Raw genomic sequence first — 114964 nt, forward strand, 5'->3', positions numbered from 1 at the left:
ACCGCGCAAGTGGTCGAGCAGATCCGCCAGCTGTCCAGCGACCTCGACGTGGGTGTCGAACAGGTCGAGCACACGGGCCAGCACCTGGAGAACATCGCTCGTCTGGCGGCCGGCGTCGAAAGCCAGGTCGGCGATATCGCCAAGGGCGCCGAGACCAACCGCGAGCAGCTCGACAGCCTGTTTCATGCGATCGAACAAATGCGCAGCGACCTGGCGATCAGCGATCAACAGACCCAGCGTCTGGCGCAAGCGGCGGTGCAAATGGAAGGCCAGGCCGAAACCATCAGCGAACGCCTGGCCGAAGTCGGACTGGATGACTATCACCAGCGGATTTATGACCTGGCCCGCGAAGGCGCGAGTCAGATTGCGGCGCGGTTCGAGGCGGATGTCGATGGGGGGCGTGTCAGCCTCGAGGACTTGTTCGACCGGAATTATCAGGCCATCCCCAACACCAGTCCGGCCAAGTACCAGACCCGGTTTGACCGCTACACCGACCAGGTTTTACCGGCGATTCAGGAGCCGTTGCTGCCTCGGCACGAAGGATTGGTGTTTGCTATCGCCTGCACGCAGCAGGGGTATGTGCCGACGCACAACAAGGTGTTCAGTCAGCCGCTGACCGGGGATGTGCAGGTGGATACGTTGCAGAATCGGACCAAACGCAAATTCGCTGACCGGACCGAAATTCGCTGTGGCAGTCATCAGCAGGCTGTTTTGTTGCAGACGTATACCCGGGACACGGGGGAGCTGATGCATGATCTTTCGGTGCCGATTGTGATCAAGGGGCGGCATTGGGGTGGGTTGCGGCTGGGGTACAAGCCGGAAAGTGCGCGCTGAAGTGTTGGGTAAGGTTTAACCCGGCGTCCATGCCGGGTTGCCCATTTCGCAGACTCTGCGCTCGTATCGACTAATGAACCTGATGCATTCGCAGGTTCAGGTCATCGACCACCCGTGCCCAATCGGCATCTTCACGCAATTGTTCCTTCAGGAAACCGGCTTGCTGCGGCGTCCAGAACTCGGCGTCGATGAGTTTTTTATCGTCGGGCAGCGGGGAATGCCTGGCGATGAAATCGTCGATGGCTGTTTCGCTGGAGTCCAGGCCGAGCTGGTCGAACAGGCCTTTCAGGTCATGTGTAGGTGAATCCATCTTCATCTCCTTGTTGGTCGCGCGGGTGCGAGATCTGAGGTGCGGCTGCATAGCATCTGAGGGAGCCGCGCTTCAGGAGTTCGATAGCGATGTTCGAAAGCAGCAATGAGCATAGACTGCGGGCCGGCTGATCAGGCTTTCAATGCACCTTGATCGACGGCGAGCTTCAGGGCCTTGGCGGCTTCCTGAGCGGCGACGGCAGCGACGTCCGAGGTTTTGAACCAGCGATCTTTCTCGATCTGGTGGCAGGTGACCGTGTTCAGCGGCGTTTTGGCGCGCATGATGATGACTGCCTGGAACTCGCCTTCGACTTCTCTGGCTTCGCCCCGGATAAAAAATTCACCGATATCAAATTCCGTCACGTGGCAGCCTTCCCTTGGAAACATTCTATTGTGTTGAACGCCGCCCGGCCTGGGTACGGGTTCATTGGTTCGGCAGTATGGCAGTAGTCGCCTGCCGACGGCTGAGTTAAGTCGTCGGCATGACGAAACGTCTATGGCAATGGATGAAGCACTACGCTCAGCAACGTGCTTCAAGTGCCCGGGCCAGTGCGCAGGCTTCATTGTGATTGCTGCGGAAACCTCTTACATGGCCAGTGGAAATTTCCTTGATATGGAAGAAGGCATTTCCAGCCAAAACCACCTGAAAACGTGGCGTGGTGGCCTTCTCAGGGTGAAACACAGCGTGCGGAAACATCGCCGGGTGCAGCGTCGATGAGGAGCTTGGGACGGGTTGGAAGTGTGTCAGGGTGCACATATGAAGTCCTTTTCATGATTTTGCCGACGCGTGTACGTCGTTTTGGGTAGTCTCGATGAGCATCGCTGCTCTAGAATCACCGACAGGGGTTAGCGATTGACGGTTATCTAAAGCAATTTTTTACGAGGGATATGTCGGAAAAATGCTTTTTTTGCAGCGTTTTTTCCCTAAGGTTGGTAATCCTGTTTTTCTGGCAGCCAGAAGGGCGATTTCCTTCAACCTCTGACGAATACCAGGCAGGACGACGCGAGTGACATTCCAGTAGTCTTCCTGCGTCTCGCGATGAATGAGCCCTGCGCTCATACCGGATTTGACCCGGACCCTTTAGCTGCACCCTCGGCATTGCCGCTTTTTTCTGCTGTGCGCTGTTCGTCTGCGTGCAGCATCATTTCAGATGTGGGGATGTTTCCTTGGCAGTAAGTAATCTCGATATGCATGCTTTGTTCGTGCTGGGTGATTTGCGCGCAAAGCTGGTTAAACAGTTCCAGTCCCGTTTTGTTTACATCACCGAACAGAATGCTGAAGGCATTTACATCGCCGAACTCGACACCGAATCGGCGCTGGTGGTGGACGACAAGCCGGGCCTGAAACTCAAGGTTGGCGATCATTTCAGCGCTTCGGTGTTGCCGAGCCGTGAAGGCGGCAAGCTGGAAATCAAGTTCCGCGAAATCAAGCTGACGGTGTACGGCATCGGCGATTACGCGTTCGTGACCACGGCCGACGGGCACGGGATCGTATTCAAGGAAGGCCATAGCGTGGTGATGGTGTTTGCCGCTCACCAACAGTTGCAGGAAGGCCTGACCAAGACCCTGAAAGCCGTGACGGCCAAGGCGGCCAAGTGGCGCAAGGGCGAGCTGGTGACGTTCAAGGCGAGCGAGTAATGCCCCTGACCCGCGCCTATTTCCACGAGCAGAACCAGGCCAGCGCCGTCATCGAGGCGCGCCGGTTGTTCGACCAGAAGGCCGTTCTGCAAGGCGCCTGGCTGGGTTGGGTGGCGTCGCAGATCTACACGTTGCGTCCGGCCGAGTACGCCAGCATGGTCAGAAGAGAGCTGGCGCGCTTGCAGGAAATGTCTGAAAAATAATCCTTGCCCCTCGAAAGCAGGAACCTCTACTACAGTCAGTTGACTGAGTATTTTGAGGCTTGCGGTCTTTTGTCAGGCCATCCTGCTATTGCTGTGAACAGCACGAGGTGCAAAAGCATGAACGGATTTCGACGGTTGCTGACCGCTGTCCTGGTCGCTTTCGGTTTGTCGGGTTCGCCCGTCCCGGCATTGGCCGCACAGGCGCCGATCCACTTCGCGGACCTGAACTGGGAAAGCGGCAGCCTGATCACCGATATCCTGCGGATCATCGTCGAGAAGGGCTACGGCCTGCCGACCGATACCTTGCCGGGAACCACCATCACCCTGGAGACGGCACTGGCCAACAATGACATTCAGGTCATTGGCGAAGAATGGGCCGGTCGCAGCCCGGTCTGGGTCAAGGCGGAGTCGGAGGGCAAGGTCGCCAGTCTTGGCGATACGGTCAAGGGCGCCACCGAAGGCTGGTGGGTTCCCGAATACGTGATCAAGGGTGACCCGGCCAAGGGCATCAAGCCGCTGGCGCCGGACCTGCACAGCGTCACCGACCTGCCGAAGTACAAGGGCGTGTTCGCCGATCCGGAATCCCCGGGCAAGGGCCGTTTCCTCAACAGCCCGATCGGCTGGACGTCGGAGGTGGTCAACAAGCAGAAGCTCAAGGCTTATGGCCTGGACGACAGCTATGTGAATTTCCGCAGCGGCTCCGGCGCGGCACTGGATGCCGAGATCAGTTCGTCGATCCGTCGCGGCAAACCGGTGCTGTTCTATTACTGGTCGCCGACGCCGTTGCTCGGAAAATTCAAACTGATTCAGCTGGAAGAGCCGCCGTTCGACGCCGAGGCCTGGAAAACCCTGACCGACGCCGACAATCCCAACCCGAAACCCACGCGTTCATTGGCCTCGAAGTTGTCCATCGGGGTGTCCACGCCGTTCCAGAAACAGTACCCGCAGATCGCCGAATTCTTCAGCAAGGTCGATTTGCCGATCGATCCGTTGAACAAGGCACTGGCTGAAATGAGCGAAAAACACACCGCGCCACGCCAGGCGGCGGAAGCATTCATGAAGGCGCACCCGGATGTGTGGCAGGCGTGGGTGCCGAAAGATGTGGCGGATAAGGTGGCTGCCGAGCTGAAGTGATGTGGCGAAGCTTTTGGCCTTTACACCACTCCGTCCATTCCGGCGCCCGACCGATGCGCGAACGCGCCATGCACTTCGTCGTTCCCCCGCGCACTTCCAAAAATGCCGACTAGGATGATGCTGTTCAAATCCCTTTAAAGGATTCCTGACCATGACATTTGTGTTGGCTCAATGGCTGGTGACGATCTTTGCGGTGATCAGCCTGGTGCATGTCTATTGGGGGCTCGGTGGGCAGTGGGCGGCCGTGGCGGCTGTGCCGCAGGTGCCGGTGGAAGGCAGCGCCAGATCCCGGCCGGCGTTCAAGCCTTCCGGCTGGCTGACGTTGCTGGTGGCGTTCGGATTGCTGTTGATCGCCGCGCTGGTGTGCTTGCGGGTGGGCTGGTGGATGCCGGCGGTGTCGCATAAATCCCTGCAATGGGTGATTAGCGCTGTCGCCCTGCTGATGTTCGCCCGGGCGATCGGCGATTCGGATCTGGTGGGATTCTTCAAGCAGGTCAAGGGGTCGCGGTTTGCCCGGCTGGATACCTGGGTTTATTCGCCGTTGTGTGTGCTGTTGGGGGCAGGGTTGTTGGCGGTGGCTTGGGTGTAGGAGTGCGCCTGCCCGCGATGGCCTTGAGAACATCGGTATCAGGCTGGCGGCGTTACCGTTCACGACTATCGCGAGCATGCTCGCTCCTACAGGTTTTCAGTCCGCCGGCTACTCACCTCCGCCGGCACATCATCCCCCGCCATGCGCTTGCGGAACAACGCCGCCCGTGCCAGCAGCAACGTCGTCACCGGCACGGTAATCGCCAGCAGAATCGGAATCAGCCAGGCATGCAGCACCGGTCCGGACTTGAGCGCGGAGAAATAGATGATCGACGCCAGCGCCACGCCCCACGCGCCCAGCGTCGAGGCCAGGGCCGGTGGGTGCATGCGCTGGAAGTAATCCTTCATTCGTACCAGCCCGACCGCTCCGATCAGGGCGAACAAACTGCTGAGCACCAGCAGGATCGCCACCGGGATTTCCACCCATAAAGACAATTCCACATTCATTCGATCACCTCGCCCCGCAGCAGGAATTTCGCCAGGGCAAACGAGCCGACGAAGCCGAACAGCGCGATCAGCAGCGCTGCCTCAAAGTAAGTGTCACTGGCATAACGAATGCCCAGCGTCAGCATCATCAGCATGGCGATGATGTACAGGTAATCCAGCGCCAGAACCCGGTCTTGCGCCGACGGACCTTTGAACAGACGGATCAGGGTCAGAATCATCGCCAGGGAAAAAATGAACAGGCTCAACAGAATCGCATTCGACAGCAACGGGCTCATTCGAAAATCTCCATCAAGGGCCGCTCGTAAGTCGTCTTGAAGTGCTCGATGAACAGCGCTTCGTCTTCCAGATCGAAGACGTGCAGCAACAAAATGCTGCGGTCCAGTGCCAGTTCCGACCACACCGTGCCGGGGACTACTGTGCAGATCATCGCCAGCGCGGCCAGGCCGTTGGCGTCGCGCAAGTCCAGCGGCACCTTGATGAACTGCGAGCGTGGCGCCTGCCGACCGGCGTTCAACACGCCCCAGGCCACGGCGATGTTGGACACCACGACGTCGCGACCGACGGTAAAGATCAAGCGAACAATGACCCCGGGGCGCCGGATACGGATCGGCAGCGGCCGCAACTTGCGCATCATCAACGGCGCGCAAAACCCCAGGACCGCGCCCAGCAACAGATTGCCGGGGCTGATCGACAGGTTCAGCACCAGCCATAACAGCCATAACGCCAGGGACAGCCACGGTGCCGGAAACAGACGCTTCATGGCTGCACCTCCGCAATCGCAGCCTTGGCTTCCGGACTCGGTACGGCTCGGGTGCCAAGCACCGCCATCACGTACTGCTGCGGATTGTTCAGCGCCTGGGCGGCGGCCTGGGTGTAGCGCAATAACGGTTCAGCCTGGAAGGTCAGCACAATACTCAGGCCCAACAGGGCAATGATCGGCACGCATTCGAACGGGCGCAGCAACGGTGAAGGTCGTTCCTGGGGTGTCCAGAAACGCTGGATGCCCAGCCTTGAAAAGGCGATCAGCGACGCCAGCCCGGAAAGGATCAGCAAGGCCAGCAAGCCCCATGCGGCGTTCGACAGTGGTTCGTCCGCGCCATTGCCCAGGCCCGACGGGTTGAGCAGGGCGCTGAGCAAACCCAGTTTGCCGATGAAACCAGACAGCGGCGGCATGCCGATGATCAGCAGTGCGCAGGCGATGAAACTCAAGCCGAGAAACGCCATGGTCCAGGGAATCACCTGGCCGACCACGGCCTTCTGTTCATCATCGAGGTTGATGCCTTTGGGCGGTTGCAAGGATTCCAGCGGCCGCGCAATCAGGTCGCCGTCGTCAAACAGCGGCATTTCATTGGCCGAGCGCGAACGCTCGATCAATTCGGACAGCAGGAACAGCGCGCTCAACGCCAGGGTCGAGCTCACCAGGTAGAACAGCGCCGCGCCGATCAGGTTTGGCTGGGCGAAACCGATGGCCGATAGCAGGATCCCCGCCGAAACCAGAATGCTCAGGCTGGCCATGCGCTCCAGCCGTTGCGCGGCCAGGATCGCCACGGCAGCGCCGACGATGGTCGCCATGCCGCCGTAGATCAGCCAGTCGCCGCCAAAGTACGCCGAAGCGCCGGCCTGACCGGAGAACAGCAGGGTCCACAAGCGCAGCAAGGTATAGATGCCAACTTTGGTCATGATCGCGAACATCGCCGCCACCGGCGCGCTGGCCGCGGAATAGGCCGGCACCAGCCAGAAGTTCAGCGGCCACATCCCGGCCTTGGCCAGGAACGCCACGGCCAGGATCGCCGCACCGGCATGCAGCAGGCCGCGATCGGCCTCTGGCACCAGCGGGATTTTCAGCGCCAGGTCGGCCATGTTCAACGTGCCGGTGACCCCATAGATCAGCGCCGCGCCAATCAGGAACAGCGACGAGGCCAGCAGGTTGATCGAGATGTAATGCAACCCCGCCGACACCCGCGCCCGCCCCGAGCCGTGGAGCATCAAGCCGTAGGATGCCGCCAGCAACACCTCGAAAAACACGAACAGGTTGAACAGGTCCGCGGTCAGGAATGCGCCATACAAGCCCATCATCTGAATCTGGAACAGCGCGTGGAAACTCGAACCGGCGCCGTCCCAGCGGGCCATGGCGAACAGCAGGGCGCTGACGCCGATGATCCCGGTCAGCACCAGCATCAGCGCCGACAGCCGATCGACCACCAGCACGATGCCGAACGGCACCTGCCAATTCCCCGGCAGGTATACGCCGATGGAGCCGGGCACGCCGGTGCTTTGTGTCCATTGCAGGAGCATGACGGAAATGCCCAGGCCCAACAGGCTGGAGAGCAGGTTGATCCGGGCCTTCAGCGGCCGGTGTTTCTCGCCCAGCATCAGCATGAGGGCGGCGGTCAGCAGCGGTAGCAGAATCGGTGCGGCGATCAGGTGAGTCATCGCATTCATTCTTTAGGCTCCCGGCCATCCACATGGTCGGTACCGGTCAGGCCGCGCGAGGCCAGCAGCACCACGAGAAACAGCGCGGTCATGGCGAAGCTGATCACGATGGCGGTCAGCACCAGTGCTTGCGGCAGCGGGTCGGTGTAATGCAGCAGGTCCTGGGGCACGCCGTCCTTGATGATTGGCTCCTTTCCGATAAACAGGCTGCCCATGCTGAAGATGAACAGGTTGACGCCGTACGACAGCAGGCACAGGCCCATGACCACTTGGAACGTCCGTGGCCGCAGCACCAGCCAGACGCCGGACGCGGCGAGTACGCCGATGGCGATTGCGATGACTTCTTCCATCAGACGGCTCCTTTCGTGGCGACGGATCTGGGCAGGGCCGCGGTTTTGTGGCCGCGCACCGATTGGTGGGCGAGGGCGGTGAGGATCAACAGGGTTGAGCCGACCACCACCGAATACACGCCGATGTCGAAGAACAGCGCGCTGGCGACGTGAATGTCGCCGAGCAGCGGCAGGTCAAGGTGCCAGGTGTGCGTGGTGAGGAACGGATAACCGACCGCCATCGCCCCCAGTCCGGTCGCCGTGGCGAACAGCAGCCCGGTGCCCATCCAGCGCAGCGGTCGCAGACTCATCTGCGCCTCGACCCACTGCGTGCCGGCCACCATGTATTGCAGGATGAACGCCACCGACATCACCAGCCCCGCGACGAACCCGCCGCCCGGTTGGTTGTGGCCGCGCATGAACAGGTAGATCGAGACCACGAACGCAATCGGTAGCAACAGGCGCACCAGCACCGCCGGCACCATCATGAAGCCCAGGGCGGTGTCGCTGGCGTGCCGCGGGTTGACCAGGTCGGTGACCACATCAGGTGCCAGCAGCCGCTGTTGCGCCGGCAGTTGCAGGCTTTCTTTCGGCGGGCGGAAGCGGCGCAGCAGGGCGAACACGGTCAGCGCCACGGCCACCAGCACGGTGATTTCGCCGAGGGTATCGAAGCCGCGGAAGTCCACCAGCATCACGTTGACCACGTTGCTGCCGCCGCCTTCGGGCAGGGCGCGGCTGAGGTAGAACGAGGAGATATCGTTGGGCGTCTGCCGCGTCAGCATCGCGTACGACAGCAGCGCCATGCCGCCACCGACGGCGATCGACAGCAGCAAGTCGCGCAGACGACGGATGCGCGCCTTGCGCAACGTGCTCGGCAGCGGTGAAACCTCTTCGATCCGTCGCGGCAACCAGCGCAGGCCCAGCAGGATCAGCACCGTGGTCACCACTTCGACCACCAGTTGCGTCAGCGCCAGGTCTGGTGCGGAGAACCAGACGAAGGTGATGCAGGTCATCAGACCGCACACACTGACCATGGTCAGGGCCGCGAGACGGTGATACTTGGCCTGCCACGCCGCACCGAGGGCACAGGCAATCGCCAGCAGCCACAAGGTCACGAACACGATCGAGCCCGGTATCTTCGGCCGGTCGCCCCAACTCAGATTGCTGTGAAGCATCGGGATCAACCCGGCCAGCACGGCGGCGAGGACCATCAGGAACAATTGGGTTTGCAGGCGCTTGGTGCTGATCCGCCGCTCCAGGCGACGAGCCAGGCGCATCATGATCACCAGGCTGCGTTCGAACAGGCGCTTGCCGTTGAACAGGCCAATGATCGGCGGGTATTTGAACCGCCCGCGCTTGAGCTGCTTGCGCAGCAACAGGTAGAGCACGATGCCGCCGGACATGGCGATCAGGCTCATGATCATTGGTGCGTTCCAGCCGTGCCAGATCGCCAGGCTGTATTCCGGCAGGGTCCCGCCGACGACGGGCAGGGCCGCCGCGGCGAGCAGCGGGCCGACCACTTGCGCCGGGAAAATCCCCACGATCAGGCAGGCCAACACCAGCAATTCCACCGGCGCACGCATCCAGCGTGGCGGCTCGTGGGGGACGTGCGGCAGGTCCGTGGCGGGTGGACCGAAAAACACATCGACCGTGAAGCGCAGGGCGTAGGCGACGCTGAACGTGCCGGCGATGGTCGCGACAATCGGCAGGGTGATTTCGACCCAGGCGGTCGCGTTGATGAACACCGTTTCGGCGAAGAACATCTCTTTCGACAGGAAACCGTTGAGCAATGGCACGCCGGCCATCGACGCGCTGGCGACCATCGCCAGGGTCGCGGTATGCGGGATCAGCTTGATGAGGCCGCTGAGCCTGCGAATGTCGCGGGTGCCACTTTCGTGGTCAATGATCCCGGCGGCCATGAACAGCGAGGCCTTGAAGGTGGCGTGGTTGAAAATGTGGAACACCGCGGCCACGGCGGCCAGCGGACTGTTCAAACCCAACAGCAGGGTAATCAGGCCGAGATGGCTGATGGTCGAGTAGGCCAGCAGGCCTTTGAGGTCGTTCTGGAACATCGCGCAATAAGCGCCGAGCAGCAGGGTGCAGGCGCCGGCGCCGCTGACGATGTAGAACCATTCTTCGCTGCCCGACAAGGATGGCCACAGCCGCGCCAGCAGGAAAACCCCGGCCTTGACCATGGTCGCCGAGTGCAGATAGGCCGAGACCGGTGTCGGCGCCGCCATGGCGTGGGGCAGCCAGAAGTGGAAGGGGAATTGCGCGCTTTTGCTCAGGGCGCCGATCAGGATCAGGGGGAGCAGGACAGGGTAGAGGGCATGTGCGCGAATCAGATCGCCGGCGGCCAGGACCTTGTCGAGGTCATAGCTGCCAACCACATGGCCGAGCAGCATGACCCCCGCCAGCAGGCACAGACCGCCGGCGCCGGTGACCATCAGCGCCATGTATGCGCCGCGTCGGGCATCCGAGCGGTGGTGCCAGTATCCGATCAACAGGAACGAGAAGAGGCTGGTCAGCTCCCAGAAAAACACGATCTGGATCAGGTTGCCGGAAATCACCAGGCCGAGCATGGCGCCCATGAACGCCAGGAAAAACGCAAAGAACCGTGGCACCGGATCGTCCGGCGACATGTAGTAGCGGGCATACAGCGACACCAGCGTGCCGATACCCAGCACCAGCAGCGAGAACAGCCAGGCGAAACCGTCCATGCGCAGCACGAAGTTCAGCCCGAGGCTGGGCAGCCAGAAAAATTCTTCACGAATAACCCCGCCATCGGCAATCTGCGGGTACAGCAAGGCGACCTGGAGGGTGCCGATCAGGGCAACCACACCCGCCAACAGCGATTCGGTATTACGCGCATTGTGCGGCAGCACGGCTGCCAGACAGCTGCCAATAAAGGGCAGAAGCAGTAGAACTATCAGGGACATAGGCTTCTAATCTGCGGAAGTTTGTGAAGCATCATACGTGCCACTCCCCGGATCACCAAACGGCAAGCTGTCGCAGAGTCCTACAAGGTAGACCGAAAAAACCTGATTCACATTGTTTCGATAAGTGCTCAGGCAGGTCTGGCCCCTTCGCGAGCAAGCCCGCTCTCACATTGAACTGCATTCCAATGTGGGAGCGGGCTTGCTCGCGAAGACGATCAATCAGACGCTGAAGATTGAGGCTTCAACCCTGAGTCTCCCGCTCCAGCTCCTCCGCAGGCGCCGCACTTTTACCCATGGTCTTCAACTCACTCACAATCACCGCCGCCACAATCAATCCCGCACCCACCAGCGCAATCGCCGGCAAGCGCTCCCCGGCGATCCGCCCGACGATCCCGGCCCAGACCGGCTCTCCGGCATAGATCAACGTCGCCCGGGTCGGCGAAACACTCTTCTGCGCCCAGTTCATCGCCACCTGAATCGCCGCGCTCGCCGCACCGAGGCCGAGGGCGCTGCACAGCAGGAACCAGGAGAAGTCGGGAAGGGCCTCTTGAGTCGGCACCACCATCAAAAACGCCAGCACCGAGGTGGTCGCCAATTGCACCACCGTTACCCGCCGCACATCGACCTGGCCGGCATAATTGCTGATCAGGATGATCTCCGCGGCAATCGCGATGGCGCTGATCAGCGTGACGATCTCACCGGGGCTGAAATCGAAGGAAGCTCCAGCAGGCCCCGAGAGCAACATCAAACCGGTGAAGGCCATCATGATGCCGATAGTCGGCATCAACCCCGGACGCCGCCCCAGCACCAGCCATTGCAACAAGGGTACGAAGGGCACGTACAGCGCGGTAATGAAGGCCGACTGACTGCTGGGAATACTTTGCAAGCCAACGGTCTGCAAACCGTAACCGAGCATGATCGCGACACCGATAAAGGCACCGGCCTTGAGTTCGAACAGGGTCAGCTCGCGCAGGTGACGCCAGGAGAACAGCGAAACAATGATCGCCGCCGCGGCAAAGCGCAGGCCGACGAAAAACATCGGGCCACTGACCGTCATCGCGTGCTGCACCAGCAGGAAAGTGCCGCCCCAGACCATGGTGATCAGCACCAGCACGCACTCGGCCTTGCTGAACTTTGAAAAACGGGAAGTTGCCGGGGAAGAGTTCAACGACGTCATGACCTTGCGCGCTACCTGAGGGCGACGCACAATGCGCCGAATGTTGCGCAGTATACTGCCCAACCCCACCGAGTGAGCAATATAGTGCACAAAGATTCCACGCAGCGGGCTTCGGTCCTCCAGCACGTCAGTTTGAACGTTCGGCGTCTGCGCCATGCCGCCGACATGAGCCAGACCGCGCTGGCGGAAAAGTCCGGGGTCAGCCGGCGCATGCTGGTGGCCATCGAGGCCGGCGAAAAGAACGTCAGCCTGACCACTCTCGATCGCGTGGCCGAAGCCCTGGACGTGGCGTTCAGCGATCTGATCCAGGCCCCGGATGCACGCGACCCGAGTCGCATCAATGAAGTGGCCTGGGCCGGCGAAATTCCCGGCAGCAAAGCAATTTTACTGTCCAAAGCCACCGCGACTCGCGAGGTGGAGCAATGGGAGTGGTGCCTGCAACCGGGGGAAATCTACCCGTCACAACCTGACGCCGAAGGCTGGAGCGAACAGATCTTCGTCTTCGAAGGTTGCCTGACCCTGATGCTCAGCGACCGGCCGCACAAGATTGCTGCCGGCGAGTTCTACATGTTCGCCAGCAACCAGCCCCACACCTATCGCAACGATGGGCCGGTGGCCGCGCGGTTCGTGAGAAACGTGGTGATCTAACTGTTGGCCTGCCAACACCGAACGAACACTTTGCTGTTCTAAAGCAGCGAATGTTTGTCGGATATCCTGTTAAATCATTGAAATAAAAAGAAATTAAATTCAGGCACGACTCCTGCAAAGCACTGGTGCATTCACCAGAATTCCGGAGTCGGCCCATGACAGCCTCTGCCCAACCCCCTCGTACCGCCCATGTGATTCGCTCGGACGCCGAGGCGATTGCCGTCGCCCACAAGCTCGCCGCGCGCTTTGCCGTCGAGGCCAGCGTGCGCGATCGCGAGCGGCGCTTGCCAGTCGCCGAGCTCGACGAGTTTTCCGCCAGCGGGCTGTGGGGGATTACGGTGCCCAAGGCCTACGGTGGCGCCGGCGTGTCCTACGTCACCGTCGCTGAAGTGATCAAGATCATCTCCGCCGCCGATTCTTCCCTTGGCCAGATCCCGCAAAACCACCTTGGCGTGCTCGACATCCTGCTGCAAACCGCCAGCGACGAGCAGAAGCGCTACTACTTCGAAAAAGTCTTGCAGGGCTACCGGTTCGGCAACGCCTTCTCCGAGTCAAAAAGCAAAAACGCCGGGGCCTTTGAAACCCGCATTCGTTTCGACGCGGACAGCGCCCAAATTGACGGCGAGAAGTTCTACTGCACCGGCGCACTGTTCGCGCACATCGTCCCCGCCGTCGCGGTCAACGAGCAGAACCAGGCCTTCATTGCTTTCATCGAACGGGACAATCCCGGCCTGACCGTTATCGACAGTTGGGACGGCTTCGGCCAGCGCACCACCGCCAGCGGCGGTGTCACGTTGAACGCAGTAAAGGTGCCACTCAGCGCGGTGATTCCGGCACACAAGGCGTTCGACGAACCCACCGCCGACGGTCCGATCTCGCAAATTATCCAGGCCGCGGTGGACACCGGCATCGCCGTCGGCGCACTGGAAGAAACCAAACGCTACGCCCGTGAATCCCGGCCCTGGATCGACAGCGGCCAGGATCATGGCTGGCAGGATCCGTTCAGCATCGCTGCGATCGGCGACCTCGAATGGCGCGTCCACGGCACGGAAGCGATCCTCAGGAAAGCCGGCCAGGCCATCGACGCCGCCTTGCTCAACGCCAACGAAGACACCGTGGCCAACGCCTCGGTGGTGGTGGCCCAGGCCAAAGTCCTGTCTGCCGAAATCGCCTTGCTCGCCAGCAGCAAACTGTTCGAACTGGCCGGCACCCGCTCGGTGCTCGGCAAATACAACCTCGACCGCCACTGGCGCAACGCGCGAACCCACACCCTGCACGATCCGGCACGCTGGAAATACCACCTGATCGGCAACTACCTGCTCAACGGCGTGAAGCCTGCGCGCCACGCCTGGAACTGAGGAGCTCACCATGAACGCCTTGACCCAACCGCTGGCTGCCGGGCATTCCCTGGCCAAGAGTCAGCATGATCTGCACAACGCCCGCAGCCTGCTCGATGCGACCCTGCGGGTGGTCCGCCAACAGACCGACCTCACGCATGACCCGTATGTCATCAGCCGATTTGGCGACGTGCAGATTCGCATCGACGTGGCCGCCGCGCTGCTCGAACGGGCCGCAGGTTTCCTCGACAGTCATGAAGACGGCACCGAGATCAGTGTTGCCATTGCCGAATCCGAACTGGCCAGTGCGGAAGCGCTTAACACCGCCAGCAACGCCGAGTTCGAACTGACCGGACGCCGCACGGAGTTGCCCGGTTCGCTGCACGATCCACTGCGCTGGAAGCTCCACCTCATTGGCAACTTCCGCCTCAACGGCATTCATCCCCCCGGTTTTTCTCCATCTGCAAAGGGAGCCGAGTAAATGGCCCGTGAAATTCGTCTCAACGCCTTTGACATGAACTGCGTTGGTCACCAGTCGCCCGGTTTGTGGGCACATCCGCGGGATCGCTCGTGGCAGTACAAGGACCTTGAATACTGGACCGATCTGGCAAAGATCCTCGAGCGCGGCAAGTTCGATGGCCTGTTCATCGCCGACGTGCTGGGCATCTATGACGTCTACAACGGCAACGGTGACGCGGCGATTCGCCAGGCGGCGCAGGTGCCGGTCAACGATCCGCTGCAATTGATCCCGCCGATGGCGCTGGTCACCGAACACCTGGGTTTTGGCCTGACCGCGTCGCTGTCGTTCGAGCACCCGTATCCGTTCGCCCGCCGCTTGTCGACGCTGGATCACCTGACCAAGGGCCGCGCCGGCTGGAACATCGTCACCTCTTATCTGGAAAGCGGCGCCAAGAATCTCGGGCAGAAAGCCCAGACCGAGCACGACGCCCGCTACGACTTTGCCGAGGAATACCTGGAGGTTTGCTACAAGCTCTGGGAGGGCAGTTGGGAAGAGGGCGCCATCCTGCGCGATCGCGAGCGGCGGATCTTCAGCGACCCGAGCAAAATCCACGAAATCCAGCACGTCGGCAAACACTTCCAGGTGCCCGGCATTCACCTTTGCGAACCGTCGCCGCAGCGCACGCCAGTGCTGTATCAGGCGGGAGCGTCGAGCCGTGGCAAGCAGTTTGCGGCCGAGCATGCCGAATGCGTGTTCGTCGCGGCGCCGTCGAAAGTGTTGTTGAAAAAAACCGTCGCCGACATCCGTCGACGCGCCGCCGAGGCCGGACGCGATCCGTCGAAGATCCTGATTTTCAACCTGCAGACCGTGATCCTTGGTGAGACCGATGCCAAGGCCAAGGCCAAGTTCGAGGAATACAAAACCTGGGTCAGCTATGAAGGCGCGATGGCGTTGATTTCCGGCTGGACCGGGATTGATTTCAGCCAGTTCAAACCGGACGAACCGCTCAAGCATGTGCACACCAACGCCATTCAATCGGCGGTGGAAGCGTTCTCCACGGCGGATCCGAACAAGGTCTGGACGCCCAACGAACTGGCGGATTGGGTGGGGATTGGCGGGTTTGGTCCGCTGTTCGTCGGCAGCCCCGAGACCGTGGCTGACCTGTTGCAGGAATGGGTTGAAGAGACCGATGTGGACGGTTTCAACCTGGCCTATGCGCTGACCCATGAAACCTTCATCGATGCCGTGGAACTGCTGGTGCCGGAGTTGCAGAAGCGCGGGGTCTACAAGACCGAATACGCGCCGGGCACGTTGCGCGAGAAGTTGTTCGGCGAAGGGGCGCGGTTGCCGGAGATTCATCCGGGGGCGGGGTATCGGGATCTGGCGGGGTTGCGGCAGCAGCAGAAGAAGGTGGTGTCTGCGTAGACGCCTTCGCGAGCAAGCCCGCTCCCACAGGTAATCGGAGTCGTACACGGATACTGCGGCCCACAGGAGTCAAATGTGGGAGCGGGCTTGCTCGCGAAGAGGCCGGCACATTCAACAGTGATATCGCCTGCCACACCGTTTTCGCGAGTGAGCCCGCTCCCACAGGTAGTTGGTGTCGTTTCACATATTCAGCCCAGCGGACCACCGCACGCTTTTGCCATGAACAGGAGGTCATCCATGAGCGTGCACGAACTCAAGCGTCCGCCAATTGCGGACATCGCCGAGTGGCGGGTCGATCTGCCAAGGACTCTGGAGCAGTTGCGCCACTGGGCCCAGGTCAGCCCGTTGCACCCGGCATTGCGCCACAAGCGTCATGGCCAATGGTTTGTCTGGCGCTGGATCGATGTCCTGCGGGATGTCGAGCGCCTGGCCGATGGTTTGCGCCAGCAAGGTTTCACCGAGGATTCGCGCCTGGCCCTCAGCGGCGCGTTCGACCCCGATTTGTTGCTGCTGGCCCTGTCTGCCCAACACATCGGTGGGCAGATACTGACGCTGCCGGACAACCTCGACCCCGAATCCCTGCAGCAAACCCTGAGGCGAATCCGCCCCACCCACGCCTTCGTCCAAGGCCGACAGACCCAGCAACGCTGGCTCAACCAGGGCCAGACCCTGCTGAACTTCAGCGACTTGCTCGGCCCGGCGGACGCCCCGCAACGGCTCAACCGCTGGAACACCGGCTCGCAGCTCTGGAGCGAAGAGGGCACGCACTGGCAGAGCGGCCTGCACGTACTGCTCGAGCAATGGCTCAACAGCGGCCACTGCCTCGCCTTCCCGGAAAGCCCCGGCAGCGCCAGCCGCGACCGTCGGGAAGTGGCGCCATCCGGCCTGCTGCTGTCCGCCGAGCGCCTGCAACGGTTGGCGGCGGAAATCGAAAGCCGCCTCGCCCCCCAAGGCACCTGGCGCCGACGCCTGTGCGACTGGGCCATCGCCCATCCGGAAAAAGGCCTGCGACGGCTGATCAAAAATCGCGTTCGCCGACTGCTCGGCTTCCACAATCTGCATTTCATCTGGCAAGCCACGCGCACGCCGGACGTGAAAGCTGCACCCACCTGGCTCACCGAATTCAAACGGGACATCGCATGAGCTCGACCGATTCCATCCTGCAAGTCAGCGGCATTTCCCTGTCCTTCAAAGGCGTGAAAGCGATCAACGAGCTGTCCTTCGACGTGCGGCGCGGCGAGATATGCGCGCTGATCGGTCCCAACGGCGCGGGCAAGAGTTCGCTGCTCAATGTGCTGAACGGTGTGTACCGTTTCGACGCCGGTTCGATCGTTTTCGAGCAGCAGCCATTCACCCGCATCGACCCGCTGAGCGCCGCACGCCGGGGCATTGGCCGGACGTTCCAGAACAACGCGCTGTTCAAGAAGATGAGCGTCATCGACAACCTGCTCACCGGCCTGTCGCGGCACCTGCGCAGCAGCTTCATCGAGCAGGCGCTCAACCTGCCGCGAGCCCGCCGCGAGGCCGAGGACTTCCGCCAGCAGGCCCAGGGCATTCTCGAATTCCTTGAACTGCAAGCGCACCGCGACGTGCCGGTGGGCAATCTGTCCTACGGCCTGCAAAAGCGCGTGGAGCTGGGCCGTGCCTTGATCGCCGGCCCGCGCCTGTTGCTGCTGGACGAGCCGATGGCCGGGATGAACGCCGAAGAGAAACAGGACATGGCGCGCTTCATCGCCGACATCAACCGCGACCTCGGCACCACCGTGGTGCTGATCGAGCACGACATGAGCGTGGTGATGGGCCTGTCCGATCATGTGGTGGTGCTGGATTACGGACGCAAGGTCGGCGATGGCACGCCCGCCGAAGTACAGGCCAACCCCGAGGTGATCGCGGCGTATCTGGGAGTGGTGCACTGATGACGTTCTTCTTCGAAACCCTGCTCGGCGGGCTGCTCGCCGGGACCATGTATTCGCTGGTCGCCATCGGCTTCGTGCTGATCTACAAGGCCAGCGGTGTGTTCAATTTCGCCCAGGGCGCGATGCTGCTGTTCGCCGCGCTGACCTTCGTCAGCCTGCACGATCAGGGTGTGCCATTTGCCCTGGCGCTGCTGCTGACCGTGGTGGTGATGATCGTCGGCGCGTTGCTGATCGAGCGATTGGTGCTGCGGCCCCTGGTCAACCGCTCGCAGATCACCCTGTTCATGGCGACCCTGGGGCTGTCGTTCATCATCGAAGGCCTGGCCCAGGGTTTGATGGGCTCGCAAGTGCGAGCGCTGGACCTGGGCATCGACGACGTGCCGGTGTTCATCGGCGGAATGATGGTCAGCCAGTTCGACCTGATCGCCGCCGCTGCCGCGATTGTGCTGGTGACGGTGCTGGCGCTGCTGTTCAACAAGACCCGCATCGGCGTGTCGTTGCGGGCGGTGGCGGATGACACCACGGCGGCGTTGTCGATCGGCATCAACCTCAACCGCATCTGGCAGATCGTCTGGGCCGTCGCCGGGATTGTCGGCCTGGTCGCAGGCCTGCTGTGGGGCGCTCGCCAAGGGGTGCAGTTTTCCCTGTCGCTGGTGGTGCTCAAGGCCTTGCCGGTGCTGATCATCGGTGGTTTCACCTCGATTGGCGGGGCCATCGTCGGCGGCTTGATCGTCGGCGCGGCGGAGAACCTCGCCGAGGTCTACATCGGCCCGCTGATCGGTGGCGGCATCACGCCATGGTTCGCTTACGTCCTGGCCCTGGCCTTCCTGTACATCCGTCCCGCCGGCCTGTTCGGCGAGCGTGCCATTGAGCGAGTCTGAACCCATGTCGATCTCCGTTGCCCGCGAAACCGCGCCGTCGGTGTTGATCCAGCGCCGCGTGCCGTTCGCACTGCTCGCCCTGTTGTTGATTGCTTTCGTGATCGTGCCGCTGACCGGCAACGATTATTGGCTGAACGCGATCCTGATCCCGTTCCTCGCACTGTCCCTGGCCGGGCTCGGCCTCAACCTGCTCACCGGCTACACCGGCCAGACCTCGGTCGGCGCCGCCGGGTTCATGGCGGTCGGCGCGTTCGCCACCTATGGCTTGCTCCTGCGTTTGCCCGAACTCGGGTTGCCGGTGGCGTTGCTCGGCGGCGGGCTGATCAGTGCGGTGGTGGGCTTCGTTTTCGGTCTGCCGAGTTCGCGGATCAAAGGCTTTTACCTGATGGTCACCACCCTGGCCGCGCAGTTCTTCCTTGAGTGGTTGTTCGTGAAATTTCCCTGGTTCTACAACTATGGATCGTCGGGGACCATTTCCGCGCCGAAGCTGGCGCTGTTCGGGCATGACCTGAACACGCCGCTCGGGCGTTATCTGCTGACCCTGAGCACGGTGCTGCTGTTGACCTGGGTCGCTGCGAACCTGGTGAAAAGCCAGATCGGCCGCAACTGGATGGCGATCCGCGACATGGACACCGCCGCGGCCGTGATCGGCATCCCGGTGGTGCGCTACAAGCACCTGGCGTTCGCCGTCAGTTCGTTCTACCTCGGCATCGCCGGGGCGTTGTGGGCCTTTGCGTACCTGGGGACCGCCAGCGCCAGCAGCTTCGATATCAATCGGTCGTTCCAGATCCTGTTCATCATCATTATCGGCGGCATGGGCAGCATCGCCGGCAACTTCGTCGGCGCGGCGTTCATCAGCCTGCTGCCGATCCTGCTCAGCCATGCCGGGCAAGCCTTGTTCGGCGGTTCGGTGGATGCCGGGCAATTGCAGAACCTGCAAAAAATCATCTTCGGCGTGCTGATCATCGTGTTCCTGATCAAGGAACCCGAAGGGTTGATCCGCCTGCTGGGCAATCTTCGTGAACGGCTGAGTCACTGGCCGCTGCGCTTCTGAATCCTTCCCACTATTAGAGAGACAACATGCGTGCATCCTTGAAACGTTCCCTCGCCGGCGCCGCTCTGACGCTGGCGGTTTTCGGCAGCGCGGTGCCGGTGGTCCAGGCCTCGGCCGACCAGCAATTCTTCCCGTTGGCCACCTACCGCGTCGGCGCCTACGCCTCCAGCGGCGTGCAAGTGTGGGCCGGAATGCTCGATTACCTGAACTACATCAACGATGTGGAAGGCGGGATCAACGGGGTCAAACTGGTCTGGCAGGAATGCGAAACCGAATGGACGGCGGAGAAGGGCATCGAGTGTTACGAGCGCTTCAAGAAAGGCCTGGACGGCGCCCCGGTGGCGATCTATTCGCCGAACGGCGCACCGGCCGCGTATGCCTTGAGCGAGCGCGCGGAGGTCGACAAGATCCCGCTGATCACCCTCGGCTACGGGCGCACCGAAGCCACCGACGGCACCGTGTTCCCCTATAACTTCCCGGTGATGCTGACTTTCTATAGCGAGGCGTCGAGCCTGGTGAATTACATCGCCCAGCGCGAGGGCGGTTTCGACAAACTCAAGGGCAAGAAGATCGCCACGGTCTACCACGACTCGGCTTACGGTCGCGAAACCCTCGGCCCATTGAAACTGCTGGCGGAGAAATACGGTTTCGAGAACATCCAGATTCCGGTGGCTGATCCGGGCAACGAGCAATCGGCGCAATGGCGTCAGGTTCGCCAGCTCAACCCGGACTGGGTGTTCCTGCGTACCTGGGGCGTGTCGACGCCGGTGGCGGTGAAGACGGCCGCACGGTTCGGCTTCCCGGTGGACCATATCGTCGGCGACATCTGGGCCAGTTCCAGCGAAGACGTGTTGCCGGCCGGCGCCGCTGCCAAAGGCTATCTGGCGTTGACGCCATACCCGGCCGGTGCCGATTTCGAGATCCACAAACGGCTCAAGCAATTCATCCTCGACAAGGGCAAGAGCGACCTCAAGGATTTGAAAAACTTCGGCAGCGTCTATTACAACTCCGGGCTGGTGAACGCCGCGGTGATGGTCGAAGCGATTCGCACGGCCCAGGGTAAATTCGGCAAGCGTCCGTTGAATGGCGAAGAAGGGCGCTGGGGCCTGGAGCACCTGAACATTGACGACGCGCGGCTCAAGGACATGGGCTACCTCGGCCTGATGCAGAACCTCAAGTTGTCCTGCAAGGATCACGAGGGCGGCGGTTCGGCACGGGTCCAGCAGTGGGACGGCGCCAACTGGACGCTGATCAGCGACTGGATCGCCGCCGACCGTGCCTTGCTGCGGCCGTTGATCGATGAAAAATCCGCCGCGTTCGCCAAGGAAAAAGGCCTGACGCCACGCACCTGCAACGGGGACGAATAACGTATGAGCCAAGCCGCCAGCGACAATGCCGTCAGCGACCTGCTGCAGGTCAACGACATCGAGGTGATCTACGACGGCGTGATCCTGGCCGTGGCGGGGGTGTCGCTGACGGTGCCCAAGGGCGGCATCGTCGCCTTGCTCGGCGCCAACGGCGCGGGCAAAAGCACAACGCTCAAGGCGATCTCCGGTCTGGTCCGGGCCGAGCGGGCGGAAGTCAGTCGCGGCAGCATTGCGTTCCTGGGACGCGACACGGCGGGTATCGATCCCAGCGTGCGGGTGCGCCAGGGCATGGTGCATGTGCTGGAAGGTCGCCACGTGTTCCCGCAACTGACGGTCGAGGACAATCTGCGCAGCGGCGGCTTCGTGCGGGGCTTGAGCCGCCAGGACATGGCGCGCGACCTGGAGCGGATCTACGCCTGGTTTCCGCGCCTGAAAACCAAACGCAAGACCCAGGCCGGCCTGACCTCCGGTGGCGAGCAGCAGATGGTCGCCATCGGTCGAGCATTGATGACACGTCCTACTTTGGTACTGCTTGATGAACCGTCCATGGGTTTGGCGCCTATTATCGTCCAGGAGATTTTCGAGATTGTCGCCCAGCTCAATCGCGACGAGCAGGTGAGCTTCCTGATTGCCGAGCAAAACATTAATGTGGCGCTGAAGTACGCGTCACACGCTTACGTCCTCGACACCGGGCGCGTGGTGTTGTCCGGCAGCAGCGAGGCGTTGCTGGCGCGGGGCGATCTGCATGACTTTTATTTAGGCAAACATTGATTATCGAGAGCGCCATGACTGAAACCCGAAGCGGACAGACGACCGACGTCACCCGCCATGCAGACATCCTGATCATCGGCGGCGGCCTCAGCGGCACGATGCTCGCGGCACAATTGCTGCGCCTGCCCGGCAAGCGCTCGCTGCTGGTGATCGAACCCCGTGCCGAACTCGGCCGCGGCGAGGCCTACAGCGCCGTCGAGCTGGGGCATACGCTGAACGGTAACGCGGCGCGCATGAGCGTCGACCCGGACAACGCCGACGACCTGACCCAGTGGCTGACCGAGTTCATTGCCGCCGGCGGCTGGCCGGAGTCCGACGAGCAGCATGTGCCGGTCAGCGAACTGTTCCCACCCCGCGGAATTTTCGGCCTGTACGTGCAGCAGCGCCTGGCCGAGGCGCAAGCCGTGGGCGCGTTGAACGGCTCGACGGTCGAGCATCTGCGGGCCGAGGTGGTTGATCTGGAAAGCTTCGACGATGCGGTTCGGCTGAGCCTGAGTGACGGCCAGCGGTTACAGGGCGCTTACGCGGTGCTGGCGACCGGGATGTTCCCCGCCGCGCGCACGCCGCAGACCCAGTCCAGCGGCTTGAACGCTGCGTCACTCGATCCGTGGGATGTGGCGGCGATGCGGCAACTGGATCCGCAATCGACGGTGCTGATCATCGGTTCCGGGCTGACCATGGTCGATGCCGTGGTGTCGCTGGAACAGGCCGGGCACCGCGGGCCGATCGAGGTGTTTTCCCGCCACGGGTTATTGCCCCATGTGCGTCGGCAACCGCCGGCCTGGACCGATTTTCTCGCTGAGGATCACAGCCTTCGGACGCCGCGGCAGTTGCTGCGTGAACTGCGCCGGCATTGCCGCGACGCCATCGCCCAGGGCATCGACTGGCAGGCGCCGCTGGACACGGTGCGGGCGCACATTGGCCGCTTGTGGAATCAGGCGACGGACGCGCAGCGTCGGCAGTTTGTGCGGCATGTGCGGCCGTGGTGGGAGAGTCATCACCATCGCTCGCCGCCGTTGAGTGCGGAGCTTGTGGCGCGGTTGCACGGGGAAGGGCGGTTGCGGATTCAGGCGGCGTCGTTCAAGGGGCTGGAGCCAGCTTCCGGAGAGGGCGTGGGCATTCGCCTGCGTCGGCGCGGTGAAGCGGACACCGTGGTGGTTCGTGGGGCGGCGCTGATCAATTCCAGTGGCATCGAATACGACTGGCGACGCGTGGCGCGGCCATTGCCCCAACAGTTGCTGGCCCGTGGGTTGGTGCGGCCGGGTCCATTGGCGTTGGGGATTGCGGCGGCAGCCGATGGCGCGGTGTTGAAGGAGGACGGACAAGTGGCTTCCCGTTTATTTGCCATGGGACCGCCGTTGCGGGGGATGTGGTGGGAGAGTACGGCGGTGACGGACGTGGCAAGCCAGGCGAAGGTTTTGGCTGTTCGTTTGGTCAATGAGATTTGAGGATCACACCAAACCTGTAGGAGCGAGCTCGCTCGCGAAAAACCCGAGGACGCCGCGGGGTGTCTGATTTCCAGCGTTATCGTTGACGACCATCGCGAGCAAGCTCGCTCCTACAGTTAAGCGTCGCCTTGATTGAAATCCTTTAGGGCGTCGCGTCCTTGCGCTCGCCGCGCCTTAAAGCAGCGGAATGCTGTAGCTCACGATCAGGCGGTTTTGGTCCTGGTCCCGACTTGCTTCGCTGTTGGACTTGCCGTTGCGCCAGCCGAATCCGATCCCCTTGAGCGCGCCGGACTGAATCGTGTAATCCAGGCCGATGTCGCGCTCCCATTCCTTCTGTGTGTCGCCGCTGACGGTCTTGATGTTGTCGCCGCTGAGGTAGATGACCGAGGCCTTCAACCCCGGCACCCCGACACCTGCGAAGTCATACGCATACTGACCGAACGAGGTGCGCTCGCCCGCGCGGGTGAACGTCTGGATCAGGCGATCGGTGTACAGGTACAGGCTGACCCCGCCAGCACCTTTGTCGGCGAGGCCGCCCTGGTTGAGCTGGGTGAAATTGCTGCCGCTGGAAACGCTTTGATAACCGGCGGTGAGCGCATGGGCGCCCGCGGTATAGATCAGCGCGGCGCTCCAGGTGCGGTTGTCGATTTCGCCATCATTGCCGTCGGTGTAGCCGCTGATGCGGTAGCCCGAAGTGCCCGAGCCGTTTTTACCGGACGAGTCGGTCTTGAAGTAGCGCAAATCGGTTTTCAGCGATTGATTGTCCGAGATCATCAGCGTGTGCATCAGGCCGAAAAACTGCTGGGTGTAGTAGTCGTCCAGGTTGGCGTAGTAATACTGGACCGTCAGGTCCCTGGTGATTTTCCAGTCGCCGCCGGCGAAGTCGAATGCGTTGCTTTCTCGGGTGCCACCGGTGGCCGCCAGCCCGTTCTGGTCGCTGGAACCGCGACCGGTGGCGTGTTCGATTCGCCCGCCCGTCAGGGTCAGGTCCTCGAACTCGCCGGAAGTGATCTGGCCACCTTCGAACGTCTGCGGCAGCAAGCGCCCGTCGTTACTCACCAGGATCGGCAGTTTCGGCAGCAGCGTGCCCAGGCGCAGTTCGGTCTTCGAGACTTTAACCTTGCCAGTCAAACCCAGCCGGCTCCACTCATCGACCGCGCGATCGTCGCTGTCGGAAGGAATCATGCTGCCGCCGACATGGCGTCCTTTGCCGCTGTCCAGCGTAACGCCCATCAGCCCCAGCGCGTCGACGCCAAAACCGACCACGCCATCGGTGTAGCCCGACTTGAAGTCCAGCATGAAACCCTGGGCCCACTCTTCGGTTTTCGACGGCGCGGCCGGGCCGTCGCGGTTGTCGTTGTTGAAGTAGAAATTTCTCATCCCCAGCGTGGCCTTGCTGTCGCCGAGAAAGTCGGCGTGCGCCTGGGGGCTGAGTGCAATGGCGCCCAATGCCAGGGTGAAAACGGTGTGCTTGTTGCTCATGTAAAAACGCCCCTATTGTTTTTGTAGTTGGATTCAGGAGGGTGGCTCCCGCGGTGACAGATGCGCTGCCTGCGGGAGCGTGATGCTCGGGCTAAATACCCAGCACGTTGGCGCCAATGCACGGATCGATGCCCCGCTCGAGGCGACGCTGGTGGACGATCACGGTGATTTCCATCGAGCCGGTGGTGACCTCGAAATCGAGGATGTGGCCGCCGTATGCCTGGAACGTGGCGTCCCCGGCGACGCCGTGCATATGGATCGACGGCTGGTCGTTCTTCCACGCCACCGAACCGGTGATGCTGGCCATCTCGACGCTGTTCAGCACCTTGGCGTCAAAATCCTTCTTGTCCTTGTTCCAGAACCCGAACTTCACGTTGCCGAAACCAATGCCGCTGATCGAGGCACTGGGAATCTTCTCGGCGATGGCCAGCTTGGTCAGTTCCTTGAACGCGTTGTCGCCCATGCGCAGCACCATCAGGTAGCCGGTGGGGGTCTTGGTGTAGCGCGGTGTGGCTTCAGTGGCACATTGCATGGGGGCGGTCGTCGTGGCAGGGGTGGTGTCGGCAACGGCCAATTGACTGCCGGCCGTGTTGATCATCACGGCGGCGGTCACGGCCAGCATCAAGTTGCACAAGCGGTGTTTCGGGTGACGGTAAGCGTGCATGAGACTTCCTCTGTTTTTGTTGTTGTGTGTTGAAACGCGGTTTTCGGGACGAGCGAATCCGACGCCTGTTGTTCAACAGGCGCGGAAGGTGCAGCTATCGGTGGGTGTTAGTTGAAGCCGCGTGGCCTACAGCGCATCGCGGCTGCTGGCGCCGTCAACCAGTCGGGCGATGCCCAGCGGGTTGGCGTTTTTCAGCGCGTCTGGCAACAGACTGTCGGGGCAGTTCTGGAAACAGACGGGACGCAGGAAACGGTCGATCGCCAGGGTGCCGACCGAGGTGCCGCGCGCATCCGACGTCGCCGGGTACGGCCCACCGTGGACCATCGCGTCGCAGACTTCCACGCCGGTGGGGTAGCCGTTGAACAGCACGCGCCCGACTTTCTGCTCCAGCAGGTCCAGCACGCCGCCAACGCGGGCGAGTTCCGAATCTTCGACGATCAGTGTGGCCGTCAACTGACCGCGCAAGCCGTGCAACGCCTGGAGCAATTCGGCGTGGTCGGCGACTTCCACGACCAGAGTGGTCGGGCCGAACACCTCTTCCTGGAGCACTTCATCGCCGTTGATCAACAGGTTGACGTCGGCCTTGAACACCTGCGGCTGAGCCTGCTTGCCCTGTTGCGTGCTGCCGGCCAGGTGCGTGATGCCGGGATGTGCGTGCAGGTTGTCGAGGCCGTGGCAATAGCTTTTCAGGGCGCCGGCGTTGAGCATCGTCTGCGCCGGTTGCGCGTTCATCAGCCCGACAAAACGTTCGAGGAATGCCGTGAATTCCGCCGAGCGAATGCCCAGCACCAAACCGGGATTGGTGCAGAACTGGCCGGCACCGAGCACCACGGAAGCGCTCAGCTCGGCAGCGATTTTTTCGCCGCGGGCCTTGAGGGCCTCGGGCATCAGCAGCACCGGGTTGATGCTGCTCATTTCGGCGAACACCGGAATCGGTTGCGGGCGCGCCGCCGCCATGTCGCACAAGGCCCGACCACCGCGCAACGAACCGGTGAAACCGACGGCTTGAATCGCCGGATGCTTGACCAGCGCTTCACCGACGCTGCCGTAGAGCAGGCTGAACACGCCCTCGGGCATTCCGGTTTTGCGCGCCGCGCGAGTGATTGCATCGGCGACGTAATCGGCGGTCGCCATGTGCCCGCTGTGGGCCTTGAACACCACCGGGCAACCGGCGGCGAGGGCGGACGCGGTGTCACCCCCCGCGGTGGAGAACGCCAGCGGAAAGTTGCTGGCGCCGAACACCGCCACCGGACCGAGCCCGGTGCGGTACTGGCGCAGGTCAGGACGCGGCAGCGGCTGGCGGTCTGGCAGCGCCCGGTCGATGCGCGCCCCATGGAAATCACCCCGGCGCAGCAGCGTTGCGAACAAGCGCATCTGCCCGCTGGTGCGGGCTCGCTCGCCTTGAATGCGCCCGGCGGGCAGGGCGGTTTCCCGGCACACGAGGCTGATGAACGACTCATCCAGTGCATCCAGTTCGGCGGCGATAGCGTCAAGAAAACCGGCGCGGCGCACGGCGGAAAGATTGCGAAAGGACGGGTAAGCGGTGGCCGCGGCTTCGGCGGCGGCGTTTACTTCTTCCGCGGTCGCCTGATGAAAGCGATACGGCAGTGCATCTCCGGTGCTGGCGTCGTGGCTTTGCAGAGTGGTCGTGCCCTTCGCCGAACGTGCGCCGGCGATGTAGTTGTGGCCTGAAACTTCAAACATGGTGAACTCCTGATGAGCGATCGGATCGGGTCAAGCGAGGCGGTAGATACGCCGGGCGTTGTCATGAAACAGGGCCAGCCGCTCGGTGGGCGAACGGTCCCTGACAATGGTTTTGAAACCGTCGAACACTTCGCTGAGGCTGTTCACCACGCCGTCGACCGGGTAATTGCTGGCGAACGCGCAGCGGCTGACGTCGAAGATGGAAATCGCGTCGTTGACCACCGTACGGTTCGCCTCGGCCGGCCAGGCCTGACCGGGGATACAGAGGCCGGAAATCTTCAGCATGACGTTCGGCTCGCGCGCCAGCAGCGCGAGGTGTTCACGCCAGCCGGCCAGGCCTTCCTCCGAGCGGTCGGCGGGCAGCGCGGTGTGATTGACCACGAGGGTCACGTCGGCAAAGTCCCGGGCCAGCTCGGCGGCTTCCGCCAGATGCCACCACGGCGCCTGCAACTCGAAGTGCAGGCCGTTTTCCGCCAGCCGCGCATAGCCATCGCGCCAGCGCGGATCGCGCATGGAGCCGGGCGCGACGAAATCCTCACGCCAGGCCTCACGCCGGGTCACCGTTGGTTTGTGGCGGATGCCGCGCACCAGCGGATGCTTGCCGTACAGGCGTAGCAAGTCGGCGGCGTCTTCGCGGTCCAGCCAGGCCTGGGCCACCATGGCGCCGAGGCTCGGTTCGGTTTTCGCCAGCGACTCGACAAACTTCACTTCCTCAAGCGGTGTCGCCGGGTCCCATTCGCCCTCGATCACCACCGTTTGTACGACGCGATGACGTCCGCTCAGCCGCCGGTAATCGGCCGGCAGGAAGTTGCGGCAGATCGACGAGTAATCGCCATATCGGAAAGGCCGCAACGGCCGGTCGTTCAGCCACGGGTAGTAATGGTTTTCGACGTCGAAATAGTGTTGGTGCGCGTCGACGATGGGCAGGTCGGCGTCGTCGCCGCTGGCGAGAAAGCGCGTGCGCCAGTCGATGATCGAGCCGTTATCCATGGGACGCCTCCAGGCGATAAAAACGTCGAGCGTTGCCAGCGAACACCGCTTCCTGCACCGCACGGCCCAGCGGCGCGAGCATCGTGGCCATGCCATCGGCGATCGTGTCGTAGGACGCACGCAGCCCGGCCACCGGGAAATTGCTGGCGAACATGCAGCGCTCGGGGCCGAAAATCTCCAGCGCGGTCAGCACCACCACGCGGTTGTCGTCGTAATTCCACGGCGAATCCTTGAGCCCGAACTCCGACAGCTTGATGTGCACGTTCGGCTGCAGGGCCAGCGCTTCCAGGCCTTGGTGCCAGCGCGCCATGCCTGGCGGGCTGCGATCCCAGGCGAAACCGGTGTGGTTGAGCGCGATGCGGACCTGCGGAAACGTCGCCGCCACCTCGGCCGCTTCGACCAGATGCCACGGCGGCACGCGCAGGTCCCACGACAGACCGTGCTCGGCCAGCCGGGAAAATCCGTCCAGCCATTGCGGGTCCTGCATGGTGCCCCTGGCCCCGGCAATCGACACGTCTGGCGATGCCGAAGTGACCGGTTTGGAGCGGATGCCTTTGACCAACGGGCGAGCGGCCTGGGCAGCGAGGATTTCCGCGCTGTCTTCGCGATCGAACCAGGCGTGGGCGACGATGGCATTCGGGAAGCCGTACCGTGCGTTGACCTGTTCCAGCCAGCGCGTTTCGGCGACCTGCTCATCCCGTGCGCGTTCGGCCTCGACATGCACGGTGCCCACCAGACGCTGGTGTGCGGTCAGGGCGAGGAAGTGCTCCGGCAGGAAATCACGGCACAGGCTGTGATAGTCGCCGAGGAAAAAATCCTCGTGATAGTCATCCTGCAGCCACGGATAACGCCCGTTGCCCAGGTCCCACAGGTGATGGTGGGCGTCGACAACCGGTAGCGCATCCGCGGCGGCAAGGTTCGGCAAACCGTTGCGTTCGTGCAGGGTGATCATGAGTCCGTCCCTTAGCGCGACGCGGAGAATTGCGAAGGGCTGAGCACGCCGTCTTCGACTTCGCCTGCCGCAGCCGCCTCGGCTTTGGCCTGGACACGGCTGCGCAGCTTGGCGACGTTCACCACCACCCGGGTATGCGCCGCCGTGGCGACCAGTTCGACGTCATCGCGCACCTCGACGTTGAAGGTGACGCTGCGACCTTCGATGCGGGTGACCGTGGCGACGATGTTCGCCGACATGCCCAGCAACGTGGCGCCGACGTGACGGATATCGACCGCCGCGCCGACGGTGTTTTCACCGTCATCGAGAAAGCCAAGCAGGTAATCGAGGCACGTCTGTTCGATGTCGTCGACCAGGCGGGGCGTGGCATAGATGCGCAGGTCTTCGCCGAGAAACGAGATGGTGCGATCGCGGTCGACGATCAGTTTGCGTTCGGTGGCGGTGCCGGCGACGAGCGTGGAGAAATTCATGGGAAACCTCGTGGTTGAGTGCTGTCAGTCAAAAGTGATTCAAGCGTTGGGCAGGAAACCGATGGAGATCCACGGCACCGCAATCAACACGCCCAGCGCCACGACCAGCGCGCCGAGGTACGGCCAGACCCGGCGCATGGCACCGCTGGGGTCGACCTTGGCGATGGCGCATGCGGCGTAGAAACCCACGCCAAACGGCGGGGCGAACAGGCCCAGGCCCATGGCGAAAATCGCGACCATGGCGTAATGCACGTCGTTGATGCCCATGGCCTTGGCAATCGGAAACAGCAGCGGTCCGAACAGCACGATGGCCGGGATGCCTTCGAGGAAACTGCCGAGCAGGATGAACGCCACCGCCGAAATGATCAGGAACCCCAGCGCGCCGCCCGGCACCGTCGCCATCACTTGCGCCAGTTGGTGCGAGAAGCCCGATTGGGTCAGCGCCCAGGCCATGGCGGTGGCGCTGCCGATGATGATCAGGATCGCGCCGGACAACGACGCGGTGCTGACCAGGATCGGGTACAAGCGGCGCCAGTCGAAACAGCGGTAGCACAGCAATCCGACGATGAAGGTGTAGGCGACGCCGATGGCGGCGACTTCCGTGGCAGTGGCCACGCCCTCGACCACCGCGGTGCGGATCACGAAGGGCAGCGCCAGAGCGGGCAGGGCGATCAGCAGCGAGTGGCCGATTTCCTTGAGCGAGGCGCGTTTGCCGGTGGAGACCTCGCCCTTGCGATTTTTCCACCAGATCACTGCCGCCATGGCAATCGCACCCACCACCGCCGGCATGAACCCGCCAGTGAACAACGCGGAAATCGACACGCCGGTCACCGAGCCGATAGTGATCAGCACCAGGCTCGGCGGAATGGTTTCCGACATCGCGCCGGAGGCATTGAGCATCGCCACCAGTTCGTTTTCGTCTTCGCCGCGCTTCTTCATTTCCGGAAACAGCGCCGGGGCGATGGCGGCCATGTCGGCGGCCTTCGAGCCGGAAATACCGGAGATCAGGTAGATCGCGCCGATCAGCACGTATGACAGACCGCCGCGCACATGGCCGATCAACGAGCACAAAAAATGAATCATTGCCCGCGCCATGCCCATGGCCTCGATCAACGCACCGAGGAACACGAACAGCGGAATGGCCAGCAGGATCAGGCTGGCCATGCCTTCGTCCATCCGTCCGACCACCAGGGTCAGCGGCGTGCTGGTCATGGTCGACAGGTACGCCACCGTCGCCAGGCCGAAGGCGACCATGATCGGCACGCCGATGACGATCATCGCCATCACGCCGATCATGAAGAAAATCACCAGGTTCCAGTTGCCCATCAGCAGCATCCAGCCTTCGGCCACCCACAGCAACGCGCCGAGGGAGGCGAGTATCGCCACCGAGACCGAGAAGTCGATCAACCGCGCACTGGTCAGCAGTCGCGCCACGCAGGTCATCAGCATCAGGCTCAGGCCGACGGCGATGGCGGACACGCGGAAGGCGTTGGGGATTTCCAGGGCGGCGGTGGTGATGATCCATTCATCGCTGACGTACTCCCAGGCCGGGGTGAACAGCAGCCCGATGAACGTGATGACGATCACCGCGCCGAGGGTGTCGACAAACGCGCGTTTGTCCGCGGGCAAGCGGCCGATGAATGAGGTCAGGCGCATGTGCTCGCCCCGCCGCATCGCCACCACAGAGCCAAGCATTGCCAGCCACAGGAACAGCAGCGACGCCAGCTCGTCACCCCAGACGATCGGCTGGTTGAGCACATAACGCGAGAACACGTTGCAGAACAGCAACGTGACTTCGATCACCACCAGCAACGCCGCGCTGCCTTCGGTCAGCCAGCGCAGGCCGGTGTCCAGCGCACGGCCGAGTCGGAACGTGGTCTGGCGCGGGCTGACGCCTTCAGCCGGGGAAACGTCCGTCATTGGCATTTGATTTTTCATGACCTTGTCTCCGGCTTAGGACAGTTGACCCGCGTACTGCTCGAGCAAGCTCCAGGCCTCAGTGCCGTACTTTTCCTTCCATTGGGTGTAGAAGCCTTTCGATTGCAGGTCAGCGCGGAACAATGCGCGGTCAACTTTGTTGAAGGTGATGCCGTGGGCGGTCAGCGACGGCTCCAGGCTGGCGTTGAGGTCGATCACCTGTTGGCGCTGGACCAGCGCGGCGGCGTTGATCTGCCGGGAGACGATTTCCTGAATGTCGGCCGGCAGTTTCGGGAAAGTCTTGCCCGAGGCGACGATCCAGAAGCCGCCCCAGATGTGGTCGGTCAGGGAGCAGTATTTCTGCACTTCGTAGAAGCGTGCGGACTCGACCACCACCAGCGGGTTTTCCTGGCCGTCGACCACTTTGGTCTGCAACGCCGAGTAGGTTTCGTTGATGCTGATGCCGGTCGGTGAGGCGCCCAGGGCGCTGAACATGGAGGTCCACAACGGGCTGACCAGCACGCGCAGCTTGAAGCCGGCGAGGTCTTGCGGGGTGTTGATCGGCCGGGTGGAACTGGTGATCTGGCGGAAGCCGTTGTTCCAGACTTTTTCCATCGGGATCAGCCCGACTTTCTCGGTCTTGGCGCGCACGTGCTCGCCGAGTTTGCCGTCCAGGGCGGCCCAGACACTCTCATAGTCCTTGAAGGCGAACGGCATGCTTTCGATCGACATGGCCGGCACCAGCGTCGAGAGGATCGCGCCGGGTAACGGGATGAAATCGATGGCGCCGGCTCGCACCTGGGACAGCATATCGGTGTCGCCGCCCATGGCGCCGTTGGCGTACACCTGCAGGTCCACCGCGCCATTGGTTTCAGCCTTGATGGCTTCCGAGGCGGCTTTCATCTGTTTGTTCAGCGGATGGGTGTCGGGCAGGCTGCTGGTGTAGCGCAACACGATCGGTTTGGTCGCGGCGAAGACACCGGAGGGCAGCAGGTTGGCGGCAAACGCGCCGCCCACGGTGACGCCGGCGGATACCAGGAATGATCGGCGGCTGACAGACTCGGTCAAGATACGGCTCATGATGTTCACCTTATTGTTTTTGTAGTTGTTCTGAAAAACGGCGGATCCATGCTGCGAACGCTGCTTTTCTGTAGGAGCGAGCTTGCTCGCGATAAACCTGAGGGCGTCGCGTTCATCCAGGAAGCGCGCGTCATCGTTCACGCCCATCGCGAGCAAGCTCGCTCCTACAGGTTTATGGATTCAGGAGGCGAGGGCCACCACCGCCTGGCTTTTGATCAGTTCGTCGATTTCATCCTCGGCATAGCCGCTTTCCTTCAGCACCTCGCGGGTGTGCTCGCCCAGCAGCGGCGCCGGGCGACTGGTCGGCGGCGCGGCGTTGTCCATGTCGGAGAAGTGAATCGGCAAGCCCATGCCGCGCACCCGGCCTTCGGTCGGGTGTTGGGTCTCGACGACCATGCCGCGGGCCTGGGTTTGCGGATGAGCGAGCGCGGCAGCGATGTCCAGGACCGGCCCGGCAGGCAGGCCGAGGCTGTCGAACAACACCATCCATTCATCGGTGGTACGCGCCACCAGCACTTCGTTGAGGATGTCCACCAGCGCCAGGCGATGCTCCATGCGCAAGGCGTTGCTGGCAAAACGTGGGTCGGCTTTCAGTTGCGGCACGGCCAGCGCTTCGACCAGGCGTTCATAGTTGGCCTGGTTGGCGGCGCCGATATTGATCCAGCCGTCCGCGGTGCGGAACACCTGGTACGGCGCACTGGTGGAGTTGGCCGAACCCATTTTCGGCAGAATGGTGCCGTCGGCGAAATACGCTGCCGCCGGCCAGTACATTTGTTGCAGGCCGGCTTCGAACAGCGAGGTGTCGACCATTTGCCCGAGCCCGGTTTTCTGCTTGGCGGCGTACGCGGCACAGATCCCGAGGGCGGCGAGGATCCCGGAGTTGATGTCGGCCACCGGCGAACCGGCCTTGACCGGTTCACGCCCGGCTTCGCCGGTCATGCTCATCATGCCGCTCATGCCCTGGGCGATCAGGTCGAAGCCGCCTTTATCGCCGAACGGGCCGCTGCGCCCGTAACCGGAGATCGCGCAGTAGATCAGGCCGGGATTGAGGGTTTTCAGGGTTTCATAACCCAGGCCGAATTTCTCCATGGTGCCGGCGCGGTAGTTTTCCGTGACCACGTCGGCGTCCATCAGCAGGCGGCGCAACACGTCGCGGCCACCGTCGGTTTTCAGGTTGAGGCCGATGCCGCGCTTGTTACGGTTGACCACCATGAACGATGCGGATTCGCCGCTGGCCATGATCGGCGAAAAGCGCCGTGAGTCATCGCCGTCCGGGACTTTCTCGACCTTCACCACGTCCGCGCCCATGTCGGCGAGCATCATGCCGCACACCGGGCCGGACATGATGTGAGCCAGTTCTACCACGCGCATTCCTGTCAGCGGTCCCATGTTATTTGCCCTCGAAGTGTGGTTTGGCTTTGGCGATGAACGCGTTCAGGCCGATCTGAAAGTCGTTGGTGTCGTAGCAGGAATAGCTGTCGTCGATCTGCTCGGCCGTGGGAACGACGCCGGCCTCCAGTTGCCGCGCCGCCTGGCGATGCCAGCGGGCGACGAGGGGCGCGCCTTGGGTGATGCGTTTGGCGGTGGCGAGGGTTTCCGATTCGACCTCGGCATCGGCGACGACGCGGGTCACGAGGTGCTTCACGTAGGCGTCTTGGGCGTCGAGGATCCGCCCTTCAAGCAGGATCTCCAGCGTGGTCGAACGTCCCGCCAGTGCCACCAGCCCGGCCATTTCGTCATAGGACATGACCAGCCCCAGCTTGCCCACCGGCGCGCCGAAGCGGCTGGAGCTGCCGCAAATACGCAGGTCACAGAGCGCGGCGATTTCCAGGCCGCCGCCGACGCACACGCCGTGGATCATCGCGATCACCGGGTGCGGGCAGTCGGCCACCGCGCGCATCGCTGCCGAGGTGACTTCTGCGTAGTGACGGGCCTGGGCCTGGTTGGCGCGCACGCTTGGAAACTCGCCGACATCGGCGCCGGCAGCGAAGGCTTGTTCGCCGGCGCCGCGCAAGATCACGCAGCGCACGCTGAGGTCGGCGGACAGTTCGGTCATGACGTCACCCAGGTCTTGCCACATGGACAGGGTCAGGGCGTTCATTTTCCCTGGGTGGCTGAGGGTGACGATGGCAATGGCGTCTTGCCGGTCGATAAGGACGGTGGGCTTCATGGTTGTTCCGCTGACGCCGGACGGGCCTGCGCTGCGGATGCCTCCTGATTTATTGTTGTTGGATAGCAGCTGATTACAGCGATTGTTCAAGCATCGACAGGTAATCCGCGGATGACGCTTCGCGGGGGTTGGTCTTGTGGCTGTGATCGTGCAACGCACCTTCGACGATGCCGGCGAACAGGCTTTCATCGACGCCGATCTGGCTCAGGCGGGTTGGCAGGCCCAGGCGTCGGGTCATGTCTTCGATGGCCGCGCCGATGTTCGCGTCGGTCTCAAGGCCCATGGCCTGGCGCAGGCGTTCGAGCTTGCGTTCGTCGCGCACGGTCGGGGCGTTGGCGTTGAAGTCGACCACCGCTGGCAGAAAAATCGCGTTCAAGGTGCCGTGGTGCAGTTTCGGATTGATCCCGCCCAAGGCGTGGGACAGGCTGTGCACGCAGCCCAGGCCTTTTTGAAAGGCGAGTGCGCCCTGCATCGAGGCGCTCATCATGTTCATGCGCGCCTCGCGATCGCCGGGCTTGGTGGTGGCGCGTTCGATGTGTTCCCAGGCACGCCACAGGCCATCGAGGGCAATGCCATCCGCCGCAGGGTTGAACGCTGGCGCCATGAACGTCTCGATGCAATGGGCGATGGCGTCCATGCCGGTAGCCGCCGTCAGCATCGGCGGCAGACCCAGGGTCAGTTCCGGGTCGCAGATGGCCACGCGAGGGACCACGTACGGCGAGATGACGCCGACCTTGCGCCCATCGTCGAGAATCAGGATGGCGCCGCGGCCGACTTCGCTGCCGGTGCCGGCGGTGGTGGGAATCGCGATCAGCGGCGCGGTCGCGGACGTGATGCGATCCAGCCCGCCTTCGATTACCGCAAAGCTTTGCAGGGGGCCGTCATGGGTGGCGCAGACCGCCACGCCTTTGGCCAGGTCGATCGACGAACCACCGCCGACGGCAATGATGCCGTTGCATTCGCCGAGGTGGTATTGCGCCACGGCTTCACGTACGGCGTGTTCGTTCGGGTTGGGCGGGGTGGTGTCGAAAATCGTCGGTGTACGATCGGCGCCAAGGGCGGCAATGACTTTGTCGACGATGCCGGCATTGCGCACGCCGACGTCGGTGACGATCAGCGGGCGGGTGATTCCGGCGCGCTCGGCTTCGGCTGCAAGGTGCTGCAGGCTGTCGTAGCCGAACTGGATTTTCGTGACGTAATTGATGAGTGACATGATTCACCACAAGTTATACAGGATTGTTATTGTTGCGACCGGTCTGGGGCAGGAGGGCTTTCGCGCCCTGGTCAAACCCGTTGCATTGCCTGGTTGTGGGGTGGACTATAGGGCCGTCCTGGCCAGCCTCGATACTGACAACTTTCGATACCTCTATAACTTTTAGTTAACCCTGATGACGCCCTCACTGAACTCGATCATGTCCCGCCTGCATATCAAGCAGCTTCGTCTGCTGATCGCTCTGGATGAGCACGGCTCCTTGCTGGGCGCGGCCAGGCAGGTCGCGTTGACCCAGCCCGGCGCGAGCAAAGCGCTGCAGGAAATTGAAACCACCTTTGGCACGTCGCTGTTCACCCGTACTAACCGCGGGCTTGAACCGAACGACGCCGGGCGTTCGGTGATCCGGTACGCGCGGCTGATCCAGACCGACCTCGCACACCTGCGCGAAGAGATCATCGGCATCATGAGCGGCGAGGGTGGGCGCGTGTCGGTCGGCACCATCATGGGCGCGGTGCCGCTGTTGACCACGGCGATCAGCCGGGTGATTGCCGATAACCCGAAGCTGTCCATCGAGATCGTCGAGGACACCAGCGCCGCGCTGCTCAGCCAGCTCGACGCCGGGCGCCTGGACCTGGCGATCTGCCGTACCACCATCAGCACCACCCCCTACTTGTATGAAAGCGCCGCATTCGTCGAAGAAACTCTGGCGGTGATCGCCAGCACCCAGCATCCGTTCGCCTATGCCCGGCAGCTGTCGCTGAAGGACCTGGTGGATTACCGCTGGGTTGTCTATCGCGCCAACATGCCCATGCGGTTGTTGCTGGAGCGGGAGTTTCACGAGGCGGACCTGCGTTTCCCCGTGCACCTGCTGGAAACCACCTCAGCCTTCGCCACGCTGTCGCTGCTCCAGGAAAATCCGACCCTCGTCGCCCTGGTGTCCACCGACGTGGCGAAGTTCTGCTCCGGCTACGGCTTCACCACCACGCTGCCGCTGCCCATCACCTCGCGCAGCGAACCCTATGAGCTGGTGTCGCGCAAAAACGTGCCGGACTCACCGGCGGCCCGGTTGCTGCGGGAGGCGTTGTTGAATCCGCTGCAGGGTCTGGCTTGAGGTTGATGCAGGCCAGAGGGGCCTCAGCTCAGCAAACCGGTTTCTGCGAGTGATCGGTGTTGTTATTCGGAATAGTGCCCGGCATTGCAGGCGGGCATTCGTGCGATTCAGGCAAAATTGATTTGTGATTCGCGCGGTGGCTACGGCGGGTTGGCGCCGCGATACTTGACGGGATTTTGCCTTTTCCTGAATGGGCCCACGGATGGCCATTGCGAGGTTCGAACATGCCTGTCTCCCGCCGCCTGGCGCTCCTGATGACCACTGCCGCGTTGCTCTGCGCTTGTGGTGAATCGTCGAAACTGCCGCCTCAGGCCAGCGTCGGCCCAAACCCGCAGTTGCCGGAACCGACCACGTCGCTGATCCCCACGTTGAAGGTGTCCAAGGCCGTGGGCTGGTCGGGCAGCGACATGCCCAAGGCGCCTGTCGGTTTCACGGTGACCGCGCTGGCGGACGGTCTCGAGCACCCGCGCTGGATCTACCTGCTGCCCAATGGCGATGTACTGGTCGCCGAAAGCAATCATCCACCGATGCCTGAGGGCGCCACCGACGGCGGCAGCGGACCGCTGGCCTGGGCGAAGCGCACGGCGATGGGGATTGTGATGGGCCGGGTCGGCGCCGATGCGCCCAGCGCCAATCGCATCACCTTGTTGCGTGACGCCGACGGTGACGGTCATGCGGAAACCCGCACGGTGTTCATGAGCGGGCTGACCTCGCCATTCGGCATGGCGTTGGTGGGTGATGAGCTGTTCATCGCCAACGCCGACGCCGTGGTCAAGGTGCCTTACACCACGGGGCAAACCGAGATCAGCGCGATGCCGGTGAAGGTCACCGACTTGCCCGCGGGCATCAACCACCACTGGACCAAAAACGTCCTCGCCAATCCCGAGGGCACCAAGCTTTATGTGTCTGTAGGCTCCAACAGCAACGTCGGCGAAAACGGTCTGGACGCCGAAGAAGGTCGCGCGGCGATTTGGGAAGTCGACGTTAAAAGCGCCGAGAAGCGCCTGTTCGCCAGTGGCCTGCGCAACCCCAATGGCCTGGCCTGGAAACCTGGTTCGAACCAGTTGTGGACCGTGGTCAACGAGCGCGACGAAATCGGCAGCGACCTGGTGCCGGATTACCTGACATCGGTGAAAGACGGCGCGTTCTACGGCTGGCCATGGAGCTACTACGGCAACCACGTCGACACCCGCGTGGAACCGCCGCGCCCGGACAAGGTGGCCCAGGCCATCGCCCCGGACTACGCGCTAGGCACCCACGTCGCACCACTGGGCCTGGCCTTCTCTGACGCCCGCGCGATGCCGGCGGCTTTCGCCAGCGGGGCCTTTGTCGGCGAACACGGCTCATGGAACCGTAATCCCCAGGCCGGCTACAAAGTGGTGTTCATCCCGTTCAGCGACGGTAAGCCTGCCGGTGTGCCAATGGACTTCCTCACCGGTTTTCTCAACGCCGACGGCGAAGCCCAAGGGCGCCCGGTCGGGGTAGCGCTGGATCAGAGCGGCGCTCTGCTGGTGGCCGACGATGTCGGCAACAAGGTGTGGCGCGTAGCGATGGCCAAACCCACCCAATAACTCGCCCCCAAAGGCCGGGGCAGACGCAAAACCTGTAGGAGCGAGCTTGCTCGCGAAGAGCCGGAGGACGCCGCGGGGTGTCTGGTTTCCCGCGTTATCGTTGACGACCATCGCGAGCGTGCTCGCTCCTACAGTGGAGCGTCGCCTCGATCGAAATCCTGTAGGAGCTTGCTCCGCGCGGCGTTCCGGCGGTGGGGCATTAGCCGACGCGGGAATCATCTCCCCCTCGCGCGTGCAGTCTCTAAGCCAATTTAAAGCCCCGTCCTCTCAAAAAGGGCGGGGCTTTTTCCGTTGCTGAGTCGACCTGGAGTTGTTCGAAGATGTAACAGCTTCCTCACATGCACCGCAGCGTTTTAAACAATATCCATTTAAATCATTGTGTTAACGACAAATGCCGTCTGTTACGACGTATTTCCGAAAGGATTGCCTCGTTACTGAACAGTTGTTTAGTATCGACTGCAGTTCCGTACCTCCTGTCCAAATACAATAATGACGAGGACCTTTCATGACTTCGCAACCGTCACTGCTCAGCCGGGTTGAAAACGGCATCGCCTGGATCACCCTCAACCGCACCGAACAACGTAACGCGCTGGACATTCCAACCCTCAAGGCCCTGATCGAGCTGATCGATGCCCAGGAAGCCGACACCTCGGTCCGGGTGCTGGTGCTGACCGGCAACGGCAAGGGTTTCTGCGCCGGTGCCGATGTGGCCGAGTGGGCCGACGCCGAAAGCCGCGGCATCCTCGAAACCTATGGCTGGACCGAAACCGCTCACCAACTGATGAACCGTCTCCACGGTTTCAGCAAACCAACGATCGCCGCCATCAACGGCATCGCCGTCGGCGCCGGCATGGACCTGACCCTGTGCTGCGATTTCCGCCTCGCCGCCCAATCCGCGCGTTTCAAGGCCGGCTACACCAGCATGGCGTATTCGCCGGACGCCGGCGCCAGTTGGCACCTGCCCCGTTTGATCGGCCTCGAACAAACCAAACGCCTGCTGTTCCTCGACGAAATCTGGAGCGCCGATCGCGCGTTGGCCACCGGCCTGGTCAGCGAGGTCTGCACCAATGAAGAACTGATCGCCACCACCACGGAGCTGGCCACACGCCTGGCCAGCGGCCCGACCTTCGCTTTCGCGCAGACCAAAGTGCTGATCCGCGACGGCGCCCGGCGCAGCCTGGCCGAGCAGCTGGACGCCGAACAAGCGGCCGGTCTGCTCTGTGGTCGCAGCCAGGACGGCGCCGAAGCCCTCCGGGCCGCAGTGGAAAAACGCACGCCTCATTTCATCGGCCAGTAATCAGGTACGTACCACCATGAATTTTCAATTGACCCAAGAGCAGGACATGTTGGTCGAGTCCGTGCGCAGTTTCGTCGAAAAAGAATTGCTGCCGCACGAAGACGCCGTCGACCGCGCCGATTCGGTCCCTGAGGAACTGGCCGCGCAGATTCGCGCCAAGGCGATTGCCGCCGGTTTCTACGCGTTCAACATGCCGGAAGAAGTGGGTGGGGGCGGGCTCGATTACCTGTCCCAGGCGCTGATCGAGCGTGAGCTGTCCAAGGTGTCCTGGGCGCTGCACGTGTTCGTTGCGCGGCCGTCGAAAATCCTCATGGCCTGCACCGGCCAGCAGATCGAGGACTACCTGCTGCCCTGCGTGCGCGGGGAAAAGGTCGACTGTTTCGCGCTGACCGAGCCGGGCGCCGGTTCCGACGCCAATGCGATCAAAACCCGCGCCGTGCGTGACGGCGATGATTTCGTGTTGAACGGCAGCAAGCATTTCATCAGCCACGCCGGCCACGCCGACTTCGCGATCGTCTTCGCGGTGACCGACACCTACGAGCACAATGGTCGCCAGCGCAACGCCGTGACTTCTTTCCTGGTGGATCGCGACACCCCCGGCATGACCATTCGCCGTGGCCCGAAATGCGTGAGCAACCGCGGTTACCACACCAGCGAAATCTTCTTCGACGATTGCCGGGTGCCGGCCTCGAAAGTGCTGGGTGAAGTCGGCAAAGGCTGGGACGTGGCCAACGCCTGGCTCACGGCCGGGCGGGTGATGGTCGCGGCCAACTGCGTCGGTCAGGCGCAACGGGCGCTGGACGTGTCGCTGCAATGGGCCGCCGACCGCAAGCAGTTCGGCCACGCCATCGGCACCTACCAGGGCATCTCTTTCAAGCTGGCGGACATGGCCACGGAAATCCGCGCTGCGGAACTGCTGGCCCTGAACGTCGCCTGGAAAATGGACCAGGGCACCATGACCGACGGTGAGGCCGGCATGGCCAAGCTGTTTGCCAGCGAAGTGCTCGGCCGCGCGGCGGATCAGGCAGTGCAGATTTTCGGCGGCATGGGACTGATGGACGAAAGTCCGGTGGAGCGTATCTGGCGCAACGCGCGGATCGAACGGATCTGGGAAGGTACGTCCGAAATCCAGCGGCACATCATTTCCCGTGAACTGCTGCGGCCGTTGCTGCGCTGATTGGCCAAGGAGATTTTCATGTCGATCAGAGACAACCTCAAGCGTCTGTTCGCCCCGCGTCACCTGGCGTTCATCGGCGGGCGCAGCATGGCGCGGGCGCTCAAGCGCTGCGCCGATGGCGGCTTCCAGGGCCAGATGTGGCTGGTCAATCCGCAGCACGCCAGCCTTGAAGGTGTGCCGTGCGTGGCGTCGATTGCCGACCTGCCGTGCGGGCCGGACGGTGTGTTTATCGCCACCAACCGCGAGCACACGCTGAGCTGCGTCGCCGAGCTGGCAACCAAAGGCGCGGGCGGGGCGATTTGTTATGCCTCCGGCTTCGCCGAAACCGGCGAGCAAGGGCAAGCGTTGCAGGAGCAACTGCTGCAAGCGGCCGGCGACATGGCGCTGCTCGGTCCCAATTGCTACGGCTTGCTCGACTACCTGCACAGCGTCGCGCTGTGGCCGGTGGCCCATGGCGGCAAAGCGGTGGAGAAGGGCGTCGCGATCCTGACCCAGAGCGGCAACTTTGCCTACAACCTGTCCATGAGCGATCGTTCACTGCCGCTGGCCTACATGGCATCGGTGGGCAATCAGGCGCAACTGGGCGTGGCCGAGTTGATGGATGTGCTGCTCGACGAGCCGCGGGTCACCGCCATCGGCTTGCACCTCGAAGGCTTGAAGAACGTCCCCGGTTTTGCCCGTGCCGCGTACAAGGCGCTGGAAAAAGGCATCCCGGTGATCGCCCTGAAAACCGGCGTGTCGCAGATCGGTGCCGAGTTGGCGCTCAGCCACACCAGTTCGTTGGCCGGGTCCGATGCGCTGTACGACAGCCTGTTCGAGCGCCTCGGCGTGATTCGCGTCAGCGGTCCGGTGAGTTTCGTCGAAACCCTGAAAGCCGCCGCTTGCGGCAACTTGCCGGCAGGACCGAGCCTGATCGCGCTGGCCTGTTCCGGTGGCGACGCCGGGCTGATTGCCGACTACGCCGAACGCAATCATCTGACCTTGCCGAAGCTCGATGCCAGTCAGACGGAAGAATTGATCCACGTATTGCCGAGCTACGCCAATCTGGTCAATCCGCTGGATTTCACCACGGCGATCTGGGGCGACCGTGACGCCCTGGAAAAGATGCTCGACACGGCCCTGCGCACACCGGCCGACGCGGCCTTGCTGGTGCTCGACTATCCAGCGGAATCCACCGGCGAACGCAAGGAATGCGACTTGCTGCTGGACCTTTACTGCGACCTGCTGGCGCGCCACGGCAAGACCGGTTTTGTCAGCTCGGCATTCCCCGAGCTGCTGCCGGCCTCGGCCCGTGAACGCCTGCATGCCCGTGGCGTGGCGGCGTTGCAGGGGATAGAGGATGGCCTCGGTGCCTGGTCGCGAATCGCGCATTACCGTGTGCGTCGACACGTCTTGCTCAACGGCGGCGAAGCGGCGCTGGCGCCGATCTGCCCGGATGCCAGCGTCGGGCGGGGCCGGTTGCTGGACGAGTGGCAGTCGAAACAGGCCTTGCGCCTGTTCGGTCTGCCGTTGCCCGATGCTCGATTGTGCCGGCCCGAGCAGGCGCTGGACGAGGCGCGCAGCCTCGGGTATCCGCTGGTGCTCAAAGTGGTCAGCGCGGACCTGCCGCACAAGACCGAAGCCGGTGGCGTCGCCCTCAATCTCAAGGACGAAAAAGCCCTGGGCGCCGCGCTCGACACCATGCGCGGCAACCTTGCGCGACAGGCTCCGGGGCTGAGCTTCGATCAGGTACTGCTGGAACGCATGGCTGCACCACCCCTGGCGGAACTGATCGTCGGCATCAAGCGCGAAGCCGGCTTCGGCCTGGCGCTGGTGATCGGTGCCGGCGGGATTCTGGTCGAGCTGCTCAAGGACAGTCGTAGCCTGTTGCTGCCGACCACCGACCAGGCGATTCATGACGCGCTGCTGGCGTTGCGCTGCGCACCGTTGCTCACCGGTTTTCGCGGCGGGCCGGCGGTGGATATGCCGGCGCTGGTGCGGGCGATTCGTGCGGTGGCGGATTACGCCTGCGAGAACGCCGAACAGCTGCTGGAGCTGGATGTGAACCCTTTGCTGGTCAATGCCGAAGGCGCGGTGGCGGTGGATGCACTGATCCGCCTGGCCTGAACATTGACCGTTTCACGATCGCCATAAGGTTGCCCCAATGAATGTATTGATTCTCCATGCCCATCCAGAGCCGCAGTCGTTTACCACGGCGTTGCGCGATCAGGCGGTGCGGACCCTGGAAGCGCAGGGTCATCAGGTGCAAGTCTCCGACCTCTACGCGATGAACTGGAACCCGGTGGCCAGCGCCGAGGATTTCTCCGACCGCGAAAACCCGGATTACCTGGTGTATGCCCTTGAGCAACGTCTGGGGGTGAAGTCCAAAAGTCTGGCCCCCGACATCCAGCAGGAGCTGGACAAACTGCTGTGGGCCGACCTGCTGATCCTCAATTTCCCGATCTACTGGTTCGCCATGCCGGCGATCCTCAAAGGCTGGATCGACCGGGTGCTGGTGTCGGGCGTGTGCTACGGCGGCAAGCGTTTTTACGATCAGGGTGGGCTGGCGGGCAAGAAAGCGCTGGTCACCGTGACCCTCGGCGGCCGCGAGCACATGTTCGGTGAAGGCGCGATCCACGGTCCGCTGGAAGACATGCTGCGCCCGTTGCTGCGCGGCACGCTGGCGTATGTCGGGCTCGACGTGTTGCCGCCGTTCGTGGCGTGGCATGTGCCGTACATCAGCGCCGAGGCTCGCGAGCAATTCCTGGCCGATTACCGTCAGCGCCTGGAGCATCTGGAGCAGGATGTGCCGCTGGTTTTCCCGCGGCTGGAGCAATTTGACGAGGCGTTGTATCCCCTGCGCTGATGCAATGCTGTACCGTCAGCCATCGATTTCGAAAAGGGAAGGAGCATCATGGCCGAGGAAGCGCGTTTTCTGCGTATGGACCCCGAGCTGCGCAAGGCCAATCTGGTGGCTGCGACGCTGACGTGTCTGAAGAAGTACGGATTTGTCGGCACCTCGATCCGCAAGATTTGCGCCGAGGCCGGCGTGTCGGTGGGCTTGATCAGCCATCACTACGCCGGCAAGGATGAATTGGTGGCCGATGCCTATTTTCATATCACCGGGCAGGTCATGAGTCTGCTGCGGGAATCGGTGGCCAATGCCGGCGACGGCGCCCGACAGCAGCTGTCGGCGTTCTTCGAGGCGTCGTTTTCCCCGCGCATGCTCGACCCCGAACTGATCGAGGCCTGGCTCGCGTTCTGGGGCGCGGTGAAAACCGCTGACGCCATCAACACCGCGCACGATCACTCCTACGGCGAGTACCGGAGGATCATGGGCGACGCCTTGCAATTGCTGGCGCAGGAGGAGGGCTGGGAAGCCTTCGACAGCGAACTGGCCGCGATCGGCTTGACCGCCTTGCTCGACGGTTTGTGGCTGGAGTGCGGGCTCAACCCCAGCACGTTCACCCCGGCCCAAGGCGTACTGATTTGCGAGGCGTGGGTCGATGGCGTGCAAATGGGCGGTTACAAGCGGTTCGTCCGGGCTTGAGCGCCGCTGCCAAAAGTACGAAAAAACGGCCGCTGGTGGCGTGAATGTTCGAAGATGTAACAACTCTGTCCCGGCTTTCTGCTGCTGCGGCTTAATTCCTATTTAAAACAAATAATTACGTGTCGTTCGTGAGGCTTTTTCACGACTCAGGAAAAGATTGCTTCACTGTTGAACGAGTGTTTAATATCAACACCATCCTCCACCCCATCACAACAATAAAACGAGGGCTAGCATGAGTTCCCCATCGACCCCGCAACGATCATCCTCGACCCTCACCGGCGGCCAGGCGCTGGTGCGCCTGCTGGCGAATTATGGCGTCGACACCGTCTTCGGCATTCCCGGCGTCCACACCCTCGAGCTGTATCGCGGCTTGCCCGGCAGTGGCATCCGCCACGTGCTGACCCGTCACGAACAGGGCGCCGGGTTCATGGCCGACGGCTATGCCCGGGTCAGCGGTAAACCGGGTGTGTGCTTCATCATCACCGGCCCCGGCGTCACCAACGCCGCGACCGCCATCGGCCAGGCCTACGCCGACTCGATTCCGATGCTGGTGATCTCCAGCGTCAACCACACCGCCAGCCTCGGCAAAGGCTGGGGTTGCCTGCACGAGACCCAGGATCAACGGGCAATCACCGCACCGATCACGGCGTTTTCCGCGGTGGCCTTGAGCACTGACGATCTGCCCGAACTGATCGCCCGCGCCTTCGCCGTGTTCGACAGCGAGCGGCCACGGCCGGTGCACATTTCGGTGCCGCTGGACGTGCTGGCCGGGGCGATCAGCCGCGACTGGAGCGCCGACGTGGTGCGTCGTCCCGGACGTGGTCTGCCGGCTGACGCAGCACTCGATGAAGCGGCGCGTCGTCTGCAACAGGCCAAGCGCCCGATGATCATCGCCGGTGGCGGTGCCCTGGCGGCGGGTGCCGAGTTGCAGGCCTTGAGCGAGCGCCTCGGCGCGCCACTGTTCACCAGCGTCGCCGGTAAAGGTTTGTTGGCCCCGGACGCGCCGTTGAACGCCGGCTCCAGCCTGTGCGTGCAACCCGGTTGGGACCTGATCGCGCAAGCGGATGTGGTGCTGGCGGTCGGTACTGAAATGGCCGACACCGATTACTGGCGTGAGCGTCTGCCATTGAATGGTGAAGTGATCCGCGTCGATATCGATTCGCGCAAGTTCAACGATTTCTATCCGTGTGCCGTCGCCTTGCAGGGTGATGCCCGGCAAACCCTCGCCGCATTGCTGGCACGGCTGCCGGCCCAGGTGCGGGATTCTGCCGAAGCGGTGGCTGCGGTCGCGGGCCTGAAAGCTGCCATTCGAGCCGGTCACGGTGCGTTGCAAACGCTCCATCAGAACATCCTCGATCGCATCGCCGCGGCGATGCCCGCCGACACGTTCATCAGCAGCGACATGACCCAACTGGCCTACACCGGCAACTACGCGTTCGCCAGCCGGAACATCCGCAGCTGGTTGCACCCCACCGGCTACGGCACCCTCGGCTATGGCCTGCCGGCCGGGATCGGCGCGAAATTCGGTGCGCCGCAACGGCCCGGCCTGGTGCTGGTGGGGGACGGCGGTTTCCTCTACACCGTGCAGGAGCTGGCCACCGCCGTCGAGGAACTGGACAGCCCGCTGGTGGTGCTGCTCTGGAACAACGATGCGCTGGGGCAGATTCGCGACGACATGCTCAGCCTCGATATCGAACCGGTGGGCGTCCTGCCGCGCAATCCGGATTTCGTCCTGCTGGCCAAAGCCTTCGGCTGCACCGTGAACGAGCCGCAGAGCCTCGACGAGCTGGAGCGCGACCTGCGCCGCGGGTTTGCCCATGCCGGCGTGACCCTGATCGAACTCAAGCACGCTTGCGCGGGCCAGTAACACCCGGAAAAAACCGTACGAAATAGCGGCTCGACTGTCGTGAAAACGACCTGTTTGCGCTGAACGCGAACCCGTACGATTTTTCTGTTGAACGACTGTTCAGCTTCGACTATGTTGGCTCCACCACCCCCGGTTGGTTGCGGGCTTGCGTTTCTTCCATTCGAACGAGGCACTGGCATGCGGTTTTCACCCTTTGTTGAGCGGATTGCAGGCGACGGCGTTGCCGCCTGGGATATTCACAATGCGGCGTACGAAGCCAAGCGCCGGGGCGAGGATGTGATCATCCTCAGCGTCGGCGATCCGGATTTCCCAACGCCTGATTTCATCACCGATGCGGCGATCCATGCCCTGCGTGAAGGCGACACCCACTACACCGAAATCGCCGGCCGCCAGGCCTTGCGCGAAGCGATTGCCGAGCGCTACGGCAGGCTGTTCGACCGCGAGCTGCAAGCGTCCAACGTGATCATCGTCGCCGGTGCGCAGAACGCGCTGTTCGCCACTTCGATGTGCCTGCTCAACAGCGGCGACGAAGTGATTGCCCTCGATCCGATGTACGTGACCTACGAGGCAACGCTCAAGGCTTCTGGCGCCACGCTGGTACGCGTGCCTTGTTCCGCGGACGCCGGTTTCCGGCTCGACGCCGCCGTGTTGGCCAAGGCCATCACCCCGCGCACCCGGGCGATTTTCTTCTCCAACCCGAACAACCCCACCGGCGTGGTGCTGACCCGCGAAGAGCTGCAAGGCATCGCCGACCTCGCCATCGCCCATGACCTATGGGTGGTGGTGGACGAGGTCTATGAGAGCCTGGCTTTCGAGCGCGAGCACGTCAGCCTGGCGTCGTTGCCCGGCATGGCCGAGCGTTGCGTGGTGATTGGCAGCCTGTCGAAATCCCATGCGATGACTGGCTGGCGCACCGGCTGGATCATCGCCGACCAGGCGCTGGTGGCCCACGCCGAAAACCTGGTGCTGAGCATGCTTTACGGCCTGCCGGGGTTCGTCATGGAAGCGGCGCTCAAGGCCGTGCTGGCCCACGAAGAAGTCACCCACGGCATGCGCGATATCTATCGCCATCGTCGTGATCTGGTGGTGAACGGTCTGGCGGGGTGCCCGGGGATTTCCGTGCTCAATCCCGATGCCGGCATGTTCGTGCTGATCGACGTGCGCGAAACCGGGCTGACCTCGATTGAATTCGCCTGGCGCCTGTTGCGCGAGGCGGGGGTGTCGGTGCTGGATGCGGCGGCGTTCGGTGAGCCGGCACAAGGGTTTGTGCGGCTGTCGTTCACCCTGGGCGAAGAGCGGCTGGCCCAGGCCTGCCAACGCATTCGCGATTTTGTCCGGGTGCTGAACGGCGAAGCACCGCGGCCAGTGATCGCCCGGGTCAGCAGCTGCGCGACAGCCACCGAGCCGGTCGCGGCCAAGACCATGATCGAGGTCGATCGCCTGCATAAGAAGTTCGGCAATATCGAGGTGCTCAAGGGTGTTTCCCTGACCGCCCGCGAAGGCGATGTGATCTCCCTGATCGGCGCCAGCGGCTCGGGCAAAAGTACCTTGCTGCGCTGCATCAACATGCTCGAAGTGCCGGACCAGGGACGCATCCTGGTGGACGGCGAAAGCATTCACCTGAACCACTCGCGCCCCGGTGCGCCGCTGGTGTCCGACGCCAAGCAACTGGTACGGATACGATCGAGCCTGGGCATGGTGTTCCAGAACTTCAACCTCTGGCCCCATCGTACGGTGCTGGAAAACCTCATCGAAGCGCCGACCCAGGTCCTGCGTGAAAGCCGTGCCGAGGCCACTGAACGGGCCGAAGCCTTGCTCGAACGCGTGGGCCTCGCGGCCAAGCGCAACGAGTACCCGGCGTTTCTTTCCGGGGGGCAGCAGCAACGGGTGGCGATCGCTCGCGCCCTGGCCATGCGGCCCAAAGTCATGCTGTTCGATGAACCCACCTCGGCACTCGACCCGGAACTGGTCGGCGAAGTGCTGCGGGTGATTCGCTCTCTCGCCGAAGAAGGCCGGACCATGATTCTGGTGACTCATGAGATGGCCTTTGCCCGCGATGTGTCTTCCAAAATCGCCTACCTGCACCAAGGGCTGATCGAGGAAACCGGTTCGCCGGATGAAGTGTTCGTACACCCACGCAGTGAACGTTGCCGGCAGTTCGTCAACGCTCATCAGACTCGCTAACGCATCATAAAAAGACGGGAAAAAATCATGGGAAATCGACGTTTGGCAAACTGGTTGACCGGCGTGGCCTGCGTAATGCTGGCCGGCATGAGCGCGGCGCAAGCCCAGCCGATCAGGTTCGCGGTCGCCGCGGAACCCTATCCGCCGTACACCGAAAAGCAGGCCAACGGTGAGTGGAAAGGGTTCGAAGTCGACCTGATCCACAAGCTGTGCAGCGAAATGAAAGCCGAGTGCGAGATCAAGGAAGTGGCGTGGGACGGCATTATCCCGTCGCTGCTGGCGAAAAAGATCGACGTGATTTTCTCGTCGATGTCGGTGACTGAGGAACGGGAAAAACAGATCGCCTTCAGCAAGGCTTACTACGACTCGGTGATCGCCGTGGTCGGGCCGAAAGACGCGTCGGTGAAAAAGTACCCGGATGACCTCAAGGGCAAGACCATCGGCGTGCAGAACTCGACGGTGAGCGCGAGCTACCTCAAGACCTACTACGAAAAAATTGCCGACGTTAAGTATTACGACACCCAGGACTCGGCCAACGCCGACCTGATTGCCGGGCGGATCGACCTGATGATGGCGGACGGCACCGCCATGGCCGCGTTCGTCAAGACCCCCGACGCGAAAGACCTGGCCTACCTCGGCGCAGTGCCTTACGACCCGATCTTCGGCAAAGGCGTGGGCGCCGGTCTGCGCAAGGACGACGCCGAGCTGAAAGCCAAACTGGACAAGGCGATCACCTCGCTCCTGGCCAGCAAGGACTACGACGATCTCTCCCAACAGTACTTCGGTACCAGCGTGAAACCGGCGTTCTGAGACAAGGCAGAACACAGATCCCTGTAGGAGCGAGCTCGCTCGCGAAGAACTCGAATGCGCCGCGGTTAACCAGACAAACCGCGTCATCGGTAACGTTTTTCGCGAGCAAGCTCCCTCCTGCAGGAATTGCGTCAACCGGTGTTGCGTTAACTGGAGAGAGAAATGCCTGCAATGTTCGATCTGATCAATTTCACCGAAACCGGCTGGGGCGGCGCGTTGTTGAAGGGGCTGTGGATGACCCTGCAGATCTCCGCCGGGGCCTTCGTGGTCGGGCTGGCGATCGGTCTGGTCGTCGCCTGTCTCAAACTCAACGGGCCGCGGCCGATCGCCTCGCTGATGCGCGGCTACACCACCCTGTTCCGTGCCGTACCCGAGTTGTTGCTGATCCTGTTGCTGTATTACGTCGGCTCCATGTTGATTAACTCGTTGATGACCGAAATGGGTTACGGCGTGGTGAACGTCAGCGGCCCGCTGGCGGCGATTGTGGTGCTGGGCCTGGTGCAGGGCGCCTACGCCTCGGAGATTTTTCGCGCGGCGATCCTGGCGATTCCGTTTGGCCAGATCGAAGCGGCGAAGGCGTTCGGCCTCAGCGGGTTCGGCCTGTTCCGGCGCGTCACGCTGCCGATCATGGCGCCCTACGCCATGGCGGGCATGGCAAACCTGTGGATCAACCTGATCAAAGACAGTGCGCTGATCAGCGTGGTCGGCACCAACGAACTGTTGTACACCGCCAAGCAAGGCGCGGGTTCGACACGTCATTATCTGTTGTTCTACCTCACCGCCGCGGCGATGTATTACGTGGTGACGCTGGTGTCCAACTACCTGTCGGGACGGCTTGAGCGACGCATTCGTCGCTGGATGCCCTTGGTCGAGTGATTGAAATGATTCCAGCGTGGATAGTTGAATACGCGGCGCTGTTGGGCCGGGGTTTGCAAACGACGATTACCTTGCTGTTGCTGTCCAGTGTGTTCGGGTTCCTGCTGGCCATCCTGGTGGCGCTGGCCCGGATCTCGAAATACAAGGTGATCGCCAAGGCCAGTCTGTTTTACACCAGCGTGTTTCGCGGCACACCGTTGCTGATCCAGATCTACATTTTCTACTACGGACTCGGCAGCCTGTTTTCGCAATTTCCGCTGATTCGCGGCAGCTTTCTCTGGCCGTACCTGCGCGATGGTTACTGGTACATCGTGTTTGCCCTGGTGGTGTCGGTGGGCGCCTATGTCGGCGAAGTGATTCGCGGTGGCCTGCTGGCGGTGCCGAAAGGTGAAATGGAAGCCGCCTCGGCCTTCGGCATGACCTCGCGCCAGTCGCTGCTGCGCGTGCGTTTGCCTCGCGCCATGCGCCTGCTGTTGCCGACATTGGCCGGCGAGACCGTGATGTTGCTCAAGTCCACGGCATTGGCCTCGACCATCGCGGTCATCGACCTGCTGGGCGCTGCCAACGTGGTCAGGGCGCAGACCCTGCAAGTGTATGAGCCGCTGTTGCTGGTGGCCGGCGTGTACGTGTGCCTGACCTTCCTGATCGAGGCGATGTTTGCCTTCTTCGAGCGGCGCGGGACGCCCGTGCGCAGGTCGGCGTAATGAATGCGTCACGCAGGGGTGACCGCACGTTGCAAGCCATTGGCCTGTGCACCCTGGGCTACGCGTTCCTGGCATTGCAGGACGCGGTCATCAAATGGCTGGTGGCCGACTATTCGGTGGTCACCATCCTGTTCTGGCGCAGCCTCTTCGTGGTGCTCGTCTGTTTGCTGGCGGGGCGTTTGCGCATGGTCCGGCGCGCCTGGCGTTCGCCAAGCCGTCGCGTGCTGGTGGAACGCGGCTTGTTATCGCTCGTGGCGTGGGTGCTCTACTACACGGCCGCCCGGGACCTGACCCTGGCGGAAATGACCACGCTGTATTTTTCGGCACCGATCATGGTCACGGTGCTGGCCGGGATCTTTCTCAAGGAGCGGGCCAGCGCCTGGCAGTGGTTGAGCCTGGTGATCGGTTTTGTCGGCGTGCTCATCGCTTGCCGCCCGAGCAACATGGTCGAACCCTTGCCCATCGTGCTGTCGCTGCTGGCGGCGGCGTGCTGGGCGTTCACCTACATCCAGTTGCGCCGGGTCGACGAGCAGACGTCGGTGCTGGAGCAGATGCTCATCACCAACGTGGTGTTCGTCGTGTGCATGATGGTGGCGTTGCCCTGGAGCTACACCCCGGCGTCGACCCCGGCCTGGCTGGGCATGCTCGGTGCCGGGCTGGTCGGCGGCATCGGTCAGTTCCTGCTGTTCGTCAGTTTCCAGCGCGCCACGGCGACCGTGCTGGCGCCGTTCGAGTACACCGGTCTGGTCTGGGCGTTCCTGCTGTCGAGCCTGGTCTGGGGCACGTTGATGGACATGTCACTGATCGTCGGTGCGGTCCTGATCGCGATCAGCGGCACGCTGGCGATGATCTTCGGCCGGCACGACGCCCAGGACGTCGTCGGTGCTGAATGCGCCGTGACGCAGCCCCTTTACCCAGCAACGACTGATGTGGAGGCCGTTGGCGGGGCTGAAGGTCTCGGGGTTGAGGCACCACTCGAGCCAGAGTCCGTCGAGCATCGCCGATAGGCCGATGGCGGCCAGGCGTGTGTCGTGAATCACGAAGCCTTCGCTGGCGGCCAGGTCGTCCAGCAGGGTGCGCAGCAGGTCGAGGTAGGCGCGGTAGCTTTTTTCGTGGGACTGGCTGACGAAGTCCGAGTGCCGGATCAGGCTCCAGAACACCACCCAGACGCCGAGCAGTTTCGGGTCCATGACCCGCGGCGAAAACGAGCCGATGAGGAAGGTGTCCATTTTTTCCGCGGGCGTGCCGGACTGCTGGATTTCCTGGTGCAGGGCGGTGGTCAGTTCGCTGGCGAGCTTCTGGTAAGTGTCGGCGATCAATGCGTCGATGCTGCCGAAATGGTGGTTGAGCAGGCCAACGGACACCCCGGCCTCGGTGGCGATGCGACGCACGGAAATCCCGGCGTGGCCGTCACGGGCCAGGCAGCGCAGGGTGGCTTCCACCAGCAATTCACGGCGTTCATCGGGTTCGACACGGCGGTATTTTGGAAGGTCGGTGGTCACAACGAAATCCTTGGATGCGGTGCCAGGTTGGCGAGCTTAGTTGAACGTGCGTTCAAGATCCAGTCTGGCAGCCGCTGTTTTTAATGATCAGATGAGGAGGGCAGGCAGATGGTGCAGGATATTTCGTTCGATGTTCGCAACAACAACGGCGACGCCGTGCGGGTCGGGGCCTGGCGTTTCGAGGGCGATGGCAGCGGGCCGGTCGTGCATTTGCAGGCGGGGGTGCATGCCGATGAAATCGCCGGGATGCTGGTGCTGCACCTGTTGATGCAACGGCTGCACATCGCCGAGTCCGAAGGGCGTCTCAAGAGCCAGGTGACTGTCGTGCCACAAGCCAATCCGCTGGGCATCGGCCAGTTTCGCCAGGGGCGGATTCTCGGGCGCTTTCATGACGCCACCGGCCACAATTTCAACCGCGGGTTCGACCAGTCCACCGCCATGACCCGACCTTCGACCAACGTCCAGGAATGGCAAAAAAGCCTGGTGCAACTGACCGCAGGCGCCGAGGTGATGCTGGACCTGCACACCGATGACGAATCCTTGCCGTACCTCTACGTGCATCGCAGCTTCGCGGCACGCGGTCGCGAGCTGGCGGCGGCGATGAAGATGGACGTGGCGATCATCTGGGATGACGGCGGCGACGGTTCCTTCGAGGAAACCATCATCGCGCCCTGGCTGCGCGACGGCGTTACGCCGCGGAACATGGCCGCGACCCTGGAGCTGCGCGGGCAGGGCGACGTCAGCGACCGCTTCGCCGAGCAGGACGCCGAGGGGTTGTATGCCTGGCTGTGCAACAGCGGGGTGATCGATGAAGCGTTGACAGTCGGCGACTGGCCGGTAGAGGTGAAGGATATGGAGCAGATGGAAACCATTCTTTCGCCGCAGCCAGGAGTGTTGATTTTCGAAAAAGAGCTGGGGGATTTCGTCGAAGAAGGCCAGCGCTTCGCCCGCATCCTGGGGCGGCCGGGCGATCCATCGTCGGAAGTGGTGCTGCACGCGGAACAGGCGGGGAGGATGGTCACGCGTTATCGCGATCGCTTGATTTCCCAGGGCGCGGTGGTGGCGAAATTCACCGGCACCAGGACGTCACGTAACTGGAGCGGTGGGTTGCTGGACCCGAATTGAGGGCTGATATTCTCGGTGTACCTGAGGGCCTGGTCGCAACAGTGTCCGGTGTGATCGCGATTCCGCCCCACGACACAAAACCCGTAGGAGCAAGCCTGCTCGCGATAGCGTCCGCCCGGACACCACAACTTCCCGACCCACCCCGGCCGTGAACTAGACTGACTCCCACATCAACCGGTGGGAGTGACCCGCGTGGCGCAACTCAAATGGATTCGTTGATCACCGCCGCCGCGCGGGCCTTGGCGGCGGGGGATCCGCTGGGCGCGCTGGACCGGGTGGCATTGCGTGACGATGCGCCGGCGCTCGCCTTGCGCGGCATTGCGATGGCGCAGCTCGGCGATCTGCCGCGGGCGAAGGCGCTGGTGAAGCGTGCGGCACGTGCGTTCGGGCCCAAAGAAGCACTGGCGCGGGCACGCTGCGTGGTGGCAGAGGCCGAGATTGCCCTGGCGTCGCGCGAACTCGGCTGGCCGGTGAAGGCCCTGGAAGCGGCGCGGTTCACCCTTGAGGCACACGGCGACCGGGTCAACGCTGCTCACGCACAGTATTTGCAGATCCGCCGATGGCTGCTGATCGGTCGGCTCGACGAGGCCGACGCACGGCTGGCCGCGCTGGACCCTGCGCCGTTGCCGCCAGCCCTGCGCGCTGCCCACGAACTGGTGGTGGCGGGGATTGCCATCCGCCGACTGCAATCGCAAGCGGCCCGACAGGCACTGATACGGGCCGGGCATTTTGCCCACGAGGCCGGTATCCCTGCGCTCACCGCAGAAGTCGAACACGCCTTGCTCGTCCTCAATACCCCGGCCGCGCGCCTGATCGCCCACGGCGAAGAGCGGCCGTTACTGCTGCAGGAGGTCGAAGCCGTGCTCGGCTCAACCTCGCTGGTGGTCGACGCCTGCCGCTACGGCGTCCGTGCCGCTGGCATGTCGGTGTCCCTCGCCACGCGCCCGGTGTTGTTCGGGCTGGCCCGGGCGCTGGCTGAAGCCTGGCCGGGCGATGTATCGAGGGAATTGCTGATCCGCCGGGCGTTTCGCCTGAAGCTTTCCGACGAGTCCCATCGAGCCCGCTTGCGCGTCGAAATCGGACGGCTGCGCAAAGCGCTGAAGCCTTTGGCCGGGATCATCGCCACCCCACACGGGTTTGCCCTGGTGGCCCTGGTCTCATCCGACGTTGTGGTGTTGGCGCCTCCTGTCGAAGAGCAGTACGCGGCGCTGTTCGCCTTTCTCGTCGACGGTGAATCGTGGTCGAGCTCAGCCTTGGCGCTGGCGGTCGGCAGCAGTCAACGCACCGTGCAACGGGCCCTCGACGCACTGGCGGCAGGGGGCAAGGTGCAGTCATTCGGGCATGGACGGGCACGGCGCTGGATGACCCCGCCAGTGCCCGGTTTCGCGACGACCTTGTTACTCCCGGCACCGCTGCCGAGTGATTAGGATGAACGTCACGAACCCCAGAAGAGGCAACCGAGATGAAACCGTCAAGCGCAGAAATCCTACGTGAATATGGCCCGTTTACCGGGGTCGACGCCGTGCATGGCGTGACCTGGGACGGTCAGCAGGTCTGGTTTGCCAGCGGCGAGAAACTCATCGCCCTCGACCCGCAAAGCGGCAAGACCGTGCGCTCGATCGACGTCACCGCCGATGCGGGCACGGCGTTCGATGGCCAGTATCTGTTCCAGATCGCCGCCGACCGTATCCAGAAAATCGACCCGCAGAGCGGCAAGGTCCTCAACACCATCCCGGCACCGGGCGGCGGCAACGATTCCGGGCTGACGTGGGCCGAAGGCACCTTGTGGGTCGGCCGCTATCGCGAGCGGAAAATCCATCAGATCGACCCCGAGACCGGCGCGATTCTGCGCACGATCGAATCCAACCGCTTCGTCACCGGGGTGACCTGGGTCGAGGGTCAGCTGTGGCATGGCACCTGGGAAGGCGACGAGAGCGAACTGCGCCGGGTCGATGCGAAAACCGGGGAAGTGCTGCACAGCATCAGGATGCCCGCCGGTGTCGGCGTGTCGGGGCTCGAGTCCGACGGCGCCGAGCGGTTTTTCTGCGGCGGTGGTGGCAGCGGGAAGGTGAGGGTGGTGCGGCGCCCGCAATGAGGCGCCGTCCTGCTCAATCCATGCAGGCGTAGACCACCAGTTCCACCAGCATGTCCTCCCTGGCCAGACCGGCGACGACCAGCGCGGCGCGGTTAGGGTAGGGCGCCTGGAAGTACTCGGTGTAGAGCGCGTTCACGGTGGCCAGGTAGCTGCGGTCGGTGACGTAGATCATCACCTGGGTGACGGCGTCAAGAGAACTGCCGGCCGCCTCCAGGGTATGGCGCAGGTTGTCCAGCGTTTGCCGGGTCTGCGGTTCAATACCACCGGCGACCACCTGGCCCTCACGGTCGATGGGGATTTGCGCGGTGTACAGCGTGCCGTTGCCGACCACGGCCCACTCCAGGGGCGCGCGCGAGGCGAAGAGGTCGGTCTTGATGGCGTATTTCATCGATAGCATCCTGAAGCGGGTTTGAAGGTATTCAGCGGGCATCGCTGCTTTCGCCGGCGCCGCGGCGGCGGGATTCCTCGGTGCTTTCCACCAGCACCTGTTCACCCAGTTTCTTCAACATCGACCAGACTTCATCGTCGACCTCCAGGCCATCGGCGAGCCGGCGGGCGGGCGAAGGCCGGGTGATTTCCGGATCGATACCCTCGGCACTGAGCCGCGGGAGCAAGGTGAAGTGACGGGAGATCAGGACATTGATGCTTTGCTCGTCGCTGTCGGCGGGTTGCGGCAACGCCTGCACCCGCAACGATGGAATGAGCTGACCGGCACTGAGGGTGGCCACCCGTTCCTGGCGAGCATCGCGCCAATAAACGCAAAAGTTCAGGCCCTGGTCGGCGCAGCGTGCCAGGTAGCCGAGCAACAGAAGACGGTTGTGACAGTGGCGGATACGGATCAGCGCGCTGCCGCCACGCAGCGCCTTGCTCACCCCTAGCTCAATGGCTTGAGCAGCGCAACGCAAGACGCTTTGGCCGTGTGCATCGAGGGTCAGTTGCCCGGCGTCTTCGTAGCAGGTAGCGAAGGGCCGATCGACTTCATCGTGGAGAAAGGCCAGGGCATTTTTCAGCGCGCCGATGCCGTCGAGGCCTTGCAGTTGCAGCCAGGCAATCATTTCGGCGGCATCGTCGCAATCACCGGGAGCAAAGCCGATGCCTTCGAAGGCTTTGCGGCAGACCACCTGAATTTCATTGAGCGAGACACGCATCAGACTTCTCCAGCGACAGCGGCCAGCGATGGCATGACCGCGAAATTCCAGTCATCGTCAAAGGGCTGACCGATTTCGCGGATCAACGGCGCGCCCTGGAACAGGGTGATGCGCACCCAGCGGCTGGACTTGGGGTCGAACTTGCCGGCGCCGAAGAACGCCAGTTTGCAGCGCAGCAAGTGGATCGGCAGCATGCGGCGGTCCATCAGGTTGGCGCGGATTTCCCCGTAGGTGCAGCGGGCCATGCCCTGCAAGCGACAGACCGTGCCCTTGAACTGCGGTTGCGCCAGCAAGAAATGCGCGGTCAATTGCTGCGGATGCTGTTCGCGGTAAGCCAGCAGGGCGCGGTGGCAACGCTGGATATTGTGCGCAAGGCCCAACTGCATTTCCTTCTCGGCACCCGGTTCCATGGCGCGCTCGCCCAGGCGCGGCTCTTCCTTTTCAGCCGAGCGATACCAGAAGAAGTGGTTCGCATCGGCTGTGCCCAGGTCGTAGTCGAGTGCCCAGCGATAGTGCGTCTCCATCAGCTCGCACAGCTCATTCAGCGGCATGTCGGCATTGAGTCGAAAACCCTCTTTGGCCGACATTTGCTCCGCCAGCGGATCGACTTGCTCGGGGTACAGCTCCAGCAACAGGCTCACCAGCAGTTCCTGGCAGCCGATGCCGCAATGCGACTGTGTCCAGGCTTGCAGGGCTGGCCACAGGTCGGAGCTTGCCGGTTGAAGCTCGAACCATTCCGTCAGTTGCTCCAGGTCGATAAGGGTCTGCTGATCGATCGCGCTTTGGCGTTGATCTTCGGTGATGGTTTCCTGCAGATGCTGACGCGCCCGCGCCAGCAATGAATGCAACCGCTGTACTTCAGGCAGCTGCGCAGGCTGCGCCATTACCCGCATCAGCGCGGTTTCCCTGGCCCAGACCCATTGATCGACCAGTTGCGGATGGTTGATCAGGAAGGGCGCCATGCCCAGCCCCGTGGAGTTGCCGACCCCTAGGTAACGTTGCAGGGCGGTGTCCAGCCCGACCGCCCGTTGTGGATTGCGCGCCCGCGCCATGTGTTCGATTTGCTCGATGCTGAAATGCCTGAGCAAATACACGGTGAACATCTGCGCGCTGAAGGGTTGAGTAAAATCCTCACGTTCTTGCAGGCAGCTGAAATCGGCGATGCCGAACTTGCCGTTGCCATACACGGCGGTGGTGCGATACAGGTAGCCGACCGCGGCAAGTTGCCGAGGGTCCGGCTGACAGCCTTCGGCCAGCGCCTCGACGAAACGCTCGAAATTGCGCAGGCTGCGGTTGGCCCGCGACAGCACCAGCACCCGCGCGTCAAAGCGCCCGGCTTCCTGCAGGGGCACGTTGCGCCGCAGATCCGCCAGTTGCTGCTCGTCGACATCCCCGGCCAGCAGCACGAAGCTGACGTCCCACTGATCGGCGATTACCCGGTCGCTGCGCTTTTCCGGCGGCAGGTACATCGAGAAAATCACGCAGTGATAGTGGGCTCCAGGCGTGTCGATCCGGTAGATAGCCGTGCCATAGCCCTCAGCGTCCAGGTCGAAGCGGGTACGCTGGATGCGCCATTGCTCATTCATCATGCGCCGCATGCTGCTGCGCACGAAACTCAAGCGACTTTGAAAATGGCTGCCCAGCCGGTCCAGGTCCATGACCTGCGCCGCGGGGCGCAGGGTCGGTTGTGACACGGCGTCGGAGTGGGTGGGAAACATCATTGCGATTCCTGAACTATTCATCATCAGACAGCCTGTTCGCGCGCCATGTGCCGGGCGATACGCAGCGCATCCCAGAGCGACGGCAGGATCAACAGCGAAACCGGCACTGCGGTGATTACGATAAACGATTGCAGCGCGGTGACACCGCCTGAACCGATGGTGATCAGCACCACCGCGGCCAGGCCCATGCCGATGGCCCAGAATGCCCGCAGCCATTTTTTCGGTTTGTCGTTGCTCGACATGGCCATCGCCACGGTGAACGCCATGGCGTCGCCATTGGTGGCCACCGAAATGAAGCTCAGGAACAGGAACAGCGCGGAGACCAGGCCCCCCAGCGGCAGGTTTTGCGTCACGCCCAACAACAGCGCTTCGGGTTGTGCACCGTTGGCCGTGACGATGCCCGGCGTTTGCAGTTCCAGGCCGATGCCGGTGCCGCCGACCACGGTGAACCAGAACATGGTCACGATGGGAGCAATGATCGACAGCGTCATGATCACTTCCCGAATTGTCCGCCCCCGGGAGATCTTGGCGACGTAGAGCGCGACCATCGGCGCATAACCGATGAACCAGCCCCAGTAGAACACCGTCCACCAGTCGAGCCATTTCGGGTCGGCGCGAAACAGCGTCATCGGAATGAACTGTTCCAGGTGCAAGGCGAACGCGGTCGGGAAACCACCGAGGATGAACATCGTCGGCCCGAACGCCACCATGAAGACCGCCAGGCCGATCATCAGCCAGACATTGATTTCACTGACGAAGCGGATGCCCTTGAGGCCTACCAGGCAGGACGTCGTGTACAGCACGGTGACCAGCACGATGGTGATCGACTGAACCATCAAATCGTTGGGGATGCCCCAGACCGAATGCAACGCGCTGCTGATTTGCAGGCCGAGGAAACCGATTGGTCCGATCGTGCCGGCGACGACCGCGATGATCGAGGTAGCGTCCGCCAGCGTACCGATCGGTCCCTTGAGTGCGCGCTCGCCGAGCAGTGGATACAGCAATGTCCGCGGAGCCAGCGGCAGGCCTTTGTCGTAATGCAAGTGCATCAACACGATCGACAGCAGGCTGCCCAGCACCGCCCAGGCGAGAAAGCCCCAATGCACGAAGGACTGGGCAAGCGCGACATGCGCAGCCGCTTCGGTGTGCGGCTGTACGCCGGCGAACAGCGGCGGCGGGCTGGCGAAGTGCATCAGTGGTTCGGCCGCGGCCCAGAAGGCGCCGCCACCGGCGAGCAGGGCGCACATGATCACGGCGATCCAGTTGAAGGTGCTGGTGTCAGGTCGCTGGTCGATGCCGCCAAGCCGCACCCGCCCGCATCTGCTGAAGCAGATGAACAGGCTCACGGCGAAGGTCAGCAGCATCAGTATCTGCCAGTACAAGCCGAAGAATTTCGTCGACCAGGCGAACAACGTGTTCACCAGTGTCGAGACGCCATCAATGTTGACCAGCGACGCGATCAGGAAGGCGGCAAGGAAGCCGCCACTGATCAGGAACAGCGGCCAGTCGATGTCTTTTTTCGCTGGCGCAAGGCTCAGTGGCTGGCCATCGACTTGCAGGGTGCTGGAAGTTTTCATGATGCCTCCAAAATACGCGCTTGACGCTGTCCGTCGCCGGTTGGGGAGATGAACGGGAAGCTGTTGTTTTTGTTTTTCATGCTGTCCTCACGGTGTTTATCAGGCGTCAGGTTTGTGGGGTGGTGGCGTTTTCCAGCAGGCGCAGCCAGTTGAGTCCCATGATGTTGCGCACCTCGATCTCTCCGAAACCGCGGGCGCGCAGGCCCTGGGCGATGGCCGGGAAATCCCGGCTGTCGCGGAACCATTGCAACGGCGAGGGCCAGCTGGCGTTGTCCGCCGAACCTTCGCCATAGTCCTTGTCCTTGCTCCAGCGGCCATTGCGCATCCACTCGAGGACCGCCAGGGGTTGCTGCTGGCACAGGTCGGTGCCGATGCCGATGTGCTCGACGCCCATCAGGTCTGCCGTGGTGGCGACCATGTCGCAGAAGGTCTCGAGGGTGCAGCCCGACGCGCCCTTGAGGTGGAAGGGGTAGGTGCTGAAACCGAGCAGGCCGCCCGACTCGGCGATACCGCGCAGGACCGCATCGGATTTGTTGCGCTTGGCCGCATGGAAGCTCGACGGGTTGGCGTGGGAGACGATCACCGGCCGACTCGATAGCTCAATGGCTTCCAGGGTGCTGCGCTCGGCGCTGTGGGACATGTCGATCAACATGCCCACGCGATTCATTTCACGGATCACCTGGCGGCCGAAACGGCTGATGCCGTTGTCTTCGGCTTCGTAGCAGCCGCTGGCCAACAGGCTCTGGTTGTTGTAGGTGAGCTGCATGATCAGCACGCCCAGCTGGCGGAAGACCTCCACCAGGCTGATGTCGTCCTCGATCGGCGAGCAGTTCTGGAAGCCGAAGAATATTCCCACCCGGCCTTCCTGGTGGGCCAGGCGAATATCCGTCGCCTCACGCACCGGACGAATCAGCTCGGGCCAGGTCTCGAAACGACGGTTCCATTCGCCGATGCGCGACAGGGTTTCCCGGGCGTTTTCGTGATACGCAATGGTCGCGTGGACCGCGCTCAGGCCTCCGGCCTGCATCTGCCGGAAGATCTCTTCGTTCCAGTGAGAATATTGCAGGCCATCGATCATCAATAAGTCGTGCATGGTGATCTCCGCTTCAAGGGCGCACGTAGGTGGTCTTGACCACGGTGTAGAAATCGCGGGCGTATTGCCCTTGCTCGCGCGGGCCGAAACTCGAGTTCTTTCGTCCGCCAAACGGCACGTGGTAATCGGTGCCGGCGGTGGGCAGGTTGACCATGACGCAACCGGTGCGGGCGCGACGCTTGAAGTCGCTGGCATAACGCAACGACTGGGTGATGATCCCGGCGGTGAGGCCGTACTCGGTGTCGTTCAGCACCGCGAGGGCCTGTTCGTAGTCGTTCACCCGGATCACGCAGGCAATCGGCCCGAAGACTTCTTCGCGGTTGATGCGCATGCCGTTATGGGAGTCGATGAATAACGCCGGGCGCATGTAGTGGCCGGCGGGCTCGAGGGCCAGCAGGTCGCCGCCTTCGATCAGCGTGGCGCCTTCCTCTTCGGCCAGGCGCAGGTAGTTCAGGTTCTGCTCCAGTTGCCGGGCTTCCGCCACCGGGCCGATGTGCACGCCTTGTTCGAGGGCGTGGCCGACTTTCAGCTGACGCATGCGCGCAATCAGGGCGGCGACAAAACGGTCGTGGATGCCGTCACAGACGATCAGGCGCGAAGAGGCGGTGCATTTTTGCCCCGTGCCGAAGAAGGCGCCGTTCAATGCGCACTCGACGGCGATCTCCAGATCGGCGTCGTCCAGCACCACCAGCGCATTCTTGCTGCCCATCTCCAGTTGGCAGCGCACCAGGTTGCCGGCCGTGGCCACGGCCACGCGCCGGCCCGTTTGCAGGGAGCCGGTGAAGGTCAGCGCGTCGATGTCCGCCGAGGTAATCAGGCCCTCGCCGACGACACTGCCGCTGCCCATGACCAGGTTGAAAGTGCCGGCGGGGAGCGCCTGGCGGCTGATGATTTCACTGAGCGCCCAGGCGCTGGCGGGCACCAGATTCGCCGGTTTGAACACCACGGCGTTGCCGAAGGCCAGGGCCGGGGCGATCTTCCAGGCGGCGGTGGCCATCGGGAAATTCCATGGGGTGATGATGCCGACCACGCCCACGGGTTCACGCTGCACTTCGATCTCGATGCCGGGGCGCACCGATGCGGCGGTTTCGCCCATCTGGCGCAGCACTTCGGCGGCATAGTAGTGGAAGAACTGCGCGGAACGATTGACCTCGCCAATGCCCTCGGCCAGCGGTTTGCCTTCTTCGCGCGAGAGCAATTCGCCGAGTTCATCCTTGCGCGCCATCAACTCGTTGCCGATGGCCATCAACACCTGCTGGCGCTGCTCCAGGCCAGTGGCGGCCCAGTGTGGCTGGGCCTCGCGGGCGGCGGTGATGGCCGCTGCGGTTTGCGCGGCGCTGGCCTGGTGGTAGTGGCCGATCAGGTCTTCGACGTCCGAAGGGCTGTGGTTGGCGATAACGCCCACGCCTTCGCACCAGTCGCCGGCGATGTAGTTTTTGTAAGGTTGCAGTGCCATGGGGAACCTCCGATTGCGTGGTCCCCATCTTGAGAGTATTAATCTGCAAATAAAAATTAATAATAAATATGAAACGATAAGGAAAACTTACCGTGTTGCCAGAGCTGAAGATCACCCAATTGCGCTATTTCGTCTTGGTTGCGCAGCTGAAAAGCTTTCACGGCGCTGCCAAACAGGCTTATCGCTCGCAACCGGCGCTGTCGCTGGCGGTGCGTGAGCTGGAACAGAAGCTCGGCCAGGCCCTCTTCGAGAAGGGCGGCAAAACCGAGTTGACGCCGTTTGGCGAACACTGTTTGCCGCTGTTCCAGGACCTGCTGGCGCACCACGACCGGATCGCCCGGGAAGTCAGCTTGCTGGCCCGACATGAAATCGGCCAGGTGAGCATCGCCACGGTGCCGTCGGTGGCCAGCCGACTGCTGCCGCACCTGCTCGCGCGATTTGTCAGCGAGCAGCCGAAACTGCAGATCAGCATTCAGGACGGCAACGCCGACAGCGTTCAGCAATTGTTGCTGCAGGGACAGGTGGACTTCGCCATCAGCAGTGTCTGGATGCCCGACGAGCGCATTGATTTCCTGCCCATCCTCAGCGACCAGGTCGGTGTGGTCTGCCGTCATGATCACCCGCTGGCGGAGGCGGGCGGCGCCTTGCACTGGTCGAGCCTGCAAGCGTATCCGCTGGTGCGCAATGGCACGTCACGCCTGCTGGAGGGCACCGACGCGCAGGGTTTGCTGGAGAGCAGTCTGCTGTTTGTCTCCAACATGATTTCGCTGATCGCGATGCTCGAACAGGGCATCGGCATCACGACACTGCCCTCGCTGGCGTTTCCCCAGGGCAATGATCAATTGGTATTCCTGCCGCTTTCAGCGCCGAAAGTGGAGCGGCAGATCGGCATCCTGTGCCGCAAGGGCCACAGCCTGTCCCCGGCGGCGGCGGAGTTGATGAAGTTCCTGCAGGCGAATATGCGTGGAACTGTGGCGCAACGGTAGGACCTGCCGCAGGGGCCGGGTCACAGGCCCCAGCCTTCCCGTACGGCGCGCCGAATCCCCTCCAGCAACATCGCAAACGCCGGGTTGTCATTGTTCTCCCGCCAGATCAGGTGCAGCTCGCTCTGCACGCCTTCGCCCAGATCGATATCGCGAAACACCACATGCTTGAACACCACACTGCTGGCGCAACGCGGCACCAGCGCCAGGCCCATGCCGGCGTTGACCAGCGCCAGGATCGTCAGCGACGAACCGAGCCATTGCACGTATTCCGGTGCGACCCGCGCCGAGCGCAGCATACCGGTGAGCAGTTCGTTGAACGGTGGGTAGGCCGCGTGGGAGTACATCAGAAAGGGTTGCGCATCGAGGTCGTTGACCGACACAGTTTCAGCGCTGGCCAGGCGATGATGGCTGGGTACGGCCAGCACGAACGGCTCGCGCACCAGACATTCGGTGGCGTAGCCCGGTTCAAGCAGCGGCGCGCGGACAATGCCCAGGTCAATTCTTCGGGCGCGTAACGCTTCGTGCTGCTGGTAGGTGTTCATCTCGGACAGGTCGATTTTCACGTGGGGCTGTTTGAGCCGCGCTTCGGCGATGACCTTCGGCAGAAACTCGTACACCGCGCTGCCGACGAAACTGATGTTGACCGAACCGATATCTCCTTCGGCGAAGCGGCGGGCGGTGACCGCCGCTTGTTGCGCGCGCTCCAGAAGATTCTGCGCTTCGATGAAGAACGCGCGGCCGGCCGCGGTCAACGCAACGCTGCGAGTGGTGCGGGTGAACAGTTCGACGCCCAAGTGATGCTCCAGCAGTTGAATCTGTCGGCTGAGCGGCGGCTGGGTCATGTTCAACCGCTCGGCAGCGCGGCGGAAGTTGAGTTCGGTTGCCACGGTGGTGAAGCAGCGCAGTTGCGTGAGTTCGAACATTGATCTAATCCAGGTATCAATCGAATGCCAAGTTAGATTAGACGGGATCAATGCCTGCGTCCATGATCGACCCGTCCCCTAAAAAAACAATGAACGGGAGTTGCCCCTTGAATACCCTCCAGAGTCCGCCGGACCCGACTGTGCTCGCCCGCGCAGCGGCCAAGGTGAAGCGCCATGTGCTGCCGCTGTTCGTGGTGATGTTCATCGTCAACTACATCGACCGGGTCAACATCGGTTTCGTGCGCAGCCACATGGAGACCGATCTGGGCATCGGTGCCGCCGCTTATGGCCTGGGTGCCGGGCTGTTTTTCGTCGGCTACGCGATTTTCGAAGTCCCGTCCAACATGCTGCTGCAACGCTACGGCGCCCGTGCCTGGCTGACGCGCATCATGTTCACCTGGGGCGCCGCGGCGATGGCCATGGCGTTCGTGCGCGGCGAAACCAGCTTCTATGTGCTGCGCTTTATTCTCGGTGCGGCCGAGGCCGGGTTCTTCCCGGGGATCATTTATTACTTCACCCAATGGCTGCCGTCGACCGAACGTGGCAAGGCCATGGCGATCTTCCTCAGTGGCTCGGCGATTGCCTCGGTGATCTCCGGGCCGGTGTCCGGTGCGTTGCTCAACGTCAGCGGTTTCAGCCTGCACGGCTGGCAGTGGATGTTCTTGATCGAAGGCTTCGCCTCGATCGTGCTCTGCGGGTTTGTCTGGTTCTGGTTGCAGTCTCATCCGCGCCAGGCGAACTGGCTGAGCGCTGAAGAAAAGGACGCACTGATCGGCGCCATCGCCCAGGAACAGCAGGCCCGTGAAGCCACGCAGACGGTCAAGCCGTCGATGTTCAAACTGCTGGCGGACCGGCAGATCGCGCTGTTCTGCTTCATCTATTTCTCGATTGCCCTGACCATCTACGGCGCCACGTTCTGGTTGCCGAGCATGATCAAGAAAATGGGCAACCTCGGCGACTTCCAGGTCGGCCTGTTCAACTCGATTCCGTGGATCATTTCCATCGTCGCGATGTATGGCTTCGCCGCGATGGCCAGCAAATGGAAACACCAGCAGGCCTGGGTCGCGCTGACCCTGGTGATTGCCGCGTTCGGCATGTTCATGTCCACCATCGGCGGGCCGATCTTCGCCTTCGTCGCCATCTGTTTTGCCGCGATCGGTTTCAAGGCGGCCTCGGCGCTGTTCTGGCCGATTCCCCAAGGTTATCTGGACGCACGCATCGCTGCTGCGGTGATCGCCTTGATCAACTCCATCGGCAACCTCGGTGGGTTTGTCGCGCCGACAGCGTTTGGTTTCCTCGAGCAGGAAACCGGCTCCATCGAAGGCGGCCTCTACGGCCTGGCGGCCACTTCGCTGGTGGCGGCCGTGGTGATCTTCTTTGCCCGTACCGCACCGCGGGGCGATGCGCGCCGGGTGTTGAGCACTAAACCTGCCGCCACCAAGTCGCCGCCAAACGCTTTAAGTCACCCCGCTTTGAAACCTGATCCAAAGGGAGCTGCCTCTTGAAAATCAAACGAGTCACCGTCACCCCCATCGCTTTCCGTGATCCGCCGCTGCTCAATGCCAGCGGGATCCACGAGCCGTTCGCGCTGCGTTCGATCATCGAAATCGAAAGCGACACGGGCTATATCGGTCTGGGTGAAAGTTACGGTGATGCACCGGCGTTGGCGATCCAGCAGCAGCTGCAAGCGCAACTGATTGGCCTCGATCCGTTCAACCTCAATGAACTACGCCGCATCGTGCAAGCCACCGTGGCCGCGAACAAACCGGTGAGTCTGGCCGGGGCTGAACTGGCGCCGGGTTCTCATGCGAGCAAAGCGGTGAGCAACGCGTATTCGGCGTTCGAAGTGGCGTTCCTCGATTTGCAGGCGCACTCCTTGAATGTGCCGTTGGTGGACCTGCTGGGCGGGGCGATTCGTGACGAGATTCCGTTCAGTGCCTACCTGTTTTTCAAGTACGCCCAGCACGTCGATTCGCCGTACAAGCCGGACAATTGGGGCGAGGCGCTGAACGAAGAGCAGATCGTCGCCCAGGCGCGGCGGATGATCGAGGCGTACGGGTTCAAGAGCATCAAGCTCAAGGCCGGTACGCTGCCGCCGGAGCACGAAGTGTCGTGCATCAAGGCGCTGAAAAAAGCCTTTCCGGGGTATCCGCTGCGCATCGACCCGAACGGCAACTGGTCCCTGGAAACCTCGATTCGCATGGCCGAATTGCTTGGCGATGACTTGCAGTATTACGAAGATCCGACCCCGGGTCTTGAAGGGATGGCCGCGCTGCACAAACGCACCGGGCTGCCGCTCGCGACCAATATGGTGGTCACCGATTTTGACGAGTTCCGTCGCAGCGTGGCGTTGAACAGCGTGCAGATCGTCCTCGCCGATCACCATTACTGGGGCGGCCTGCGCGATACCCAGGCACTGGCGAAAATGTGCGACACCTTTGGTCTTGGCGTGTCGATGCATTCCAACTCGCACCTGGGCATCAGCCTGATGGCGATGGCGCACGTGGCCGCCGCGGTGCCCAATCTGGATTACGCCTGCGACACCCATTACCCGTGGCAGGAACCGGATGAAGAAGTGATCAAGGGTGGCAAGCTGCCGATCGTTGACGGCTGCGTGAAAATCACCCGCGCAGCGGGGCTGGGCCTGGAGCTGGATCACGATCAGTTGGGCAAGCTGCACGACCAATACCTGACCTGCGGCATCCGCCAGCGCGATGATGTGAAACAGATGCAGCGCTACAAGCCGGACTGGAAAGCCGTCAAACCACGTTTCTGAAACCCGCACGCCCTGTAGGAGCCAGCTTGCTGGCGATGGCCGTGAACGATAACGCTGAAAACCAGACACCCCGCGGCGCACTTGGGTTTTTCGCGAGCAAGCTCGCTCCTACAGGATTTCGCACACGACGCAGAACTCTGTAGGAGCGAGCACGCTCGCGATGGTCGTCAACGATGACGCGGGAAGCCAGACACCCCGCGGCGCTCTCGGGTTGTACGCCGCCGAACCCGCGCAAAAAAATCAACACGGTTTAGATCGATTATTTCTTTGGGTTATTTGCATAGACACGCAGCGCATATCCATAGCCCACAAAAACACACTCGGGCAGTGCACCTGTTCGTGATAACGGTTGCTTGATCGTTATGACAGCGAGCACCGTGCCAGGCACCACACTCCCACGGCTGCAACATCCGTTTCTGCTGTTCTACCCCCGTCTTGCCGCCCATCCCCCAATCCTTAGAATCGCCTCCATCAGCTTCGTCCAACTATTCAATCCTTCGGGGAACAACACCATGATGAACGCCATGCAGATGCAAATGCCGATGAACACCAACATGCCGATGATGGGCATGCCGATGATGATGGCGACCATGACCTGCGACATGATGGACGACGGCATGATGTGCAAGATGATGCCGGCTGCCGGCATGGACATGGCCATGTTCAAGAACAGCGCTGAAATGATGCAGATGATGATGAACTGCGGCATGCCGATGATGATGCATTGCGGCAACATGAGCATGATGTGCATGTCCCAGGCGAGCATGGCCATGCCGATGATGAACATGATGATGCCCATGCCGATGATGGGCATGCCGATGCCGTCGATGAAGTGCGTGATGGAATGCACCCTGATGGACGATTGCATGATATGCAAAATCATGCCGATGGCCGGCATGAACATGGACATGATGAAAAACTGCTGCGCCCTGATGATGAAGATGATGAACGATTGCAGCATGCCGATGATGATGAGCTGCAACGGCATGCCGCTGATGTGCTGCACCTGCTGATCCTTCGCGACAGCCATTAAAAAGCCCGGCCAATGCAGATTGGCCGGGCTTTTTGTTAAATGAAATCTGTGCGCGTCCTGCTCGCTCCTACGGGATCAATCCAGCCGCTCCGGATACGTCACCACCAGATACGCCACCGCCTCACTGTCCGCCGGGTTGCGATAGCGGTGGGGCTGGTCGGCGTAAAACAGAATCGAATCGCCCGTGGACAGCAGATAGCGTTCGTCATTGACGCTGATTTCCAGCACGCCCTGGGACACCACCAGGTTCTCCTGAACGCCGGGGCCATGACCCTCGGAAACGTCCTCGCCCAACGGGCTTAAACGCAATTCGTAAAATTCCGATTGGCGCGCCACATCGAACGGGAACAGCGCGCGGCTGACAAAGGCGCCGTTGCCGCTGACCAGCCGTTTGCTCTGACTCACCGATAACACCGCCACACCTTCAAATGCCCGATGTTCAAGAAACGCGGCCACCGAGACCTTCAAGCCTTTGGCAATTTTGCACAGCACTTTGATGGACGGAACGCTGCGGCCGGATTCGATCTGCGCAAGCATCGCCCGGCTCACACCGCATTGCCGTGCCAGGGCGTCGAGGGACAGATGACGCTTGGCGCGCAAGCGCTGCAGATTCTGCGCGACCCGCTCGCAGATAGGGTCTTCTTCCAGTGATTCCAGCTGATTCAGATCCAGTACGGGTTCATCGGCGCTCGCCAGAAAGCGCGAGGGTTCGTTGCCGCTCACGCGTGACGGGTCTCGGTCGAGTGCGCGGCCTGAACCCATTGAAAGGCCTGGAGACCGGCGTTGCGCGCGTACATTTCCCACATGGCCCGCGCTCGTTGCTGAGCCTGTTTGCGTTTGCGATAAGCGACGAAATCAATGAGGTTGGCAGTCGGGTTCATAAGGCACTTCACTGTCGTGATGAATGACGGGATAGGTTGAGAGTACGCGGATATTTTTATAACCATAAATATTTATTATGTATTTATTAATTCTTATTGGTTATTAGAGGTTTTGTTCGTGGCGTGACGCCGTCAACGATAACGCGGGAAGCCAGACACCACGCGGCGCGCTCGGGTTTTTCGCGAGCATGCTCGCTCCTACAGGGGGCTGCGTGGTTGGCAAGCCAGCGCTTGCTGCGGAAATTGTATTGGTCGTCGATGCAAAATCAGCGGCGTTCAATGGCCCACCAACTCCTCCAGCAACTGCTCTTTGTACCCCTGCAACACCGTTGACGCCCGATCCCGTGGATGCGGCAAGTCGACGACGATTTCATGCTTGATCCGCCCCGGATGGGCGTCCATCACGATCACCCGGTCGCCCAGGTACAGCGCTTCTTCGATGTCGTGGGTCACCATGATCACCGTGCAACGCTGCTGCACCCAGATGCGTTGCAACTCGTGTTGCAGGCGCACCCGGGTCAGGGCATCGAGGGCGCCGAGGGGTTCGTCGAGCAGCAGCACTTTCGGTTTGTTGATCAGTGCACGGGCAATTGCCGCCCGTTGCGCCATGCCGCCGGATAACTGGTGCGGATACGCATTTTCAAACCCTTCCAGGTTGACCAGCGCAATGTGCTCGGCCACCAGCCGATCCTTTTCCGCTTGGGACAAGGGATGGTTTTTCAACGCCAGGCCAATGTTCTTGCTCAGGGTCATCCAGGGAAACAGCCGATGGTCCTGGAACACGATCCCGCGCTCCAGGCTGGTGGCGACCACCCGTTTGCCGTCCAGCAGGATGTCGCCTTCATAGTCGGCTTCGAGCCCGACGATCAGGCGCAGCAGCGTCGATTTCCCGCAACCGCTGGCGCCGACGATGCTGACGAATTCGCCGGGACGCACGCTCAGGTTGATCTGCTGCAGCACCGGCAAAGGCTGGCCCTCGATCCGATAGGCCTTGCTCAGATCGCGAATCTCCAGTGCACCAGTCTGTAATGAGGGGCTGTGCAGCACAGCGTGTTGGGCAATTGCATTCATGATTTTCGGCCTTTCAACGGATGTTGCGCCAGCGCAGCAGATGGCGGCTTAAAAGAGAGAACAGCAGGGTCATCAGGTAGCCGCAGAGGCCGATGCACAGCACGCTGAGGACGATGACCTCCATGCGTGAGCCGGCCTCGGCGTTCATCATCAGGTTACCCAGGCCGGCGCCGGAGGACAGGAACAGCTCGCTGCCCACCGCGGTGACCCAGGCGAACGCCAGGGCATGCAGCACGCCGGTGGCAATGCTCGGCAGCGCCGCGGGCAGCAGCACATATCGAAACCGTTGCCAGCGACTCAGTACCAGCACTTGGCCGACTTCACGATAACGCTGCTCGACATGGCTGAAGCCCTGATAGGTGTTGAGGACCATCGGGTAAAACGCCGCGAGGCTGACGATCAGCACCTTGGAAAACTCACCATTGCCGAACCACATGGCGATCAGCGGAATCCAGCCAAGCATCGGCACCTGGCGGATCGAGTGGAACAGCGGCCCGATCAAGCGATTGGCCACTGCGGACAGCGCCATCAGCACCCCCAGTACCACGCCAAAGACAATGCCCAGCGCCAGGCCGGTGCTGGTGCGCGCCAGGCTAGCGAGCAGGTTCACCAGCAACTCGCCGTTGGCCAGCAGTTCGAGCAGCGCCGCACCGATCGTCGACAGCGGCACAAACGCATACGCCCCGGCGGCGTCCTGGCGCGACAGGTATTCCCAACCCGCGATCAGCAACAGCGGCAGCAGCAGGCCGCGGGACTTGGCAAGCAATCGAGACATCGTCGGCTCCTAGCGGGTTTGCCAGCGGAACAGGCGCTGTTCCAGTTGGCGAAAGGTGAAGTCCAGGGCGAAACCGATCAGGCCGGTGACGACGATCCCGACCATCACCACATCGATGCGCAACATCTGTCGACTCATCTCGATCATCTGGCCGAGGCCGCTGTCGGCCGCGAGCAATTCGGTGGCCACCAGCACCACCCAGGCGCGGGTCAGGCTGATGCGAAAACCGGTGATGATCGGCGGCGCGGCGGCGGGCAGGGCGATCTCGCGGACGAAGGTCGGCCAGCGCAGGCGATACACGTCAGCGACTTCGAAGTAGCTGCGCGGGATGGCCTTGACGCCTTCGCTGGCGGCCAGGGCCACCGGAAAGAACGCGGTCTTGGCGACGATGATGATCTTGAAGGTTTCATCGATGCCGAACAGCAGCACGAACATCGGGATCAGCGCGATGCTGGGAATCTGGCGCAGGGTGTGGAACAGCGGCGAGCAGTAGATCTCGACGTTTTTCGACAGTGCCATCAACACACCGAACGCCAGCCCGCACAGCGAACCGATGCCGAAGCCCAGGCCGAGGCGTGACAGGCTGTTGAGCAGGTGGTCGAGCAGCTCGCCACTGGCCGACAGCTCCTCGAAGGTCTGCCACACCTGCGCCGGCGGCACGAGCAGGTTGCGCGGAAAAATCCCGGCCTCGGCCACCACCGCCCACAGCAGCAACAGGGCGATGGGGGAGATGAGCCAGGTCAGGGAAAACAACAGACGTCGGGTGCGCATGGCGGGTCTTATTTCGGCGAAGTACCGGAGGGGTATCGCAAGAGGTGTGCCAGCGTCAGGGGATCCTGGTGTTGCCGCCGACGCCATCGCCGGCAAGCCAGCTTCTACAGGGACGGCGCATGACCTGTAGGCGCTGGCTTGCCAGCGATGACGCCAGTGAAAACACCGTTGATTGATGCTATGCCAACACCGTTTGCTGCCCCAGCAACACCCCACCAGCAGCCTCGTCAGAACTCGTAACTGACACTGGTGTAATAAAACGCCCCCTGGGCTCCTTCGGGACTGGTGATCGAATACTTCGGCACGCCATACAGCTGCGCGCCGTCGGCCTTGTCCGGATGGGTATCGAACAGGTTGATCGCACCCACCGAGACCTTCAGCGCCTTGTCGAAGGTGTACGACAAGTCCAGGTCGGTGACCCATTGCGGGCTGTAGGTCTGGTCCAGGGTCGGGTTGGTGGCGTTGAGGCTTTTCCACTCGCCATAACGGCGCTGAGCCACGGTCACACCCCAGTTCTCATACAGCCAGTTGGCGCTGAGAACCAGTTTGGTTTCAGGCGTGCCGTCCTCGATCAGGCCCTGGGTAGTGCGCCCGACAATCTGCGAACCGCGGATGTTGCCGACATCCCGCAGCGCGGTGATTTTCGTGTTGTTCTGGCTCACGCCGCTGCTCAGGTTCAGGCGGCCCCACTGCTGCAGATCGAACTGATAGTTGCCGGTCAGTTCGATCCCGTCGGTGCGGGTGTCGGCAACGTTGGTGTAGAACGCCGCGCTCTGGATGTTCGCGTACGGCGTACCGGCGAAGATCGGCGAGACCACCGCCGCCGGCAACTGGTCGGAAAGGGTGATGCGGTTGTCGATGTTGATCCGGTAGGCGTCCAGCGTCACTGACGCATTGGCCAGCGGTCGCCAGACCAGGCCGAGGGAGTAGCTGGTGGACTCTTCCGGTTTCAGCGACTTGCCGCCGAGCAACGCTGCTTCCGGGCTGTCGGCGCGCAATGTGCGTTGTTGCACCTCGGCGTAATTGCCACTGCCCGGCGGCTGCTCGACCACCTGCACGCTGAACGAGGACAAACCGCTTTGCACCAGGGACGGCGCGCGATAACCGGTGCTGGCCGTGGCCCGCGCAGCGATCTGCGGCGTGAAGTCATAACGCAGGGAGAGCTTGCCGTTGGTGGTGTCGCCGAAGTCCGAATAGTGCTCGGTGCGCACCGCGATGCCGGCCTGGAATTTCTCGGTGATCTGACCTTCGGCGTCGATGTACGCCCCCAGCACGTTGCGATCCAGGGAGGCCGCATCGACCTGGGTGATGCCCGAGTAGTAACCCGGGATGCGCCGGCCGGTGACCGGGTCGACGGTGTTGAACAACGGACCGTTCTGCCAGCCGGCCGCTTCGCCCGCGCTCAGTTCGTAGTTCTCCTGGCGCCAGGCCAGGCCGGCGGAGAGCGTCAGCGGCTTGAACAGCAGGTCGGTGGGGAAGTCCCGTACCCAGTCCAGGGTGACGTTGGTCTGATCGGCCTCACGTTCCCCGGTGTAGATTTTTTCCGGGCTGGTGGCGCCCCAGCTCGGGTTGATCGCGTTACGGTCGGTGGACTTCAGGGTGTTGTTGCCATGGTTCACGGCGAGGTCGAATTTGCCCAGCAGGTCGTCTTCGTAACGCAGGCCTCCAGTCAGTGCGTAGTCTTCCAGCGAATAGCGGGTGATTGGCAGGCGCCCGTCCGGGAAGCGCCGCAGGGCGGTGCTGCTGTAGTTGTTGCGCAGCGTGGTCGGCGGGTCGAAGAAGCCTTCGGCGTCGGTGTTCTTGTGGGAGTAGGTGGCGAAGCCATAGGCGGTCAAGCCTTCGCCTATCCCGACTTCGCTGTTGGCGGCGAAGTTGTATTGGTCCGAGACATTGCCCGAGCCCCAGCGCCAGGTGCGATAGCGGTTGTTCTGTTCGCGCGGGGTGTTGATGCTGGTGGACCCGGGGTAAAAGATCCGGTTGTCGGGGTTGGTGTCGCTGGCCGGGTCCTGGCTGCCGGCGTCGAAACTCAGGGTCAGGAAGCCGTCGTTGGGCAGGGCAAAACCTTTCCAGCCGCTGAGTTTGCGCGAAATGCCGTCGCCTTTGTCGTAGCCGCCGAAGCGGTAGCCGAGGTTGCCGCCGTCGTCCTTTTCCTTGAGCACGATGTTGATCACCCCGGCGATGGCGTCGGAGCCGTACTGGGCGGCGGCGCCGTCGCGGAGGATTTCCACGCGCTGGATCGAGCTCAAGGGAATCAGGCTCAGGTCGACCGCCGCCGCGCCCCGGCCGTTGACCAGGCTCTGGCGGGTGACATTGGCGCTGGTGTGACGGCGTTTGCCGTTGACCAGCACCAGCACCTGATCGGAAGCCAGGCCGCGCAGCGAGGCGCCTTGGGCGATGGAACCGGCGAAGGCGCCCTGAGGTGCTTGCGGATAGCTGAACGACGGCGACAGTGCGGTCAACGCGCCGGACAGGTCGCCGGCGCCGGTCTGTTGCAGCTGCTCGCCCGACAGCACATCGACCGGCGCGGCGCTTTCCAGGGCCGTGACATCACTGCGCCGGGTGCCGACCACGACCACGGTGTCGAGGTGATCGCTCTTGGCGGCAGGTTGAGTGTCGGCAGCTTCGACAGGCATGGCAAGGCTGCCAACGACCAGCGCGATGGCGCCGGCCAAAGGAGTGCGATGAAACATGAATAGATTCCTTCCAAAAAAGTACGCCGGCCTGGTGATGGCTTCCCAAGCGGCAACGCATGACTTGAGGGCCCCATCGCCAGCAAGCCGGCTCCTACAGGGTGAGCGGTGTTGCTGAAGCTGGGTGCGCCACATCCTTGTAGGCGCCGGCTTGCTGGCGATGGCGTCCCGACCGGCGACGCATGACTTAAGGGCCCCATCGCCAGCAAGCCAGCTCCTACAGGGGTGAGCGGTGTTGCTGAAGCTGGGTGCGCCACATCCTTGTAGGCGCCGGCTCGCTGGCGATGGCGTCCCGACTGGCGACGCATGACTCGGGGGCCTCATCGCTGGCAAGCCAGCTCCTACAGGGGTGAGCGGTGTTGCTGAAGCTGGGTGCGCCACATCCTTGTAGGAGCCGGCTCGCTGGCGATGGCGTCCCGACTGGCGACGCATGACTTAAGGGCCCCATCGCCAGCAAGCCGGCTCCTACAGGGGTGAGCGGTGTTGCTGAAGCTGGGTGCGCTACATTCTTGTAGGAGCCGGCTTGCTGGCGATGAGGCCCTCGAGCCACGCGCAATCCGGATCAGAAGCGGCTGGTCACGCTCAGGCCAACCGTGCGCGGGTCGCCGTAGGTGATGACGTATTGACCCAGGGTGCCGTTCGGCCGGCCATGGACCTGGTAGCGACGGTCGGTGACGTTGTTGACGAAACCGGTGACGCTGAGTTTTTCATCCGGGCTGTACCAGGTCAGGCGGCTGTTGGCCAGGGTGTAGTGGGACTGGCTGAGCGTCTTGTCGGCGCTGCTCTGGCGATCCGCGAGGAAATATTCCTTGTCGCGGAAACTCACGTCACCACCGGCCACCAGCTTGCCGCCGATTTCCAGCGGGAAGGTGTAGTCGGCACCGAGCGACACCACGTTGCGCGGCGAGCGCACGAAGCTGTTGCCGCTGTAGTCACCGGTCACGACGCCGGTGTTCGGGTTGGTGTTCTTGAAGTCGGTGTATTCGGTATCAAGGAACGACACCGCCGCCCGCAAGTGCAGGTAATCGGTCGGCTGGCCTTCGAGCTCCAGCTCGGCACCCTTGACCGTACCCTTGGCGCCGTTGGTCAGCGCGGTGGTCAGTACGCCATTGTTGACCGTCAGCAGGTTCACCTGAATGTCCGAATAGTCGTAGTAGAAGATATTCGCGTTGGCGGTCAGGCGATGGTTGAACCACTCCGACTTGAGGCCGATTTCGTAGGCGTCGAGCTGTTCCGGGTCGACCGTGGTCAGCTGCGCAAGGCTGGTGGACAAACCGGTGTTGAAGCCACCGGAACGGAAACCGTGGGCGTAGCGAAAGAACACCCGCACGTTGTCGTTGATCCGGTATTCCGGCGTCAGGTCGTAGGTCCAGGCTTCCCAGGTCTTGTTTTCATCACGACTGCCGTTGGTGCCGACGCCACCCAGCGGCACCAGCGGACCGTTGGCCGTGGTGCGGGTCAGTTGGGTCAGGTCGAGGTCGATGTCTTTCTTTTCCTGGGTCCAGCGCAGGCCGCCGGTGACGCTGAAGTTGTCGGTGAAGTCGTAGGTCAGGTTGCCGAACAACGCATAACTGTCGGTGGTGTGATCGAAGCCCAGATCACGGTAATCGGTGGCACCACCGGTCTGGTTCGAGCCGGTGCCGTTGGGCGTCGGCCCAGGCGTGATGATGCGCTGGGCCGAGCTGTCGAGGTCCTCGTGGAAGTAATGCGCGCCCACCAGCCAGCGCAGGGACTCCTGCTGTGGCGAGGCCAGGCGCAGTTCCTGGGAATACTGGGTGTACTTGTTGTCGGAAATCGCCGCGCCGTTCACTTCGTAAGGTGTGTAGTCGGCATCACTGGTGGATTGGCCGCGGATGTAGTCATAGGCGCTGATCGAGGTCAGGGTGTAATCGCCCAGATGCCAGTTCAGGGTCAGCGAGGTGCCGTCGTGATTGAGCTTGGAATCTTCATTGACGTTGATCGCGATGTCGCGCCCGCTCGGCCGTTGATAGCCGACGTTGTAATAGCGGCCTTCGGTCAGCGAGCCGTTGCTGCCGTCGCCTTTGAATTCACGACTGTGAATCTTCAACAACGCATCCAGGTCCGGGTTCACCTGGGCGAGGAATTGCAGGCGCACGGCTTTCTTGTTGACGTCGCCGTAGGTGTTGTCGTCGACGAGGTTCTTCTGGAAGCCGTCCCGTTCTTCGGAATACAGCGACACCCGCGCCGCGAGTTTTTCATCCACCAGCGCGCCGCCGAGGGCACCGCTGACAATCCGTTCGTTCTTGCTGCCAAAGCCGATGGTGCCGAACCCGTCGGTGTCGAAGGTCGGCTTCCTGGAGATGATGTTCACCGCACCGGCGGTGGTGTTCTTGCCGTAAAGAGTGCCCTGCGGACCGCGCAGAATCTCGACCCGCTCCAGGTCGAACAACGGCCCGCCACCGGCAATCGGTGCGTTCAGATAAACGTCATCGGCGTAGATCCCCACCGGGAATACCGTGGCCGCGCCGGTGTCACCGGTGCCCAGGCCACGAATGTACCAACGCGGTCGTCCATCGCCGTCGGGGTTTTTCGCCGCGACGTTGGGAACGAAAGTCGTCAGGTCGCCGATGTAGCGCACGCCGTCCGCCACCAGGTTGGTGCCCTGTATCGCCGACACCGCGACCGGAACGTCTTGCAGCGTTTCTTCCCGGTGTTGAGCGGTGACGGTGACGGTCTTGAGTGAAGGCTCCGTGGTGGTCTTGTTGCTGTCGGCTTCCGTGGCTTCTGCGGCCAGTAACCCCTCGCTGACGCCGCCCCCGGCAAGCAGCAAGCTGAGCCAGATACTCTTGGTGATTGGATTAAGTTTATGCATGTGAATCTCCCCCGTTAAAGTTTTGCTAAGAGGGCTAGAGCAGAGATCGTGCCAAGTGTTTTTAATGGTTCTTTAGTTTTATTAAAGTATTGTTTTGTATAGGTTTTATTGTTGATTAAAGTTGCAGGTTCAGGCGTTTTTTAATAGGTGCGTTAGTTGGATCCAGTATGGCGCTAAGAGCCTGTCATGGATTCAGCAGAAAGTTGCTTGGCGGGTGTTGCTGGAGCAGCAGCGGTGGGGCGGGGATGTGTTGCTGGGCACGCAATGTGTAGGCCTTGCGCAGGCTATCGCCAGCAAGCCGGCTCCTGCAGGGGTGACGCAAAACCTGTGGGAGCCGGCTTGCCGGCGATTGCGGTCTTACAAACGACGAATGACTCAAACCGCCAATCGCGACGTCGAACCAATCACCGTCTCCAGCGCGCTGAAATCGATCCACTCGCGCACATCGAACCGTCGTGGAATGAAATCCCAGCGATGCAGGAAATCGGTGAAATCCTGCAGCGCCTCGATCGAACGTGCATCCAGGGTCGTGCGCAAACGCCGATGCGCATCTTCGCCGTACGCCGCGGCCACCCAGTACTCGCTGGTGTTCAATTCCCGCGCCAGAAAGCGCCGGGTTTCATCCGGATTGGCCCACGCCCATTGTTCGGTGCGCAACACGGTATCGACGATTTTCACGCTGGCGTCGAAATGCTCGTGCAGCAGATGGGTGTCCACGGTCAGCGTGCGTGGCGTGCCGTTGTTCGAGCGAATCAGCGGGTCCGGGTGCGAGCCGGTATCGACCACCACGTGCAAACCGAATTCGTTCGCCAGGTGGACCGCATGGGCACCCTTGAGGAAGATCGCGTCGATGTCGCCGCGCAACAGGCCGATCAGTTCGTTGTTGCGTTTGCTGAAGCGCGAAACACCCAGGCTGACTTCCGAGCCGAAGACGTGCTGCTTCTGATCGTCGCTGTAGGTGCCGCCATAGGGATAGTCCACCAGCTCGACATCGGACACTTCCAGGCCTTCGAGCTTGAGGGCGTTTTCCAGGCCGCGCAGGGCCTGGGCGCGGGTGAAGTCGATTTGCACGTTGGCCCATTTCGGCACGCCGAAACGACGGTTTTTCAGGTCGCGAATGCTCTTCACACCGCTTTCCGCGGTGGTCAGGATCAACTGCACCTCATCGCTCCACGACAACCCCAGCACCCGGGTTTTCACGCCGCTGGCGTAGGCCCAGATCGCCGGAATGTTGCCGCCATGGCGCACCGAATTTTTCAGGTGATGGTCGTAGTGGGCTTCGCGAACCTCTCGCTCACTGGATTCGCGCAAGGACTGAATGTTGGTGCCGAACGGCAGGAAGGCTTCCGCCAGGCGCCCGGACTGCACGGCGATGCCAAGCCCGGTGGGCACCGGGCTGTGGGTGTACCAAAGCGTATCGAGTGGTTTGCTCATAAGGGTCTTCAGTTCGAATCCATGAAACCTGGCGGGTTAGCCTGCCAGTGCGGTGGGTGCTTCGAGCAACGCTTGCAGCGGCCTTGGATCAATCCAGTCGCGCACATCGAAGCTGTTCGGGATGAAGCGCCAGCGATGCAGGAAGTGCGTGAAATCCTGCAAGGCGTTGATGGCTTGCTCGTCGAGTTCGGTGCGCAGGCGCAGGTGCGCGTCATCGCCGTACGCGGCACTGACCCAGTATTCGCTGCTGTTGGTTTCCCGGGCCAGGTAGCGTCGGGTTTCTTCCGGGTGGATGTGCGCCCATTGTTCGGCGCGCAGCACGGAATCGAGGATGCCGGTGGCGACGTCGAAATGCTGGTCCAGCAGGTTCAGGTCCACTGCCAGGGTGCGCGGGGTGCCGTTGTTGCTGCGAATCAGCGGGTCGGGGTGCGAGCCGGTATCGATCACCGTGTGCAGACCAAATTCATGGGCCTGGCGGGCCGCGCTGGCGCCCTTGAGGAAAATCGCATCGACCTCGCCGCGCAGCAGGCCGACCAGTTCCAGGTTGCGACCCTCTACCCGCTGAGCGCTGACCGGCGTGCCGTTCACGGTCTGCACCTGCGGGTCGCTGAACGTACCGTCGTAACGGAAGTTGACCAGCTGCACGTCGCCGACTTGCAGGCCCTCCAGCTTGAGCGCGTTTTCCAGGCCGCGCAGGGCCTGGGCGCGAGTGAAGTCGATCTGCGCCCCGGCCCAGTCCGGCAGGCCAAAACGCCGGCCTTTGAGATCTTTGACGGTTTTGATGCCGCTGTCGGCGCGGGTCAGGATCAGTTGCACTTCATCAGCCCAGGACAGGCCGATCACACGGGTTTCCCGACCCTGTGCGCGCGCCCAGATCGCCGGGATGTTGCCGCCGTGGCGCACGGAATTACGCAAGGTGTGATCGAAATGCGATTCACGCACGGCTTTGTCAGCGGACTCGCGCAGCGACTGAACCTCGGTACCGAGGGCGCCGACGGTGTCTTGCAGCCAGCCTTTCTGCACGGCGATGCCAAGCCCGGTCGGGACCGGACAGCGGGTGTACCAGAGAGTGTCGAGTGGTTGTGTCATGGATGATTCTCCCGCAGCGTTCAGGCGCTGGCCTTCAAGTGAGTGGCAGGGGTGGCGACCGCGCGTTGATGCACCAGCGGCAGCACTTCCTGGCCGATGCGCAAGGCTTCTTCCAGGTGCGGATTGCCGGCGAGGATGAACGTCGAGAACCCGGCGTCGCGGTATTCCGACAGGCGTTCGGCGATGTTCTGGTGGCTGCCCACCAGGCCCACGGTCGGCCCCGGTTTGGCCTTGGCGAAACCGGCCCACAGGTTCGGGCCGATGATCAGGTCGTCGAAGCGATCGACGTTCTGGTGGTAGGCCGTCTGCCGCGCGCCGCCGACCGAATCGGAGCCGCTGGTAAAGCCTTTGGCGACCACGCTGCTTTTGCCGTCGAGCTTGTCGAACTGGCGACGCAGATCTTTCCACGCCTGCTCTTCGGTTTCCCGGGCGAACAGGTCGACGCGCAAGCCGAAACGCACGCTGCGGCCTTGCTTGTCCGCCAGTTCGCGGACCCGCTCGATGTGCGGCTTGAGCTTGTCGATCGGTTCGGCCCAGTTGAGGTAAACGTCGGCGTGCCTGGCGGCGACCTCCAGCGCAGCGTCGGAGAATCCGGAGAAATACACCCCGGGTTTGCGCTCGTTGTGCAGGCCGTGGGGCAGGGCGCCATTCTCCAGTTGGTAGATATCGCCGTCGTAGGAGAAGCGCTCGTTCTCCCAGAGGCCCTGGATGATGTCGAGGAATTCGCCAGTGCGCTTGTAGCGCAGGTCGTGTTCGAGGAAATCACCGTTGGCGCGCTGACTGGCCGGGTTGCCACCGGTGATGATGTTCCACTCCAGGCGGCCGCGGCTGAGGTTCTGCAAGATCGCCGCCTGCTGGGCGGCGTAGGCCGGCAGGGTCCAGGTGGCCTGGAACGCGATCAGGAATTTGATCCGCCGGGTTTCCCGGGCCAGCGCCGCGGCGGCGATCCACGGCTCAGGGCCGGTGGGCAACAGGGCGCCTTCGAACCCGGCCAGTTCCGCGGCCTTCGCGACCTGGGCGATGTAGTCGATGTAAGTGAAGTCGTCCGGTTCACCGTTGGGCAAACGCCCTGGCGCGATGTTGCCGGGACGGTAGTGCGGGTTACCGCGGTTGTGCTTGTCCGTGGTCAATTGCGGACCGTCGGTACCCAGCGGCAGGCGCCAGAAAAATTCAGTGCTCATGGGATGCTCCTGATTCAAGTACGCGTTGCGTCGCGCAAATGCGTGGACGCCTTGTCAGGGTGGTTGCAACGGACATGCCATGGTCAGCGAGTCGGGTTTCGGCCCGTGGCGGCGGGTGTTTGCCTGGGATGGTTGAGCAATCAGCGGGTAGAGCTGCTTCTGGAGCAGCAGTCCGTCAGCAGTGGTTGTTCGGGGTGCAGCAGGTGGTTTTGCGCTGTTATGCCGATCGTCTTCGCCAGCAAGTCGGCGCCTAGGTAGGAGCCGGCTTGCTGGCAATGGCGGTCTCACTCACGCCGGGGCGGTGGCGACGATATCGTCTATCGACGCCCCTGCTTCGGCACTGCGCAGGTAGGTCTGGTACAGCGCCGCATACGCGCCGCCCTGATCGATCAACTGCCTGTGCGGCCCTTGCTCGACCAAACGCCCTTGGCGAATCACCGCAATGCGGTCGGCATCGCGGATGGTCGCCAGACGGTGGGCAATGATGATTGCAGTGCGGCCCTCGCAGAGTCGGCGAAACGCGCGCTGAATGCGCCGCTCGGTGTGGATGTCGACGGCCGAGGTGGCCTCGTCCAGCACCAGCACCGCCGGATCCGCGAGGTAGGCGCGGACCAGGCACACCAGCTGCCGCTGGCCATGGCTCAAGTGTGCCCCCAGCGGCCCGACTTCGGTGTGGTACTGATGCGGCAGGCGCTCCAGCACTTCGTCGGCACCGAGCTCGCGGGCCGCGGCGATCAGGCGGGCATCGTCGGCCTCCGGCGCGGCGAGGCGCAGGTTGTCGAGGATGCTGCCGCTGAACAGCACATTGTCCTGCAACACCACGCCGACGTTACGTCGCAGTTCCTGCTGGGTGAGGTCGCGGACATCAATACCGTCGAGTTTCACCGCCCCCGATTGCGCTTCATAAAAACGCGTCAGCAACTGCACCAGGGTGCTCTTGCCGTGACCGGAGGGGCCGACAATCGCCAGCACCTCACCGGCCGGAATGTGCAGGTCCAGGTCATTGATCACCGGTGCGGACTGACCGGCATCGTAGGCAAAGCGCACCTGCTCAAAACTGACTTCGCCGCGGGCCTTGCCAACCCGCAGAGGCGCAGCGCTGTCAGTGATTTCCGGGCGCGTATCGAGCAGCAGGAAGATCCGCTGCGCCGAGGCCGAACCGGTGGCGTAGCGCTCGAACAGGTCGGAAAGCTCCTGCAAGGGCCCGAGGAACAGGAACACATAAAACAGGCTCTCGGCGATCTGGCCTACGGTCACGTCCGCCTGCGCCAGCCCATAGGCGCCCACCAGCAACAGCAGCGCCATGCCGGCGGAACTGAGCAGCGCGGTGAAGGGCGCAAACCAGCTGGAGCGCAGGCTGCCGCGAATCAATGCCTGATTGAAATCATCCAGCAGGCCGCGGTAGCGCTGCAGGTTGGGTGCCTGTCGCGAACATTGCTGCAACATGCGCGCACCGCTGACACTCTCGACCAGGTGGGCGGTGAAGCGGCTGCGGTTCTCGGCGACCTTGGCCCAGTTGCGCTGCGAGATACGCTTGAAACTCCAGGTCGCCAGCACCAGCAACGGCACCGTTGCGGCGAGGCTGAGGAAGAAGCGCGGGTCGATCCGCCACAGCATCACCGCGGCCAGCCCGCAGCGCAGCAGCGCGCCCAGCAGTTCCGGTGGGCCCTGGATCAACAGCGGTTCCAGCGCATCGACATCGCGGTCGGCGCGGGAAATGATGCGCCCGGCCTTGGTCCGGTCGAAGTAGCTGACGCTCAGGCTCTGAACGTGGGCAAATACCCGCACGCGCAAGTCATTGAGCACGCGGATGGCGGCGCTACCGGCGACGAACTGCGAGACGCCGGCAAGGAGGAATCGCCCGAGCCAGCTGGCCGCCAGGCCGAGGCCGAGCCACAGCACCAGACGCTCGTCGAGCAGCCAGTGATCGTCCTGCCGGATCAATCCGCGGTCGAGCAACTCGCGCACGAACCACGGGCGCAGGAACACCGTGCACACCAGCAGCAGCTCAATGCCGATGACGCCGACAATGTGCCCGCGAATCGGTTTCAGCAGCGGTAGCAGGCGGCTGAACATGCTACGGTCCAGGGCCTTTTTGGCGAGCATCTCTTCAATTTCTATATCGCTCAGGGCCTTGCCGGCGATTGGGTTAGCCATGATCGATCCCTAGCAGGTCGCGGTAGTCCGGGTGGGTGTTCAGCAGTTCCGTGTGAGTGCCGTTGGCGACGATGTTGCCGTCCTGCAGCATCAGCACGCGGTCCGCCAGGAGGATGGTCGAGAGCTTGCTGGAGATCACCAGCAACGTGGTGGCGCGGCCTTGGTCGCGGCGCAGTTGGCGGATGTTGTTCAGCACCTGGCGTTCGCTGATCGCATCCAGGGCGCTGGTGGCGTCGTCCAGGCAGAGGATGTCCGGTGCGCCGAGCAGGGCGCGGGCCAGGCTCAGACGCTGGCGCTGGCCGCCGGACAGCGTGACACCGCGATCGCCCAGCGGCGTGGCCAGGCCTTGTGGCAAGCGTTCCAGCACATCTTCCGCGGCGGCCAGGCGCAGACCGTTGCGCAATTGCTGATCGCTGGCGCCGGGGTGGGTCAGGCGCAGGTTGGCGGCGAGGGTGTCGGAAAACAGGAAGCTTTCCTGCGGCACCACGTGGACCCGCCGTCGCAGCTCGTCGAGGTCCAGCTGGCGGATGTCCTGCCAGCCGGCGCTGTCCGAACCGATCAGCAGGCGACCGGCACTGATGTCGGTCAGGCGTGGCAACAAGCTGGCCAACAGGCTTTTGCCGGTGCCGGTGGCGCCCACCAGCGCAACGATTTCGCCCGGCTGCAAGGTCAGCGAACAGTCGTGCAGAATGTCCAGGCCGCCGCCAGGGGCGCTGACGTTGACGTGTTCCAGTTTCAGCCCCAACGGTGTGTCGGGCAGGGTGGCGCTGCCGCTGCGGATGGCGGCCGGCTCGTCCAGCAGTTGCCAGATGCGCCCGGCGCTGGAGCGTGCGTCGGCGAAGGTCTGCATGACCCGGCCAATGCCTTCGATGCGGAACACCAGAGTGGTGGCGATCAGCAGTGAGGTCACCAGCTCGCCGATGCCCAACTGCGCGGTGGCCACCAGGTGCGCGCCGTAGACCAGGATCCACACATGGCCGAGGGCGACGACGGCTTGCGGTAACGGAATCCGCGAACTCGAATAGGCGAGGGCCTGGCGGGCGTGCTCGGCGAACACCGCCACTTGCCCGGCGAAACGCTGGATGCGGCTGTGCTCCAGGCCAAACGATTTGATCACCCGAACCCCGCCGATGCCTTCGCTGAGGTCCTGATTGACCCGGTCGTAGGCCTCGCCGACGGCGCGGTCGAGGCTGACCAGGTGTTCGGTCTGGCGCACGAAAATCCACAGGCCGAACACTGTCAGTAGCAGCGGCACCAGGCCCAGCAGCGGGTTGTACCAGCTCAACAGGCCGACCGTGGCCAGCACCACCAACGGCGTTTCCACCACCTGACGCCAGAAGCTGATCAGGGCGTCGCGCACCTTGTCGGCATCGCGGGTGGTGCGGGTGATCATTTCACCCATCCCGTGTTGCCAGTGATAACCCAGGTGCAGGTTCTGCACCTGTTGCAGGATGCGCTCGCGCAGGCGCGTCAGCAGTTCCTGGCTGAGCACCAGCGACAACACGCTGGCGGCGTATTGCAACACGCCGCGACCCAGGGCCACGGCGAGCATCAGCCACAGCCAGTACCAGCCGAGGCTGGCGTCGAGACTGCCATCGGCCTGGCGAACCACCGCACGACCGGCGCTGACGTCGTTGACCGCGTGGCCGATCAACCACTGCTGCCAGACCAGCCCGAGGTTCACCGCGATATACAACGCCGCCACCAGGGCGAAGCGCCAGGGCATCTCCCGGTAAATCGCCAGGCTGCGCAAGAGGGGGTGTTTTTCGCTCATGAAAAAACTCTGTGAAGGTGCCAGCCCAAACCCGCGCCGGCGAAGATTTTTGTGTTTATCCAGGCATGCGCCGTTCCTGCAGGCGCCGGCTTGCCGGCGATGAGGCCCTTGAATCAACGTGCGGGACTGGTCGCCCCCTGTTTTTCCTTGGCATTGAGGATGGCGGTGTATTCACCCGGATCGACGCCGTTCAGGTAGTAATTGCCGACATGGTGCAGACGCCAGCGGATCGGGTCGTGGGTGGTGTGGACCCGGGCGTTGCGCCAGAAGCGATCAAGGTTCCATTTGCTCAGCGAAGAGCTGGCCCCGAGCAGGGAGAAGATATCGCTGGAGATCTTCAGCGACGCCGCATCGGAATGCGCGCGGGCAGTGGCCACCGACAGAATCAGTTCGTCTTGCAATGCCTTGTTGTCCGGGTCCAGTTCATGCTGGTCGAACACCCGCGCCGCATCTCGCAGCAACGATTGCGCCCCGCGCAAGGCCACGGCGTATTCGCCGATCTGCTTGATGATGTGCGGCTCCTGATTGGCCTGCTCGACACCGCTTTCCACCCACGGGCGGGCGTTGTGATTGAGGTACTCCACCGCGGCCAGCAGCGCACCTTCGGCGATGCCGGTGTCGATGGCGGCGTGGAGAATCTGCGGGAAGGTCAGGCCCGTGCGTTTCATCGGCCCTTTGCGTTGCGAGACGAAACCTTCGTCGAGTTCGATGTTGTCGAAAATCACCGTGCCGCTGACCGAGTTTTTCTGGCCGAACGCCTCCCAGTCATCCACCAGGGTCAGGCCCGGCGTGTGGCGATTGAGCAGCACACCGGCGCCGCCGTCATCGCTGGCCGCGGTCAGGGAAATCCATTCGGCCAGGTAAGAACCGGTGGAGTAGAACTTGCTGCCATTGAGGATCAGCTTGCCATCGGCGCGGCGCTCGACGCGGGTCTTGAGGGCGAACTTGTTCTTGCCACCGACCTCCGCCAGGGCATTGCCGAAACGCTTGCCAGCGAGGACATCGCGGATCAGCCGGTCGCGGATCTCGTCGGCGTAGCCGGTAAAAATCCCCCGCAGCATGACGTTATGGATTTGCAGCAGCTGACCGACGCCGCCGTCGGCAATCGAAATGAGGCGCACGGTTTCGACGATGGTTTCCACCGATGCGCCGAGCCCACCAAACGCCTTCGGTACGCCAATGGCGGTCAAGCCGCTTTCGGATAGTAGCTGCGCCTGCCGCCGTGGCAGTTGGCCGTTCTGACTGGCGTCGGCGGCGATTTCGGCGATTTCCAGCGCAATCTCCTTCGCCACGGCGATGGCCTGCGCTTCGCTGTCCAGCAGCCGAATCGGCGCCTGCTCGGCATTCAATTGCCCGACGGGCGTGTGCTCAACCTTGCTCATTGCTGTACCTCTGATAATTGATCTGTTTATCCCTGAGAACCCGCGCACCCCCCTGTAGGAGCCAGCTTGCTGGCGATGGCGTCCTCAAGGTCTACGCGAGGCTCAGGCGCGTTGAGAGGCCTTGAGCAAGTTCTGCGCCAATGGCTGCAAAGCCCGCCCGCCGCGGGGTTGCAGGGGAGGGGTGTTGCTGGGGAAGCAGTGCTGCGGGGGCGACTGCTCGATCAGCAGCAGTCGCCGCGCAATGCTGCTGGCAGGTCAGCAATCGAATGCCCTCGGTGATCGGCGCATCGCCGCAAAGCCCGGTAAACCGGGCGTTTCCGTTCTTGGCACGGGCGCTGCAATAGCCCTGGCAACAGTCACTTTGCCCAACCCTCGGAGCTGCCCATGACGCTTGCTGCCAAACTTTCCCCACCCGCTGCCCCGGCCGAACTGGAGCAGATCTGGTTCACCCGTTGCCCGGTGCCGACCGCTTCCGGCATCGCTTACAAACTCGGCTGGCTCAGCGAAGAATTCGCCGCCGACGGGCTGCCGGTGTCGACGTTGCAGGAGGCCCGTCAACTGGGCCGTCACCATTACGATCACGAACTGCCGGGGCTGTTTCGCGAAGGCGGTAACGTACCGGCCCTGGCGGCGCGTGCGGCCGGCGCCCCGAGTCGGTTGATCGGCCTGACCTGGATCGAAGAATGGCAGACCATCCTGGTTCGCCCGGACTCCGGCATTCGTCGCCCGGAAGACCTCAAGGGCAAACGCCTGGCGCTGCCGGCCTGGGGCGAAACCCGCCCGGGCAGCATCGCCCGTGCCATGAGCCTGCACGGCTATAAAGGCGCGCTGAGCCTGGCGGGTCTGGGCTTCGATGACGTCCAACTGGTGGAAGTCGCGCTGCAGGATCAGGATCAGGCGGCGAATCCCCAGGAAGGCCTGCAACGTCTGTGGTCCGGCCTCGATTACCTGGTGCGCGGTGAAGTGGATGCGGTCTACGTCAAAGGCGCGTCTGCCGCCGATGCAGCACGACGTCTCGGGCTGGTGGTGGGTATCGACCTCGACCTGATCGCCGAACCGCGCTACCGCATCAACAACGGTACACCGCGTCCGATTACCGTCCACCAAAGCTTGCTGGACAACCATTTCGACCTGGTGGTGCGCTTCCTTGCGCAAACCCTCGCCGCCGCTGACTGGGCCGCCGGCAACCGCGACGCGCTGAACGCGATCCTTGAAGAAGAAACCCGCGCCGGCAGTGCTGGCGTCGCCGAGGCCTATCGCGGTGAATTCCACACCACGCTGGCGCCGGACCTGTCGACCCAGCGTCTGGAGTTTCTCGATACCCAGAAAAATTTCCTGTACCTGCACGGCTTCCTGGAACGCGATTTTTCCATCGCCGACTGGGTCGATCCGCGCCCATTGCAAGCCGCCCATGAACTGTTGGCCAAGCGCCGCGCCTGAATCCGGAGAATTGCCATGACCGTCCTCATCAACGAACAACTGATCAGCGAAGAATTGAAGAACTTCATCGACAAGGTGCTGATCGAGGCTGAAGAAGCCTTCACCGTGTTCCGTGAAACCAACACCATCACCGCCAACGGCACCGTGGGGTTCATCGAGCGCGTTCCGGGCCAGGAACTGCTGGTGTCGGTGAACTACGGTGGCCCGTGGAATTACCGCAAGCCGCTGCAGGCCACGGTCACCGATTTTGAAGGCAAGGTGATTTACGGCAAGGGCAAGGGCGGGTTGGGGCGCTACACCAAACTGTTCCAGCAGCACGCCGATGTCACCACTGTGTCCCACGTGCACTCGCCGTACCTCGGTGCCTGGGCGCAAACCCATCGCACGTTGCCGTTCCATTACGTGCCGGTGCAGCGTTATCAGCTCGCCCGGGAGTTGCCGGTGTACATCGACCGTCGTCAGCCGGAAGTTGATTTCATCCTCGACAAGATCGCTGAGAACCCCTTTAACCTGGCGATCCTGGAGGCCAACGGGGGTTCCACGGTGTGGGGCAAGCAGGGCCTGCGCGCCACCGCCGAATTCATCCTGCTGCTGGAAGAGGGCGCGCAACTGCAACTGCTCGCCGACGCCCTCGGCGGCTCCCGCGCCTATGGTCCCGGTGTGCTGACTCAGCAATGGAAAATGAGTGGCCTCTACGACAAGGCCACCGAGCTGGGCCTGGTGCCGGCGATTGATCGGCGCAGTTAAACCTTGCCATCACGAAACCACCGTAGGTGCTGGCCTGCCGGCGATGGCGGCCGAACGGTCGGCACATAACCAAGGAACACACCATGGCAGTCAAGATTCTCTGGTACCTCACCACCCCCGACGGGCCTTATCCGTGGGAGCCCGAGGGCCGCTGGGCAACTGATTTCGAACATTTGAAACAAATCGCCGTGGCCAGTGACCGTCTCGGTTACTACGGTTCGCTGCTGGGCTCCAGCCCCAACGAAAGCCTGGCCGTCTCGGCCGCCTTGATCGATGCCACGAAACGTTTGCGCTTCCTGGTGGCGCAACATCCCGGCGAACTGTCGCCTGCCGTGTTGGCCAAATGGGCGCTGACCTTCGATCAATTCTCCAACGGCCGCCTGCTGTTCAACGTGGTCAACGGCAACGACGCTGGCCTGGCGACCCTCGGCGTGCATTATCCGCACGACGAACGCTACGACTTCAGCCTCGAATACTGGCGCGCCTTCCAGGGTTTCTACGCCGGCGACACCTCGGGCTTTGACGGTCAATACGTCAAGCTCGCCCCGCGTTCACCGGGCGCCGCCCGCCATCCATTGGGCGGCTGGCACCCACCGAAGCAAAAGCCCGGCATTCCTTTGTGGGGCGCGGGCACTTCGGGGCCGGGCGTGGCGCACTCGGTGCAGTTGCTCGACGTCTACCTGAGCTTCGCCAACACCCCGCCGAAACTCGGCGAAAAATTCCGCAAGGTCGCCGCCGAAGCCGCGAAAATCGGCCGTGAACTGACCTTCGGCACCCGCCTGCAAATCATCGTTCGCGAAACCGAAGAAGAAGCGTGGGCCCACGCCGAAAAACTCCTGCAACGCACTTCGCTACAGACTGCGCGAACCGCCATCGAACGCCAATTGCCTGCCGGCCAGACCCTGGAAAGCTTCCACAGCGACGACCCGCAGATCCAGCGCAATGTCGACGCCATTCGCGCCGGCCACTTGCCCAAGGCTCGCGACCTGGAGATCTACCCGAACGTCTGGCTCGGCCCGAGCCTGTTCGGTTTCAACATCCTCGGCCCGGCGGCCGGCACGTACCTGGTGGGCAGCGCCGAGCAGGTCGCCGAGCGCATTCGTGAGTATGAAGCGCAAGGCACGTCGGCGTTCATTCTGTCCGGCTTCCCGCTGATCGATGAAGCGCACCGCGTGGCGGATCTGCTGTTCCCGCTGCTGGAACTCGATCACGGCTTCGAGGTGCCGAGGCTGGGCGTCGGCACGCCGGTCCCGCCACGTGTCGCGACGGTCGAGCCAGCCTGAGGAGGGTCACATGAGCGAGGTAATTTCCCGGCGCCGGTTTCTCGGCAATGGCCTGGCCGTCGGTGGTGGCCTGTTGCTCGGCAGCAGCCTGCTCAGCGGTTGCGACAGCGGGGCGGCCGTCAGTGGCGCAGCGGCCTTGTCCAGCACCCCGGTGCGGGGCGGCCGTTTGCGGGTCGGAATCATCGATGGCGATCAGTCGGGCAACCTCGATGCGCACAAACCGGTGGGCGGCGGGATCATTCGCGGCTGGGCGCTGTACAGCAAGTTCTGGGAATGGAACCCCGACGTCAGCACACGCCTGGCCCTGGCGGAATTCGCCGAGCCCAACGCCGACGCCAGCGCCTGGACGATTCGTATCAAGCCGGGCCTGGAATTCCACCACGGCAAGAGCATCGGCGCCGATGACATGCTGTTCTCGATCCTGCGCCTGACCGACCCGAAACTGGCCTCGCCGTTTGCCGGCCTGGTGGGCGCGATTGACCGCAACGCGCTGCGCAAACTGGATGCGCGCACCATTGAGATTCGCTTCAAGGAAGGCCAGAGCTTCTTCCCGCTGGATGAAACCCTGATCAGTTTCGGCGGCATCGTCCCTACCGATTACGACCCGATCAGCAACCCGGTCGGCGCCGGCCCGTACAAGCTCAAAAGCTTCATTCCCGGCCAGCGCTCGCTCTATCAACGCTTCGAGAATTACTACAAACCTGGCCAGCCTTACGCCGACGAACTGGAAATCATCGAATTCAAGGACCAGGTGTCGCGCGCAGCCGCCTTGCGCGCCGGGCAGATCGACGTCGCAAGTGGCGTGCAGGCCGAACACAGCGCGCTGCTCAAGGCCGATTCGCGACTCAGGCTCTACGCGTCACCCAGTACCTCTTTCACCGGGTTCAACCTCAACCTGGCCAAGGCGCCGTTCCAGGATCAACGGGTGCGCGAGGCCTTTCGCCTGTTGGCCGACCGGAAAGAGTTAGTCGATCGCGGCCTCAACGGTTTCGGGCGCATCGCCAACGACCTGTATTCTCCCCATGATCCCACGTACAACCACGCCATCACGCAGCGGCCCTATGACCTGGAACAAGCGCGTTCGCTGTTGCGCCAGGCCGGGCAAACCGACCTGCGGGTGGAGCTGACCACCACACCGGGGCCGGGGGTGAACGCGGCGCTAGTGTTTGCGCAACAGGCGAAAAAAGCGGGCGTCGAGATCAAGGTGACCCAGGTCGACGGCTCGGTGTTCAACGGTCCGCAACGGGAAAACTGGCTGCTGTCGCCGGGCTCGACCCCGGCCCGGGGTTTCCTCGCCTCGGCGCTGCACAACGATGCGCCACAAGCCATCTACAACCGCAGCAACTTCCATGACGAGCGCTTCAGCGCGTTGTATCGCCAGGCCCTGGCGCAACCGGATCTGGCGCAGCGCAAAGTGCTGGTGCATGAAGCGCAAAGCATCCAACACGCCCGCGGCGGCCTGCTGATCTGGGGCTTCAACGATGTGCTGGACGCGGCTTCGGTGCGTGTGGGTGGGCTGCAACCGGAACAGACCACTTTTGCCTCCTGGCGTTTTGATGAACTGTGGGTGAACCATGCCTGAGTCGTCCTGCAAAGAACCGCGCACGCCGGCCTGGCTGTCCTGGTTTATCGGGCGACTGGGTTACGGCCTGCTCACCGCGTGGGTCATCAGCCTGGTGGTGTTCATCGCCACCCAGGCACTGCCCTCGGACCCGGCCCGGGTCATCCTCGGTCCCGACGCGCCGCTGGAAAGCATCCTCACCCTGCAACGCCAGTTGGGCCTGGACCGGCCAATTCTCGAGCAATACCTGCGCTGGCTCGGCCATGCCCTGAGTGGCGAACTTGGGGTTTCCCTCGACTCCAACGCGCCGGTCGGCAGCCTCCTGTTCGGCCGTTTCGGCTACACCCTGGCGTTGCTCGCCGGGGTGATCGCCGTGGTGGTGCCGACGGCGTTGTTGCTCGGGGTTTCCCTGGCGTTGCGACGTGACAGCCGCCTGGATCGCTGGAGCCTGTCGCTGCTGATTTTCCTCAAGGCCACGCCGGGTTTTCTGTTGGCCATCGGCCTGGTGTTGCTGTTTTCCATGCCGCACATGGACCTGTTGCCCGCCGTGTCGATCCTCGACCCGGACAAATCGCTGCTGCGCCAGTTGCAGTTTCTGGTGCTGCCGGTGCTGGCCTTGAGCCTGTCGGCATTGCCGTACCTGACCCGTATGGTGCGGGCCTCGATGATCGAGGCGCTGGAATCCGACTACGTCATTGCCGCGCGCCTGAGAGGAATTCCAGAGTGGCGCATCGTCTGGCGCCACACGCTGCCCAACGCGCTGATCCCGGCGATCCAGGGCGTGGCGCTGACCCTGCGTACGCTGATCGGCGGCGCACTGCTGGCCGAGGTGATTTTCAGTTACCCCGGGATCGGCACGTCGCTCAATTCGGCGATCCAGATGCGCGATCTGCCAATGGTCCAGGCCATCGTCCTGGTGATCACCCTGGGCGTGGTGCTGATCAACCTGTTCGCCGACCTGCTGACCGTGTTGCTCACCCCGAAACTGCGCACGGCACGCCGGGTGACCATGATCCAGCGCAACCGCCGGGGCATCCAGCCGTGGTGGCGGCGCTCCCCATCCAAGGCACCTTGAGAGGTGATGCATGACTGACTTCCGACGTTCGCGCTGGCAGGTTTGGCTGGCGGAACCGCAAACCCGCAAGGGCGCTGTGATCACCCTGTTGGTGATCGTGCTGGCACTGCTTGGGCCGTGGCTGGCACCCCACAGTCCTACGGAAATGCTGGGTTCCGTGTATGGCGCGCCGGTTGGCGCCGCACTACTGGGTTATGACTTTCTCGGCCACGACGTGGTCTCGCGGTTGCTCAGCGGCGGCCTGTCGGTGTTGTGGATGTCCGTGGCGGCGGCCTCGCTCGCCTTGCTGGCCGGCAGCACGCTGGGGCTGCTGGCGGGATTTTCCCGGCGCCGGCTGGATCAACTGATCACCTGGCTGGCGGATGTGTCACTGGCTTTTCCCGATCTGATCCTGGTGCTGTTGATCGTCTCCATGCTCGGCCGCGCGCCCTGGTTGATCGTGCTGACCGTGGCTATCGCCTTCACCCCCGGGGTGATTCGCCTGGCCCGTGGCAGCGCCGTGGCGGTGGCGGGGCAGGAGTTCGTCGAGGCGGCGCAGATGATGGGGTATTCGCGACGGCGGATTCTGTTCCGGGAGATTCTGCCGAACATCCTCACGCCGCTGCTGGTGCACTTCGGCAACATGCTGACCTGGGGCGTGGGCATGCTGTCAGGGCTGAGTTTTCTCGGCTACGGCGTGGCGCCACCGACCGCCGACTGGGGGCTGATGATCAATGAAAACCAGGCCGGCTTGCTGGTGCAGCCGTGGGCGGTACTGGCGCCGGCGATCCTGATCGGCATCTTCGCCTATGGCACCAATATCCTGGCCGAAGGCATCGGCCGCAGCAGTTCACGGATCGGAGAAAAACAGCCATGAATGCGATTGCCGGGATCGAGTCGCGTCACTCGGTGAGCACTGCCGCCGTGTTGCAGGTTCGGGATTTGCGGGTCGAGTTGGCGGGCCAGATCGATGTGCTGTCCGGGGTGTCGTTCAGTCTGGAGGCGGGCGAGATCGTGGGTCTGGTCGGCGAGTCTGGCTCCGGCAAGACTACTCTGGCCACTGCGCTGCTCGCCCATGCACGGCGCGGCGCGCGAATTGTCGGCGGGCAGGTCGAGGTGTCCGGGCATTCATTGCTGGCGCTGCAGGGCGAAGCGCTGCGCCGGGCCCGTGGCAGCCTGATCGGCTACGTCGCGCAGGACCCGGCGACGGCACTGAACCCGGCGCTGCGCATCGGCAGTCTGCTGCGCGAAACCCTGGCGGCGCATCAGGTTGAACTGGACCGTGCGGCGCAGCAGCAACGCATCGTCGACACCTTGCGCGACGTCGGCCTGCCGGACGATCCGGCGTTCCAGCGACGCTTTCCCCATCAGTTGTCCGGTGGGCAGCAGCAGCGGGTAATGCTGGCGCTGGCGTTCGTCCTGCGCCCGCAGTTGATCGTGCTCGATGAACCGACCACGGCGCTGGACGTCACCACTCAGGCGCATATCCTCGCGACGCTGCGCCGGTTGTGCAAAAGCCTGGGGGTGGCGGCGGTGTACGTGTCCCACGACCTGGCGGTGATCAAGGACCTGGTGGATCGGGTGATGGTGATGTACGCCGGGCGCATCGTCGAAGTCGCCGAGCGTGAGGCACTGTTTCATCAACCGGCTCATCCCTATACCCGAGGGTTGCTAGCGGCGATTCCGGATGTTGCGCAGCGTCGTGATTTGCAGGCGATTGCGGGGCATGCGCCGGCACTGGGTCAGCGCCCGCACGGCTGTGCCTTTGCGCCCCGATGCTCGCGCCGCGCCGCGGAATGCTCGCAGGCAGAACCGGTGTTGCAGGACCTGTCTGCGGCGCAGCGCGTGGCGTGCCTTGATCCACATCGTCAGGCGTTGCAGTTGATTGCCCAGGCGCCGCCGCGTGTCGGTGATGTGATGGAGCGCGCGCCATTGCTCGAGATCAAGGACCTGAACGTGGCCTATGACCGCCAGGTGCTGTTCGATGTTTCCCTGCGCGTGGGTGCCGGAGAATGCCTGGCGCTGGTGGGCGAGTCCGGTTCGGGCAAAACCAGCCTGGCCCGCGCCATCGCCGGGCTGGGAGAAAATGCCGAAGGCGATTTGCAGTATGCGGGCGCGCCGCTGAGCCTGTCGGCCCGCCAGCGTAACGGCGGGCAACGGCATCAGATTCAGTACATCTTCCAGAACCCGTATCGGGCGCTGAACCCGCGGCAGACGGTTTACCAGACTTTGAGCGCGCCGCTGGAACACTTTTTCGGCATCAAGGGCGAAGTCGCACGGCAGCGCGTGGAGAGTGTGCTCCAGCGGGTTTCCCTTCCGGCGTCCGTGGCCGAACTGTATCCCCACAGCCTCTCCGGCGGCGAGCGCCAGCGTGTGGCGATTGCCCGAGCGCTGGTGTGTGAACCGAAACTGCTGATCTGCGATGAGATCACCTCGGCGCTGGACGTCTCGGTGCAGGCATCGATCCTGGCGCTGTTGCGCCAATTGCAGCTCGAAGGGCTGACGTTGTTGTTCGTCACCCACGACCTCGGCGTGGTGCGTGCAGTTGCCGACAGGGTGTTGGTGTTGAAGCTGGGGAGGGTGGTGGAGCAGGGGGCGGTGGACGCCGTGCTGGACCAGCCGCAAGCGGCCTATACGCGGACGTTGCTGGAGAACTCGCCGACGTTGGGCTGAGGCCTATCGCGGCTATCGCCGCATCGCCAGCAAGCTTGCTCCTGCAGGTGTTTATGCTTCAGGCATCCCGCAACAGGTCGTTCGCGTTCAGCAGTTCGTAGGCAATTTCCGGGCGTTTCTCCAGCCCGCGGCGGATGGCGGTCGGGATGGCCTGGCGGGTTTTGCGGCACAGGCCCGGCAGTTCGCCGATGGTGATGGAAATGCCGCGCATGGTGCGGACTTCATTGAAACCGGGGGCGATCTCTACCCGGATACCCAACTGCTCATACATCCGCTGCTGCAGTCGCTCGAGGTCGCTGAGGCTCTGGAGATTTTCCAGGCGGTCGAGCAGGCGTTTTTCTTCGTTGCGGGTCAGAAACAGGATGCGCAGGTCCGCGCCCGGGGTTTCCAGCAGCGGGTCACGCTCGCAGATGCAGGCACCGGGCGGGCAAGGTTGGCGGATCGGCAGCGAGGTTGTCATGGGCCCAATCATAGAGCGCCCCGCTCGGATTTGCCCACAGTGTTATCCATCAGCGGCGGCCGGTCGCCATTTCAACGGGATGGGCCGCTATCCACTCTTTAAGGTGCGCGATGAAGCTGCTCACCGGCGGGGCGATGTTGGCTCTGGAGGGGTACACCGCATAGATGCCGCTCGGCGGTCCGATCGTCCAGTCGGCAAGGGCCTCTACCAGTTTCCCGGAGCGCAGGTCATCGGCCACATGCCAGTCCGCCAGCAAGGCCACGCCATGTCCGTCGACTGCCATCTGCCTGACCACCTCGCCCATGCTGGATTCGAACCGGCTGCGTATCCTGAAGGTTTTCTCAACGCCGTTGCGGGCCAGCGTCCAGCGATTCTCCTTGCCGATGATCAGCCCGTCGTAATCAGACAACTCCTTCGGCGAGGCAGGCATACCGTTTTGTTCCCAATAGCGCGGTGAGGCGCAGATCAACCGGCGTGAAGGGGAAACCCGCTGTGCAATCAGGGTCGAATCGGCCATGACACCGTGACGAATGGCAAGGTCGATGCCTTCGGCGACCAGATCAACCGTCCGGTCGGTCGGGTCGAGTTCCACCACCACCTTCGGGTAGTGAATGAGGTAACTGCTGATGACGCTCGACAAGTACCCCGGCGCAAACGACGCGGAGGCGGTGATGCGTAAGCGTCCGGTGATTTCAGTGGCGTCGGACAAGCCTCGCTCGGCTTCCTGGACGCTGGCGAGAATGGCCTGGGCATCTTGATAAAAGGTCTGGCCGTCCGTCGTAGCGCTCAATTTGCGCGTCGTGCGATTGAACAGGCGCCGGCCGACGCGATCTTCGAGGGCGAGAAGGCGCTTGCTGCCGCCTGCGGCCGTCATTCCGAGGCGTGCAGACGCTGCCCGAATGGAGCCTTCCTCAAAAACAGCCACGAACAGGCGCAGTTCGTCGATGGAATCCAGCATTTGATTAACAACCATTGGGACCGAAAGATTCAATAACTATCGCCTATTGCTTTCATTTTTTCGATGATAGTTTTCAGTCACTTCTTTTACAGTTCACTGAGGGTCACGTCATGGGTACTAAACATGTAGCGCTGGTAGTCGGATCGAGCGGCATTATCGGCAGTGCGCTGGTGGAGGCGCTGGTCAGTTCTGCGGACTGGACAGTGCGAGCCTTGCGCAAGACGTCCGTGGCGGGCGTCCAAACAATCGACTGTGATCTGAGCGATCCACAGGGGACCCAGGCTGCACTGGTCGCGGCGGCCGACACCACGCACGTGTTCTACGCCGCGTTGCAAGCCGACCCGGATCTGGCGCGCGAGTCTGAGCTCAATGCGGCCATGCTGCGCAACGTACTCGACGGCTTGAAAGCGGCAGGCGCTGCGCTGAAGCGGGTGGTGCACTACCAGGGCGCCAAGGTCTATGGCGTTCATCTGGGCGCCGCGGTTGCGCCTTTTTATGAGGACGACCCGCGCCATATCGCGCCGAACTTCTACTTCGCACAGGAGGATGTGCTGCGCGAGCGTCAGGTCAGCGAAGGGCTTGAATGGACCATCCTGCGCCCGGACGTGGTGATCGGCGATATCGCCGGCAACCCGATGAACATTGCGATGGTGATTGCGGTGTTCGCGGCGCTCAGCAAAGAGGCCGGTGTGCCGCTGCGTTTTCCGGGCACCATGCGCACCTACCGCGAGGTGGTCGCGCAATTCACCGACGCCCATTGGCTCGCTCGTGCCAGCTTGTGGGCCGCGCTGGCACCGACGGCGCGTAATGAGGCATTCAATCTGGTGGGCGAACCGTTTCGTTGGGAGCGCATCTGGGGCAAAGTCGCCGAGGCGCTGGGCATGCAGGTCGCGCCACCCCAACCATTTCCCCTTGCCAGGCACATGCCGGGTAAGGCCGAGGAGTGGGCGCGCCTGGTCCAGGCCCATGGTCTGGACACCTTGCCTTACAGCAAACTGGTGGGCTGGCCATTCGGTGATTTCATCTTCAATACCGAGTTCGACATGATCTCCGACATGAACAAGATTCGGCGGGCCGGGTTTACCGAAGTCGTCAACAACGAAGAGATCATCATCGAAGCGCTGAAGCGGCTTGCGCAGAAGGGCGTTGTTCCCGACTTCCGCGCCGGCTGAATACCGCGCCCCCTGGCGGACTCACCCTTGGCACGCTCCTTGAATCTAATCCATGATCTCCAGGGCCAGTTTTGCCGAACGCTTTCGCCAGGTAGTGGGCCAGACCCCGCGTGATTACCTGGTGAGCTGGCGCATCAGTCTGGCGCATGAAGTGGGCTATGAAAGCCCCTCGGCGCGGGCTCGGGCATTTCGGCGCAAGACTGGAGTCAGTTCACGGAAATGGATCCAAGGCGATAAGCATTGATGGTTTTTTGTCACTGGTCTCGCGACGAATGGTAGGGGTAGGTTTTGGGCCAATGAACACGGGGTTTTTACCCGGTTTCAGACCCTTCAAGGCAGATAGAAATTCATGGAATGAAGGGCTTTTGCTGTCATTATTTTGACGTCACTCTCCTTAAATTTTTATTTTTATTTATTGTCGTGACAGAGCATTGACGTAATGGCGATGTGCTTATACGATCCAACCAGCTGGGTAACGAATCCTTCATTCGATATCAGATAAACCCTGTGTGCAGGGAGGCGGTCACATGCGTTCGTCAGTTCTCCTCAAGTCCGTTTTGTTTTGTGTGCTCTTTAATGGTGCAGCCATCGCTGGCGCCCAGGCGAGCAATTTGGCCCATGAAATTAACCGGATAGGCAATTCTTGTGAGGGGTCTGCGCCAGAAGTGGGCATGGCCGTCGAAGAGCAGGGTGGCGCACCTTATACAGTCGGTAGCGGTCTTGGCGCACCAACTTCCGTGAGCGATGTTTACTTCACTGATACTACAAAAGATCAACTCAACAGCCTTGTCGCCTCTGCCGCCAAGGGGAGCGCTTCCGTCAATAGTTCTTCATGTGACGGATTAATGGCGCAACTTGCGACTGAAAAGTTCACTGCCGATTTAGATGCTCAAAGTAAAGTATTGAGTGGTGGCGCTGATGCGTTCACCAGTCAGCCGAACGCAGTCCCGCTGCCTGCTGCAGCCTGGCTGTTTTCGTCCGCATTATTTGGTTTCGTCGTGGTGGCTAACCGGCGGAAAGTGTAGCGAGCTATTGTTTTTTGCGAATGCTTAGATGTGGCGTAATGACACTAGTAAGTGATAGCAGTTGTTGCGTTAGTGGTTGGCGATGTATTAGCTGAATGAAGGCTCTGTTGAATAGAGCGCTGTTAATTTGGCAAACAGGCATCGGAGGCAGCATGTTTACTTACGCGTCGTTGTTTAACCAGGAACTTCCTTCCCGAGAGGTCGCTTTTCAGGTAACTGATACGTTGGGACGACGAAAAATGGCCGCCGCCAGCCGTGAAAAAACGCTCCTTGAGCGTTTCCTCGACATGAAAATGAGCGCGCGTGATTTGCCCTCGTTTTTATGTGAAACTCTTGGCAAGGCTACTTAGGCGGAGGGATCCCGATGTTGCGTTTCTTGTTACCTGTGGTTTGCGCGCTGGCAGCTCTGCCCAGCATTTCCAATGCCGTCGCAAGCGATGCGACGTATCTGCTGAGCCCGGGCGATAACCTCACGGTTTCTGTCTGGGGCGAAGACAAGCTCAAACAGGATGTCCGCGTCCTTCCCGATGGCAGCATCACCTTCCCGCTGGCCGGGCAGGTCAATGTGGCAGGGCTCGATGCTACTGCGGTCGCGAAGCAAATCGCTACCAAGCTCGAGGCGTTCATTCCGGATCCGCAGGTCAGCGTTGTCGTCACCGGCACCGAAGGCAATCTGGTCTACGTTCAAGGCAAAGTGCTGAAGCCCGGCACCGTGCACATGTCTGGTCAAACGTCGGTGCTGCAGGTATTGAGCATGGCGGGCGGGCTCGACAAATTCGCCGACAAGGATGACATCAAGGTCGTGCGTCTCAATGGCACCAAGCAGCAGATCCTGCGCGTCGACTACAGCAAGTTGATGTCCGGCGATGACATGACCACCAACTTTCTGCTGAAGGCCGGCGATACGCTGGTTGTGCCTTAGCCTTGCGCGATGCATGGGGAGTTGCCTTGCTTGCGCTGCGAACGACCGGGGTTGCCACTGCCGTCCTGATCTTTCCCTGTTCCGGTATCGCTTATGCCGCCACCTGGAGTTCATCGGTTTCGGTGCCATCGACTGTCGAATACGACAGCAATCCGACGCTGCTGAGCCGTAATGAGAAAGGCGTGACGCGTTACATCATCGCGCCGAACCTGAACCTCGTCGGCACTTCCGGGCCGGATGAGTACCAGGTCGGTCTCGGCGTCAATGTCGTGCGGTCGTCTGATACCAATATCGTTTCGAATCGCGAGGATCCACGGCTGAAGTTCGGCTGGCAGCGCGAAACCGAAACCGGTGCATTTGGCTTGACCGCCCGATACGAAGAAAGCTCGACGCTTTCCTCGACGGTTCAGGACACCGGCGTCGTTTCCCCCGATGCCACGCAAACGCTGTATGGGCTCGCCGGCAACTGGCGTACCGCCCTCAGTGAGCGCAGCACGCTGCTGAACGAGACCGAGTTCAACCATGTCACTTACGATATCAATTCGCTGACGGACTACGACGAACTGTCGAACCGCTTGAGCTATACCTATGCATGGAGTGATCGCATGGAGCTGTTCACGCGCCTGGGGCTGAAGCGTTATGAGCCGGATACGGGGTCGACGGGATCGACGGTGGGCTCCTCGAACAGCTATACCCCTGATATTGGCATGAACTACCAATTCTCCGACCGGTTCAGAGGCTCGGTGTACGTGGGGGCCAACGAAATCTCCGGCACGAACAGCGGTCCCAGCGCCCAGGGTGGTTTGACCTTGAACTACAGCGGGGACCGCGTTGAAGCCAGCATCGATGCCGGTCGTACCACGCTCGCCAGCGGTGACGGCGGTTTTGTCGAGGTGGATAGCGTCAGGGGTTCCTGGAGTTACCTGGTCGATGAGACCCGACGCACCGGGATTGATGCCTCCTGGCAAGACACCAAGGGCCAGACACCCAACACGCTGAACAATTACAGTGCCTGGTTTGATCAGGAGCTCTCGCCTTTTTGGATTGCGCGCCTATCCTACACGTACAAACAACGCCAGCAAGTTGGCTTGCCGGATGCCACTGCAAACGTCGTCGGGCTGACGCTGACTTATAGTTATCCCGGTCTCTGAAAAATCTGCTGCGTGAGAAATATGGCCTCTGAATACGAAATGTCGGTTAACGACTACATTGCAATCATCAAGCACCATGCCCTGCTGATCATCCTGAGTTTCGTGGCGATCCTCGGCGTGTGTGTGGCGGTCGCACTTTCTCTCCCGCCTACTTACGAATCGTCCGGTACGATCCTGATCGAGTCGCAGCAGATCTCGCCTGAGCTGGTCGCGGCGAACAACAACACCTTTGCCGATGAGCGCATCGAAGTCATTCGCCAGCGTGTGATGACCCGCGAGAACCTGATCGCGATCATCGACAAATACAACCTGTTCAATTCGCAAGGCCGGCAGTTGAGCGTTTCCGAAAAGGTCGAGGAGATGCGCAATGCGATTGCGGTCACCTTGGTCAGCGCCGCGGTCAAGGGTCGCGGGGAAGTCACGATTGCATTCAATCTGTCTTTTGAGCACCGGCAGCCAGAGATTGCCAACAAAGTGGCGAATGAGCTGGTAACGCTGTTCCTGAATGAGAACATCAGGCAGCGGACCGAGCGCGCTACTGAAAACACCGAGTTCGTCAAGCAGGAGGCGGACAAGCTCGAGGTGGCCCTGAATGCCCAGGACAATCTCGTGGCGGACTACAAGCAGAAGCACAGCGACGCGTTGCCCGAGCATCAAGAGCTGCGCATGAACATGTTGTCGCGCGCCGAAACCGAACTCAAAGAAGTCGAGCGTGACTACAAGGCTGCGCGTGAGGACTTGCGCTTCAACCAGTTGGAGCTGACTTCTGCCAATGCCGGTATAGCGACCAAGCCGGGTGCGGCGGCGACCAATGATCAACCGCAGGACCTGGCCAGTCTCAAGGCGGAGTATGCCCGTCTGCTGACGCTGTACACCGAGGCCCACCCCGATGTGCGTGCGGTGAAACGCAAGATTGCGGCACTTGAGGCAACCAACGCATCGGCGGGAAGTGCGGCCGCTCCGGTCAACATGGATGTGGCGAAGGCTCAGGCGCAGATCGCCGCGACCAACGGCCGTATCCAGTCGCTGGCCGATCAGAAGCAGCAGATACTGAAGAAAATATCCGAATACGAAGCGCAGATCATCGAAACGCCACAAGTCGAGCGTGGCCTGATCACGCTGATGCGCGACCATGAGAACGCGAAAAAGAAATACGAGGAAATGCGCGCGAAGGAGATGAGTGCGAGAATTTCCGAAAGCCTGGAGCAGGAAAACAAGGCCGAGCGTTTTGTACTCCTCGAATCACCGCTGATGCCTGAGAAGCCAGTACGGCCGAATCGCAAGAAAGTGGTGGCCATGGGCTTCGTGCTTGCTCCGGTGGGCGCCGGCGCATTGGTCATGCTCCTGGAGATGTTGAGCCCACGCGTACGCGGTGCCGAAGCGCTGGCTAGTGTGCTGGGTAAACGTGTACTGGTGTCGATTCCGTACATTCACACCAGGGCGGAAATGGCGCGCCGCAAGCAGTGGCGAACGCGGTTGATCATCGGTGCGGTCGTGGTGATCACGATATTCCTGGTGCTCCTGCACTTCCTCTACATGCCCCTGGATCTTCTTTTGTTTAAGGCTCTGGGCCGGTTTGCCTAAGGAAATATAGCGATGGACATTATCAAGCCCGATGGCGATAAGGCCGAGCAGCCGATTTCGTCGAAGGCCATGACACCGACCGGGCAGTCGCCTGGTCTGAACGCGTTGAGTTATGTACAGACCAAGGTGGTGCCGTTGCGGCCCGATCACCTTGAGCGCAACCGTATTGTGGCCTACAACAAGAATTCGAACATGGGCGGGGCGTTCGATCTGCTGCGTACGCAGATTCTGAAAGCGATGGAAGAAAATGGCTGGCGCACGCTTGCCATCACCTCGCCGACGCCGGAGGCCGGCAAGACAGTGCTGGCCATCAACCTGGCAATGAGCATCGCGCATCACACCACCAAGACCGCGTTGCTGGTGGACTTCGACTTGCGTCGGCCGACAGTGGGCAAATGCCTGGGCCTGCCGATGGAGAAGTCACTCAATGAGCTGTTGAACGAAGAAGCGGAACTGCAGGATGTGTTGGTGAACCCGACCTTGCCGCGCTTCGTGGTGTTGCCGACACGCGAGCCGATTCCACTCTCCACCGAGGTGTTGTCATCGCCCGAGGTCAGTCATTTGATTTCTGACCTGCGCGAGCGCTACAGCTCGCGCATCGTGATTTTCGACCTGCCGCCGATCCTGAGTTCGGATGATGTGCTGACCGTCCTGCCAAAATTCGACTGCGTGTTGCTGGTGGTCGCCAACGGCAAGAACAGCAAGAAAGAGATCGAGGAGAGCCTGCATCATCTCGGCACGGCGAATCTGATCGGCACGGTGCTGAACAAGGCCGAGCCACAAAACCGCTCGTACTACTAGAGCGTCTTGCCCCGGCCCTGGGCGTTATACGCCCGCGCCGGCGGTCAGTGCCAGGGGTGCTTCTGCTCCCACGTCCAGGCGTGCGTCACAATCTGTTCCAGTGAGGCAAATTGCGGTTGCCAGCCGAGTACCGCATTGGCCCTTTTCGGGTCGGCGACCAAGCGTGGCGGATCGCCCGCGCGGCGCGGCGCGTCATTGACGGCAATCTCCTGGCCCGTCACCCGACGCGCCGTGTCTATCACCTGCTGTACGGAAAACCCTTGGCCATTACCGAGGTTGAACGCCGTGCTGACACCCCCCTCCAGCAGATACTCCACCGCCAGCGCGTGCGCCGCGACCAGATCGGCAACGTGCACGTAGTCGCGGACACACGTGCCGTCAGGCGTGTCGTAATCACGGCCATAGACCGTGATGGCGTCGCGTCGGCCGGAGGCCGCCTGCAGGATCAGCGGCAACAGGTGAGTTTCTGGTTCATGACGCTCGCCCAGCTGGCCTTCCGGATCTGCACCGGCCGCGTTGAAGTAGCGCAGGCAAACCGATTTAAGCCCGTAGGCGCGATCGAAATCCTCAAGCATCTGCTCCACCATCCACTTGCTGCGACCATAAGGGTTGATCGCAGCTTTGGGGTGGTCTTCGTCGATCGGCACGTACTGCGGGTCACCGTAGACGGCGGCGGTCGAGGAAAAAATGAAGTGCCTGACGTCGGCGCGAACCATGGCCTGCAGCAGCGTCAGCGTGGCCGCCAGGTTGTTCTGATAATACTTGGCCGGCTCGTTGACGGATTCGCCGACCTGTATGAACGAGGCGAAATGGAACACCGCATCGAAATGCCGTTCGGCGAACAAGGTGTCCAGGGCTTGCGCGTCGGCGATATCCAGCTCGACCAGTTTTCCACCCGTCAACGCGCTGCGATAGCCCGTGGAAAAGTTGTCGGCGATCACCAGGTCGTGACCGTCACGCAACAATTGTTTAACCATGTGCGAGCCGATGTAGCCGGCGCCACCTACCACCAGAAAATTCATCCCGTCCTCCTGGAAACCCTGTCGTTCATGCGCGGATTGTACCGTCAGCGCGTCGCATTTTTTCGCAAAAACAGCCATTGGGATGCTTCCAGGCTGTCGAGCTTGATTGTGTAGCGGCCATCGGCGTAGGTAGCGGGCAGCTTCTTCATTTGCGCCAGCGTGCCTTGGGCGAACAGCGTCAATCCCGGTGGAGCCTGAATCGTTAGCGTGCCTTCGAGCGGCTCGACATTGAACGGTGTTTTTTCGTCGTCTTTGGGGATCGCGCGGCTGCCCAGCGAAATCATCAGGTCCTGCGATTGACCCAGCGGCTTGTCGTTCAGGCTTTGCACCGCCACGCTCGCATTGGCCGTCGTTACGTTTATCTGGAGACTGCCCAAGCTGATCGACTGGCCGCCGATCCAGCCGGTGGCGACCTGAGTGCGCGGCGTATTGATGGTGTAAATGCCCTGTTTCCAGTTGCGCTTCAATTCACCGGTGTCGGTGGTGGACTCGCTGGCATTGGCGTCCAGCAGCGACTGGTTCGGGTCATGAAAGACTTGAGCATCACTGGCAATGGCGCCGGTTTGCAGCCAGGGCAGCTCCGGCGTCTGTGGCATGGCGATCTGCAACTTGCCTTTCTCCACCGCAGTGCGCAGCAAAGCCGAGTTGGCCGCTGTGATGGGTTGGTTGAACAGGGTGTCTGGCGTCGGTGCGAAGACATACGTCGTGCTGGCTTCACGCACGTCGCCGCGGCGATAGAGCAGGGCGGCGGCGGGCAGGGTGGCCAGCAGCGCAGGATCGTTATAGGCGTGCCAGTTGCCCGCCGTGACCCAGCCGCCGGACAGCGGTTCCTGGCTGTAGGCGTACTGCATCAAGGCGTCCCAGCCCTGGTGGCTGGCGGTGCCGGCGATATACAGCGGCAGTGAGTGACGGTCGGGCGTCGGAAACGGTTCGTTGTTCCACTCGGTGACGGTCAGCGGCTTGCCCGTGACCTGGCCGGCGGCAATCCAGTCGACGATGCCGGCGCTGGTGAGCGGGTTTTTCTCCAGTTGCCCAGGGCCGCCGTAGCTGTGCGTGTCGATCACGTCACCGGACGTCAGGGCCGGCAACGAGGCAAGGCCATCGAAGCCCCAGCTGCTGGTCGTGGCGATGGGCACTTTCACGCCCAAATCGCGCAGGCTTTGAATCATGTCCACGTTGAAGCGGCGCTCCAGATCATTGAGGAACAATTTGGAAGGGCCATATTCCCAGGCGCGCCAGGTTTTGTTCGCCGACAGGTTGTGCTGGTTGGCAAACGCTTCGGCTTCCGCCATGTAAAGCTTGCTGTGCTTTGGAACGTTCTTGTCTGGCAGCAGGGCGTTGCCGAAGTGATTGGTGATGTCGTTTTCGTTGGTGATCAGTACGGCGGCGATGGCCGGGTCGTCCTTGTAGGCGAGGCCTGTGTAAGGATTGACGTGGCTCAGATAGGCGGCCGCAAAGCGTTTCATCGCCTGCTGGATGGTGATGTTGACGTAGGCATAGCCCTTGAGATCGGCAGTACCCGCGCTGTTTTTCGGCATCTCGTCGAAGCCGAAGATATTGTCTTTTGCCGTAAAGGCGCGCTCGACATGCATATCGAGCCACACATAAATGCCTTCGTCCTTCAGTGCCTTGATCCACAAGTCGATTTTTTTCAGCGATTCCGCGTTGGGCTGCTGGGTGTCATGAGGGAGGGCGGGATCACCGAAGATGTTCGGGCTGACCCACGGTGAATCGTGGTGATGCAGGCGCACCAGATTGAAACCCAGTGCCGACAGGCGTTTGGCCTGCAACTTGATGTCGTCGTCCGGTGTGCGGAACAACGAATAGGCCGACATGTTGGTGCCCCAGAAGCGCGCGGGGGTGTTGTCGGCGAACAGCAGTCGTTCGCCCGACGCCTTAACGAAACCGCGCTTGCCAGCCGGTTTTTCGTCCGCGTTGAGGAAGGACAGATCGACCGGCGAGGTTTTCACGTCGAGCTTGTCATTCGGCCAGCTCTTCGGATCGCTCAGACCGAAACGTTCGTTGATGGTGGGGCCGAGTTCCACATCGCCGGAGAGGCTCAAGGTTGCCTTGATAGTCTGCTGGCCGGGCTTGATCGTGTCCTTATAGAAGAAGGCACGTATTTCGGACTTATCGCCCGGCTCGAAGTAAACCCTTTCCAGCGCCGGCTCGAAACGCATCTCGATGCGCCGACCCTGTGCATTGCCCCAGGCCCAGCCTTTGTTGTCGGGAAGCAGGACCGGCTCGCCCATGTCGCCCGGGAAAAGGGCTGGGTCGAAGTTGAAGACGACACCGCCGCCCATCACCCCCGACTTCGCGCTGTGTGCATCCAGGGCGAACTCCCAGGTCAGCTGCTGCTCGCCGTCCTTGTGGATTTTTGCAGCTAGGTCGAAGTCCAGCGCTTTGTTCTGTCCGGCGAGGGCATAGCTGTAGGGGGCGTTTATCTTCAGTTCGGTAGGGAAATAGGTCCAGCCCCAGTTGCTCTCGAAGAAAACGAATGAGGCAGCAACGACGGGGCTGCCGCCACGCGCCACCACTGGCAGGCCGCTTTGATCGTCGATCCTGGCGACCCAGTCAGACGCCGAAGCGCCAAGCGGCCACACGACGAAAGACAAAATGACCGGGAGCAGCAAACGGGTGCGGCGAAAAAAATTGACCATTAGGGTTACCGAAGTTGGAGGTGGGCGCTCGCAGCGACTGCCGTGGAGGTGTGCTTGAGGCGGCGCGTCATCTGGATATAGGCAACGCCCAGTCCGGCGACCGACCAATACACCACGGGGATGATCGTGATGCTGCTGACCGTGACGATGGTCACCAATATTCCGACGAGTGTCGCCAACAGCGCGCGCCCGAGTCGTCGTGTCTCATCGTCTTTGGGGAACGAGCGCATCGCCTTGCGGATGCCGAGCAGCACCGTGGCAAAAAAAGCCACGAAAAGCGTCAGCCCGACCAGGCCGAAAGACAGTGCCACGCCGATGTAGGTGTTGACGATATCGATGATGCCTTCACCCTGAATCATGGATTGCATTTCGGGCGTGTTGCGGTAATCGAAAGAGCCGAACAGCGGGTTGCGCTGGATGACGATAATGGCGTTGTCGAACAGGCGCTGACGGTAAGTGATGTTGTCCACGTCTACGCTGCCGATGAACGGCAGCAGGTCCAGCACTTTTTGCCCGCCCGGCACGATGGCCAGCAGCGGAAGCGCGAGCACGCCGGCGAGCGCCAGTAGCATGAGGCGTTTGAACGCCTGGCGGCCGGTGGCAATGTACATCATGAGCATGGCGGCTGCGCCGATCCAGGGGCCGCGCGACAGCGGCGCAAACAGACCGCCGGCGAGCAACAGGGCACCCAGGCGTCGTTGCATTTTGCTGCGGACACTCTCTTGCAGGAACAGGTAGAAACCGATCGCGGTGCTGATGACGAGCCCCAGCGCGATGGCCTGCCCGGTGGTGACGCTTGCGCGGAGCAAGCCGCCACGGTTCAGGTAGCTGGACATTTCCCAGTGCATGCCCATGGCGCCGATCAGCGCGCTGTAGAGCAGCCAGCTACGGGCAAATTCGAACATGCCGATCAGGGACATCACCATCGCTGCGAGGACAAAGCCCAGCAGGGCATCCTTGAAGTCGCTGAGGTTTTTCAGCGCCCGGCTGGCGACGTAGTACGGCAGGAAAACGTCGGTGAACAGGTAGAACGTCTGGCGCAACATATCGGTGACCGTGGTTTCGCGCAGTAAAAGCACGCTCGTCAGGATCAGATTGGCGGCGATCAGTTTGTCCGGCCAGGTCCGCCCGAACACCAGCGTGTCTGATTGCCTGCGCAGCGAGAAAAAAGCTGGAAGCAAGACGCACAAGGACAGCAGGCGAACATAGTTAAGGTCGATGAAGTAATTGATCACGCCAAAACCGGGGACCTGTGCCGAGGCGGGCGGGATCAGAAACAGCAGAAAGAAAAACAGCGTCGCAGGATTGCGCTCGCGCTTTCTCGCGATGGTCAATACCACGACTAAAACGGCCGCGTACACCCAGAAGCTTTGCGAGATAAACGCCAGAATGGTCAGCGCGAACCACAGATTGCGCCGACGAGTAAAGTCGTTTCGGGGGATCAGGTCTACCGCGGGGCGGCGTGCCATGAAAAAAACTACACCGGCAAGAACCAGGATGACGACTAACGCGCGAAAGTGCTCAGGCATGGATTGTCAGGCTTATTGATGAGTGAACGACAGATGCTAGTGGAATGGCCAAATGCGACTATAGTACCTTTCGTGCCATTGAGTCCGGGATTGTTGTTATGCCACCAGCTGATTTATCGCCACCGTTGAGCCTGCGCAGGCGAGCGATATCTGCCGGAGCATGGAATCTGGGGGCGCTGGTGACGTCTCAGGTCTTTCGTCTGGGCGGCAACCTGATCATGGCTCGCCTGCTGATGCCGGACATGTTCGGCATCATGGTCATCGCCACCACCGTTTCGGTGGTGCTGCACTTGCTGTCTGATGTCGGCTTGCGCCAGAACATTATCCAGAGTCCGCGCGGCGACGATCCGGCGTTTCTCAATACCGTATGGACCGTGCAAATCATTCGCGGTTTGATCCTGTTTGCCTCGACACTGCTGATCGCCGGTTTCGCCTGGTTCGCGCAAGTCATCAATTTGTGGTCGGCCAATTCCACCTATGCCGCGCCGGAGTTGCCATTGGTGCTGGCCGTGACCGGTTTTTCCGCGATCATCTATGGTTTTCAGTCGACCAAAGTCGACGTGGCTGTTCGCGACTTCCAGCAGAAAAAAGTCGTGCTCGCCGAGTTTGCCTCGCAGCTGGCCGGTTTGCTGATGATGTTGGTCATCGGCTATTTCAGCCGCTCTATCTGGTCGCTGGTGGGCGCCGGGCTGATCTCTGCCCTGGTCATGACGCTGCTCGGTCATTTCTGGTTTTCCGGACCGCCCAACCGTTTGCATTGGGATCGTCCAGCGCTTCAGGAGCTGGTTGTCTTCGGTCGCTGGATGCTGCTGTCTTCGGCGGTCGGCGTATTGGCCATGAACGGTGATCGCATCTGGTTCGGCGGCAGCATGTCGGCCAGCGAACTGGGGGTCTATTCGATTGCCGTGCTGATTCTCGGCGCCCTGCAACAGGGCATGCAACGGCTGGTGGGGGCCGTGGCCCTGCCGGCGTTTGGCGAGGCCGCGCGCACCAATGACACCGCCCGTCTACAGGCGTTGTATTACCGTTTCAAAATGGCATTCGACCTGGCCTCGCTGTTTCTCTGCGGCTTGTTCTGGACCGGCAGTCCGCTGCTGATTCACCTCTTGTACGATGAGCGCTACGCCGGTGCGGGCCACATGCTGTCAATTCTTTCACTGTCTTTTTTTACTTATCGCTTCGTAGTATCGCATCAGGCGTGGCTGGCGTTGGGACTCACCAAATACCAGGCCATGGATAACATCATTCGTGTCGTCTCGTTATGGGCGCTATTGCCTCTGCTGCTGGCGCTGGGTGGCGTGAACTATGCGATCTGGGGCGTCGCCCTGCATGCATTGCCGACGCTGGTGCTGGTGGTGTATGTCAATTGCAAAGTGGGTCTGTTCGATATCAAGCGTGAACTTGTCGTATTGCCGATGGTGCTGGTTGGGGCTTTGTGCGGTGAATTGATGGTGGGGCTGGTTAACGGGTTTTAACTTGTGTATCGGGGAGCTTTGAATCATGAATGAACTTGATTTGAATACTTCTGTGATCGACCGCAGAGGCTTCCTCCAGGCGGTTGCCCTGGTGAGTCTGGGAGGACTCATCTTTGGATTTTCAGAGGCCGTCGCCCGGCCTTCTGTCGTTAAAAAATCCGAGTACGTCGTCATTAACGGATGGGTGCTGCCTGCCCAACACTTTCGGCAAGAGCAAGCATGATAAAAGACTACGAATCGCAGAAAGAACTTCGCGACGGTTATGACTTTTGCATCATCGGCGCGGGGCCGGCCGGTATTACGCTGGCCCTGAAGCTGGCCGGCAACGGCCGGCATGTGCTGCTTATCGAGGGCGGGGGGCGCGAGTATTCGCCGACCTCGCAAGACCTCTATCAGTGTCCATCGACAGGTCTTGAAGTCTACGCCGAGGAAACCCGCCTGCGTTTTCTGGGCGGCACCTCCAATCACTGGGCCGGCCGTTGCCGTCCCTTCGAACCGTCCGACTTCAGCGTGGGCCCTCCGGTGCATTTGCCCGGTTGGCCGATCCCGTTTGCCGAGATCGAGCGGCATTTGCCGGAAGCCATGGCCATTGTGGACCTTCCACCGAACGCCGGCTTCAAGGCGATCAATCCTGCTCTGGACGGTGCCGACTTTGAAGCGGATCGTTTCCTGCTCAGCCCACCGACGCGATTTGCACAGAAATATGCCAAGGAACTCAATGAAACCGAGGGACTTGATGTCTTCATCAATTGCAACTGCGTCGATCTTGAATTCGACAGCAAGACCGGCCGCCTGGCGACTATCGTCGTCTCGGACTACAAACTGCATAAGGAGCGCGTGACGGCGAAGCAATTCATCCTGGCAACGGGCGCGATCGAGAATGCCCGGCAGTTGCTCAACAGTGAATCCCTGGCCGCGGGCGGCATCGTGACCAAGGATGGTTACGTTGGCAGGTGCTTCATGGAACACCTGAACGTCGAGCTCGGCACCTTCATCCTGAAAGAAGGGCAGGAAAAGGGGTCTCGCGAATATTTCACGACCGATGCCTTCGTGGCGGAGCACGGGTCGGGCAAAGGCAATGTGAGCGCCTCACTGGTGGCTGAAGTGAAATCCTACGGTCGAACCGCGGCGATCAAGAGCTTTTTCGAGAATCTGATCTGCGACGTGGGTGTGGAGAACAAGATCGAATTCATCACCAAGTTCGATTGTCCCGGAGATGGCGTGATCGGCACATTGATCGAACAGTTTCCCAACCCCGACAGCCGCCTCTCGTTGCTGGAAGAGAGGGATGCGCTAGGGGTGCGAAAGACCCACGTTCATTGGGAGCTGGCGCTTGCCGACCGAAATACCGTGAAAGTCATAGGGCTGGAAATGGCCAAGTGTTTTGCCGACACGGGACTGGGCCTGGTCAAGCTGGAACAGTGCGTGTATGACGTCGACGTGCCACTGAAGGTCAATCCCCATGCCCACCATATGGGCACTACCCGGATGGCCAGTTCGCCTGATTTCGGGGTAGTCGACGAGAACTGCAAAGTGTTCGGTGTAGAAAACCTGCATGTGGCGGGCAGCAGCGTTTTTTCTACCGGCGGTGCCTCCAATCCGACGATGCCTCTTCTGCAGCTTGCGCTCAGGTTGGCGGAGCATTTGAATAGCTTGAGTTAGTGGTTCTATCGTTTACTCGCGTAATGTAGTGGACTTGAATAGGCAGCCTCTGATTTCCAGGGGAGATTGGAGTGTTTTAATGAGAGTGACGTTTGTATTGCCTGTGGCGAGCCTGTCTGGCGGGATTCGTGTCGTTGCCATTTATGCCCAGGCATTGTCTGAAAGGGGACACGAAGTCACCATCGTTTCCCAGCCTTATCCTTCTTCACCGCTGCGCAGGAAGATAAAGAGCTTCGTGACCGGAAAGGGCTGGCCGGTAACCCCGACAATTCCCTCGCATCTGGACGGTCTTGGCCTTGATCACCGGGTGATCGATAAATACCGGCCTATGTCGGATGCCGATATTCCAGATGCAGATGTTGTCGTTGCCACTTGGTGGGAAACCGCTGAGTGGGTGAATGCGCTAAGTCCGTCGAAAGGCGTGAAAATGTACTTTATCCAGGGGCATGAGATTTTTCCTTTCTGCCCGGTGGACAGGGTGATAGCGACGTACAAAATGCCCTTGCATAAAATAACCATTTCCAAATGGTTGGTTGATTTGCTGCGAGTCGAGTATGGCCAGACGGATGTTGTCCTGGTCGGCAACAGCGTTGATCATCAGCAATTTCACGCTGTGCCGAGGGGCAAACAGCAACGCCCGACCATCGGCTTTTTGTATCATGAAACACCGCTGAAAGGTGTTGATGTCACGCTTGAAGTCATCTCCAGGCTCGAGGCGAAATTTCCAACGCTTCGCGTGATCGCCTTTGGCAGCTTTCCGGCGACCGGTATGTTCCAGCTGCCCGCAAGCCTTGAGTTTTATCTTTCCCCGGATCAGGACTCCATTCGCGATTTGTATTCGCAATGTGATGTATGGCTGTCTGCAAGCCGCAGCGAAGGTTTCAATCTGACGGCGATGGAAGCCATGGCATGCAGAACGCCCGTTGTTTCAACGCGTACGGGTTGGCCGGTGGAGGCAATTGCCAATTTCAAAAACGGCGTACTCGTTGATATCGACGACAGTGAGGCGTTGGCTCAGGGTGTGGAACATATTTTGAACTTGAGCGATTCGCAGTGGCGTGAGGTTTCAGAGATGGCCTTTCAGACGGTGGCTCCGAGTACCTGGGAAAACGCTGCGAAACTGTTCGAGGCGGTTCTCGAAAGGGCGCTGGCGAACGAGACGCCAAGCCAAAGCGTTCGGCAGTGAGGCGGCGATCCGCGCAGCCGACCTGGTACGGGCTTGCCAGGCTTATTAACCGGTGAAGGATAGATACTAGTGGAATGGCAAAACGCGACTATAGTACCTTCCCCTCATTGAGCCCGGGATTGTTGTCATGCCATCAGCTGATTTATCGCCACCGTTGAGCCTGCGCAGGCGAGCGATATCTGCCGGGGCTTGGAATCTTGGGGCGATGGTGACGTCGCAAGTCATTCGCCTGGGCGGCAACCTGATCATCGCCCGGCTGCTGATGCCGGAAATGTTCGGCATCATGGTCATCGCCACCACCGTTTCGATGGTGATTCATCTGCTGTCCGATGTCGGTTTGCGCCAGAACATCATCCAGAGCCCGCGAGGCAATGATCCGGCGTTTCTGAACACCTTGTGGTCCGTGCAGATCATCCGCGGCTTCATCCTGTTCGCTTCGACGTTGCTGATCGCCGGATTCGCCTGGTTCGCCCAGGTCATCGACTTGTGGTCGGCCAATTCCACCTACGCCGCGCCGGAGTTGCCCCTGGTACTGGCCGCGACGGGATTTTCCGCGATCATCTATGGTTTTCAGTCGACCAAAGTCGACCTGGCCGTTCGCGACTTCCAGCAAAAGAAAGTCGTGCTCGCCGAGTTTGCCTCGCAACTGTGCGGCCTGCTGGTGATGCTGGTCGTCGGTTATTTCACCCGGTCTATCTGGTCGCTGGTGGGGGCCGGTCTGGTCAGTGCCCTGGTCATGACGCTGCTCGGGCATGTGTGGTTTTCGGGGCCGCCTAATCGCCTGCACTGGGATCGCCCGGCGCTCAAGGAGTTGGTTGTCTTTGGTCGCTGGATGCTGCTGTCTTCGGCGGTCGGCGTATTGGCCATGAACGGTGATCGCATCTGGTTCGGCGGCAGCATGTCGGCCGGCGAGCTGGGGGTCTACTCGATTGCGGTGTTGATTCTGGGCGCGCTGCAACTGGGCATGCAACGGCTGGTCGGCGCCGTGACGCTGCCGGCCTTCAGCGAGGCCGCACGCACCCACGATACTGCCCGGCTCCAGACGTTGTATTACCGTTTCAAGCTGGTGTTCGACCTGGCTTCACTGTTTCTGTGCGGGCTGTTCTGGACCATCAGTCCACTGCTCATCCGCCTCCTGTACGATGACCGTTATGCCGAGGCGGGCGGCATGCTGGCGGTACTTTCACTGTCTTTTTTCACGTGGCGCTTCACTGTGGCGCATCAGGCCTGGCTCGCTTTGGGGCTGACCAAATACCAGGCCATGGACAACATCATTCGCGCCGCTTCGTTATGGGTACTGCTCCCCCTGTTGCTGGCTGTTGGCGGGGTGAATTATGCGATGTGGGGCGTCGCCCTGCATGCGTTGCCGACGCTGGTGCTGGTGGTGTATGTCAATCGCAAGGTGGGGTTGTTCGATCTCAAGCGCGAGTTGGTCGTGCTGCCGATGATGCTGGTCGGGGTGGCGTGTGGGGAATTGGTGTTGGGGCTGGCTAACTGGCTTCGGATCATCTGAACGGTCGGATGGCTCCCCAGATGCTCAGGTATTCTTCGGGAGAAAGCATTTGTCGATTATCGGAGTGTCGGATTTCAGGCAGCGGGCTACGCTAAGGTTCACGGTATCGAGAATCAGGGGATGCACCCTGGCACTGACGTTTTTTTGAAGAATTGGGGCTAACAGGATGATTGGTCTGCTAAAGCGCGCTATTGCTTATTACGCCAAAAGAACAGGGCGTGGAACTTCGCTCTATAAAAGGTTTTGTAAACCGGACGGCTATGAATGGGCTCAACACATGGCGCGGTGGGGGGGGCTTCACTCCATCGGAAAAGGCGTGTGGATCAACCTCGGGTGCAACATCACCGACCCCTCGATGCTGCGATGCGGGAACAACGTGGGTTTATCCGATTGCACGATATTCGGCCACGATGGCATCGTCGCCGTATTCAACGCGCGTGACGGACTGAAACTCGATTCTGTCGGCCCCGTTGATATCCGTGACAACTCCTTCGTTGGCCATGGCGC

103 protein-coding genes and 2 pseudogenes (2 of these 105 running past the window's edge) are annotated in these 114964 nt (G+C 62.0%); 57 read left to right on the top strand and 48 right to left on the bottom strand.

What is annotated here, in order from left to right; genetic code table 11:
- Nucleotides 1–834 carry the 3' portion of a methyl-accepting chemotaxis protein gene (locus NTD84_RS15065; RefSeq protein WP_410017358.1) on the top strand. The gene continues 390 nt to the left of window position 1, outside the view, so the window shows 834 of its 1224 coding nt (coding positions 391–1224); its start codon lies off the left edge, out of view; it ends in the stop codon at nucleotides 832–834.
- A 70-nt stretch (nucleotides 835–904) separates the two neighbouring features.
- On the opposite strand, the gene NTD84_RS15070 is transcribed toward NTD84_RS15065, so the two are convergent.
- The 4 genes from NTD84_RS15070 to NTD84_RS15080 all read right to left on the bottom strand — a co-directional run bounded on the left by NTD84_RS15070 (nucleotide 905) and on the right by NTD84_RS15080 (nucleotide 2337).
- On the bottom strand, nucleotides 905–1144 hold the full coding sequence (locus NTD84_RS15070; RefSeq protein WP_262166886.1) for a DUF2789 domain-containing protein: 240 nt from the start codon (nucleotides 1142–1144) through the stop codon (nucleotides 905–907).
- Nucleotides 1145–1275: 131 nt separating this feature from the next.
- The gene (locus tag NTD84_RS15075; protein WP_262166888.1) at nucleotides 1276–1506 is read right to left on the bottom strand and encodes a hypothetical protein; all 231 of its coding nucleotides are present in this window, start codon (nucleotides 1504–1506) and stop codon (nucleotides 1276–1278) included.
- 157 nt (nucleotides 1507–1663) lie between these two features.
- Complete coding sequence (locus tag NTD84_RS30075; protein WP_410017354.1) at nucleotides 1664–1900, bottom strand: hypothetical protein; 237 nt, start codon at nucleotides 1898–1900, stop codon at nucleotides 1664–1666.
- A 299-nt stretch (nucleotides 1901–2199) separates the two neighbouring features.
- A complete protein-coding gene (locus NTD84_RS15080; protein WP_262167249.1) occupies nucleotides 2200–2337 on the bottom strand; it encodes a hypothetical protein in 138 nt (45 codons plus the stop codon).
- Between NTD84_RS15080 and NTD84_RS15085 the strand changes: the two genes are divergently transcribed.
- The 4 genes from NTD84_RS15085 (at nucleotide 2311) to NTD84_RS15100 (ending at nucleotide 4707) form a co-directional block, all read left to right on the top strand.
- Nucleotides 2311–2781, top strand: a complete 471-nt coding sequence (locus NTD84_RS15085) for a hypothetical protein (protein ID WP_262166890.1) — start codon at nucleotides 2311–2313, stop codon at nucleotides 2779–2781. The two genes, NTD84_RS15080 and NTD84_RS15085, sit on opposite strands and share 27 nt — an antisense overlap.
- Nucleotides 2781–2984 carry a hypothetical protein gene (locus NTD84_RS15090; RefSeq protein WP_262166891.1) on the top strand — a complete coding sequence of 68 codons (204 nt, stop codon included), beginning with the start codon at nucleotides 2781–2783 and terminating at the stop codon, nucleotides 2982–2984. Before NTD84_RS15085 ends, NTD84_RS15090 begins: the two co-directional genes overlap by 1 nt.
- 117 nt (nucleotides 2985–3101) lie before the next feature.
- Nucleotides 3102–4118, top strand: coding sequence for an ABC transporter substrate-binding protein (locus NTD84_RS15095; protein ID WP_262166892.1), 1017 nt, complete (start codon nucleotides 3102–3104; stop codon nucleotides 4116–4118).
- Nucleotides 4119–4269: 151 nt separating this feature from the next.
- Nucleotides 4270–4707: a DUF3995 domain-containing protein gene (locus NTD84_RS15100; protein WP_262166894.1), complete on the top strand. Its 438-nt coding sequence runs from the start codon at nucleotides 4270–4272 to the stop codon at nucleotides 4705–4707.
- An 86-nt stretch (nucleotides 4708–4793) separates the two neighbouring features.
- Here NTD84_RS15100 and NTD84_RS15105 read toward each other — a convergent pair whose 3' ends face one another.
- The 7 genes from NTD84_RS15105 to NTD84_RS15135 form a co-directional block, all read right to left on the bottom strand.
- On the bottom strand, nucleotides 4794–5153 hold the full coding sequence (locus tag NTD84_RS15105) for a Na+/H+ antiporter subunit G (RefSeq protein ID WP_262166896.1): 360 nt from the start codon (nucleotides 5151–5153) through the stop codon (nucleotides 4794–4796).
- A complete protein-coding gene (locus NTD84_RS15110) occupies nucleotides 5150–5428 on the bottom strand; it encodes a K+/H+ antiporter subunit F (protein WP_262166898.1) in 279 nt (92 codons plus the stop codon). Before NTD84_RS15110 ends, NTD84_RS15105 begins: the two co-directional genes overlap by 4 nt.
- Nucleotides 5425–5913 (bottom strand): Na+/H+ antiporter subunit E, encoded by a 489-nt coding sequence (locus NTD84_RS15115; RefSeq protein ID WP_262166900.1) that lies wholly within the window; start codon nucleotides 5911–5913, stop codon nucleotides 5425–5427. The genes NTD84_RS15110 and NTD84_RS15115 overlap by 4 nt, the downstream gene beginning before the upstream one ends.
- The gene (locus NTD84_RS15120) at nucleotides 5910–7595 is read right to left on the bottom strand and encodes a monovalent cation/H+ antiporter subunit D (protein WP_262166903.1); all 1686 of its coding nucleotides are present in this window, start codon (nucleotides 7593–7595) and stop codon (nucleotides 5910–5912) included. The genes NTD84_RS15115 and NTD84_RS15120 overlap by 4 nt, the downstream gene beginning before the upstream one ends.
- The gene (locus NTD84_RS15125; RefSeq protein ID WP_003202835.1) at nucleotides 7592–7936 is read right to left on the bottom strand and encodes a Na+/H+ antiporter subunit C; all 345 of its coding nucleotides are present in this window, start codon (nucleotides 7934–7936) and stop codon (nucleotides 7592–7594) included. The genes NTD84_RS15120 and NTD84_RS15125 overlap by 4 nt, the downstream gene beginning before the upstream one ends.
- Nucleotides 7936–10854 carry a monovalent cation/H+ antiporter subunit A gene (locus tag NTD84_RS15130; RefSeq protein ID WP_262166906.1) on the bottom strand — a complete coding sequence of 973 codons (2919 nt, stop codon included), beginning with the start codon at nucleotides 10852–10854 and terminating at the stop codon, nucleotides 7936–7938. The genes NTD84_RS15125 and NTD84_RS15130 overlap by 1 nt, the downstream gene beginning before the upstream one ends.
- A gap of 241 nt (nucleotides 10855–11095) precedes the next feature.
- Nucleotides 11096–12121 (bottom strand): DMT family transporter, encoded by a 1026-nt coding sequence (locus tag NTD84_RS15135; RefSeq protein ID WP_262166908.1) that lies wholly within the window; start codon nucleotides 12119–12121, stop codon nucleotides 11096–11098.
- Between NTD84_RS15135 and NTD84_RS15140 the strand changes: the two genes are divergently transcribed.
- The 11 genes from NTD84_RS15140 (at nucleotide 12116) to NTD84_RS15190 (ending at nucleotide 23338) form a co-directional block, all read left to right on the top strand.
- Complete coding sequence (locus NTD84_RS15140; RefSeq protein ID WP_262166911.1) at nucleotides 12116–12679, top strand: helix-turn-helix domain-containing protein; 564 nt, start codon at nucleotides 12116–12118, stop codon at nucleotides 12677–12679. The genes NTD84_RS15135 and NTD84_RS15140 overlap by 6 nt on opposite strands.
- A gap of 155 nt (nucleotides 12680–12834) precedes the next feature.
- Nucleotides 12835–14037 (top strand): SfnB family sulfur acquisition oxidoreductase, encoded by a 1203-nt coding sequence (locus NTD84_RS15145; protein ID WP_262166914.1) that lies wholly within the window; start codon nucleotides 12835–12837, stop codon nucleotides 14035–14037.
- 10 nt (nucleotides 14038–14047) lie between these two features.
- Nucleotides 14048–14497, top strand: a complete 450-nt coding sequence (locus NTD84_RS15150) for an acyl-CoA dehydrogenase (RefSeq protein ID WP_262166916.1) — start codon at nucleotides 14048–14050, stop codon at nucleotides 14495–14497.
- Entirely contained in the window at nucleotides 14498–15901 is a 1404-nt protein-coding gene (locus NTD84_RS15155) for an LLM class flavin-dependent oxidoreductase (RefSeq protein ID WP_262166917.1), read from the top strand.
- A gap of 237 nt (nucleotides 15902–16138) precedes the next feature.
- Entirely contained in the window at nucleotides 16139–17044 is a 906-nt protein-coding gene (locus NTD84_RS15160; protein WP_262166919.1) for an AMP-binding protein, read from the top strand.
- Nucleotides 17041–17817 carry an ABC transporter ATP-binding protein gene (locus NTD84_RS15165; RefSeq protein ID WP_262166922.1) on the top strand — a complete coding sequence of 259 codons (777 nt, stop codon included), beginning with the start codon at nucleotides 17041–17043 and terminating at the stop codon, nucleotides 17815–17817. Before NTD84_RS15160 ends, NTD84_RS15165 begins: the two co-directional genes overlap by 4 nt.
- On the top strand, nucleotides 17817–18698 hold the full coding sequence (locus NTD84_RS15170) for a branched-chain amino acid ABC transporter permease (RefSeq protein ID WP_214384401.1): 882 nt from the start codon (nucleotides 17817–17819) through the stop codon (nucleotides 18696–18698). The genes NTD84_RS15165 and NTD84_RS15170 overlap by 1 nt, the downstream gene beginning before the upstream one ends.
- Before the next feature lie 4 nt (nucleotides 18699–18702).
- Nucleotides 18703–19752 (top strand): branched-chain amino acid ABC transporter permease, encoded by a 1050-nt coding sequence (locus tag NTD84_RS15175; protein WP_262166927.1) that lies wholly within the window; start codon nucleotides 18703–18705, stop codon nucleotides 19750–19752.
- 26 nt (nucleotides 19753–19778) lie between these two features.
- Complete coding sequence (locus NTD84_RS15180) at nucleotides 19779–21119, top strand: ABC transporter substrate-binding protein (RefSeq protein ID WP_262166929.1); 1341 nt, start codon at nucleotides 19779–19781, stop codon at nucleotides 21117–21119.
- A 3-nt stretch (nucleotides 21120–21122) separates the two neighbouring features.
- Entirely contained in the window at nucleotides 21123–21890 is a 768-nt protein-coding gene (locus tag NTD84_RS15185) for an ABC transporter ATP-binding protein (RefSeq protein WP_262166931.1), read from the top strand.
- Nucleotides 21891–21904: 14 nt separating this feature from the next.
- Nucleotides 21905–23338 carry an FAD/NAD(P)-binding protein gene (locus NTD84_RS15190; RefSeq protein WP_262166933.1) on the top strand — a complete coding sequence of 478 codons (1434 nt, stop codon included), beginning with the start codon at nucleotides 21905–21907 and terminating at the stop codon, nucleotides 23336–23338.
- Between the two features lie 174 nt (nucleotides 23339–23512).
- Here the strand turns inward: NTD84_RS15190 and NTD84_RS15195 are convergent, their stop codons facing one another.
- The 11 genes from NTD84_RS15195 to NTD84_RS15245 all read right to left on the bottom strand — a co-directional run bounded on the left by NTD84_RS15195 (nucleotide 23513) and on the right by NTD84_RS15245 (nucleotide 35980).
- Nucleotides 23513–24820 (bottom strand): OprD family porin, encoded by a 1308-nt coding sequence (locus NTD84_RS15195; RefSeq protein WP_262166935.1) that lies wholly within the window; start codon nucleotides 24818–24820, stop codon nucleotides 23513–23515.
- 91 nt (nucleotides 24821–24911) lie between these two features.
- On the bottom strand, nucleotides 24912–25484 hold the full coding sequence (locus NTD84_RS15200; protein WP_262166937.1) for a PPC domain-containing DNA-binding protein: 573 nt from the start codon (nucleotides 25482–25484) through the stop codon (nucleotides 24912–24914).
- Nucleotides 25485–25610: 126 nt separating this feature from the next.
- Nucleotides 25611–27188, bottom strand: a complete 1578-nt coding sequence (locus NTD84_RS15205) for an aldehyde dehydrogenase (NADP(+)) (RefSeq protein ID WP_262166939.1) — start codon at nucleotides 27186–27188, stop codon at nucleotides 25611–25613.
- A 30-nt stretch (nucleotides 27189–27218) separates the two neighbouring features.
- A complete protein-coding gene (locus NTD84_RS15210) occupies nucleotides 27219–28178 on the bottom strand; it encodes an amidohydrolase family protein (protein WP_262166941.1) in 960 nt (319 codons plus the stop codon).
- Nucleotides 28171–29130, bottom strand: a complete 960-nt coding sequence (locus NTD84_RS15215; protein ID WP_262166943.1) for an amidohydrolase family protein — start codon at nucleotides 29128–29130, stop codon at nucleotides 28171–28173. The genes NTD84_RS15210 and NTD84_RS15215 overlap by 8 nt, the downstream gene beginning before the upstream one ends.
- Before the next feature lie 11 nt (nucleotides 29131–29141).
- Nucleotides 29142–29600 carry a thioesterase family protein gene (locus NTD84_RS15220; protein ID WP_262166946.1) on the bottom strand — a complete coding sequence of 153 codons (459 nt, stop codon included), beginning with the start codon at nucleotides 29598–29600 and terminating at the stop codon, nucleotides 29142–29144.
- Nucleotides 29601–29639: 39 nt separating this feature from the next.
- Entirely contained in the window at nucleotides 29640–31538 is a 1899-nt protein-coding gene (locus NTD84_RS15225) for a TRAP transporter large permease subunit (protein WP_262166947.1), read from the bottom strand.
- A 15-nt stretch (nucleotides 31539–31553) separates the two neighbouring features.
- Nucleotides 31554–32597, bottom strand: a complete 1044-nt coding sequence (locus tag NTD84_RS15230) for a TRAP transporter substrate-binding protein (protein ID WP_262166948.1) — start codon at nucleotides 32595–32597, stop codon at nucleotides 31554–31556.
- A gap of 180 nt (nucleotides 32598–32777) precedes the next feature.
- Entirely contained in the window at nucleotides 32778–33986 is a 1209-nt protein-coding gene (locus NTD84_RS15235) for a CaiB/BaiF CoA transferase family protein (protein WP_262166950.1), read from the bottom strand.
- A 1-nt stretch (nucleotide 33987) separates the two neighbouring features.
- Nucleotides 33988–34767 (bottom strand): enoyl-CoA hydratase-related protein, encoded by a 780-nt coding sequence (locus NTD84_RS15240; RefSeq protein ID WP_262166952.1) that lies wholly within the window; start codon nucleotides 34765–34767, stop codon nucleotides 33988–33990.
- Nucleotides 34768–34840: 73 nt separating this feature from the next.
- Nucleotides 34841–35980, bottom strand: coding sequence for an iron-containing alcohol dehydrogenase (locus NTD84_RS15245; RefSeq protein WP_262166953.1), 1140 nt, complete (start codon nucleotides 35978–35980; stop codon nucleotides 34841–34843).
- Nucleotides 35981–36155: 175 nt separating this feature from the next.
- On the opposite strand from NTD84_RS15245, the gene NTD84_RS15250 reads away from it, so the two are divergent.
- From NTD84_RS15250 to NTD84_RS15320, 13 genes are all read left to right on the top strand, one after another.
- Nucleotides 36156–37091 (top strand): LysR family transcriptional regulator, encoded by a 936-nt coding sequence (locus tag NTD84_RS15250; protein ID WP_262166954.1) that lies wholly within the window; start codon nucleotides 36156–36158, stop codon nucleotides 37089–37091.
- A gap of 224 nt (nucleotides 37092–37315) precedes the next feature.
- Nucleotides 37316–38662 carry a PQQ-dependent sugar dehydrogenase gene (locus tag NTD84_RS15255; protein ID WP_262166955.1) on the top strand — a complete coding sequence of 449 codons (1347 nt, stop codon included), beginning with the start codon at nucleotides 37316–37318 and terminating at the stop codon, nucleotides 38660–38662.
- Between the two features lie 505 nt (nucleotides 38663–39167).
- Complete coding sequence (locus NTD84_RS15265) at nucleotides 39168–39959, top strand: enoyl-CoA hydratase/isomerase family protein (RefSeq protein WP_262166957.1); 792 nt, start codon at nucleotides 39168–39170, stop codon at nucleotides 39957–39959.
- Between the two features lie 16 nt (nucleotides 39960–39975).
- A complete protein-coding gene (locus NTD84_RS15270; protein ID WP_262166959.1) occupies nucleotides 39976–41136 on the top strand; it encodes an acyl-CoA dehydrogenase family protein in 1161 nt (386 codons plus the stop codon).
- 18 nt (nucleotides 41137–41154) lie between these two features.
- On the top strand, nucleotides 41155–43242 hold the full coding sequence (locus NTD84_RS15275; RefSeq protein WP_262166962.1) for an acetate--CoA ligase family protein: 2088 nt from the start codon (nucleotides 41155–41157) through the stop codon (nucleotides 43240–43242).
- A gap of 37 nt (nucleotides 43243–43279) precedes the next feature.
- On the top strand, nucleotides 43280–43981 hold the full coding sequence (locus NTD84_RS15280; protein WP_262166964.1) for an NAD(P)H-dependent oxidoreductase: 702 nt from the start codon (nucleotides 43280–43282) through the stop codon (nucleotides 43979–43981).
- A gap of 48 nt (nucleotides 43982–44029) precedes the next feature.
- The gene (locus NTD84_RS15285) at nucleotides 44030–44665 is read left to right on the top strand and encodes a TetR family transcriptional regulator C-terminal domain-containing protein (protein WP_262166966.1); all 636 of its coding nucleotides are present in this window, start codon (nucleotides 44030–44032) and stop codon (nucleotides 44663–44665) included.
- Between the two features lie 232 nt (nucleotides 44666–44897).
- Nucleotides 44898–46532 (top strand): 5-guanidino-2-oxopentanoate decarboxylase, encoded by a 1635-nt coding sequence (locus NTD84_RS15290; RefSeq protein WP_262166968.1) that lies wholly within the window; start codon nucleotides 44898–44900, stop codon nucleotides 46530–46532.
- Nucleotides 46533–46709: 177 nt separating this feature from the next.
- Nucleotides 46710–48716, top strand: coding sequence for an aminotransferase class I/II-fold pyridoxal phosphate-dependent enzyme (locus tag NTD84_RS29900; protein ID WP_315975568.1), 2007 nt, complete (start codon nucleotides 46710–46712; stop codon nucleotides 48714–48716).
- Nucleotides 48717–48743: 27 nt separating this feature from the next.
- Nucleotides 48744–49526, top strand: a complete 783-nt coding sequence (locus NTD84_RS15305) for a transporter substrate-binding domain-containing protein (RefSeq protein ID WP_262166970.1) — start codon at nucleotides 48744–48746, stop codon at nucleotides 49524–49526.
- 162 nt (nucleotides 49527–49688) lie between these two features.
- A complete protein-coding gene (locus tag NTD84_RS15310; protein WP_262166972.1) occupies nucleotides 49689–50402 on the top strand; it encodes an ABC transporter permease in 714 nt (237 codons plus the stop codon).
- Nucleotides 50403–50407: 5 nt separating this feature from the next.
- Nucleotides 50408–51106, top strand: coding sequence for an ABC transporter permease (locus NTD84_RS15315; RefSeq protein ID WP_262166974.1), 699 nt, complete (start codon nucleotides 50408–50410; stop codon nucleotides 51104–51106).
- Complete coding sequence (locus tag NTD84_RS15320; protein ID WP_262166977.1) at nucleotides 51106–52113, top strand: DMT family transporter; 1008 nt, start codon at nucleotides 51106–51108, stop codon at nucleotides 52111–52113. Before NTD84_RS15315 ends, NTD84_RS15320 begins: the two co-directional genes overlap by 1 nt.
- Here NTD84_RS15320 and NTD84_RS15325 read toward each other — a convergent pair.
- Nucleotides 52069–52608: pseudogene (locus tag NTD84_RS15325) on the bottom strand (TetR/AcrR family transcriptional regulator); the annotation flags it as partial. The gene NTD84_RS15320 and the pseudogene NTD84_RS15325 sit on opposite strands and share 45 nt — an antisense overlap.
- A gap of 108 nt (nucleotides 52609–52716) precedes the next feature.
- Here NTD84_RS15325 and NTD84_RS15330 point away from each other — a divergent pair.
- The 3 genes from NTD84_RS15330 (at nucleotide 52717) to NTD84_RS15340 (ending at nucleotide 55828) form a co-directional block, all read left to right on the top strand.
- On the top strand, nucleotides 52717–53733 hold the full coding sequence (locus NTD84_RS15330; RefSeq protein WP_262166979.1) for a succinylglutamate desuccinylase/aspartoacylase family protein: 1017 nt from the start codon (nucleotides 52717–52719) through the stop codon (nucleotides 53731–53733).
- Between the two features lie 206 nt (nucleotides 53734–53939).
- A complete protein-coding gene (locus tag NTD84_RS15335; RefSeq protein WP_262166980.1) occupies nucleotides 53940–55160 on the top strand; it encodes a helix-turn-helix domain-containing protein in 1221 nt (406 codons plus the stop codon).
- A 35-nt stretch (nucleotides 55161–55195) separates the two neighbouring features.
- Nucleotides 55196–55828, top strand: a complete 633-nt coding sequence (locus NTD84_RS15340; protein ID WP_262166982.1) for a PQQ-binding-like beta-propeller repeat protein — start codon at nucleotides 55196–55198, stop codon at nucleotides 55826–55828.
- Between the two features lie 13 nt (nucleotides 55829–55841).
- On the opposite strand, the gene NTD84_RS15345 is transcribed toward NTD84_RS15340, so the two are convergent.
- The 6 genes from NTD84_RS15345 to NTD84_RS15370 form a co-directional block, all read right to left on the bottom strand.
- The gene (locus NTD84_RS15345) at nucleotides 55842–56216 is read right to left on the bottom strand and encodes a RidA family protein (RefSeq protein WP_262167235.1); all 375 of its coding nucleotides are present in this window, start codon (nucleotides 56214–56216) and stop codon (nucleotides 55842–55844) included.
- 31 nt (nucleotides 56217–56247) lie between these two features.
- The gene (locus tag NTD84_RS15350) at nucleotides 56248–56976 is read right to left on the bottom strand and encodes a DUF3726 domain-containing protein (RefSeq protein ID WP_262166983.1); all 729 of its coding nucleotides are present in this window, start codon (nucleotides 56974–56976) and stop codon (nucleotides 56248–56250) included.
- Nucleotides 56976–58694 carry a hypothetical protein gene (locus tag NTD84_RS15355; protein ID WP_262167237.1) on the bottom strand — a complete coding sequence of 573 codons (1719 nt, stop codon included), beginning with the start codon at nucleotides 58692–58694 and terminating at the stop codon, nucleotides 56976–56978. The genes NTD84_RS15350 and NTD84_RS15355 overlap by 1 nt, the downstream gene beginning before the upstream one ends.
- Before the next feature lie 26 nt (nucleotides 58695–58720).
- Nucleotides 58721–60274: a BCCT family transporter gene (locus NTD84_RS15360; protein ID WP_262166985.1), complete on the bottom strand. Its 1554-nt coding sequence runs from the start codon at nucleotides 60272–60274 to the stop codon at nucleotides 58721–58723.
- A gap of 106 nt (nucleotides 60275–60380) precedes the next feature.
- Nucleotides 60381–61367, bottom strand: coding sequence for a dipeptidase (locus NTD84_RS15365; RefSeq protein ID WP_262166987.1), 987 nt, complete (start codon nucleotides 61365–61367; stop codon nucleotides 60381–60383).
- 13 nt (nucleotides 61368–61380) lie between these two features.
- On the bottom strand, nucleotides 61381–62823 hold the full coding sequence (locus tag NTD84_RS15370; RefSeq protein ID WP_262166989.1) for an aldehyde dehydrogenase family protein: 1443 nt from the start codon (nucleotides 62821–62823) through the stop codon (nucleotides 61381–61383).
- 92 nt (nucleotides 62824–62915) lie between these two features.
- Between NTD84_RS15370 and NTD84_RS15375 the strand changes: the two genes are divergently transcribed.
- Nucleotides 62916–63809: a LysR family transcriptional regulator gene (locus NTD84_RS15375; RefSeq protein ID WP_262166991.1), complete on the top strand. Its 894-nt coding sequence runs from the start codon at nucleotides 62916–62918 to the stop codon at nucleotides 63807–63809.
- Nucleotides 63810–63829: 20 nt separating this feature from the next.
- On the opposite strand, the gene NTD84_RS15380 is transcribed toward NTD84_RS15375, so the two are convergent.
- Nucleotides 63830–64732: a LysR substrate-binding domain-containing protein gene (locus NTD84_RS15380; protein WP_262166993.1), complete on the bottom strand. Its 903-nt coding sequence runs from the start codon at nucleotides 64730–64732 to the stop codon at nucleotides 63830–63832.
- A gap of 107 nt (nucleotides 64733–64839) precedes the next feature.
- On the opposite strand from NTD84_RS15380, the gene NTD84_RS15385 reads away from it, so the two are divergent.
- The 3 genes from NTD84_RS15385 to NTD84_RS15395 all read left to right on the top strand — a co-directional run bounded on the left by NTD84_RS15385 (nucleotide 64840) and on the right by NTD84_RS15395 (nucleotide 68521).
- On the top strand, nucleotides 64840–66237 hold the full coding sequence (locus tag NTD84_RS15385; RefSeq protein ID WP_262166995.1) for an MFS transporter: 1398 nt from the start codon (nucleotides 64840–64842) through the stop codon (nucleotides 66235–66237).
- Entirely contained in the window at nucleotides 66234–67508 is a 1275-nt protein-coding gene (locus NTD84_RS15390) for a glucarate dehydratase family protein (RefSeq protein WP_262166997.1), read from the top strand. The genes NTD84_RS15385 and NTD84_RS15390 overlap by 4 nt, the downstream gene beginning before the upstream one ends.
- A gap of 512 nt (nucleotides 67509–68020) precedes the next feature.
- Nucleotides 68021–68521: a hypothetical protein gene (locus tag NTD84_RS15395; RefSeq protein ID WP_262166999.1), complete on the top strand. Its 501-nt coding sequence runs from the start codon at nucleotides 68021–68023 to the stop codon at nucleotides 68519–68521.
- A gap of 95 nt (nucleotides 68522–68616) precedes the next feature.
- On the opposite strand, the gene NTD84_RS15400 is transcribed toward NTD84_RS15395, so the two are convergent.
- The 13 genes from NTD84_RS15400 to NTD84_RS15460 all read right to left on the bottom strand — a co-directional run bounded on the left by NTD84_RS15400 (nucleotide 68617) and on the right by NTD84_RS15460 (nucleotide 86579).
- The gene (locus NTD84_RS15400; protein ID WP_410017355.1) at nucleotides 68617–69264 is read right to left on the bottom strand and encodes a helix-turn-helix domain-containing protein; all 648 of its coding nucleotides are present in this window, start codon (nucleotides 69262–69264) and stop codon (nucleotides 68617–68619) included.
- Complete coding sequence (locus NTD84_RS15405; protein WP_262167001.1) at nucleotides 69261–69422, bottom strand: hypothetical protein; 162 nt, start codon at nucleotides 69420–69422, stop codon at nucleotides 69261–69263. The genes NTD84_RS15400 and NTD84_RS15405 overlap by 4 nt, the downstream gene beginning before the upstream one ends.
- Before the next feature lie 276 nt (nucleotides 69423–69698).
- Complete coding sequence (locus tag NTD84_RS15410) at nucleotides 69699–70493, bottom strand: ABC transporter ATP-binding protein (protein WP_262167004.1); 795 nt, start codon at nucleotides 70491–70493, stop codon at nucleotides 69699–69701.
- Nucleotides 70494–70506: 13 nt separating this feature from the next.
- Nucleotides 70507–71268: an ABC transporter permease gene (locus NTD84_RS15415; RefSeq protein ID WP_262167006.1), complete on the bottom strand. Its 762-nt coding sequence runs from the start codon at nucleotides 71266–71268 to the stop codon at nucleotides 70507–70509.
- A gap of 9 nt (nucleotides 71269–71277) precedes the next feature.
- Complete coding sequence (locus NTD84_RS15420; protein WP_262167008.1) at nucleotides 71278–72039, bottom strand: ABC transporter permease; 762 nt, start codon at nucleotides 72037–72039, stop codon at nucleotides 71278–71280.
- Between the two features lie 227 nt (nucleotides 72040–72266).
- Nucleotides 72267–74729, bottom strand: a complete 2463-nt coding sequence (locus NTD84_RS15425) for a TonB-dependent receptor plug domain-containing protein (RefSeq protein ID WP_262167010.1) — start codon at nucleotides 74727–74729, stop codon at nucleotides 72267–72269.
- 562 nt (nucleotides 74730–75291) lie between these two features.
- Complete coding sequence (locus NTD84_RS15430; RefSeq protein WP_262167011.1) at nucleotides 75292–77562, bottom strand: TonB-dependent receptor; 2271 nt, start codon at nucleotides 77560–77562, stop codon at nucleotides 75292–75294.
- 375 nt (nucleotides 77563–77937) lie between these two features.
- The gene (locus NTD84_RS15435) at nucleotides 77938–78996 is read right to left on the bottom strand and encodes an ABC transporter substrate-binding protein (RefSeq protein WP_262167013.1); all 1059 of its coding nucleotides are present in this window, start codon (nucleotides 78994–78996) and stop codon (nucleotides 77938–77940) included.
- Nucleotides 78997–79032: 36 nt separating this feature from the next.
- Nucleotides 79033–80085 carry an ABC transporter substrate-binding protein gene (locus NTD84_RS15440; RefSeq protein ID WP_262167016.1) on the bottom strand — a complete coding sequence of 351 codons (1053 nt, stop codon included), beginning with the start codon at nucleotides 80083–80085 and terminating at the stop codon, nucleotides 79033–79035.
- Between the two features lie 20 nt (nucleotides 80086–80105).
- Complete coding sequence (locus NTD84_RS15445; protein WP_262167018.1) at nucleotides 80106–81266, bottom strand: LLM class flavin-dependent oxidoreductase; 1161 nt, start codon at nucleotides 81264–81266, stop codon at nucleotides 80106–80108.
- A 288-nt stretch (nucleotides 81267–81554) separates the two neighbouring features.
- Nucleotides 81555–83423: an ABC transporter ATP-binding protein gene (locus NTD84_RS15450; RefSeq protein WP_262167020.1), complete on the bottom strand. Its 1869-nt coding sequence runs from the start codon at nucleotides 83421–83423 to the stop codon at nucleotides 81555–81557.
- Nucleotides 83416–85197 (bottom strand): ABC transporter ATP-binding protein, encoded by a 1782-nt coding sequence (locus tag NTD84_RS15455; RefSeq protein ID WP_262167022.1) that lies wholly within the window; start codon nucleotides 85195–85197, stop codon nucleotides 83416–83418. The genes NTD84_RS15450 and NTD84_RS15455 overlap by 8 nt, the downstream gene beginning before the upstream one ends.
- Nucleotides 85198–85310: 113 nt before the next feature.
- Nucleotides 85311–86579 (bottom strand): acyl-CoA dehydrogenase family protein, encoded by a 1269-nt coding sequence (locus NTD84_RS15460; protein ID WP_262167024.1) that lies wholly within the window; start codon nucleotides 86577–86579, stop codon nucleotides 85311–85313.
- Between the two features lie 384 nt (nucleotides 86580–86963).
- On the opposite strand from NTD84_RS15460, the gene NTD84_RS15465 reads away from it, so the two are divergent.
- The 7 genes from NTD84_RS15465 (at nucleotide 86964) to NTD84_RS15495 (ending at nucleotide 95337) form a co-directional block, all read left to right on the top strand.
- Nucleotides 86964–88019, top strand: a complete 1056-nt coding sequence (locus NTD84_RS15465; protein WP_262167027.1) for an ABC transporter substrate-binding protein — start codon at nucleotides 86964–86966, stop codon at nucleotides 88017–88019.
- 15 nt (nucleotides 88020–88034) lie between these two features.
- Nucleotides 88035–88766 (top strand): class II aldolase/adducin family protein, encoded by a 732-nt coding sequence (locus NTD84_RS15470; protein ID WP_207286626.1) that lies wholly within the window; start codon nucleotides 88035–88037, stop codon nucleotides 88764–88766.
- Between the two features lie 83 nt (nucleotides 88767–88849).
- Nucleotides 88850–90049 carry an LLM class flavin-dependent oxidoreductase gene (locus NTD84_RS15475; protein WP_262167034.1) on the top strand — a complete coding sequence of 400 codons (1200 nt, stop codon included), beginning with the start codon at nucleotides 88850–88852 and terminating at the stop codon, nucleotides 90047–90049.
- A 10-nt stretch (nucleotides 90050–90059) separates the two neighbouring features.
- Complete coding sequence (locus tag NTD84_RS15480) at nucleotides 90060–91631, top strand: ABC transporter substrate-binding protein (RefSeq protein WP_262167035.1); 1572 nt, start codon at nucleotides 90060–90062, stop codon at nucleotides 91629–91631.
- Nucleotides 91624–92685: an ABC transporter permease gene (locus NTD84_RS15485; RefSeq protein ID WP_262167037.1), complete on the top strand. Its 1062-nt coding sequence runs from the start codon at nucleotides 91624–91626 to the stop codon at nucleotides 92683–92685. Before NTD84_RS15480 ends, NTD84_RS15485 begins: the two co-directional genes overlap by 8 nt.
- A 10-nt stretch (nucleotides 92686–92695) precedes the next feature.
- Nucleotides 92696–93541 carry an ABC transporter permease gene (locus NTD84_RS15490; protein WP_262167040.1) on the top strand — a complete coding sequence of 282 codons (846 nt, stop codon included), beginning with the start codon at nucleotides 92696–92698 and terminating at the stop codon, nucleotides 93539–93541.
- The gene (locus NTD84_RS15495) at nucleotides 93538–95337 is read left to right on the top strand and encodes an ABC transporter ATP-binding protein (RefSeq protein WP_262167042.1); all 1800 of its coding nucleotides are present in this window, start codon (nucleotides 93538–93540) and stop codon (nucleotides 95335–95337) included. The genes NTD84_RS15490 and NTD84_RS15495 overlap by 4 nt, the downstream gene beginning before the upstream one ends.
- Before the next feature lie 58 nt (nucleotides 95338–95395).
- On the opposite strand, the gene NTD84_RS15500 is transcribed toward NTD84_RS15495, so the two are convergent.
- The gene (locus NTD84_RS15500; RefSeq protein ID WP_262167043.1) at nucleotides 95396–95797 is read right to left on the bottom strand and encodes a hypothetical protein; all 402 of its coding nucleotides are present in this window, start codon (nucleotides 95795–95797) and stop codon (nucleotides 95396–95398) included.
- A 49-nt stretch (nucleotides 95798–95846) separates the two neighbouring features.
- On the bottom strand, nucleotides 95847–96755 hold the full coding sequence (locus tag NTD84_RS15505; RefSeq protein ID WP_262167045.1) for a LysR family transcriptional regulator: 909 nt from the start codon (nucleotides 96753–96755) through the stop codon (nucleotides 95847–95849).
- Between the two features lie 110 nt (nucleotides 96756–96865).
- Between NTD84_RS15505 and NTD84_RS15510 the strand changes: the two genes are divergently transcribed.
- From NTD84_RS15510 to NTD84_RS15545, 8 genes and pseudogenes are all read left to right on the top strand, one after another.
- A complete protein-coding gene (locus tag NTD84_RS15510) occupies nucleotides 96866–97927 on the top strand; it encodes an SDR family oxidoreductase (RefSeq protein WP_262167046.1) in 1062 nt (353 codons plus the stop codon).
- Nucleotides 97928–97982: 55 nt separating this feature from the next.
- Nucleotides 97983–98171, top strand: a pseudogene (locus NTD84_RS15515) (helix-turn-helix domain-containing protein); the annotation flags it as partial.
- Between the two features lie 283 nt (nucleotides 98172–98454).
- Nucleotides 98455–98952, top strand: a complete 498-nt coding sequence (locus tag NTD84_RS15520) for a VPLPA-CTERM sorting domain-containing protein (RefSeq protein ID WP_262167049.1) — start codon at nucleotides 98455–98457, stop codon at nucleotides 98950–98952.
- Nucleotides 98953–99047: 95 nt separating this feature from the next.
- Nucleotides 99048–99302 (top strand): hypothetical protein, encoded by a 255-nt coding sequence (locus tag NTD84_RS15525; protein WP_262167051.1) that lies wholly within the window; start codon nucleotides 99048–99050, stop codon nucleotides 99300–99302.
- A 14-nt stretch (nucleotides 99303–99316) separates the two neighbouring features.
- Entirely contained in the window at nucleotides 99317–99874 is a 558-nt protein-coding gene (locus NTD84_RS15530; RefSeq protein ID WP_262167053.1) for a polysaccharide biosynthesis/export family protein, read from the top strand.
- A 26-nt stretch (nucleotides 99875–99900) separates the two neighbouring features.
- Complete coding sequence (locus tag NTD84_RS15535) at nucleotides 99901–101025, top strand: hypothetical protein (protein WP_262167055.1); 1125 nt, start codon at nucleotides 99901–99903, stop codon at nucleotides 101023–101025.
- A gap of 21 nt (nucleotides 101026–101046) precedes the next feature.
- Nucleotides 101047–102609, top strand: a complete 1563-nt coding sequence (locus NTD84_RS15540; protein ID WP_262167058.1) for a GumC family protein — start codon at nucleotides 101047–101049, stop codon at nucleotides 102607–102609.
- Nucleotides 102610–102678: 69 nt separating this feature from the next.
- Entirely contained in the window at nucleotides 102679–103410 is a 732-nt protein-coding gene (locus NTD84_RS15545) for a CpsD/CapB family tyrosine-protein kinase (RefSeq protein WP_410017359.1), read from the top strand.
- Nucleotides 103411–103454: 44 nt separating this feature from the next.
- Here NTD84_RS15545 and galE read toward each other — a convergent pair whose 3' ends face one another.
- The 3 genes from galE to NTD84_RS15560 are packed head-to-tail and all read right to left on the bottom strand — an operon-like array spanning nucleotide 103455 to nucleotide 108621.
- Nucleotides 103455–104432, bottom strand: a complete 978-nt coding sequence (galE, locus tag NTD84_RS15550) for a UDP-glucose 4-epimerase GalE (RefSeq protein ID WP_262167061.1) — start codon at nucleotides 104430–104432, stop codon at nucleotides 103455–103457.
- A gap of 44 nt (nucleotides 104433–104476) precedes the next feature.
- Nucleotides 104477–107092 (bottom strand): cellulase family glycosylhydrolase, encoded by a 2616-nt coding sequence (locus tag NTD84_RS15555; protein WP_262167064.1) that lies wholly within the window; start codon nucleotides 107090–107092, stop codon nucleotides 104477–104479.
- A 5-nt stretch (nucleotides 107093–107097) separates the two neighbouring features.
- The gene (locus tag NTD84_RS15560; protein WP_262167067.1) at nucleotides 107098–108621 is read right to left on the bottom strand and encodes an O-antigen ligase family protein; all 1524 of its coding nucleotides are present in this window, start codon (nucleotides 108619–108621) and stop codon (nucleotides 107098–107100) included.
- Between the two features lie 98 nt (nucleotides 108622–108719).
- Here NTD84_RS15560 and NTD84_RS15565 point away from each other — a divergent pair, with 98 nt between their 5' ends.
- The 6 genes from NTD84_RS15565 to NTD84_RS15590 all read left to right on the top strand — a co-directional run.
- Complete coding sequence (locus NTD84_RS15565) at nucleotides 108720–110096, top strand: oligosaccharide flippase family protein (RefSeq protein ID WP_262167070.1); 1377 nt, start codon at nucleotides 108720–108722, stop codon at nucleotides 110094–110096.
- A 25-nt stretch (nucleotides 110097–110121) separates the two neighbouring features.
- Nucleotides 110122–110319: a twin-arginine translocation signal domain-containing protein gene (locus tag NTD84_RS15570; RefSeq protein ID WP_262167072.1), complete on the top strand. Its 198-nt coding sequence runs from the start codon at nucleotides 110122–110124 to the stop codon at nucleotides 110317–110319.
- On the top strand, nucleotides 110316–111758 hold the full coding sequence (locus NTD84_RS15575; protein WP_262167074.1) for an FAD-dependent oxidoreductase: 1443 nt from the start codon (nucleotides 110316–110318) through the stop codon (nucleotides 111756–111758). Before NTD84_RS15570 ends, NTD84_RS15575 begins: the two co-directional genes overlap by 4 nt.
- Nucleotides 111759–111837: 79 nt before the next feature.
- The gene (locus tag NTD84_RS15580) at nucleotides 111838–112944 is read left to right on the top strand and encodes a glycosyltransferase family 4 protein (protein WP_262167077.1); all 1107 of its coding nucleotides are present in this window, start codon (nucleotides 111838–111840) and stop codon (nucleotides 112942–112944) included.
- Nucleotides 112945–113071: 127 nt separating this feature from the next.
- Nucleotides 113072–114457, top strand: a complete 1386-nt coding sequence (locus tag NTD84_RS15585; RefSeq protein WP_262167078.1) for an oligosaccharide flippase family protein — start codon at nucleotides 113072–113074, stop codon at nucleotides 114455–114457.
- A gap of 166 nt (nucleotides 114458–114623) precedes the next feature.
- On the top strand, nucleotides 114624–114964 hold the 5' portion of the coding sequence (locus tag NTD84_RS15590) for an acyltransferase (protein WP_262167081.1). 277 nt of this gene lie beyond the right edge of the window; the window shows 341 of its 618 coding nt (coding positions 1–341); it begins with the start codon at nucleotides 114624–114626; its stop codon lies off the right edge, out of view.

Source organism: Pseudomonas sp. 14P_8.1_Bac3, assembly GCF_025466085.1.
Lineage (GTDB): Bacteria > Pseudomonadota > Gammaproteobacteria > Pseudomonadales > Pseudomonadaceae > Aquipseudomonas.

Coding starts and splice junctions, on each gene's coding strand:
- NTD84_RS15525 (WP_262167051.1), top strand. CDS start 99,048: ATGAAGGCTCTGTTGAATAGAGCGCTGTTAATTTGGCAAACAGGCATC.
- NTD84_RS15185 (WP_262166931.1), top strand. CDS start 21,123: ATGAGCCAAGCCGCCAGCGACAATGCCGTCAGCGACCTGCTGCAGGTC.
- NTD84_RS15520 (WP_262167049.1), top strand. CDS start 98,455: ATGCGTTCGTCAGTTCTCCTCAAGTCCGTTTTGTTTTGTGTGCTCTTT.
- NTD84_RS15310 (WP_262166972.1), top strand. CDS start 49,689: ATGCCTGCAATGTTCGATCTGATCAATTTCACCGAAACCGGCTGGGGC.
- NTD84_RS15445 (WP_262167018.1), bottom strand. CDS start 81,266: ATGAGCACTGAATTTTTCTGGCGCCTGCCGCTGGGTACCGACGGTCCG.
- NTD84_RS15145 (WP_262166914.1), top strand. CDS start 12,835: ATGACAGCCTCTGCCCAACCCCCTCGTACCGCCCATGTGATTCGCTCG.
- NTD84_RS15360 (WP_262166985.1), bottom strand. CDS start 60,274: ATGAAAACTTCCAGCACCCTGCAAGTCGATGGCCAGCCACTGAGCCTT.
- NTD84_RS15410 (WP_262167004.1), bottom strand. CDS start 70,493: ATGAATGCAATTGCCCAACACGCTGTGCTGCACAGCCCCTCATTACAG.
- NTD84_RS15095 (WP_262166892.1), top strand. CDS start 3,102: ATGAACGGATTTCGACGGTTGCTGACCGCTGTCCTGGTCGCTTTCGGT.
- NTD84_RS15195 (WP_262166935.1), bottom strand. CDS start 24,820: ATGAGCAACAAGCACACCGTTTTCACCCTGGCATTGGGCGCCATTGCA.
- NTD84_RS15275 (WP_262166962.1), top strand. CDS start 41,155: ATGTCGATCAGAGACAACCTCAAGCGTCTGTTCGCCCCGCGTCACCTG.
- NTD84_RS15330 (WP_262166979.1), top strand. CDS start 52,717: ATGGTGCAGGATATTTCGTTCGATGTTCGCAACAACAACGGCGACGCC.
- NTD84_RS15575 (WP_262167074.1), top strand. CDS start 110,316: ATGATAAAAGACTACGAATCGCAGAAAGAACTTCGCGACGGTTATGAC.
- NTD84_RS29900 (WP_315975568.1), top strand. CDS start 46,710: ATGCGGTTTTCACCCTTTGTTGAGCGGATTGCAGGCGACGGCGTTGCC.
- NTD84_RS15225 (WP_262166947.1), bottom strand. CDS start 31,538: ATGAAAAATCAAATGCCAATGACGGACGTTTCCCCGGCTGAAGGCGTC.
- NTD84_RS15235 (WP_262166950.1), bottom strand. CDS start 33,986: ATGGGACCGCTGACAGGAATGCGCGTGGTAGAACTGGCTCACATCATG.
- NTD84_RS15320 (WP_262166977.1), top strand. CDS start 51,106: ATGAATGCGTCACGCAGGGGTGACCGCACGTTGCAAGCCATTGGCCTG.
- NTD84_RS15425 (WP_262167010.1), bottom strand. CDS start 74,729: ATGTTTCATCGCACTCCTTTGGCCGGCGCCATCGCGCTGGTCGTTGGC.
- NTD84_RS15170 (WP_214384401.1), top strand. CDS start 17,817: ATGACGTTCTTCTTCGAAACCCTGCTCGGCGGGCTGCTCGCCGGGACC.
- NTD84_RS15355 (WP_262167237.1), bottom strand. CDS start 58,694: ATGTTTCCCACCCACTCCGACGCCGTGTCACAACCGACCCTGCGCCCC.
- NTD84_RS15420 (WP_262167008.1), bottom strand. CDS start 72,039: ATGCGCACCCGACGTCTGTTGTTTTCCCTGACCTGGCTCATCTCCCCC.
- NTD84_RS15305 (WP_262166970.1), top strand. CDS start 48,744: ATGGGAAATCGACGTTTGGCAAACTGGTTGACCGGCGTGGCCTGCGTA.
- NTD84_RS15265 (WP_262166957.1), top strand. CDS start 39,168: ATGACTTCGCAACCGTCACTGCTCAGCCGGGTTGAAAACGGCATCGCC.
- NTD84_RS15110 (WP_262166898.1), bottom strand. CDS start 5,428: ATGAGCCCGTTGCTGTCGAATGCGATTCTGTTGAGCCTGTTCATTTTT.
- NTD84_RS15560 (WP_262167067.1), bottom strand. CDS start 108,621: ATGCCTGAGCACTTTCGCGCGTTAGTCGTCATCCTGGTTCTTGCCGGT.
- NTD84_RS15460 (WP_262167024.1), bottom strand. CDS start 86,579: ATGAGCAAGGTTGAGCACACGCCCGTCGGGCAATTGAATGCCGAGCAG.
- NTD84_RS15285 (WP_262166966.1), top strand. CDS start 44,030: ATGGCCGAGGAAGCGCGTTTTCTGCGTATGGACCCCGAGCTGCGCAAG.
- NTD84_RS15130 (WP_262166906.1), bottom strand. CDS start 10,854: ATGTCCCTGATAGTTCTACTGCTTCTGCCCTTTATTGGCAGCTGTCTG.
- NTD84_RS15150 (WP_262166916.1), top strand. CDS start 14,048: ATGAACGCCTTGACCCAACCGCTGGCTGCCGGGCATTCCCTGGCCAAG.
- NTD84_RS15255 (WP_262166955.1), top strand. CDS start 37,316: ATGCCTGTCTCCCGCCGCCTGGCGCTCCTGATGACCACTGCCGCGTTG.
- NTD84_RS15505 (WP_262167045.1), bottom strand. CDS start 96,755: ATGCTGGATTCCATCGACGAACTGCGCCTGTTCGTGGCTGTTTTTGAG.
- NTD84_RS15335 (WP_262166980.1), top strand. CDS start 53,940: ATGGATTCGTTGATCACCGCCGCCGCGCGGGCCTTGGCGGCGGGGGAT.
- NTD84_RS15545 (WP_410017359.1), top strand. CDS start 102,679: ATGACACCGACCGGGCAGTCGCCTGGTCTGAACGCGTTGAGTTATGTA.
- NTD84_RS15280 (WP_262166964.1), top strand. CDS start 43,280: ATGAATGTATTGATTCTCCATGCCCATCCAGAGCCGCAGTCGTTTACC.
- galE (WP_262167061.1), bottom strand. CDS start 104,432: ATGAATTTTCTGGTGGTAGGTGGCGCCGGCTACATCGGCTCGCACATG.
- NTD84_RS15480 (WP_262167035.1), top strand. CDS start 90,060: ATGAGCGAGGTAATTTCCCGGCGCCGGTTTCTCGGCAATGGCCTGGCC.
- NTD84_RS15270 (WP_262166959.1), top strand. CDS start 39,976: ATGAATTTTCAATTGACCCAAGAGCAGGACATGTTGGTCGAGTCCGTG.
- NTD84_RS15100 (WP_262166894.1), top strand. CDS start 4,270: ATGACATTTGTGTTGGCTCAATGGCTGGTGACGATCTTTGCGGTGATC.
- NTD84_RS15570 (WP_262167072.1), top strand. CDS start 110,122: ATGAATGAACTTGATTTGAATACTTCTGTGATCGACCGCAGAGGCTTC.
- NTD84_RS15440 (WP_262167016.1), bottom strand. CDS start 80,085: ATGACACAACCACTCGACACTCTCTGGTACACCCGCTGTCCGGTCCCG.
- NTD84_RS15430 (WP_262167011.1), bottom strand. CDS start 77,562: ATGCATAAACTTAATCCAATCACCAAGAGTATCTGGCTCAGCTTGCTG.
- NTD84_RS15230 (WP_262166948.1), bottom strand. CDS start 32,597: ATGAGCCGTATCTTGACCGAGTCTGTCAGCCGCCGATCATTCCTGGTA.
- NTD84_RS15250 (WP_262166954.1), top strand. CDS start 36,156: ATGACGCCCTCACTGAACTCGATCATGTCCCGCCTGCATATCAAGCAG.
- NTD84_RS15350 (WP_262166983.1), bottom strand. CDS start 56,976: ATGCGTGTCTCGCTCAATGAAATTCAGGTGGTCTGCCGCAAAGCCTTC.
- NTD84_RS15365 (WP_262166987.1), bottom strand. CDS start 61,367: ATGCACGACTTATTGATGATCGATGGCCTGCAATATTCTCACTGGAAC.
- NTD84_RS15220 (WP_262166946.1), bottom strand. CDS start 29,600: ATGAATTTCTCCACGCTCGTCGCCGGCACCGCCACCGAACGCAAACTG.
- NTD84_RS15245 (WP_262166953.1), bottom strand. CDS start 35,980: ATGTCACTCATCAATTACGTCACGAAAATCCAGTTCGGCTACGACAGC.
- NTD84_RS15490 (WP_262167040.1), top strand. CDS start 92,696: ATGACTGACTTCCGACGTTCGCGCTGGCAGGTTTGGCTGGCGGAACCG.
- NTD84_RS15565 (WP_262167070.1), top strand. CDS start 108,720: ATGCCACCAGCTGATTTATCGCCACCGTTGAGCCTGCGCAGGCGAGCG.
- NTD84_RS15090 (WP_262166891.1), top strand. CDS start 2,781: ATGCCCCTGACCCGCGCCTATTTCCACGAGCAGAACCAGGCCAGCGCC.
- NTD84_RS15510 (WP_262167046.1), top strand. CDS start 96,866: ATGGGTACTAAACATGTAGCGCTGGTAGTCGGATCGAGCGGCATTATC.
- NTD84_RS15435 (WP_262167013.1), bottom strand. CDS start 78,996: ATGAGCAAACCACTCGATACGCTTTGGTACACCCACAGCCCGGTGCCC.
- NTD84_RS15455 (WP_262167022.1), bottom strand. CDS start 85,197: ATGAGCGAAAAACACCCCCTCTTGCGCAGCCTGGCGATTTACCGGGAG.
- NTD84_RS15580 (WP_262167077.1), top strand. CDS start 111,838: ATGAGAGTGACGTTTGTATTGCCTGTGGCGAGCCTGTCTGGCGGGATT.
- NTD84_RS15315 (WP_262166974.1), top strand. CDS start 50,408: ATGATTCCAGCGTGGATAGTTGAATACGCGGCGCTGTTGGGCCGGGGT.
- NTD84_RS15125 (WP_003202835.1), bottom strand. CDS start 7,936: ATGGAAGAAGTCATCGCAATCGCCATCGGCGTACTCGCCGCGTCCGGC.
- NTD84_RS15160 (WP_262166919.1), top strand. CDS start 16,139: ATGAGCGTGCACGAACTCAAGCGTCCGCCAATTGCGGACATCGCCGAG.
- NTD84_RS15465 (WP_262167027.1), top strand. CDS start 86,964: ATGACGCTTGCTGCCAAACTTTCCCCACCCGCTGCCCCGGCCGAACTG.
- NTD84_RS15555 (WP_262167064.1), bottom strand. CDS start 107,092: ATGGTCAATTTTTTTCGCCGCACCCGTTTGCTGCTCCCGGTCATTTTG.
- NTD84_RS15200 (WP_262166937.1), bottom strand. CDS start 25,484: ATGCACGCTTACCGTCACCCGAAACACCGCTTGTGCAACTTGATGCTG.
- NTD84_RS15415 (WP_262167006.1), bottom strand. CDS start 71,268: ATGTCTCGATTGCTTGCCAAGTCCCGCGGCCTGCTGCTGCCGCTGTTG.
- NTD84_RS15485 (WP_262167037.1), top strand. CDS start 91,624: ATGCCTGAGTCGTCCTGCAAAGAACCGCGCACGCCGGCCTGGCTGTCC.
- NTD84_RS15215 (WP_262166943.1), bottom strand. CDS start 29,130: ATGATCACCCTGCACGAACGCAACGGTTTGCCGAACCTTGCCGCCGCG.
- NTD84_RS15370 (WP_262166989.1), bottom strand. CDS start 62,823: ATGGCACTGCAACCTTACAAAAACTACATCGCCGGCGACTGGTGCGAA.
- NTD84_RS15155 (WP_262166917.1), top strand. CDS start 14,498: ATGGCCCGTGAAATTCGTCTCAACGCCTTTGACATGAACTGCGTTGGT.
- NTD84_RS15530 (WP_262167053.1), top strand. CDS start 99,317: ATGTTGCGTTTCTTGTTACCTGTGGTTTGCGCGCTGGCAGCTCTGCCC.
- NTD84_RS15395 (WP_262166999.1), top strand. CDS start 68,021: ATGATGAACGCCATGCAGATGCAAATGCCGATGAACACCAACATGCCG.
- NTD84_RS15380 (WP_262166993.1), bottom strand. CDS start 64,732: ATGTTCGAACTCACGCAACTGCGCTGCTTCACCACCGTGGCAACCGAA.
- NTD84_RS15540 (WP_262167058.1), top strand. CDS start 101,047: ATGGCCTCTGAATACGAAATGTCGGTTAACGACTACATTGCAATCATC.
- NTD84_RS15340 (WP_262166982.1), top strand. CDS start 55,196: ATGAAACCGTCAAGCGCAGAAATCCTACGTGAATATGGCCCGTTTACC.
- NTD84_RS30075 (WP_410017354.1), bottom strand. CDS start 1,900: ATGTGCACCCTGACACACTTCCAACCCGTCCCAAGCTCCTCATCGACG.
- NTD84_RS15115 (WP_262166900.1), bottom strand. CDS start 5,913: ATGAAGCGTCTGTTTCCGGCACCGTGGCTGTCCCTGGCGTTATGGCTG.
- NTD84_RS15175 (WP_262166927.1), top strand. CDS start 18,703: ATGTCGATCTCCGTTGCCCGCGAAACCGCGCCGTCGGTGTTGATCCAG.
- NTD84_RS15450 (WP_262167020.1), bottom strand. CDS start 83,423: ATGGCTAACCCAATCGCCGGCAAGGCCCTGAGCGATATAGAAATTGAA.
- NTD84_RS15585 (WP_262167078.1), top strand. CDS start 113,072: ATGCCATCAGCTGATTTATCGCCACCGTTGAGCCTGCGCAGGCGAGCG.
- NTD84_RS15190 (WP_262166933.1), top strand. CDS start 21,905: ATGACTGAAACCCGAAGCGGACAGACGACCGACGTCACCCGCCATGCA.
- NTD84_RS15205 (WP_262166939.1), bottom strand. CDS start 27,188: ATGTTTGAAGTTTCAGGCCACAACTACATCGCCGGCGCACGTTCGGCG.
- NTD84_RS15070 (WP_262166886.1), bottom strand. CDS start 1,144: ATGGATTCACCTACACATGACCTGAAAGGCCTGTTCGACCAGCTCGGC.
- NTD84_RS15105 (WP_262166896.1), bottom strand. CDS start 5,153: ATGAATGTGGAATTGTCTTTATGGGTGGAAATCCCGGTGGCGATCCTG.
- NTD84_RS15080 (WP_262167249.1), bottom strand. CDS start 2,337: ATGCATATCGAGATTACTTACTGCCAAGGAAACATCCCCACATCTGAA.
- NTD84_RS15495 (WP_262167042.1), top strand. CDS start 93,538: ATGAATGCGATTGCCGGGATCGAGTCGCGTCACTCGGTGAGCACTGCC.
- NTD84_RS15470 (WP_207286626.1), top strand. CDS start 88,035: ATGACCGTCCTCATCAACGAACAACTGATCAGCGAAGAATTGAAGAAC.
- NTD84_RS15290 (WP_262166968.1), top strand. CDS start 44,898: ATGAGTTCCCCATCGACCCCGCAACGATCATCCTCGACCCTCACCGGC.
- NTD84_RS15165 (WP_262166922.1), top strand. CDS start 17,041: ATGAGCTCGACCGATTCCATCCTGCAAGTCAGCGGCATTTCCCTGTCC.
- NTD84_RS15345 (WP_262167235.1), bottom strand. CDS start 56,216: ATGAAATACGCCATCAAGACCGACCTCTTCGCCTCGCGCGCGCCCCTG.
- NTD84_RS15500 (WP_262167043.1), bottom strand. CDS start 95,797: ATGACAACCTCGCTGCCGATCCGCCAACCTTGCCCGCCCGGTGCCTGC.
- NTD84_RS15120 (WP_262166903.1), bottom strand. CDS start 7,595: ATGAATGCGATGACTCACCTGATCGCCGCACCGATTCTGCTACCGCTG.
- NTD84_RS15210 (WP_262166941.1), bottom strand. CDS start 28,178: ATGGATAACGGCTCGATCATCGACTGGCGCACGCGCTTTCTCGCCAGC.
- NTD84_RS15180 (WP_262166929.1), top strand. CDS start 19,779: ATGCGTGCATCCTTGAAACGTTCCCTCGCCGGCGCCGCTCTGACGCTG.
- NTD84_RS15475 (WP_262167034.1), top strand. CDS start 88,850: ATGGCAGTCAAGATTCTCTGGTACCTCACCACCCCCGACGGGCCTTAT.
- NTD84_RS15240 (WP_262166952.1), bottom strand. CDS start 34,767: ATGAAGCCCACCGTCCTTATCGACCGGCAAGACGCCATTGCCATCGTC.
- NTD84_RS15405 (WP_262167001.1), bottom strand. CDS start 69,422: ATGAACCCGACTGCCAACCTCATTGATTTCGTCGCTTATCGCAAACGC.